At 55.7% G+C, this 115,343-nt stretch carries 104 protein-coding genes (2 of these 104 only partly in view); 43 read left to right on the forward strand and 61 right to left on the reverse strand.

The genetic code is table 11. The annotated features are described in order from the left end of the window. Together mscK and acrR are read right to left on the reverse strand one after the other, a co-directional pair. On the reverse strand, positions 1–2,476 hold the 5' portion of the coding sequence (gene mscK, locus LH23_RS22350; RefSeq protein ID WP_039295992.1) for a mechanosensitive channel MscK. It extends 899 nt beyond the left edge of the window; 2,476 of the gene's 3,375 nt are visible here — the first part of the coding sequence; it begins with the start codon at positions 2,474–2,476; its stop codon lies off the left edge, out of view. 150 nt (positions 2,477–2,626) lie between these two features. Beyond that, positions 2,627–3,265 carry a multidrug efflux transporter transcriptional repressor AcrR gene (gene acrR, locus LH23_RS22355; RefSeq protein ID WP_039295995.1) on the reverse strand — a complete coding sequence of 213 codons (639 nt, stop codon included), beginning with the start codon at positions 3,263–3,265 and terminating at the stop codon, positions 2,627–2,629. Between the two features lie 143 nt (positions 3,266–3,408). Here acrR and LH23_RS22360 point away from each other — a divergent pair, with 143 nt between their 5' ends. From LH23_RS22360 to LH23_RS22385, 6 genes are all read left to right on the forward strand, one after another. Then, complete coding sequence (locus LH23_RS22360) at positions 3,409–4,608, forward strand: efflux RND transporter periplasmic adaptor subunit (RefSeq protein ID WP_039295998.1); 1,200 nt, start codon at positions 3,409–3,411, stop codon at positions 4,606–4,608. 22 nt (positions 4,609–4,630) lie between these two features. After that, on the forward strand, positions 4,631–7,780 hold the full coding sequence (gene acrB, locus LH23_RS22365) for a multidrug efflux RND transporter permease subunit AcrB (protein ID WP_039295999.1): 3,150 nt from the start codon (positions 4,631–4,633) through the stop codon (positions 7,778–7,780). 564 nt (positions 7,781–8,344) lie between these two features. Beyond that, entirely contained in the window at positions 8,345–8,719 is a 375-nt protein-coding gene (gene tomB / locus LH23_RS22370) for an Hha toxicity modulator TomB (RefSeq protein ID WP_008460297.1), read from the forward strand. Positions 8,720–8,746: 27 nt separating this feature from the next. Next, positions 8,747–8,962 (forward strand): HHA domain-containing protein, encoded by a 216-nt coding sequence (locus LH23_RS22375; RefSeq protein ID WP_008460299.1) that lies wholly within the window; start codon positions 8,747–8,749, stop codon positions 8,960–8,962. Positions 8,963–9,213: 251 nt separating this feature from the next. Then, the gene (maa, locus tag LH23_RS22380; RefSeq protein WP_039296002.1) at positions 9,214–9,765 is read left to right on the forward strand and encodes a maltose O-acetyltransferase; all 552 of its coding nucleotides are present in this window, start codon (positions 9,214–9,216) and stop codon (positions 9,763–9,765) included. Between the two features lie 126 nt (positions 9,766–9,891). Then, on the forward strand, positions 9,892–10,368 hold the full coding sequence (locus tag LH23_RS22385) for a YlaC family protein (protein WP_039296004.1): 477 nt from the start codon (positions 9,892–9,894) through the stop codon (positions 10,366–10,368). 3 nt (positions 10,369–10,371) lie between these two features. Here the strand turns inward: LH23_RS22385 and ykgO are convergent, their stop codons facing one another. From ykgO to LH23_RS22400, 3 genes are all read right to left on the reverse strand, one after another. Next, on the reverse strand, positions 10,372–10,512 hold the full coding sequence (ykgO, locus tag LH23_RS22390) for a type B 50S ribosomal protein L36 (protein WP_003859006.1): 141 nt from the start codon (positions 10,510–10,512) through the stop codon (positions 10,372–10,374). Between the two features lie 3 nt (positions 10,513–10,515). Further along, on the reverse strand, positions 10,516–10,776 hold the full coding sequence (locus LH23_RS22395; RefSeq protein WP_008460319.1) for a type B 50S ribosomal protein L31: 261 nt from the start codon (positions 10,774–10,776) through the stop codon (positions 10,516–10,518). A gap of 124 nt (positions 10,777–10,900) precedes the next feature. Beyond that, positions 10,901–12,805, reverse strand: a complete 1,905-nt coding sequence (locus tag LH23_RS22400) for a methyl-accepting chemotaxis protein (protein ID WP_039296008.1) — start codon at positions 12,803–12,805, stop codon at positions 10,901–10,903. Between the two features lie 379 nt (positions 12,806–13,184). Here LH23_RS22400 and LH23_RS22405 point away from each other — a divergent pair, with 379 nt between their 5' ends. From LH23_RS22405 to LH23_RS22420, 4 genes are read left to right on the forward strand one after another with little or no spacing between them, the layout of a single operon-like run. Continuing rightward, positions 13,185–14,222: an isopenicillin N synthase family dioxygenase gene (locus LH23_RS22405; RefSeq protein ID WP_039296010.1), complete on the forward strand. Its 1,038-nt coding sequence runs from the start codon at positions 13,185–13,187 to the stop codon at positions 14,220–14,222. A gap of 29 nt (positions 14,223–14,251) precedes the next feature. Then, entirely contained in the window at positions 14,252–15,058 is an 807-nt protein-coding gene (locus tag LH23_RS22410) for a MetQ/NlpA family ABC transporter substrate-binding protein (protein WP_039296011.1), read from the forward strand. Further along, the gene (locus tag LH23_RS22415) at positions 15,055–15,846 is read left to right on the forward strand and encodes a methionine ABC transporter ATP-binding protein (RefSeq protein WP_081946150.1); all 792 of its coding nucleotides are present in this window, start codon (positions 15,055–15,057) and stop codon (positions 15,844–15,846) included. The genes LH23_RS22410 and LH23_RS22415 overlap by 4 nt, the downstream gene beginning before the upstream one ends. Continuing rightward, positions 15,843–16,502 (forward strand): methionine ABC transporter permease, encoded by a 660-nt coding sequence (locus tag LH23_RS22420; protein ID WP_166864839.1) that lies wholly within the window; start codon positions 15,843–15,845, stop codon positions 16,500–16,502. Before LH23_RS22415 ends, LH23_RS22420 begins: the two co-directional genes overlap by 4 nt. A gap of 55 nt (positions 16,503–16,557) precedes the next feature. Here LH23_RS22420 and LH23_RS22425 read toward each other — a convergent pair whose 3' ends face one another. After that, entirely contained in the window at positions 16,558–17,928 is a 1,371-nt protein-coding gene (locus LH23_RS22425) for a PTS transporter subunit EIIC (protein WP_039296012.1), read from the reverse strand. Between the two features lie 281 nt (positions 17,929–18,209). Here LH23_RS22425 and LH23_RS22430 point away from each other — a divergent pair, with 281 nt between their 5' ends. Next, positions 18,210–19,409, forward strand: coding sequence for an enolase C-terminal domain-like protein (locus LH23_RS22430; protein WP_039296013.1), 1,200 nt, complete (start codon positions 18,210–18,212; stop codon positions 19,407–19,409). Here LH23_RS22430 and LH23_RS22435 read toward each other — a convergent pair. Then, the gene (locus tag LH23_RS22435) at positions 19,406–20,119 is read right to left on the reverse strand and encodes a GntR family transcriptional regulator (protein WP_039296014.1); all 714 of its coding nucleotides are present in this window, start codon (positions 20,117–20,119) and stop codon (positions 19,406–19,408) included. The genes LH23_RS22430 and LH23_RS22435 overlap by 4 nt on opposite strands. 106 nt (positions 20,120–20,225) lie before the next feature. Between LH23_RS22435 and LH23_RS22440 the strand changes: the two genes are divergently transcribed. Beyond that, entirely contained in the window at positions 20,226–21,785 is a 1,560-nt protein-coding gene (locus LH23_RS22440) for an EAL domain-containing protein (RefSeq protein ID WP_039296015.1), read from the forward strand. On the opposite strand, the gene LH23_RS22445 is transcribed toward LH23_RS22440, so the two are convergent. From LH23_RS22445 to norR, 4 genes are all read right to left on the reverse strand, one after another. Then, positions 21,786–22,256, reverse strand: a complete 471-nt coding sequence (locus LH23_RS22445; protein WP_039296016.1) for a 2TM domain-containing protein — start codon at positions 22,254–22,256, stop codon at positions 21,786–21,788. A 104-nt stretch (positions 22,257–22,360) separates the two neighbouring features. Next, the gene (locus LH23_RS22450) at positions 22,361–23,119 is read right to left on the reverse strand and encodes a molybdate ABC transporter permease subunit (protein WP_039296017.1); all 759 of its coding nucleotides are present in this window, start codon (positions 23,117–23,119) and stop codon (positions 22,361–22,363) included. Beyond that, on the reverse strand, positions 23,116–24,048 hold the full coding sequence (locus LH23_RS22455) for an extracellular solute-binding protein (RefSeq protein WP_052050422.1): 933 nt from the start codon (positions 24,046–24,048) through the stop codon (positions 23,116–23,118). Before LH23_RS22455 ends, LH23_RS22450 begins: the two co-directional genes overlap by 4 nt. Positions 24,049–24,143: 95 nt before the next feature. Next, positions 24,144–25,685, reverse strand: coding sequence for a nitric oxide reductase transcriptional regulator NorR (norR, locus tag LH23_RS22460; RefSeq protein ID WP_039296018.1), 1,542 nt, complete (start codon positions 25,683–25,685; stop codon positions 24,144–24,146). A gap of 221 nt (positions 25,686–25,906) precedes the next feature. On the opposite strand from norR, the gene norV reads away from it, so the two are divergent. Further along, positions 25,907–27,358 (forward strand): anaerobic nitric oxide reductase flavorubredoxin, encoded by a 1,452-nt coding sequence (gene norV, locus LH23_RS22465; RefSeq protein ID WP_039296019.1) that lies wholly within the window; start codon positions 25,907–25,909, stop codon positions 27,356–27,358. Further along, entirely contained in the window at positions 27,355–28,491 is a 1,137-nt protein-coding gene (norW, locus tag LH23_RS22470) for an NADH:flavorubredoxin reductase NorW (RefSeq protein ID WP_039296021.1), read from the forward strand. Before norV ends, norW begins: the two co-directional genes overlap by 4 nt. Before the next feature lie 179 nt (positions 28,492–28,670). On the opposite strand, the gene LH23_RS22475 is transcribed toward norW, so the two are convergent. Then, on the reverse strand, positions 28,671–29,750 hold the full coding sequence (locus tag LH23_RS22475) for an oxidoreductase (protein ID WP_039296023.1): 1,080 nt from the start codon (positions 29,748–29,750) through the stop codon (positions 28,671–28,673). A 176-nt stretch (positions 29,751–29,926) separates the two neighbouring features. Here LH23_RS22475 and LH23_RS22485 point away from each other — a divergent pair, with 176 nt between their 5' ends. The 4 genes from LH23_RS22485 to LH23_RS22500 are packed head-to-tail and all read left to right on the forward strand — an operon-like array spanning position 29,927 to position 34,767. Then, positions 29,927–31,432 carry a sugar ABC transporter ATP-binding protein gene (locus LH23_RS22485; RefSeq protein WP_039296027.1) on the forward strand — a complete coding sequence of 502 codons (1,506 nt, stop codon included), beginning with the start codon at positions 29,927–29,929 and terminating at the stop codon, positions 31,430–31,432. After that, positions 31,429–32,424, forward strand: a complete 996-nt coding sequence (locus tag LH23_RS22490; RefSeq protein WP_039296029.1) for an ABC transporter permease — start codon at positions 31,429–31,431, stop codon at positions 32,422–32,424. The genes LH23_RS22485 and LH23_RS22490 overlap by 4 nt, the downstream gene beginning before the upstream one ends. A 28-nt stretch (positions 32,425–32,452) precedes the next feature. Continuing rightward, entirely contained in the window at positions 32,453–33,517 is a 1,065-nt protein-coding gene (locus LH23_RS22495; protein WP_008460349.1) for a sugar ABC transporter substrate-binding protein, read from the forward strand. Between the two features lie 11 nt (positions 33,518–33,528). Continuing rightward, positions 33,529–34,767: an LVIVD repeat-containing protein gene (locus LH23_RS22500; protein WP_039296031.1), complete on the forward strand. Its 1,239-nt coding sequence runs from the start codon at positions 33,529–33,531 to the stop codon at positions 34,765–34,767. Positions 34,768–34,968: 201 nt separating this feature from the next. On the opposite strand, the gene mtnK is transcribed toward LH23_RS22500, so the two are convergent. Further along, a complete protein-coding gene (gene mtnK / locus LH23_RS22505) occupies positions 34,969–36,168 on the reverse strand; it encodes an S-methyl-5-thioribose kinase (RefSeq protein WP_039296033.1) in 1,200 nt (399 codons plus the stop codon). A gap of 107 nt (positions 36,169–36,275) precedes the next feature. Here mtnK and mtnA point away from each other — a divergent pair, with 107 nt between their 5' ends. After that, positions 36,276–37,301: an S-methyl-5-thioribose-1-phosphate isomerase gene (gene mtnA, locus LH23_RS22510; RefSeq protein ID WP_039296035.1), complete on the forward strand. Its 1,026-nt coding sequence runs from the start codon at positions 36,276–36,278 to the stop codon at positions 37,299–37,301. Positions 37,302–37,696: 395 nt separating this feature from the next. Here the strand turns inward: mtnA and LH23_RS22515 are convergent, their stop codons facing one another. After that, on the reverse strand, positions 37,697–38,239 hold the full coding sequence (locus LH23_RS22515; RefSeq protein WP_008459357.1) for a 1,2-dihydroxy-3-keto-5-methylthiopentene dioxygenase: 543 nt from the start codon (positions 38,237–38,239) through the stop codon (positions 37,697–37,699). Beyond that, positions 38,236–38,919: an acireductone synthase gene (mtnC, locus tag LH23_RS22520; RefSeq protein WP_039296037.1), complete on the reverse strand. Its 684-nt coding sequence runs from the start codon at positions 38,917–38,919 to the stop codon at positions 38,236–38,238. Before mtnC ends, LH23_RS22515 begins: the two co-directional genes overlap by 4 nt. Positions 38,920–39,068: 149 nt before the next feature. On the opposite strand from mtnC, the gene LH23_RS22525 reads away from it, so the two are divergent. Next, on the forward strand, positions 39,069–40,229 hold the full coding sequence (locus tag LH23_RS22525) for a pyridoxal phosphate-dependent aminotransferase (RefSeq protein WP_039296039.1): 1,161 nt from the start codon (positions 39,069–39,071) through the stop codon (positions 40,227–40,229). Between the two features lie 31 nt (positions 40,230–40,260). On the opposite strand, the gene LH23_RS22530 is transcribed toward LH23_RS22525, so the two are convergent. From LH23_RS22530 to upp, 3 genes are all read right to left on the reverse strand, one after another. Beyond that, positions 40,261–40,962, reverse strand: coding sequence for a DnaA inactivator Hda (locus LH23_RS22530; RefSeq protein WP_213715630.1), 702 nt, complete (start codon positions 40,960–40,962; stop codon positions 40,261–40,263). A 97-nt stretch (positions 40,963–41,059) separates the two neighbouring features. Continuing rightward, positions 41,060–42,346, reverse strand: a complete 1,287-nt coding sequence (gene uraA / locus LH23_RS22535; RefSeq protein ID WP_039296041.1) for a uracil permease — start codon at positions 42,344–42,346, stop codon at positions 41,060–41,062. Positions 42,347–42,431: 85 nt separating this feature from the next. After that, entirely contained in the window at positions 42,432–43,058 is a 627-nt protein-coding gene (gene upp, locus LH23_RS22540) for a uracil phosphoribosyltransferase (RefSeq protein WP_008459367.1), read from the reverse strand. 223 nt (positions 43,059–43,281) lie between these two features. Here upp and purM point away from each other — a divergent pair, with 223 nt between their 5' ends. The 4 genes from purM to ppx all read left to right on the forward strand — a co-directional run bounded on the left by purM (position 43,282) and on the right by ppx (position 48,756). Then, positions 43,282–44,319, forward strand: coding sequence for a phosphoribosylformylglycinamidine cyclo-ligase (gene purM / locus LH23_RS22545; protein WP_039296043.1), 1,038 nt, complete (start codon positions 43,282–43,284; stop codon positions 44,317–44,319). Beyond that, positions 44,319–44,957 (forward strand): phosphoribosylglycinamide formyltransferase, encoded by a 639-nt coding sequence (purN, locus tag LH23_RS22550; protein ID WP_039296046.1) that lies wholly within the window; start codon positions 44,319–44,321, stop codon positions 44,955–44,957. The genes purM and purN overlap by 1 nt, the downstream gene beginning before the upstream one ends. Before the next feature lie 173 nt (positions 44,958–45,130). Then, positions 45,131–47,191, forward strand: a complete 2,061-nt coding sequence (ppk1, locus tag LH23_RS22555; protein WP_039296048.1) for a polyphosphate kinase 1 — start codon at positions 45,131–45,133, stop codon at positions 47,189–47,191. Between the two features lie 23 nt (positions 47,192–47,214). Further along, positions 47,215–48,756, forward strand: a complete 1,542-nt coding sequence (ppx, locus tag LH23_RS22560; RefSeq protein ID WP_039296050.1) for an exopolyphosphatase — start codon at positions 47,215–47,217, stop codon at positions 48,754–48,756. A gap of 1 nt (position 48,757) precedes the next feature. Here the strand turns inward: ppx and LH23_RS22565 are convergent, their stop codons facing one another. Continuing rightward, on the reverse strand, positions 48,758–51,019 hold the full coding sequence (locus LH23_RS22565; RefSeq protein ID WP_039296052.1) for an EAL domain-containing protein: 2,262 nt from the start codon (positions 51,017–51,019) through the stop codon (positions 48,758–48,760). Between the two features lie 356 nt (positions 51,020–51,375). Between LH23_RS22565 and LH23_RS23735 the strand changes: the two genes are divergently transcribed. From LH23_RS23735 to LH23_RS22585, 4 genes are all read left to right on the forward strand, one after another. Further along, positions 51,376–51,549, forward strand: coding sequence for a YfgG family protein (locus tag LH23_RS23735; protein ID WP_034809523.1), 174 nt, complete (start codon positions 51,376–51,378; stop codon positions 51,547–51,549). 146 nt (positions 51,550–51,695) lie between these two features. Continuing rightward, positions 51,696–52,115, forward strand: a complete 420-nt coding sequence (locus LH23_RS22575) for a VOC family protein (protein WP_039296054.1) — start codon at positions 51,696–51,698, stop codon at positions 52,113–52,115. A 186-nt stretch (positions 52,116–52,301) separates the two neighbouring features. Next, entirely contained in the window at positions 52,302–53,303 is a 1,002-nt protein-coding gene (locus LH23_RS22580; RefSeq protein WP_039296056.1) for a fatty acid desaturase, read from the forward strand. Further along, entirely contained in the window at positions 53,296–54,093 is a 798-nt protein-coding gene (locus LH23_RS22585) for a phosphate/phosphite/phosphonate ABC transporter substrate-binding protein (RefSeq protein ID WP_039296058.1), read from the forward strand. The genes LH23_RS22580 and LH23_RS22585 overlap by 8 nt, the downstream gene beginning before the upstream one ends. A 172-nt stretch (positions 54,094–54,265) precedes the next feature. Here LH23_RS22585 and LH23_RS22590 read toward each other — a convergent pair whose 3' ends face one another. Genes LH23_RS22590 through LH23_RS22610 form a run of 5 tightly spaced genes read right to left on the reverse strand, consistent with a single transcriptional unit; the run spans position 54,266 to position 58,946 of the window. Continuing rightward, positions 54,266–55,597 (reverse strand): NtaA/DmoA family FMN-dependent monooxygenase, encoded by a 1,332-nt coding sequence (locus LH23_RS22590; RefSeq protein ID WP_039296060.1) that lies wholly within the window; start codon positions 55,595–55,597, stop codon positions 54,266–54,268. 45 nt (positions 55,598–55,642) lie between these two features. Further along, on the reverse strand, positions 55,643–56,542 hold the full coding sequence (locus LH23_RS22595) for an ABC transporter substrate-binding protein (protein WP_039296063.1): 900 nt from the start codon (positions 56,540–56,542) through the stop codon (positions 55,643–55,645). A 37-nt stretch (positions 56,543–56,579) separates the two neighbouring features. Continuing rightward, positions 56,580–57,248 carry an ABC transporter permease gene (locus tag LH23_RS22600; protein WP_039296065.1) on the reverse strand — a complete coding sequence of 223 codons (669 nt, stop codon included), beginning with the start codon at positions 57,246–57,248 and terminating at the stop codon, positions 56,580–56,582. Next, entirely contained in the window at positions 57,248–57,877 is a 630-nt protein-coding gene (locus LH23_RS22605) for an ABC transporter permease (protein WP_039296068.1), read from the reverse strand. The genes LH23_RS22600 and LH23_RS22605 overlap by 1 nt, the downstream gene beginning before the upstream one ends. Further along, the gene (locus LH23_RS22610; protein WP_039296071.1) at positions 57,870–58,946 is read right to left on the reverse strand and encodes an ABC transporter ATP-binding protein; all 1,077 of its coding nucleotides are present in this window, start codon (positions 58,944–58,946) and stop codon (positions 57,870–57,872) included. Before LH23_RS22610 ends, LH23_RS22605 begins: the two co-directional genes overlap by 8 nt. 264 nt (positions 58,947–59,210) lie before the next feature. Between LH23_RS22610 and LH23_RS22615 the strand changes: the two genes are divergently transcribed. Genes LH23_RS22615 through LH23_RS22625 form a run of 3 tightly spaced genes read left to right on the forward strand, consistent with a single transcriptional unit; the run spans position 59,211 to position 61,141 of the window. Beyond that, positions 59,211–59,720, forward strand: coding sequence for an AAA family ATPase (locus tag LH23_RS22615; RefSeq protein ID WP_231560162.1), 510 nt, complete (start codon positions 59,211–59,213; stop codon positions 59,718–59,720). A gap of 23 nt (positions 59,721–59,743) precedes the next feature. Next, on the forward strand, positions 59,744–60,751 hold the full coding sequence (locus LH23_RS22620) for a S66 family peptidase (protein ID WP_039296076.1): 1,008 nt from the start codon (positions 59,744–59,746) through the stop codon (positions 60,749–60,751). Between the two features lie 15 nt (positions 60,752–60,766). Further along, a complete protein-coding gene (locus LH23_RS22625; RefSeq protein WP_052050425.1) occupies positions 60,767–61,141 on the forward strand; it encodes a DUF4180 domain-containing protein in 375 nt (124 codons plus the stop codon). On the opposite strand, the gene LH23_RS22630 is transcribed toward LH23_RS22625, so the two are convergent. Next, entirely contained in the window at positions 61,135–62,055 is a 921-nt protein-coding gene (locus LH23_RS22630; protein WP_008459387.1) for a LysR family transcriptional regulator, read from the reverse strand. The two genes, LH23_RS22625 and LH23_RS22630, sit on opposite strands and share 7 nt — an antisense overlap. A 186-nt stretch (positions 62,056–62,241) precedes the next feature. On the opposite strand from LH23_RS22630, the gene LH23_RS22635 reads away from it, so the two are divergent. Together LH23_RS22635 and LH23_RS22640 are read left to right on the forward strand one after the other, a co-directional pair. Further along, entirely contained in the window at positions 62,242–62,859 is a 618-nt protein-coding gene (locus LH23_RS22635) for a LysE family transporter (RefSeq protein WP_039296079.1), read from the forward strand. Positions 62,860–63,012: 153 nt separating this feature from the next. Further along, a complete protein-coding gene (locus tag LH23_RS22640) occupies positions 63,013–63,558 on the forward strand; it encodes a hypothetical protein (protein WP_039296083.1) in 546 nt (181 codons plus the stop codon). A 226-nt stretch (positions 63,559–63,784) separates the two neighbouring features. Here LH23_RS22640 and LH23_RS22645 read toward each other — a convergent pair whose 3' ends face one another. Then, a complete protein-coding gene (locus LH23_RS22645) occupies positions 63,785–64,990 on the reverse strand; it encodes a M24 family metallopeptidase (RefSeq protein WP_039296086.1) in 1,206 nt (401 codons plus the stop codon). A gap of 95 nt (positions 64,991–65,085) precedes the next feature. Continuing rightward, positions 65,086–65,919 (reverse strand): enoyl-CoA hydratase/isomerase family protein, encoded by an 834-nt coding sequence (locus LH23_RS22650; RefSeq protein ID WP_039296090.1) that lies wholly within the window; start codon positions 65,917–65,919, stop codon positions 65,086–65,088. Positions 65,920–66,043: 124 nt separating this feature from the next. Between LH23_RS22650 and LH23_RS22655 the strand changes: the two genes are divergently transcribed. From LH23_RS22655 to LH23_RS22660, 3 genes are all read left to right on the forward strand, one after another. Beyond that, positions 66,044–66,406, forward strand: coding sequence for a winged helix-turn-helix transcriptional regulator (locus LH23_RS22655; RefSeq protein ID WP_039296093.1), 363 nt, complete (start codon positions 66,044–66,046; stop codon positions 66,404–66,406). A 75-nt stretch (positions 66,407–66,481) separates the two neighbouring features. Beyond that, complete coding sequence (locus LH23_RS23740) at positions 66,482–66,820, forward strand: CPCC family cysteine-rich protein (RefSeq protein WP_071842761.1); 339 nt, start codon at positions 66,482–66,484, stop codon at positions 66,818–66,820. A 24-nt stretch (positions 66,821–66,844) separates the two neighbouring features. Beyond that, entirely contained in the window at positions 66,845–67,498 is a 654-nt protein-coding gene (locus LH23_RS22660) for a hypothetical protein (protein WP_039296095.1), read from the forward strand. A gap of 96 nt (positions 67,499–67,594) precedes the next feature. Here LH23_RS22660 and LH23_RS22665 read toward each other — a convergent pair whose 3' ends face one another. From LH23_RS22665 to guaB, 3 genes are all read right to left on the reverse strand, one after another. Next, the gene (locus tag LH23_RS22665; protein ID WP_039296098.1) at positions 67,595–67,834 is read right to left on the reverse strand and encodes a helix-turn-helix domain-containing protein; all 240 of its coding nucleotides are present in this window, start codon (positions 67,832–67,834) and stop codon (positions 67,595–67,597) included. Between the two features lie 228 nt (positions 67,835–68,062). Continuing rightward, the gene (gene guaA / locus LH23_RS22670; RefSeq protein ID WP_039296101.1) at positions 68,063–69,640 is read right to left on the reverse strand and encodes a glutamine-hydrolyzing GMP synthase; all 1,578 of its coding nucleotides are present in this window, start codon (positions 69,638–69,640) and stop codon (positions 68,063–68,065) included. Between the two features lie 66 nt (positions 69,641–69,706). After that, positions 69,707–71,173 carry an IMP dehydrogenase gene (gene guaB, locus LH23_RS22675; protein ID WP_008459401.1) on the reverse strand — a complete coding sequence of 489 codons (1,467 nt, stop codon included), beginning with the start codon at positions 71,171–71,173 and terminating at the stop codon, positions 69,707–69,709. 170 nt (positions 71,174–71,343) lie between these two features. Here guaB and xseA point away from each other — a divergent pair, with 170 nt between their 5' ends. Beyond that, entirely contained in the window at positions 71,344–72,729 is a 1,386-nt protein-coding gene (xseA, locus tag LH23_RS22680; protein WP_039296102.1) for an exodeoxyribonuclease VII large subunit, read from the forward strand. A 5-nt stretch (positions 72,730–72,734) separates the two neighbouring features. On the opposite strand, the gene LH23_RS22685 is transcribed toward xseA, so the two are convergent. Beyond that, the gene (locus LH23_RS22685) at positions 72,735–72,956 is read right to left on the reverse strand and encodes a zinc ribbon domain-containing protein (protein ID WP_039296105.1); all 222 of its coding nucleotides are present in this window, start codon (positions 72,954–72,956) and stop codon (positions 72,735–72,737) included. A 259-nt stretch (positions 72,957–73,215) separates the two neighbouring features. On the opposite strand from LH23_RS22685, the gene LH23_RS22690 reads away from it, so the two are divergent. From LH23_RS22690 to LH23_RS22700, 3 genes are read left to right on the forward strand one after another with little or no spacing between them, the layout of a single operon-like run. Beyond that, entirely contained in the window at positions 73,216–74,664 is a 1,449-nt protein-coding gene (locus LH23_RS22690) for an amidase (RefSeq protein ID WP_039296108.1), read from the forward strand. Next, the gene (locus tag LH23_RS22695; RefSeq protein WP_039296111.1) at positions 74,657–75,967 is read left to right on the forward strand and encodes a purine-cytosine permease family protein; all 1,311 of its coding nucleotides are present in this window, start codon (positions 74,657–74,659) and stop codon (positions 75,965–75,967) included. The genes LH23_RS22690 and LH23_RS22695 overlap by 8 nt, the downstream gene beginning before the upstream one ends. Next, positions 75,960–76,667 (forward strand): cysteine hydrolase family protein, encoded by a 708-nt coding sequence (locus tag LH23_RS22700; protein ID WP_039296114.1) that lies wholly within the window; start codon positions 75,960–75,962, stop codon positions 76,665–76,667. Before LH23_RS22695 ends, LH23_RS22700 begins: the two co-directional genes overlap by 8 nt. Positions 76,668–76,808: 141 nt before the next feature. Here the strand turns inward: LH23_RS22700 and LH23_RS22705 are convergent, their stop codons facing one another. The 13 genes from LH23_RS22705 to LH23_RS22765 form a co-directional block, all read right to left on the reverse strand. After that, positions 76,809–77,303, reverse strand: coding sequence for an Hcp family type VI secretion system effector (locus LH23_RS22705; RefSeq protein WP_039296116.1), 495 nt, complete (start codon positions 77,301–77,303; stop codon positions 76,809–76,811). A 22-nt stretch (positions 77,304–77,325) separates the two neighbouring features. Then, complete coding sequence (locus tag LH23_RS22710) at positions 77,326–77,658, reverse strand: DUF1493 family protein (RefSeq protein ID WP_039296118.1); 333 nt, start codon at positions 77,656–77,658, stop codon at positions 77,326–77,328. Then, a complete protein-coding gene (locus LH23_RS22715) occupies positions 77,652–78,110 on the reverse strand; it encodes an STM2901 family protein (protein ID WP_039296121.1) in 459 nt (152 codons plus the stop codon). Before LH23_RS22715 ends, LH23_RS22710 begins: the two co-directional genes overlap by 7 nt. A 250-nt stretch (positions 78,111–78,360) precedes the next feature. Then, a complete protein-coding gene (gene der / locus LH23_RS22720) occupies positions 78,361–79,866 on the reverse strand; it encodes a ribosome biogenesis GTPase Der (protein ID WP_039296124.1) in 1,506 nt (501 codons plus the stop codon). A gap of 123 nt (positions 79,867–79,989) precedes the next feature. Next, positions 79,990–81,171 (reverse strand): outer membrane protein assembly factor BamB, encoded by a 1,182-nt coding sequence (gene bamB, locus LH23_RS22725; protein ID WP_039296126.1) that lies wholly within the window; start codon positions 81,169–81,171, stop codon positions 79,990–79,992. A 10-nt stretch (positions 81,172–81,181) separates the two neighbouring features. Next, a complete protein-coding gene (locus tag LH23_RS22730) occupies positions 81,182–81,802 on the reverse strand; it encodes a YfgM family protein (RefSeq protein WP_039296129.1) in 621 nt (206 codons plus the stop codon). 35 nt (positions 81,803–81,837) lie between these two features. After that, on the reverse strand, positions 81,838–83,112 hold the full coding sequence (gene hisS, locus LH23_RS22735; RefSeq protein WP_008459407.1) for a histidine--tRNA ligase: 1,275 nt from the start codon (positions 83,110–83,112) through the stop codon (positions 81,838–81,840). A gap of 115 nt (positions 83,113–83,227) precedes the next feature. Continuing rightward, positions 83,228–84,349, reverse strand: coding sequence for a flavodoxin-dependent (E)-4-hydroxy-3-methylbut-2-enyl-diphosphate synthase (gene ispG / locus LH23_RS22740; protein WP_008459408.1), 1,122 nt, complete (start codon positions 84,347–84,349; stop codon positions 83,228–83,230). Between the two features lie 38 nt (positions 84,350–84,387). Further along, entirely contained in the window at positions 84,388–85,380 is a 993-nt protein-coding gene (gene rodZ / locus LH23_RS22745; RefSeq protein ID WP_039296132.1) for a cytoskeleton protein RodZ, read from the reverse strand. Positions 85,381–85,802: 422 nt separating this feature from the next. Continuing rightward, positions 85,803–86,966, reverse strand: a complete 1,164-nt coding sequence (locus LH23_RS22750) for a bifunctional tRNA (adenosine(37)-C2)-methyltransferase TrmG/ribosomal RNA large subunit methyltransferase RlmN (RefSeq protein WP_008459410.1) — start codon at positions 86,964–86,966, stop codon at positions 85,803–85,805. A 298-nt stretch (positions 86,967–87,264) separates the two neighbouring features. Further along, positions 87,265–87,696, reverse strand: coding sequence for a nucleoside-diphosphate kinase (gene ndk / locus LH23_RS22755; protein ID WP_039296136.1), 432 nt, complete (start codon positions 87,694–87,696; stop codon positions 87,265–87,267). Between the two features lie 168 nt (positions 87,697–87,864). Then, on the reverse strand, positions 87,865–90,192 hold the full coding sequence (gene pbpC, locus LH23_RS22760; protein ID WP_039296138.1) for a peptidoglycan glycosyltransferase PbpC: 2,328 nt from the start codon (positions 90,190–90,192) through the stop codon (positions 87,865–87,867). Positions 90,193–90,203: 11 nt separating this feature from the next. Then, positions 90,204–95,171 (reverse strand): alpha-2-macroglobulin family protein, encoded by a 4,968-nt coding sequence (locus LH23_RS22765; protein WP_039296141.1) that lies wholly within the window; start codon positions 95,169–95,171, stop codon positions 90,204–90,206. Positions 95,172–95,410: 239 nt separating this feature from the next. Between LH23_RS22765 and sseA the strand changes: the two genes are divergently transcribed. Next, entirely contained in the window at positions 95,411–96,256 is an 846-nt protein-coding gene (sseA, locus tag LH23_RS22770; RefSeq protein WP_039296144.1) for a 3-mercaptopyruvate sulfurtransferase, read from the forward strand. A gap of 49 nt (positions 96,257–96,305) precedes the next feature. On the opposite strand, the gene sseB is transcribed toward sseA, so the two are convergent. The 11 genes from sseB to trmJ form a co-directional block, all read right to left on the reverse strand. Further along, positions 96,306–97,082, reverse strand: coding sequence for an enhanced serine sensitivity protein SseB (gene sseB, locus LH23_RS22775; protein WP_039296146.1), 777 nt, complete (start codon positions 97,080–97,082; stop codon positions 96,306–96,308). A gap of 288 nt (positions 97,083–97,370) precedes the next feature. Beyond that, positions 97,371–98,657: an aminopeptidase PepB gene (gene pepB, locus LH23_RS22780; RefSeq protein WP_008459420.1), complete on the reverse strand. Its 1,287-nt coding sequence runs from the start codon at positions 98,655–98,657 to the stop codon at positions 97,371–97,373. A gap of 66 nt (positions 98,658–98,723) precedes the next feature. After that, positions 98,724–98,924 (reverse strand): Fe-S cluster assembly protein IscX, encoded by a 201-nt coding sequence (iscX, locus tag LH23_RS22785; protein WP_016537752.1) that lies wholly within the window; start codon positions 98,922–98,924, stop codon positions 98,724–98,726. 11 nt (positions 98,925–98,935) lie between these two features. Beyond that, entirely contained in the window at positions 98,936–99,271 is a 336-nt protein-coding gene (gene fdx, locus LH23_RS22790) for an ISC system 2Fe-2S type ferredoxin (protein ID WP_008459424.1), read from the reverse strand. Between the two features lies 1 nt (position 99,272). Continuing rightward, on the reverse strand, positions 99,273–101,123 hold the full coding sequence (hscA, locus tag LH23_RS22795) for a Fe-S protein assembly chaperone HscA (RefSeq protein WP_039296151.1): 1,851 nt from the start codon (positions 101,121–101,123) through the stop codon (positions 99,273–99,275). A gap of 35 nt (positions 101,124–101,158) precedes the next feature. Beyond that, the gene (gene hscB, locus LH23_RS22800; protein WP_039296154.1) at positions 101,159–101,674 is read right to left on the reverse strand and encodes a co-chaperone HscB; all 516 of its coding nucleotides are present in this window, start codon (positions 101,672–101,674) and stop codon (positions 101,159–101,161) included. 84 nt (positions 101,675–101,758) lie between these two features. Next, positions 101,759–102,082 carry an iron-sulfur cluster assembly protein IscA gene (iscA, locus tag LH23_RS22805; RefSeq protein WP_039296157.1) on the reverse strand — a complete coding sequence of 108 codons (324 nt, stop codon included), beginning with the start codon at positions 102,080–102,082 and terminating at the stop codon, positions 101,759–101,761. A gap of 75 nt (positions 102,083–102,157) precedes the next feature. Further along, entirely contained in the window at positions 102,158–102,544 is a 387-nt protein-coding gene (iscU, locus tag LH23_RS22810; RefSeq protein WP_008459428.1) for a Fe-S cluster assembly scaffold IscU, read from the reverse strand. 42 nt (positions 102,545–102,586) lie between these two features. Beyond that, positions 102,587–103,801, reverse strand: a complete 1,215-nt coding sequence (gene iscS, locus LH23_RS22815) for a cysteine desulfurase (RefSeq protein ID WP_039296161.1) — start codon at positions 103,799–103,801, stop codon at positions 102,587–102,589. 115 nt (positions 103,802–103,916) lie between these two features. Continuing rightward, positions 103,917–104,405, reverse strand: a complete 489-nt coding sequence (gene iscR / locus LH23_RS22820; RefSeq protein ID WP_008459430.1) for a Fe-S cluster assembly transcriptional regulator IscR — start codon at positions 104,403–104,405, stop codon at positions 103,917–103,919. 129 nt (positions 104,406–104,534) lie between these two features. After that, complete coding sequence (gene trmJ, locus LH23_RS22825; protein ID WP_039296164.1) at positions 104,535–105,272, reverse strand: tRNA (cytosine(32)/uridine(32)-2'-O)-methyltransferase TrmJ; 738 nt, start codon at positions 105,270–105,272, stop codon at positions 104,535–104,537. 119 nt (positions 105,273–105,391) lie between these two features. Between trmJ and suhB the strand changes: the two genes are divergently transcribed. Continuing rightward, complete coding sequence (gene suhB / locus LH23_RS22830) at positions 105,392–106,195, forward strand: inositol-1-monophosphatase (protein ID WP_039296167.1); 804 nt, start codon at positions 105,392–105,394, stop codon at positions 106,193–106,195. A 101-nt stretch (positions 106,196–106,296) separates the two neighbouring features. Here the strand turns inward: suhB and LH23_RS22835 are convergent, their stop codons facing one another. Together LH23_RS22835 and LH23_RS22840 are read right to left on the reverse strand one after the other, a co-directional pair. After that, the gene (locus LH23_RS22835) at positions 106,297–107,277 is read right to left on the reverse strand and encodes a nickel/cobalt transporter (protein WP_039296169.1); all 981 of its coding nucleotides are present in this window, start codon (positions 107,275–107,277) and stop codon (positions 106,297–106,299) included. Continuing rightward, entirely contained in the window at positions 107,268–107,915 is a 648-nt protein-coding gene (locus tag LH23_RS22840) for a DUF1007 family protein (RefSeq protein WP_039296172.1), read from the reverse strand. Before LH23_RS22840 ends, LH23_RS22835 begins: the two co-directional genes overlap by 10 nt. A gap of 124 nt (positions 107,916–108,039) precedes the next feature. On the opposite strand from LH23_RS22840, the gene csiE reads away from it, so the two are divergent. Further along, a complete protein-coding gene (gene csiE, locus LH23_RS22845; protein ID WP_039296175.1) occupies positions 108,040–109,320 on the forward strand; it encodes a stationary phase inducible protein CsiE in 1,281 nt (426 codons plus the stop codon). Here csiE and LH23_RS22850 read toward each other — a convergent pair. The 4 genes from LH23_RS22850 to LH23_RS22865 all read right to left on the reverse strand — a co-directional run. Continuing rightward, complete coding sequence (locus LH23_RS22850; RefSeq protein WP_039296178.1) at positions 109,317–110,471, reverse strand: 3-phenylpropionate MFS transporter; 1,155 nt, start codon at positions 110,469–110,471, stop codon at positions 109,317–109,319. The genes csiE and LH23_RS22850 overlap by 4 nt on opposite strands. Before the next feature lie 103 nt (positions 110,472–110,574). Continuing rightward, on the reverse strand, positions 110,575–111,396 hold the full coding sequence (locus LH23_RS22855; protein ID WP_039296180.1) for an aldose 1-epimerase: 822 nt from the start codon (positions 111,394–111,396) through the stop codon (positions 110,575–110,577). After that, positions 111,396–112,835, reverse strand: a complete 1,440-nt coding sequence (locus LH23_RS22860; RefSeq protein WP_039296183.1) for a sugar porter family MFS transporter — start codon at positions 112,833–112,835, stop codon at positions 111,396–111,398. The genes LH23_RS22855 and LH23_RS22860 overlap by 1 nt, the downstream gene beginning before the upstream one ends. A 66-nt stretch (positions 112,836–112,901) precedes the next feature. Beyond that, positions 112,902–115,343, reverse strand: the 3' portion of a protein-coding gene (locus LH23_RS22865; protein WP_039296186.1) for a DUF5107 domain-containing protein. The gene runs 831 nt beyond the window's last position; the window shows 2,442 of its 3,273 coding nt (coding positions 832–3,273); its start codon lies beyond the right edge, outside the window; the stop codon is at positions 112,902–112,904.

The raw sequence follows: 115,343 nt of genomic DNA on the forward strand, positions 1-115,343 counted from the left end.
TGCTGTCGAGATAGGCAAAGACGGTAATTAAATCCGACCAGATGGCGTAGAACACCACGCCGAACAGGGCGAACATCAGCAGCATGGTTAAACGCATGGTCTGCTGGTTGATCTGATCCAGCGCCAGCGGCGGCTCTTCGACCGGCTCTGCGCCCTCCGCCCCCTCTTTAACCATATTCTGGCGGCGAGCCAGCGCGCGGCGGTAAGCAATACGGCGTGCCGCAACGCTCAGGCCACGGATCACCGTCTGGTGAATCAGGTTCCAGATAATTACCAGATAAACTGTGTCTATCCAGCGGTTAGCAAGGCGCAGCGTAGTATAGAAATAGCCGGTCGCGGTCAGCACCAGCAGCGCGACCGGGACAATAGAGAGCACGGTGATGGTCAATAGACGCATCGGATGAGATTCTTTGTCCCGCCAGTTGTCGCGGCACATCGGGATAACCAGCGCGGTGATCAGCAGCAGGTTAAGGAAGATCATAAACTGCCCGAGCACATCGTCCATCAGGTTCAGCGGTGACAGCTCACCGACAACCGACCAGAACAGCAGTGGCAACAAGGCAAAGCTGATACGTACAATCTGACGGCGATAATGGCGGGTCAGGTGCTCCGGCATGTTAAACCAGGTCACGGCCAGCCCGCGGCTGCTTAGAATGCGCCAGGCCATGCCAAACACCAGCCAGAACAGCGCCAGTTCTTTGGCAAACGCCCACAGTAGTCCGCTGATGTTGAGCTGCATAAACAGCAGTACCAGTCCCACAGAGAGAATGGCCATCGTCAGCGGCAGCACTTTCAGGAAGTTAAGCAAAATCGCTTTCGGGGTGTTGAGCTGGGTGTCCGTCCGCAACTGCCCGACTTCCGACGCCAGCTTAGCCAACTGCTTGTCGATCCACTTGTAGCGCCAGCGAAGCAGCCCAGCTAGCAGCATCAACGGCAGCGCGGTGAACAGCGACATAAACAGCCCGTCCAGCACTTTATTCCAACTGATATCCAGCTTCATGCCTTTGATTTGGTCATGCAGCGCGCGTGGGAAGGATTTGATCCACTCCCAGTTCATCGGCTTGTTACTGTTCACCCAAAAGATTTGCTGGGTCAGCATTTTCTGCAGGCTGGTGCTGACGCTCATCAGCTGCTGTTGGTTAATTTGCAGGTTAATCGCCATCATCAGCTGATTACCCAACTGCTTGTTGAGCTGATCCAGCAGCTCGCGGCGCATGTCCACGACCTGCATCAGCGCATCATGAACTTCGTCGTTAACCTCGTTTTTATGCCCTTCGACAATCTTGTCGACGTAGCTGTCACTTTGGAACAGCGCATCGCGCTGCTGGTTGATGTCAAACTGCTCCAGGCGCAGGTCAGCAATGCGGTTGGTGAGGTCTTCCAGATCGTCGGCAGACGGCAGCGTTTGCTGCTGCTGATAAAGAATGCGCGACAGCAAAAGGCTGCCCTTCAGTACCGAGATTTGCTCTTTCAGATTACGCTCGGACTGCAACGCGCGATCCAGCCAGTTTTTGACGCGGATATTCCGCTGAACCAGCTCATTCCCGCTTTGAGTGGCGTTGATCAGCCTCTGGCTGAGCTGGTGGTTCACATCCAGCTCCTGGCGCACCAGTGGGTTATTCTGCACCGCGCTGGCGTCAGCGTCGTCCGGCGTAACGGCTTCCTGAGCGGTCTTTTCCGTCAGCGTTAAGCGTTTGCTGTTCACCGCTTCCTGCAGCAGCTGAAGCGTATGCTCAAGCTGCCCGATATTGGCGTTGGTGTAATCACGCTGTTTTTGCAGCGCATCTTGCAAGACGGTGTTGCCTTCCAGACTTTTCCGCTGCTGCTCAATTTGGGTATTCAACAGCGCCTGCTGCACCAGCAGCAAGTTTTGTTGGCTTGGACGTAAAGCGGCTTCCCCTGGCGTGGTGCCGTTCAGCCGGTTACGCACCTGCAGAAGCTGCTGGGAGGCACTGTACATAGCGTTCTGCACGCGCTCGGGTTGCGTTTGCAGAGAAACCAACTGACTGTTCAGGGTTGATAAATCGTTGTTGGCCGACTGCAGTTGATCCAGCACGCTGGTCAGCCGGGTTTCTAACTGGCGAAGGGAAAGCGAGCCGAGCGTTTTACGCGTCGCTTCGTCATCGGCAGGCGTACTCAGCGAATTCAACGCGTCAGTCGCCTGCTTCAGTTTGTCCGGGGCCTGGGCAACCGTGGTTTTAAGCTGCGCCGTCTCCTGCTTCACGCGGTCGAGTTTGTCCAGCATCTCAAGCGTTTCGGTGAGATCTTTCTGGGTAAGCTTATCGTCAGGGGTCAGCGTTTTTTGCTTGTTCAGCGTGTCCAGCTGCGACTGCACCTCCGCTCTGGTCGGCAGATCGCCATTACTTTGCGCCGCCTGAGCCGCGGAAAAAGGCAGCAGGATGGAAACAAACAAAAACAGGAAAAAAATGAATGCGGAACGGGAAGTCCGCGACAGAGCGTTGTGCTGCGTAGTCATGGTTGAGTCATTACGGTGCTGCGCATGTGGGTGCCAGCTAAAAGTAAAAGGCCACGGAAGATGCGCAGAATAGCACGGCTTCAGGGCGCAGAATAGCAATCGCCCTCGGAGGAATCTCAAATCATTTTCAGGGTGAAAGTAAGCCGAAAATTACGCCGGTTTGTTCAGCGTTGGGCTCAGTTGGAACATTTCCAGCAGAACGGCGATAAAGTCTGGCGCTTTAGCATGGAGATCAAAGGTTTCCGGCGCAACCAGCCAGTTTTCAATCAGCCCGGTAATGTAGCTGCGCATCAGCGTGACGGCAAGGGAAAGACGCAGACCCGCAGGCAATTTCCCGGCGTCGATGCAGCGTTGCAAAGCGGCCTCAATGCGTTCGTTGCCTTCCATATATAGCGTGCGCCTGGCCTGCTGCAAAACTTCAAGCTCACCGACAAACTCACACTTGTGGAAAATGATTTCCGTCATTAAGCGTCGGCGCTCTTCTGTCACCGTTGCCTGTAGGATATAAATGAGTAATTCTCTTATCACAGACAGTGGATCGTCTGGATATTTTGCCCGATACTCAATCTCTAAGTCACCAATACTGGATTCGGTTAGCTCCCAGATCTCACTAAACAATTCCGACTTATTTTTGAAATGCCAGTAAATCGCACCACGTGTTACCCCGGCCGCCTGCGCGATATCCGCGAGCGAAGTCGCAGAGACGCCCTGCTGTGAAAACAGGCGAATCGCAACGTCGAGGATGTGCTGGCGGGTTTCAAGCGCCTGAGCTTTGGTTTTTCGTGCCATAAGTGGGTGAATTTACTTTAGTCAGATTTACATACATTTGTGAACGTATGTACCATAGCACGACGATAATATAAACGCAGCAATGGGTTTGTGGACATTTGATCCATTGAACAACTTTGAAATCGGACACTCGAGGTTTACATATGAACAAAAACAGAGGGTTTACGCCTCTGGCGGCCGTTCTGATGCTCTCAGGCAGCTTAGCGCTTACAGGATGTAACGAGAAAGAGACCCAGCAGAGTGCGCCGCACGCCCCGGAAGTGGGTGTAGTGACTCTGAAAAGCGCGCCATTACAGATTACTACTGAGCTTCCAGGACGCACCAACGCCTTCCGCATCGCAGAAGTTCGTCCTCAGGTTAGCGGCATTATTCTGAAGCGTAACTTTACCGAAGGGAGCGACATTCAGGCCGGTGTTTCGCTGTATCAGATCGATCCTGCAACCTATCAGGCTGCGTACGACAGCGCAAAGGGCGACCTGGCAAAGGCCCAGTCCAGCGCTAATCTCGCACAGCTGACCGTTAAACGTTATCAGAAACTGCTGGGTACCAAGTACATCAGCCAGTCTGACTACGATACTGCGGCAGCAACCGCGCAGCAGGCAAACGCTGACGTCGTCGCTGCAAAAGCTGCGGTTGAAACTGCACGTATCAACCTGGCGTACACCAAAGTAACTTCGCCTATTAGCGGCCGCATCGGGAAATCCGCGGTCACCGAAGGTGCGCTGGTTACCAGCGGGCAAACCACCGCCCTCGCCACTGTTCAGCAGCTTGACCCTATCTACGTGGATGTGACCCAGTCCAGCGATGATTTCCTGCGTCTTAAGCAGGAGCTGGCCGACGGCAAACTGAAACAGGAAAACGGCAAAGCCAAAGTCCAACTGATGATGAACAACGGTGTTGCCTACCCTCAGGAAGGCTCACTGGAATTCTCTGAAGTGACCGTTGACCAGACCACCGGGTCTATCACCCTGCGCGCTATCTTCCCTAACCCGGACAAAACCCTGCTGCCAGGGATGTTTGTTCGCGCCAAGCTGGAAGAAGGCGTTAACCCAAATGCCATCCTGGTTCCGCAGCAGGGGGTCACTCGTACTCCACGCGGCGATGCCTCCGCGATGGTCGTAGGGAAGGATGACAAAGTTGAAGTTCGCCAGCTGCAAACCAGCCAGGCGATCGGCGACAAATGGCTGGTTACCGATGGGTTACAAACAGGCGATCGCGTGATTGTTACCGGCCTACAGAAAGTAAAACCGGGTGTTCAGGTAAAAGCGCAGGAAGTTGCGGAAGACAATAAAGGCCAACAGCAACCCGCCGCAGGCGCGCAGTCAGAACAACCGAAGTCTTAACTCAAACAGGAGCCGTTAAGACATGTCTAAGTTTTTTATCGATCGCCCCATCTTTGCCTGGGTAATCGCCATCATTATTATGTTGGCGGGTGCGCTTGCGATCATGAAATTGCCTATCGCGCAGTATCCAACGATCGCGCCACCGGCAATTCAGATCTCGGCCAACTACCCGGGTGCAGATGCGAAAACGGTACAGGATTCAGTAACCCAGGTTATCGAACAGAATATGAACGGTATCGATGGCCTGTTATACATGTCCTCTACCAGTGATTCCTCTGGTACCGTTCAAATCACCATTACCTTCGATTCCGGCACCGATGCCGATATCGCACAGGTTCAGGTGCAGAACAAACTTCAGTTGGCCATGCCGCTGCTGCCGCAGGAAGTACAGCAGCAAGGGGTTAGCGTCGAGAAGTCCTCAAGCAGCTTCCTGATGGTGCTCGGTATGATCAGCACCGATGGTTCTATGAACCAGCAGGATATTGCGGACTACGTTGGCGCCACCATTAAAGACCCGGTCAGCCGTACTCACGGCGTAGGTGACGTTCAGCTGTTTGGTGCTCAGTACGCGATGCGTATCTGGATGGATCCGAACAAACTGAACAACTACCAGTTGACGCCGGTGGATGTGATCAACGCTATCAAGGCACAAAACGCCCAGGTAGCCGCAGGCCAGCTCGGTGGGACACCGCCGGTCAAAGGCCAGCAGTTGAACGCCTCCATCATTGCGCAAACCCGTCTGAAATCAGCAGAAGAGTTCAGCAAAATCCTGATGAAAGTGAATCAGGATGGCTCTCGCGTTCTGCTTAAAGACGTGGCAAAAGTTGAGCTGGGCGGCGAAAGCTATGACGTTATCGCTCGCTATAACGGCCAGCCTGCTGCCGGTCTGGGTGTTAAACTGGCCACCGGTGCTAACGCCCTGGATACCGCCGAAGCGGTACGCGCCACGGTAGAAAAACTTCAGCCTTACTTCCCGGCGGGCCTGAAGGTTGTGTATCCGTACGACACCACGCCGTTCGTTAAAATCTCCATTAACGAAGTGGTGAAAACGCTGGTCGAAGCTATCGTGCTGGTGTTCCTGGTAATGTATCTGTTCCTGCAGAACTTCCGGGCAACGCTGATTCCAACCATTGCGGTACCGGTGGTACTGCTGGGCACGTTCGCTATCCTTGCCGCCTTTGGCTACTCGATAAACACCCTGACGATGTTCGGCATGGTGCTGGCGATAGGCCTGTTGGTGGATGACGCCATCGTTGTGGTTGAGAACGTCGAGCGCGTGATGGTGGAAGATGGACTGCCACCGAAGGAAGCCACGCGCAAATCCATGGGTCAGATTCAGGGCGCGCTGGTCGGTATCGCGATGGTACTGTCTGCGGTATTCGTCCCAATGGCGTTCTTCGGCGGTTCTACCGGTGCCATCTACCGTCAGTTCTCGATTACTATCGTTTCGGCGATGGTGCTGTCAGTACTGGTCGCGATGATCCTGACTCCCGCTCTCTGTGCAACCATGCTTAAGCCAATTCCGAAAGGTCATCACGATGACAAGAAAGGGTTCTTCGGCTGGTTCAACAGAATGTTCGACAAGAGCACGCACCACTACACCGACAGCGTCGGTAACATTCTGCGTAGCACCGGTCGTTACCTGCTGCTGTATCTGATGATTGTGGTTGGCATGGCGGTTCTGTTTGTTCGTCTGCCAAGCTCGTTCCTGCCGGATGAGGACCAGGGCGTTCTGTTAGCCATGGCGCAGCTGCCAGCGGGGGCAACCCAGGAACGTACGCAGAAAGTGCTGGATGAAGTCACGGATTACTTCCTGACGAAAGAGAAAGCCAACGTTAACTCCGTGTTTACCGTTAACGGCTTCGGCTTCTCCGGTCGTGGTCAGAACACCGGCCTGGCGTTCGTTTCGCTGAAAGACTGGAGTGAACGTTCAGGGGAAGAGAACAAGGTTCCGGCCATTGCTGGCCGCGCCATGGGTACCTTCTCGCAGATTAAAGATGCAATGGTGTTTGCCTTTAACCTGCCGGCGATTGTCGAGCTGGGTACCGCAACCGGCTTTGACTTCCAGCTGATTGACCAGGCAAACCTTGGCCACGAGCAGCTCACACAGGCTCGTAACCAGCTGTTCGGCATGATTGCCCAGCACCCTGACCTACTGGTTGGCGTACGTCCGAACGGTCTGGAAGATACACCGCAGTTCAAAATCGATATCGATCAGGAAAAAGCACAGGCGCTGGGGGTGTCCATTAGCGATATCAATACCACGCTGGGGGCAGCCTGGGGCGGGAGCTACGTCAATGACTTCATCGACCGTGGCCGCGTGAAGAAAGTGTACGTCATGGCCGAAGCGCCATACCGTATGCTGCCAAGCGATATCGGCAACTGGTACGTGCGTGGTTCTTCCGGCCAGATGGTACCGTTCTCCGCGTTCTCTACCTCACGCTGGGAATACGGTTCGCCACGTCTGGAACGTTACAATGGCTTGCCGTCCATGGAAATTCTTGGCCAGGCAGCACCGGGTAAAAGTACCGGTGAGGCAATGGACATGATGGAACAGCTTGCATCGAAACTGCCAACCGGCATTGGCTTTGACTGGACGGGCATGTCCTACCAGGAACGTCTGTCCGGTAACCAGGCCCCTGCCCTGTACGCCATCTCGCTGATTGTGGTGTTCCTGTGTCTGGCGGCGTTGTATGAGAGCTGGTCAATTCCGTTCTCGGTCATGCTGGTTGTTCCGCTTGGCGTATTCGGTGCCCTGCTGGCCGCAACAATGCGCGGCCTCACCAACGACGTTTACTTCCAGGTTGGCCTGCTAACAACCATTGGCCTGTCGGCGAAGAACGCGATACTTATCGTTGAATTCGCCAAAGATCTGATGGAGAAAGAAGGCAAAGGCCTGATTGAAGCAACGCTGGAAGCCGTGCGTATGCGTCTGCGTCCGATTCTGATGACTTCTCTGGCATTTATCCTCGGGGTAATGCCGCTGGTTATCAGTACCGGTGCGGGCAGTGGCGCGCAAAACGCCGTAGGTACCGGTGTAATGGGCGGCATGGTGACCGCGACCGTGCTGGCTATCTTCTTCGTTCCGGTGTTCTTCGTGGTGGTACGCCGCCGCTTCAGCCGCAAGAGTGAAGATATTGAACATGCGCATGCGGTAGAGCATCACCAGTAAGCCGTTCAATCACATAACAAAAGGCCGCGTAATGCGGCCTTTTTTATAAATACAGAAACCGGTTTCAGCATTGTTATTTTGGATTTCTTATTTCCACATTCACTTCTCTCTCCCGCATTATCTTCAACATAAATGCCACCTCATTTCGGAGAAAATAACGCTTAAATGCTCGTTAATCCATGATTAACGAAACAACAAAAACCGAAGTGTTACATTTATTTGGGAATATTCTTACAAATTAACGCCTGGTTTTTAGCCGGATACAGAATAGTCTTATAGATTGATTAACCAGCTGAAAGTTATAAATATTACCCATTATGGGTTAATGTATCCCTGAGAATTTAAGTTAAAATTCATACGAAAGTTTTAATTCACATTTAGTAACGTATTCTCTTTTTTTAACTTAATTGTAATTTTTCGTTAGAGCCGCATGAAATCCAGGCAATATTGATTTATAGTTACAGCACATGTAATAATCGTGGCAACAGTTCTTCACCTCATCAGGTGTGTCCACCCCAACCCGTTGTGTTTATCATTTGGTTTACCGATAAAAGGGGCAGCACTATGGACGAATACTCACCAAAGCGGCACGACATCGCGCAGCTTAAGTTCCTCTGTGAGAGTCTGTATCACGATTGTCTGACCAATCTTGGTGAGAGCAATCATGGGTGGGTTAATGATCCTACATCGGCCATTAATCTACAGTTGAATGAATTGATTGAGCACATTGCTGCATCGGCGCTTAATTATAAGATTAAGTATCCAGATGAGAGCAAATTGATTGAACAGATTGATGAATACCTGGACGATACTTTCATGTTATTTAGCAATTACGGCATTAACGCACAGGACTTGCAGCGGTGGCGTAAATCAGGGAATCGCTTGTTCAGATGTTTCATCAGTGAGAGTCGCGCTAACCCAGTAAGCCACTCGTTCTAAAAATATTAAAATACTTAAGGCGAATTTATGACTACCAAGCTCACTAAGACCGATTATTTGATGCGCCTGCGGCGTTGTCAGACAATTGATACGCTGGAACGCGTAATAGAAAAAAATAAATATGAATTATCAGATAATGAACTGGCGGTATTTTATTCAGCAGCCGACCACCGTCTTGCAGAACTGACGATGAATAAACTGTATGATAAAATCCCACCTTCAGTGTGGAAATTTATTCGTTAATAGTTGTCTTATTAAATAATATTTAAAATCACATTTTATCTCCTGTTATTGTCTGGTTTGTCTCAGTCGATGTTGCACAGGTTTGGATTAACAGCCGTTAACCAGCCAGCGAAATACCGCAAGCACTCCTCAACGCTAACCTTGCCGCGCCGCACTCTGCGACGTGAGGTTCATCACGCTCAGGGAACGATACCCACTCTTTTCTTTCGAAATTCAGGTAGCCTTGCAGGCCACTGAAGAGGGAACCCGTGATGAGTGAAGAAAAGCGTAAAATGATTGCCGGAGAGCTATACCGGCCTGGAGACGAAACCCTGCAGCGAGAAAGCCACAAAGCGCGTCAGCTGCTGCATCGCTACAACCAAAGCTCGCCGGACGAGCAGGCATACCGCGATGAGATCCTCTCCGAGCTGCTTGGCCAGAGCGAAGGGGCTTACATCGAACCCACTTTCCGCTGCGACTACGGCTACAACATCTACCTGGGTAAAAACTTCTACGCCAATTTCGAATGCGTCATGCTGGACCCTTGCCCTATTCGCATTGGTGACAACTGTATGCTGGCGCCCGGCGTTCATATTTATACCGCAACCCATCCCCTTGATGCCGAAACAAGAAATAGCGGCGTCGAACTGGGCAAGCCGGTGACAATTGGCAATAACGTCTGGATTGGTGGACGCGCGGTTATTAATCCGGGCGTCACCATTGGCGATAATGTCGTGGTAGGCTCAGGTTCTGTCGTCACCAAAGACATTCCGGCCAACTGCGTTGTCGCGGGTAATCCAGCCCGTATTATTAAGATGCTTTAAGACGGGCAGACCAGTTAACTGTTATGGTTATTTTTGGCTTATCTGTTACTTTTTTGCCTGGCCTGTGGTTCTTAAAATAGTCTGGTCATGCGTACAACCGATAACAGAGAACTTAGAAGGCACACCATGTCAGAAATTCAGCGCCTGCTTACCAATACCATCGAACATCTGAATGAAACTGAAAAGCGCGATAATCGCCCGCGCTTCAGTATCAGTTTTATCCGCAAGCATCCCGGATTGTTTATCGGCATGTATATCGGCTGGTTTGCCACAATGTGGGTAATGCTGGAATCAGAAACCCTGGCGGACTCAGTATGGCTGCTGGTCGTGCTGTTCGCGCTGATGAACGCGTTTTTCTTCTTTGACGTCAACCCTCGCTACCGCTACAGCGATATTGACGTGCTCGATCTGCGCGTTTGCTATAACGGCGAGTGGTACAACACCCGCAATGTACCCACGGCGCTAATCGATGAAATTCTCAGTTCTCCTGGCGTGGATGAAGAGCAAAAATCGTTGTTACACAAAATGCTCAGCCGAAAAGGGGAACTGTCGTTTTATGACGTTTTTTCACTCACCCGCCAGCAGCCTGCGGGTGAGCGATAACCACTAGCGACGTTTTTTACGTCCCTGCACCGCTTTAAAGCGCGGATTAGATTTGCAAATCACATACAGCCGCCCCTTACGCTTCACAATCTGGCAGTCGGGGTGGCGCTGTTTTGCACTGCGAAGTGAATTCAATACCTGCATCTCTTAAGACTCCTTCCCGCCAAAGAACTTGCCGAAACGCTGCTGGAAGCGCGCCGGGCCGCCTTCATTGACGAAGACTTTCTGTTTGCCGGTGTAATGAGGATGCGAAGCAGAAGAAACTTCGATCGTCACGTAGGGGTAAGTCACCCCATCCAGCTCAATCTCGCGGTCGGTTTTGATCGTCGAGCCCACTTTAAAATATTCATTTACGCTGGTGTCGTGAAACACCACGGTCCGGTAAAACGGATGGATATCGCGCTGCATAAAAATTATCCCGATATGTTATAACGTAACAATAAAATAAAAGATGATTGGGTAAATTGCAAGCGGGGTTTAAGCGGGAAAAAGGATCAGAAAGAAACGGGCACCGCCTGGGTGCCCGCTGGGGTTAGAGTTTAAATCCAGCGACGACTCGCTCAAGCTGGGTGGATTGTTCCGCCATCGAATGCGAGGCGGAAGAGACTTCCTGGACCAGCGCGGCGTTCTGCTGAGTGGTGCTATCCAGCTGATTAATGGCCAGATTCACCTGCTCAATGCCCGTGCTCTGCTCGCGGCTGGAAGACATAATTTCGGCCATCAGCGTCGTCACGTTACGTACGCCCTGAGTCAGCTCTTCCATCGTGCTGCCAGCCTGAGTAACCAGCTCAGTCCCCAGATTCACATTGCTCACCGAATTTTCGATCAGCGCTTTAATTTCCCGTGCCGATTGCGCGGAGCGTTGAGCCAGGCTGCGAACTTCAGAGGCCACAACCGCAAAACCACGGCCCTGTTCACCGGCTCGGGCAGCCTCAACGGCGGCGTTGAGTGCCAGGATATTGGTCTGGAAAGCGATGCTGTCAATCACGCTGATAATATCCACCACTTTGCCGGAAGAAGTCTGAATAGCATTCATCGTGCTGACGACCTGCTTCACCACTTCTCCCCCTTTCACCGCCACGCTGGACGCTTCACGCGCCAGCTCGTTGGCATGGGCGGCGTTGTCGGCATTCTGGCGAACGGTGCTGGTCAGCTCCTCCATCGAGGCCGCCGTTTGCTCAATCGAACTGGCCTGATCTTCGGTGCGGGCGGACAGATCCTGGTTGCCCGTCGCAATCTGATGAGAGGCCGAAGAAATGGCTCGGGCGCTGTCCCCCACCTGCCGCAGCATGGTTTGCAGATAAATAATCACGCCGTTAAAACTGTCGATAATGGCGTTAAATTCCGGGCTGCTGGTTGGCTCCAGGCGCTGCGTCAGGTCGGCACCGCCAGCGGAAAGGCGGCTGATGTTGTGGTTAAGATCACCCAGGCGGCGCATCATATTGCGAACAAACAGCACCAGGATCCCGAGTAAAACGATCGCCATCGGGATCTGCACCATGCCAAGGCGCAGCAGAATCGCGTCCGTTTGTTTGGTCAACAGCGCGGTTGGCAGGTCAACCGCCAGAATCCACGGGCTGCCTTTTACCGTCTGTAAAATAACGGTGTGTGAAGTACCGTCGTTATCGTATTCATTCTCACTGCTCTGGCTGGCATTAAAACCGGGCAACATTCCCTGAACCGCTTTCGCCATTGGCAGCGAGCCACTCAGCTCAGAAAGATTCTTTAAGCCCGCCGTTTTGCCAATCTGATCCGCGTTACCGACAACTTTCCCGTCGGCTTCGATGATCAGCACCTGGCCTTTCACCGCCTCGCTCATCTGTTTGGCCAGTTGATTAAAGAAGCCCAGCGTGACGTCGATTGTTGCCACGCCCCACGGCTGCCCCTCTTTGGTAATCGCCATGGCGCAGTTAGTCCTCGGCTGCGGGCTGGCGTCATCCTGGTAGGCGTTCGCCCAGGCACATTGCCCGGCCGGAGAAGCCAGTCCGGCTTTGTACCACACCTGCTCGTAGTAGTTAGGCGCGGCATCCGAGTTCCAGTAGGTGTTTTCTTCAAGTTTATTGCTGCCGTTGCGGGCAAAGAAAGTGCTGAACTTATTGCGCCCCGCCTCGCGTTTTTCCGGCAAAGGCCAGATGCCGCCGCCAAACACGTTCACATCCTGGTACTGATCCACCAGCGTCGGTAATAACTTATTAATATCATCGCTTTGCATCGCAGCCACGGACTGGGTAATGCTGCGCATCTGCGCCTGCACGCGGTTCATCTGCTCGGTGATATTGACCGCCACGTTATCCACTTCGAAGCGAATCAGCTGGGTTTCATTGCGCTTAAGCTGCGGCGTCACAAAAAAGTGAATCACCAGCGAAGTAACCGCAATTAACAACATGAAAAACAAACATAAAGAGGTAATAAATCGGGATTGTGTAGTTTTTAGCATGATGAAGACACCTGGTGGTAGAAAGCGAAACGCTTAGCAACCTCTTCGGCATAAAACCCATAAACTTAACTGTCGCCATAACTTAACTGCTCGTTAACTATTTCTAAATGTAATTAAGCCTCAGTGAAATCCATAAGTTACCGCTATGCGTTGAAATATTTTGCAATGATTAGACTTTTCTCGTTTCCGCAAATGCTTAGAACCCCACCGGGTCATACCTTAGAAGATAACAATATTGGGCGAGGATTTTTGATTACGGCAAGGTAAGCGCTAACGCTACCCGACCGTATTCAGAAGGACATTGCCATGATGCTGTGCCGTTGTTGTGCCGAACTCAACCCGACCGCCTTTTCTAAGACTTTATTGACCGGAGTAAACTATGAGCACCAATCCTGGCCTGGCACTGCCGATTCTTGACCTGTCCCAGCTTAACGGCAGCGAAACTGACCGTTCTGCCTTCCTCAGCCAGTTGCGCTACGCCGCGCGAGAAATTGGCTTTTTCTACCTGATCAACCACGGCATCAGCCCTGACCTGCAGCAGGCGGTCCAGGACGAAGCCCGCAGCTTCTTTGCCCTCCCCGACGATGAAAAACAGCAGGTGGCAATGATCCATTCGCCACATTTCCGTGGCTACAACCGCGCCGCCAGCGAACTTACCCGCGGCCAGCCCGACTGGCGCGAGCAGTTTGACCTCGGCGCAGAACGCCAGGCATTGCCGCCGGATGAATATGCCCCGGCGTGGCGTCGCCTGCAGGGACCAAACCTCTGGCCGACCGCCAGACCTGAACTCAAACCCACGCTTTTACAGTGGCAAAGCGAAATGACCGCCGTGGCGTTAAAACTGCTGCGCACCTTTGCCGAAGCCCTGAGCCTGCCGGCCGATGCCTTTGACGACCTTTACGGCAATCTGCCCAACGAGCACATCAAGCTGATTCGCTATCCGGGGCAGTCTGCCACGCAGAGCAACCAGGGCGTGGGCGCTCACAAAGACTCCGGCTTCCTGAGTTTCCTGCTGCAGGACGATAAAAAAGGCCTGCAGGTCGAAGTCTCGCCGGACAACTGGGTCGATGCCCAGCCGCTGCCGGGCAGCTTTGTGGTCAATATTGGCGAGCTGCTGGAGCTGGCCACCAACGGCTATCTGCGCGCCACCGTTCACCGCGTGGTCTCTCCGCCTCAGGATGAAGAACGTCTGTCCATCGCCTTCTTCCTGGGCGCACAGCTCAACGCAGTGGTGCCGGTTTATCAGCTCCCGGAAGCGCTGGCCCGCGAAGCTCAGGGGCCAGAAAGCGACCCGCAAAACCCGCTGCTGCGCGACGTGGGCTGGAACTACCTGAAAGGCCGCCTGCGCTCACATCCCGACGTAGCGGAACGTTATTACCCGGACGTCCTTCGTAACAGCAGTGAACTGATCGCTTAATAACACATTAAAATAAAAGGAAAATAACGATGAAAAAGACCGCTTTTAAATTGGCTGGCGTTGCTCTGTCACTGTCTCTGGCTTTCGCGGCACAGGCCGCAGATGCGCTGCGCGTCGCGGCAGACCCGGTTCCGCATGCGGAAATCCTCGCCTTTGTGCAGAAACTCGATCCTAACCTCAAGCTGAAGGTCGTCGAACTGAGCAACGGCGTTAATGCCAACGAACTGCTGGCGAACGGCGACGTCGACGCCAACTACTTCCAGCATGTGCCTTATCTGCGTGACCAGGAGAAAGCGCTCGGCAAGAAATTTGTTGTTGCCGCCACGGTACATATCGAACCGCTGGGCATCTACTCGCACAAATACAAAGACCTGAAATCCATCCCGGAAGGTACGACCATCGCGGTACCGAACAACGTCACCAACCTCAGCCGCGCTCTTTTCCTGCTCCAGGACAAAGGCCTGATTACCCTCAAACCAGAATTTAAAGACGCCGCCACCAACCAGGCAACGCCCAAAGACATCGCCAGCAACCCGAAGAAGCTGAAGATCCTGGAAGTTGAATCCCCGCAGATCCCCCGCTCACTGGATGACGTAGGCCTGGGCGTGATCAACGGCAACTATGCGCTCGAAGCTGGACTCAGCCCGGCCAAAGACTCCCTTGGCCTGGAAAGCGCGACCCATAACCCCTACGCCAATATTCTGGTCACCAACCCGAATCTGGAAAACGACCCGCGCATCAAACAGCTGGCGAAAGACCTCGAATCCCCTCAGGTGGCCGAGTTCATTCGCAAGCAGTACAACGGCTCGGTGATCCCGGTAGAGACTAAGTCATGATCGCCCTTGAGCGGCTGAGCAAAGTGTACGCCGGAGAAGGCCGACCGGCGCTGGATGACATTAACCTTGCGATCCCGGATGGTGCCATTTACGGCATTCTGGGCCGCAGCGGTGCCGGGAAAAGTACGCTTATTCGCTGTCTCAACCTGCTGGAGCGGCCTACCTCGGGCCGCATTATCATGAATGACCGGGACATCACCACGTTTAATCAACGCGAGCTTCGCCAGCACCGCCAGCGCACCGGCATGGTGTTCCAGCATTTCAACCTGATTCACGCCCGCAGCGTGGAAGACAACGTTGCCGTGCCGCTGGAAATCTCCGGCACGCCGCGTGAGGCTCGCCAAAAGCGCGTTGCCGAGCTGCTCAACCTTGTGGGTCTGAGCGACAAAGCCAAAGCCTTTCCATCCCAGCTTTCCGGCGGGCAAAAACAGCGCGTCGGCATCGCACGGGCGCTGGCCGCCCATCCGGAAATCCTGCTCTGCGATGAGGCCACCAGCGCGCTGGATCCTGACACGACCGCCTCAATCCTGGCCCTGCTGGCGGACATTAACCGCCAGCTTGGGCTGACGATCGTGCTGATCACCCATCAACTGGAAGTCGTCAAAGCCATTTGCGATCACGCGGCGCTGCTGGAGCACGGCAGGTTAATCGAAAGCGGCCCGCTGTCTGAACGATTAGTGGACCCGTTCTCCAAATTACGCACTTCGCTGCTGCACGATGCAGAGGCCGAACGCGAGTTCTTACGTCGTCACGGCGTGGAAGGGAGAGTTTTATGCGAAGTAGCATGAGTTGGGAAGATCTGTGGCCGCTGCTGCTGGACGGCACCCTTGATACGCTTTACATGGTGGGCCTGGCCGGGCTGTTTACCGTACTGATTGGATTGCCGCTCGGCGTCCTGCTGTTCCTGACTCGCCGGGATGCGGTATTGCCCGCGCCCCGCCTGAATCAGGTACTTGGCAGCATCATTAACGTGGGGCGCTCATTGCCATTTATTGTCCTGCTTATCGCCCTTATTCCACTGACCCGCATTATCGTCGGTACCACGCTCGGCAGCACCGCCGCGGTGGTGCCCATCACCATCGGCGCCTTCCCCTTCTTCGCCCGCGTGGTCGAAAGCGCGCTGGATGAGGTAGACAAAGGCCGGATTGAAGCCATTCTGTCGATGGGCGGCAACGCCTGGCATGTGGTGAGTAAAGTGCTGCTGCCCGAAGCGCTCCCTGCCATCCTGGCGGGCATCACGCTGACGATAGTCATGCTGATCGGCTTCTCTTCAATGGCCGGTGTTATCGGCGGCGGTGGTCTGGGCGACCTGGCCATTCGTTACGGCTACCAGCGCTTTAACAACCAGGTCATGGTCGGAACCGTCATCATCCTGATTGTGATGGTGCATTTGGTGCAAAGCCTCGGTGACCATTTAGTTCGCCGCCTGGCCCACCGCCGTTAACAGGCATTCAGAACACAATCGGGGCGCGTATTGCAGCCCCGTTTGCGTTTAAGCATTACGCTTTCTCACGCACCAGCACGGTGGTCAGCAGGAAAGAAAGCCCCAGCGCAAGCGCCACGCCCAGCAGGGCAAAGATAAAGTACGGGCCAATGTAAGCGGGCAGGCTAAAAATGCTCGACAGAATATAGCCGTACAGCCGCACGCCGAAGAACGCGATGAAGGCCGAAGCAACCGAACTGGCAATCGTGGCAGCAATAAACGCTTTCTTGTAGCGAGTTAACACGCCAAACAGCGCCGGTTCGGTAATCCCCAGCAGCGCGGAAATCCCAGCAGACAGCACCACCGAGCGATCGGCCCTGGACTTGCTCTGCCGCCAGATGGCAAACGTCGCCCCGGCGATAGCCATGTTGGCCATAAACATCATCGGCATCAGCATGTCATAGCCGCGATCGGTAAAGTTCTGCAGCGCGATTGGCGTCATGGCGTGGTGCATCCCGGTCAAAATGGCTATCGGGCGGATCGCACCTACCACCAGTCCGGCAAAGCTCGCGGAAATCCCGAACAGCCCTTCAATAAACCAGGCTAGCCCTTTCCCCAGATAAATCCCCAACGGGCCAATCACCACCAGCGCCACCAGCGCGGAGATGAATAACGTCAGCGTCGGGGTGAACACCGTTTTCAGCACGTCAGGCATGATGCTGTCCACCCAGCGGTGGATATAGCTCAGCGCCAGCACCGAGAAAATAACCGGGATCACGCTGGAGGCGTAGTTAAACACCGAAACCGGGATCGCATTCAGAAAATAGAAAGCATCCACCGCACCAGCCTGATGCGCGGCCAGCGCTTTCGCCGCTTCAATCAGCGACGGATACATGAAGCAGGCCGCCACCGCCGCCGCGAGGTATTCGTTAGTTTTGAATATTCTGGCTGCCGAGATCGCGAGGAAAAACGGCAGGAAATAAAACACGCCGCTGGCGATGAGATCGATAACGATCACCGTATCGCTTTTGGCCGAGATAAGCTTGAGCGCCACCAGCCCGGCCAGTAGGCCTTTGATCATCCCTGCCCCTGCAATCGCCGGTACAATCGGGCCAAAAACGCCGGAAACCGTGTCCATAAACAGCGACACCAGGCTCTTACGCTCTTTTTTGCCAGCAGAGGCGGCAGGTGCCTCTTTTGCGCCGCCAAGCAGCGCGGTCAGTTGCTCGTACCAGCTGTTCACCTGCGGGCCGATGATTATCTGAAACTGATCGCTTTGCGTCTGCGCGCCCAGCACGCCGGGCAGCTTTTTGATCTCCGGCTGGTTCACTTTATTATCATCAATTAAATCGAAACGCAGACGCGTCATGCAGTGCCAGACTTTATTAATATTATCCGTCCCGCCGACCAGACGAATAATAGAAGCAATGACGTCACGACTCCCCATGAATAACTCCCCGGTGTTGGTTTATTGTTATGTGTTGCTGCCGCCGATGGTAGAGAATCAAAAAATTAAAAACAAACCAATGAAACATGACAAGCGTCACAGATAGCCAAAACAAAAGAACAATAACAACAATTGGTACGGTTTTATCGCCTTTAGAAGTGAAATAACTGACCAATAAAAAAGAGTCAAAAAAAGCGTTTACCGCCGGGGAAAAATAGGGTGATAGTAATAGCAGAACTTAATTCACTGCGTTTATCTCAGCCTGACGGTGGAGCTTTCTCGTGCTACCCACAATTATCGAAAATATTGAATGTTTTATTACTAAACCGGACCGACATAACCTGGTCACCGTGCGCGTCACCACCAACAAAGGCGTGACCGGCCTCGGCTGCGCCACCTTCCAGCAGCGGCCGCTGGCGGTAAAAACCCTGGTCGACGAATACCTCAAACCACTGTTAATGGGCCGCGACGCCAATCACATCGAAGACCTGTGGCAGATGATGACCGTCAACGCCTACTGGCGAAACGGCCCGGTCATGAACAACGCCATCGCTGGCGTGGATATGGCGCTGTGGGACATTAAAGGCCAACTGGCGAATATGCCGCTTTACCAGCTTTTAGGCGGCAAATCGAAGGATGCCATCGCGGTCTACAGCCACGCCGCCAGCGAAACGCTCGAAGGGCTTTATCAGGAAGTGGATAAACTTCTGGCACAAGGATACCGCTACATCCGCTGCCAGTTGGGGTTCTACGGCGGCACTCCCCAGAGTATGCATCAGACCAAAGATCCCACGCCCGGCGCGTACTACGACCAGGACGAGTACATGGCAAACACGGTGGAAATGTTCCGCGCGTTGCGTGAGAAATACGGCCACCGCTTCCATATCCTGCACGACGTTCATGAACGGTTATTTCCCCAGCAGGCCATTCAACTGGCGAAAGCACTGGAGCCTTACCAGCCGTGGTTTATCGAGGACATTCTGCCGCCGCAGCAAAGCGCATGGCTGGAGCAGGTGCGCCAACACTCTTCCGTGCCGCTGGCGATGGGCGAACTGTTCAACAACCCGGCGGAATGGCATGACCTGATTGTGAACCGCCGTATCGATTTCATTCGCTGTCATGTATCGCAAATCGGCGGGATCACCCCGGCGTTAAAACTGGCGGTGCTCTGCCAGGCCTTTGGCGTGCGCCTCGCCTGGCACGGGCCACCGGACATGACGCCGATTGCGGTTGCGGTGAATACTCACCTGAACATTCACCTGCATAACGCGGCGATTCAGGAGTTTATTCCCGTCAAAGAAAACACCGCCGCCGTGTTCCCAGGTGCTCCATCGGCGGAAAAAGGCTATATGTATCCGCTGGAAAAACCGGGCATTGGCGTGGGCTTTGACCAACAGCAGGCGGAACGCTTCCCGGTGGAGTATCGGCCGCACGAATGGACGCAAAGCCGCCTGCCCAACGGCGCGATCCACACGCCTTAAGACGTTTTACGCCGTGCCAGATTAGCGTGATTAAAGGGGATGACGTAGGTGCAGGAATAATTGATATCGACGATATCGCTGATTTCAAACACCCGCCCTCCTTCCAGAATGCCGCGGTTACTGATTTGCATCGCGGGCAGGCCCTTCTTGCATTCGAGCAGTTGGGCCTGTTCTTTATTGACCACCACGGCCTGATAGCGGGTCAGCAAATGCGAAATATGAAATCCCTTGCTCAGGACATACTGCTGCAAAGAGCTTTCAATCACCTTCTGGTTGAGATCGGGGAAATCTTTAGCCGGCATGCGCGACGTTTCAATTTGTACTTTTTGATTATCTACCAGCCGCAGGCGGCAAAACTGCCAGATAAACTCCTCGGCACCGAGGCCAAAAACCTGCTGCTCGTCGCGGTCGGGCAGCTTTTTATGCAGGCTGACCAGCCGAAACGTAATGCGGTCGAAAGATTTTTCGGTAATCGAGTTATACACCAGCGGGCTGTTGCGGGCCTGCTCATTAATCCAGATGCCGGACCCTTGAATAATGGAGACCACGCCAATGCTGACCAGTTTTTCCAGCGCCTGGCGAATCGTGAAGCGCGAAACGCCATATTCTTCAGCCAGCTGCCGCTCCGGGGGCAGTTTGCGCGGGCCAGGCTCGCTGTGCTGATAAATTTTGCTCAGTAAATCCTGGGTCACAAAGTCTTTTTTTTTCATCGCGGGCTCCTAACCTTTGCGCTGAAACATAACATTCCTGCGCCCGGTGAACTATGCTGGCAGGTAAATTACCCCAAACGTTGCCCCCTTACGCCGGAACCCATTTATGACAAGCAAAAAAATGGTCAGTCTCGTCAATGGCGTGCTGATTGTGGCCGTGCTGCTGCCGGTCTTGCTTAGCATCTATCTGGCGCATAACAAAGCTGAGAAAACCTTCCACAGCGAGCTGGAAAATTACGCCGACCGCGCGCTGCTGCGCAGCGACAGAGTGATCAACCAGGCCACCGCGGCGCTCACGCAGATCAACAGCTTCAGCGGCCAGTATTGCTCCCGCAGCCACCTGGATGCGATGCGCCGCGTCGCTTTCAATTATCGTTACATCCAGGAAGTGGTTTATATCGTCAACAACCGTACCGTTTGCTCATCGCTTGAAGCAACCCACGACGGCGCGAAGCTGGGCCCGCCCGACACCAGCGGCACCAAAGGCTTCTTCGCCTGGTACACCGACGTCACCGACCTGGGCTTCGAGCGCCCGATGATGTACATCGGTCAATTGCAGCATGTTGTGGTGATTGACCCGATTGCCTTTATTGATGTAATCCCGTTTGGCCATAACCCGGTTGACGTGGCAATGGTCGGCATGGAGCACAACCGGCTCATCGCCAGCAACGCCCCGTTGCCTAATCGCAGCTGGGAGAGTGAAATTGGTAGAGGCACGGAGGCGTATTCAGACGGGCAAAACGATTACGTGATCCGCCGCTCGTCAGAGCTCGGGCTGGCGATGATAGCCTGGGCACCCAGCGCCCCGCTGCAAACGGCCTGGTATAAGCAAATGCTCCTCTGGCTACCGATTGGCATTCTCTTTAGCCTGAGCGCCGGCTGGTTTATCACCCGCCTGCTGCGCCGCCTTGAATCTCCCCAGGCGCGCATTCAGGATGCGATTCGCGATCGGGAATTTACCCTCGAATATCAGCCGATTGTTGATTTAAAAACTGGCGAAGGCGTAGGGGCCGAAGCGTTAATCCGCTGGCGTTTGCCGGACGGGAGCTTTATCAGCCCGGACGTTTTTATCCCCATCGCCGAACAGGCCGGGCTTATCTCCCAGATAACCGAACTGGTGGTGAAAAAGACCTTCGCAGACCTCGGCGACTGGCTGCACGCCCACCCTCACTATCACGTTTCGATCAACCTCGCCCCTGCCGATGTGCTAAACGACAAGATTTTGCAGGTTATTAAGCCCCTGCTGCTGAAGTACCAAATCAAAGCGGAGCAGATAGCGCTGGAGATCACCGAACGCGGCTTCGCTAACCCGAAAGTCAGCGCTCCAATTGTGGCGAAATACCGCGAAGCGGGCCACCCAATCTACCTGGATGACTTTGGCACAGGCTACTCCAGCCTCAGCTACCTGCAGGATCTCGATGTCGATATCCTGAAAATAGACAAATCGTTCGTTGACGCGCTGGAGTACAAAAACGTCACGCCGTACATCATTGAAATGGCGAAAACGCTGCATCTGGCGACGCTGGCCGAAGGGATTGAAACGGCGGCGCAGGCGGCGTGGCTGCGGGAACACGGCGTCGCCTGGGGGCAGGGCTGGCTTTACAGCAAAGCCCTGCCGAAACAGGCTTTTATCGACTGGATTGCCCGCAACCGCATTGTGAACTGATCACTTCCGCAACAGCTGCTGGAGGCGCTGCTGCTGGCGTTTCTCCAGCCAGCCCTTCAGCAGGAACAGGCGCAGGCCACCCATCACCAGCAGCGCGCCCCAAATCAGCGTTGCCCACTGGAACCAGTAATGGCCCGGCGAAGTTAGCCAGTTAATGACGGCCAGACCGGTGCACACAATCGCCCACACCAATACCGAACGGTAGAAGCGATATTCGCGCGCCACCCGCCGTTTAGCTTCGAGAATGCGGGTATTCAGCGCATCCTCTGGTTCACCGTCTGGCTCATTGTCATCGTACAAATCCGTCACATTGAGATCGAACGCCGCCGCGATCGCGCTCATGGTTTCCAGGCTCGCCTGGCCGCCATTTTCAATACGCTGAATAGTTCTGACGCTCAGGGAAGAGAGTTCGGCCAGCTGCTCCTGGGACCAGGCGCGGGACAAACGCAACGCTTTAATGTTGTTACTCATGGCTGGAGATCCTCAAATGATTTAACCCGCCCTGACTATGGCTCAGCCCGCGCCACTTCAACACGACAGCGACACGACATCAACCCGACAGCAACCTGACAGCCCTAATGCGCCGTTTTTCGCCGGGCAAAAGCAAAGCAGATAATCGGCAGAGGCAAAGTGAACAGCAGCAGCAGCCATACCAAAGTATAAACCGCATCCACGCCGTCGTTTTGCAGATTGGTATACAGCTTGACGGGGATCCCCTGAGGGAAATAAGCGAAAATCATCACGATGCCAAATTCGCCGATGGCCCGAACCCAGGCCACGGCAAGCGCCGACGCAAGCCCCGGGGCGGACATCGGCAAAGCAAGGCGCAGGAAGCGCTGCCAGGGCGAGGCCCCGAGCGTGCGTCCGGCTTCAAGGATCTCTTTCGGCACCGCGGCAAACGCGGAACGGGCGGCGGTAATAAAGTAAGGCAGCGCGCCGTAAACCTGAGCCAGCACAAAAGCCCCAGGGTTGTTCACCAGCGTTAGCCCGAAGCGGGACAGCCACTCCCCCGCCAGGCTATACGGCCCCCAGGCGGAAATCAGCAAAATCCCCATCGCCAGCGGCGGCGTAAGCAGGGGAAGCAACACCAATACCTCAACCAGCAGCCGACGCCGTCCTTTGGCCCAGGCCAGCCACCAGGCCACCGGCAACCCCAGCGCCACCACAATCATCAGCGCCAGGCCGCCCAGCCCAAGGGAAACGGCAATCGCGCCACCGTCTCCCCAGGCCAAATGAAAACCGTGCCACGGCGTGACGCCCAGCAAAGTCGCAAACGGAATCGCCAGCAGAAGCAGTGCCGGGAGCGACAGCCACATTGCCGGGCTACGCATCATTGCGCGTAAATCGCCTGGCCCTTAGGTGCCGCATAGCCATTCGCTTTAAACAGCTTTTGACCTTCGGCACTGCGCATAAAGTCGATAAACTTCTGCCCCTGCTGCACGCCGTTCGGGGCGTTTTTCAGCACGGCAGCGTAATAGACCAGCGGCTGGGTATGCAGCACCTGATCTTTCCCGGCGCTGTCCTTGATGGTGAAGCTCACGGTGTCGTACCACTGTTTGGCTTCATCCGGGTTGCTGAGGTTGATCTCATCCGGCAGCGCGATGTACGGCAGTTTGGCGGAAATCACTTCACTTTCATACCCGGCGGCGGCGTCAACCTGCCCGCTCTCCAGCCGCGTCAGCAAGCCACCCTCCAGGCTGACCTGGGCAGGGTTTTGGACTTCCCCCATCACCTGCTTCGCCACGCCAGGATGCTGGTAATATTTTTCCGCCAGCAGCAGCGTAAAGACAATGTTCTGCCCTTTAGGATCGTTATACGGATCGGTGCGACCAAACTTCAGCCCCGGCGTCGCCAGCACTTTCAGCCAGCTGGCATCTTTCCCGCTCGCGGCGGCAAACTGCGGGGCGTATTTCCCTTTCGGGCTATAAGCGATAACCATGCTGGTGCTGGCCACCGGCACGGCATCGTCAATCAGCCCGGCATCTTTCAGAATTTGCATAGGGCCAGGGGTGATAGAGACAAACACATCGGCGGTAATTTTCTTGCTGGCGAGCAGCCGCGCCATCCCGTAAGCGCCCTGCCCCTGTCCCTGGTAATCACCGTGGTTTTCTTTGGCAAAGGCCGGGCCGAGAGACTGGTCCATCACCTTGCCCATCGAACCTGCATAAGTGACGCGAATATCGGATGAAGCCAGCGCCGGGGCGCTGAAAAGAAGTGAGCAAAGCGCCAGGGCGCCCGCGCTGCGTGCTGAAGTCAAAGCCATAGCATCCTCGTTATATATAAAAATACACAGCGATTATCCGCGCCGCTTCGCCGCTAAACAACGAGTTTGTATGATGAATTTATCTGCGGTTGAAGTTAAGAGGTACTCCCTTGGGGTGACTTAACCCCCAGCCGCTTCGCCAGTCGGTGAAGGTTGGCCACGTCGACGCCGAGCTGCCGGGCGCTGGCCGCCCAGTTATTGCCATTGCGGGCAAGCGCTTCAACAACTCGGCCGCGCTGAAACTCATCGGTCGCTTCCCGCAGGCTGACAAAAGGGGTTTCTACAGGCGGAGTTTCTGGCTCGTGGGCTACCGCATCCATCTGGCCAGAAAGCTGGAAATGTTGAGGCTGAAGCACAAGCTCGCCCTGCGGATAAGCAGCGCGGGCCAGCACAATCGCGCGATAAATGGCGTGTTCCAGCTCGCGAATATTCCCCGGCCAGCCATACTGCGCCAGAAGTATCCGAGCCGATTCGCTAAGCACAACCTGTTTCAGGCCCATCTTCACGCGGCTTTGCTCGCAGAAAAAACCGGCCAGCAGCGCAATATCATCTCCACGCTCGCGCAGCGGCGGAACGTGCAGCGGAAAAACGCTCAGGCGGTGAAACAGGTCGGCGCGGAACTCGCCAGCCAGTACCTGCTGGCGCAGATCGCGGTTAGTCGCGGCCAGTACCCGCACATCCACGCGCTGGCTGCGATCGTCCCCCACTCGTTGTATATCGCCGTACTGCAGCACGCGCAGCAGCTTGGCCTGCAGCGCCAGCGGTAATTCACCGATTTCATCGAGAAACAGCGTGCCGTTATCCGCCATTTCAAACTTGCCGGTGCGGTGATGAATCGCCCCGGTAAAAGCTCCCTTCACATGGCCGAACAGTTCACTCTCCGCCACGCTTTCCGGCAGCGCGGCACAGTTTAGGTAAACCAGCGGACTTGCCGCCCTGGCCGATCCAGCGTGAATCGCGCGCGCCACCAGCTCTTTCCCCACGCCCGTCTCGCCGGTAATCAGCACGTTCAGATCGGAACTGGCAACAATCTCGATCTCTTTTTTCAGCTGAATGATGCCAGTTGAGCGGCCAATCATCTCCCCGGCTGCTTCACGTGCAATAGCGGGCTGCACCGTACCTTCCGGCGTTTGCTTTTCAAGCTGTTCCAGCAGTAAAGCATTGTTCAGCGCCCCGGACGCCAGCACGCCAATCAGCCTGAGTTCTTCATCGCTGAAGCTGTCGAACTGATAAGGATCCATGCCGTCCACGGTCAGCGCGCCGATAAGCGTCTGATCAGCAAACAATGGCAGCCCCAGACAGGCGTGAACCTTGAGTTCTTCATGGTCTGGAATCAGGCCGTCATACGGGTCGGGTAGCTCGCTGTCGGCCGGGAAACGTACCACGTCTCCTGCGCGGGCAATGGCCTCCAGCCGCGGATGGGCATCCACGGCAAAGCGCCGCCCCAGCACGTCGATGGCAAGGCCATCTATCGCCAACGGATAGAAATGTCGCGACTCGTAGCGCAACAGCGCCGTGGCATCGCCACCTAGCAGCTTCCTCAGGGTTCGGATAACGCGGGTAAAGCGATCGGAATGGCTGATGCCGCTCTGCAGTTCGATTGCAATGGCGGCGAGAGAAGACATCGACAGGCTCATGGGGAGGCTCCGGAAACGCGGGGCGTTCAGCTTACGCCTGAGTAGTCAAAATGACAAACACCAGAGTCATTATGACTAAAAACAACAATGTCATTATGACAACACCACAACCCCCACAAAACAACAAAACATTAAAAATCAAAGCATTAAAAAACTGGCACGATACTCGCAATAACACAGTCATTGAAGCACTTAACGCTATGACATCAATGAGGTTCTCAATGGCTATTCAGGTTAAAAACAACATTCAGTGGGTTGGGCAGCGTGACTGGGAAGTGCGTGATTTTCACGGCACGGAATATAAAACGCTGCGCGGCAGCAGCTACAACAGCTACCTCATTCGCGAAGAAAAAACTGTCCTAATCGACACCGTCGACCACAAGTTCAGCCGCGAGTTTGTGCAAAACCTCGAGCGTGAAATCGACCTTAACACGCTCGACTACATCATTATCAACCACGCGGAAGAAGACCATGCGGGAGCGCTGACCGAGCTGATGTCACGCATCCCGCACACGCCAATATACTGCACCGCCAACGGCATCGATTCTATTAACGGCCACCACCATCACCCGGAGTGGAACTTTAAGGTAGTGAAAACCGGCGACAGCCTGGACATCGGCAATGGCAAACAGCTGATCTTCGTTGAAACTCCGATGCTGCACTGGCCGGACAGCATGATGACCTACCTGACCGGCGATGCGGTGCTGTTCAGCAACGACGCCTTCGGCCAGCATTACTGCGATGAACACCTGTTTAACGACGAAGTGGATCAGACTGAGCTGTTCGAACAGTGCCAGCGCTACTATGCCAACATCCTGACGCCGTTCAGCCGCCTGGTAACGCCAAAAATTACCGAAATCCTCGGCTTCAACCTGCCGGTGGAGATGATTGCCACCTCCCACGGCGTGGTCTGGCGCGACAACCCGACGCAAATCGTTGAGCTGTATTTGAAATGGGCGGCCGATTACCAGGAAGACCGTATCACGCTGTTCTACGACACCATGTCGAACAATACCCGCATGATGGCGGACGCCATTGCCCAGGGCATTCACGAAGTTGACCCGCGCGTGGCGGTGAAAATCTTCAACGTGGCCCGCAGCGATAAAAATGAAATTTTGACCAACGTGTTCCGCTCCAAAGGCGTGCTGGTCGGCACCTCCACCATGAACAACGTGATGATGCCGAAAATCGCCGGGCTGGTGGAAGAGATCACAGGGCTGCGCTTTCGCAACAAACGCGCCAGCGCCTTCGGCTCCCACGGCTGGAGCGGCGGCGCGGTCGATCGTCTTTCCACCCGCCTGCAGGACGCGGGGTTTGAAATGTCCCTCAGCCTGAAGGCGAAATGGCGCCCGGACGGCAACGCGCTGGAACTTTGCCGCGAACATGGCCGCGAAATCGCCCGCCAGTGGGCGCTCTCCCCGCTGCCGGTGGCTCAGGCTGTAATCACCGCCGATTCGATAGCCGAAGAAGCAAAAGCAGAATCCACCGGCGCCGACCTCGGCCCCTGCATGCAGTGCAGCGTTTGCCAGTGGATTTACGATCCGGTCCAGGGTGAACCAATGCAGGCCGTTGAGCCAGGCACGCCGTGGAGCGAAGTGCCTGACAGTTTCCTGTGCCCTGAATGTTCGCTGGGCAAAGATGTCTTCGACGAACTGGCAACGGAGGCCAAATGAACAATGGCATTGTGATAGTCGGCTCGGGCTTTGCCGCCCGCCAGTTGGTGAAAAATATTCGCAAACACAGCGCAGAGGTGCCCATCCGGCTGGTTGCCGCCGACAGCGCCGACGAGTACAACAAACCGGATCTGAGCCACGTCATCAGTTTAAATCAGGGAGCCGAAGCGATGACCCGCCAGCAGGCTGGCGCGTTTGCGGAGCAGTTCAACCTGACCCTGCACGCCAATAGCTGGGTCAGCAGCCTCGACCCCAAAAACAAACTGGTCAACTGCGGCGAACGACAATGGCACTACGACAAACTGGTGCTGGCGACCGGCTCTTCCGCCCTGTTGCCGCCCGTCGCCGGCAAAGAGCTGATGACGACGCTCAATAGCCAGCAAGAATATCAGGCCTGCGAAGCCCGGCTGCGTGACGCCCGGCGGGTGATGATCCTCGGCGGAGGGCTGATCGGCAGCGAGCTGGCGATGGACTTCTGCCGCGCGGGCAAAGAAGTTGTGCTGGTGGATAACGCCAGCCACCTGATGGCATCGCTGCTTCCGGCAGAGGTTAGCGGCCGCCTGCAGTCCCGCCTGAACGAGATGGGCGTCGAGCTGCTATTCAACCAGCGTCTGGAAGCGGTGAGCCAGATGGAGTCAGGGCTGTGCGCCACGCTCAACAACGGACGTGAGCTGCAAGTCGATGCGGTAGTCTCTGCCATCGGCCTGCGCCCGAACGTTGGGCTGGCGCAGCATGCAGGGCTTGAGGTTAACCGGGGCATCAAGGTGAACAGCCAGCTGCAAACGTCTGACCCGGACATTTATGCCCTCGGCGACTGCGCAGAAATAGACGGTAAAGTGCTGCCGTTCCTGCAGCCGATTCAGCTCAGCGCCATGACGCTGGCAAAAAACCTGCTCGGTGCGAGCGACACGCTTTCCCTTCCGGCGATGCTGGTCAAGGTGAAAACGCCGGAGATGCCGCTGCACCTGGCCGGAGAAACCCAGCGCCGCGACCTGATCTGGCAGATTACCGCCAGTCCGCAAGGGCTGATTGCCAAAGGGATGGACGCCGAGCAGCAGCTAAGGGCGTTTATCGTCAGCGAGGATCATATGAAGCAGGCGTTTAGTTTGGTGCGGGAGCTGCAGTTAGGCTGAAGGAAAATGAGCGCAGGGAGCCATTTTTCCCCTCACCCCGGCCCTCTCCCCAGGGGGGCGAGGGAGAAAAAATGACATGCAATCCTGTTTTTCCCTCTTCCCTGTGGGGCGGGGAGAAAACAACAGAGCTGAACAGTCGGTAATCTATCCCCTCTCCCCTATGGGGTGAGGGGCAAACCTTACAACGTTTCCACTTTCTCCAGCGCCGCCAGCAAACTCTCCGGCGACAGCGCCACCGGCAGCGCATGAATCGACTCCCCGGCCTGTAAAGTACGAGCAATCACTTTATCCAGATCGGCACGGTGATGAATATCCACATCCAGTTGCGCCAGTTTGGTTGGCAGGTTGAAACGCTTATAGGCCTGCGTCAGCTGCGCCAGAACATCGTCCTGCCCTAGCAGTGCGCTCTGCACCAGAATCCCGTAGGCCACTTTCGTGCCGTGGAGGAAGCGGTCGGTTTGCGGCAGCGTCGTCAGGCCGTTATGCACGGCATGCGCGGCGGCAACGCGAGTGTAACGTTCGCCCAGGCCGCCCACCATCCCGCCCCCGGCAATAATCGCCTCGACCACATCCAGAAACGCCTGACTTAACTTGCCCTGCCGCTGATCTTCCAGCGCCTGCTCGCTGCTCTCCAGCAAAACATCGCGGATTGCCAGCGCCGCCCCAATGCCGAGGCGCACGGTCAGCGGCAGATTTTCCGGCTGCGGGCTAAGTACCACCGCTTCGTACCACTTCGCCAGCGTGTCGCCGATCCCGGCCAGCAGATATTCCTGCGGCGCACGCAGGATAATTTCCGGCTCCACCAGCACCAGGTGATTTGCATCGTTGAAAATCTCGAAGCGCAACGCCTGCCCGGCGTCGTTGTACCACACGGACAGCGGCGTCCAGGCTGCGCAAGTTGCCGCGATGGTCGGGATCGCCACCACTGGCGCATTCAGCCGACGCGCCACCACTTTGACCGTATCCAGCAGCGCCCCGCCGCCGATACCGATCACTACCTGTCGTTCACCAGACTCCGCCACCAGCCTCTGCACGTCGGTTTCGCTGCAGTGCCCGCCAAACTGAATATGCTTCGCACCGGGCAACTCAAAAGCCTCCGGCAGGAAGGGCCGGGCCGCCTCAAACGCGCGCTCACCGTAGATCCAGACCGCGTTATTCAGCTGATCTTCGCTGTAAAACTCAGTCAGACGGGCAAGGCTGCCGGGGTGTGAATAGTAATTCGCGGGGCCGGTAACCACGCGGATAGCGGTGCTGGTCATGATGCATTTCCTTTTCTTCGCTGGCGGGATATATTCTATGCCGATGATATGTCCAGACATCTGGACGGCTAATATCATTTTGCTTTATCTTATGTCTTTTCGTTCATTGCCCGCAACCCAGAAGGCCGTTAAAAATTCGACAGATCAATTCATTAAACCCGGAAGCTACCGCCGCTATGACCACGCTTAACCGCCTTGAGATGCGAGAAATCTCTATCGCCTTCGCGGGCTTTAACGCGCTGAGTCAGGTGAACTTCCGGCTGAATGGCGGCTCGGTACATGCTTTAACCGGCGCAAACGGCGCGGGTAAATCCACGCTGATGGCGGTGCTTTCCGGCGCGCACGATCATTACCAGGGCGAAGTGCTGATCGACGGTGAAACGGTGACGATCCGCAACCCGCGTGACGCCAAACTGCTGGGGATCCATCTGGTGCAGCAGGAAGTGGACGTTGCCCTGGTGCCGGGCCTCAGCGTGGCGGAAAACATCATGCTCGATAAGCTGGCCGAAACGGGGCATGTCTACCGCTGGTCGAAAATTTACCGGCAGGCTCGCGAAGCGCTGGCGCAGCTCGACGTGAACATCGATATCAAAAAGCGCATTGAGCAATGCACCCTGGCAGAAAAACAGCAAATCCTGCTGGCGCGGGCGCTCTCACATCATTGCCGTTTTCTGATCCTCGACGAACCCACCGCCCCGCTGGACAGCCAGGAAAGTGAACATCTTTTCCGCGTCGTGCAGCGGCTACAAAGCGGCGGCATCGGCGTGGTGTTTATCTCCCACCGCATCCACGAGCTGAAAGCCATTTGCGACCAGATGACGGTGCTGCGCGACGGCAAGCTGGTGGACAGCGGCCCGATGGGGCATCTCAGCGGCGAAGAGATTGTCGAGAAAATGCTGGGCCACCAGCTGGACGATATTTATCCCCCTCACCGCCCGCCGGTTGCGGGCGACACGCTGCTGGCGGTGGAAGGTCTGCATGACGATGCGCTGCTCCGCGACATCTCGTTGCGCCTGCGCAAAGGCGAAATTCTGGGCATTGCGGGCCTCGCCGGGGCGGGAAAAACCGAGCTTTGCAAAGCACTGTTCGGCGCCACTCGCAGCACGCTTGAGCGCGGCGAACTGAAAGGCAAGGCCTGGCGCCCGACCGACCCGGCGGACTCCGTCACACGCGGCGTTGTGCTGGTGCCGGAAGAGCGCCGCAAAGAAGGCATTTTTATCGACGAGTCGGTCACCATGAATCTCGCCGTCAGCGCAGACAGCCAGTTTACCCGCTGGGGGCTGTTCGACTACCGCAAAGCAAGACGCTGGGCGGAGGAGACCATCCAGCAGTTGGGCATTCGCACCAGCGGCCCGGCGCAAACGCTGCGCCGCCTGTCCGGCGGCAATCAGCAAAAAGTGGCCATCGGCAAATGGCTGCGCAACGAAGCCGACGTGCTGATTTTTGATGAGCCAACCAAAGGCGTGGACATCAAAGCCAAAACCGACCTCTTCGTACTGATTGACCAACTGGCTCGCCGTGGCAAAGGGGTGATTTACGCCTCTGGCGAATTTGCCGAACTGGTCGGGCTGTGCGACCGCATCTGCGTGCTGTGGGACGGACGCATCGTCGCTGAACTGGACGGCCACCAGGCCACCGAAGAAACCTTATTACTCTACTCCACTGGAGGAACCCCCGCGTGAGCAAAGCATTATCCCTTAAGGTCGGCGCGTCCGGCCGCCAGCAGTTTTTTGACTTTCTCTACAAATGGGGGATGTTGCTCACCGTGGTGGCCCTGGTGGCGCTGTTCGGCATCGCGTCCGACAGTTTCCTTGAGCCGAATAACATCATCAATATTCTGCGCTCCATCGCCATCGTGACGGTGATTGCCATCGGCGTGTCTATCTCTCTCACCGTAGGCGGATTTGATTTGTCCGTCGGCTCGACCGCCTCGCTGGCAAACGCGCTGGTTATTTCGCTGTTCGTCTGGCACGGCTTCGGCACCACCGAAGCGATTCTTATCACCCTGGTGCTGTGCACGCTGGTCGGGCTGTTCAACGCCTTCCTGATCGTGGTGCTTAAAATTCCCGACATGCTCGCTACGCTGGCCAGCCTGTTTGTGATTCAGGGCGTGGCGATGACCTACAGCTACGGCGGCTCGATCACCGAAAACATGGTACTGCCGAGCGGCGACATGGCGGAAGGGACGATTCCGGCCGCCTTTGGCCTGCTCGGGCAGGTGCCGACCATCGTCATCATCATGCTGGTAGTCACGCTGGTCGCACAGCTCGCGCTCTCTCTGACCAAACATGGCCGCCGGATGTACGCTATCGGCGGTAACCCGGAGGCGGCTCGCCTGTCCGGCATTCGCACTACCCGTTACCGCGTGGCGGCCTACGTGCTGGCCTCGCTGCTGGCAGGTTTGGGCGGTATTCTGCTGGCCTCACGTATTGGCTCTTCACAGGTCAACGCCGGCGGCGGCTACCTGATGGATGCCGTGGCCGCCGCCTGGATTGGTTTCTCTCTGGCAGGTTCCGGTAAACCTAACGCGCTCGGCACGCTGGTGGGCGCGGTGATTCTGGGCGTGCTGCAAAACGGGCTGGTGATGCTCTCCGTGCCGTATTACGCGATGGACATTATTAAAGGCCTGGTGCTGGCTGCCGCGCTGGCGATTACTTACATACAACGACGCTAAAACAACAACTTCACACAGGGTAACGACCATGAAAAAACTGACTACTTCACTGCTGGCGCTTAGCCTGCTTGCCGCTCTGCCGGGCCACGCCGCTACGCCATCGCCGGTGCCGGAAAAAATCGCCGCCCACGACGGCCCAATCCGCATCGCCGTGATCCGCAACCTGGGCTCCGACGACAACACCACGCAGTTTGTCGCCGGCGCAGTTCAACAGGCTAAAAAGCTGGGCTTCAAGGTCAGCACGTTCCTGAGCAACGGCGACGACGCCCGCTTCCAGGACTTTGTGAACCAGGCGATCAGCCAGAAGTATGACGGGATTATTCTTTCTCAGGGTCGCGATCCTTACTCCACCGAACTGGTGAAAAAAGCCGTGGCCGCAGGCATTGCGGTGTCGGTCTTTGATACCGCCGTAAACGGCACCATTCCCGGCGTGACCGTCACCCAGCAGGACGACGCCTCGCTGACCAGCCTCTCCTTCGGCCAGTTGGTCAAAGACTTCAACGGCAAAGCCAACATTATCAAGCTGTGGGTGGCCGGTTTCCCTCCAATGGAACGCCGCCAGGCCGCCTATCAGGAACTGCTGAAAGCCAATCCGGGCATTAAAGAGCTGGAGTCCATCGGCGCGGTTTCTTCTGACGTGCAGGGCGACACCGCCAACAAAGTGGGCGCGGTGCTGGCGAAGTACCCGAAAGGCAAAATCGACGCTATCTGGGGCACCTGGGATGCCTTCAGCCAGGGCGCCTATAAAGCGCTGCAGGAAAACGGCCGCACCGAAATTAAGCTCTACAGCATCGATGTTTCGAACCAGGACATCCAGCTGATGCGCGAAGCCAACAGCCCGTGGAAAGTGAGCGTGGCGGTCGATCCGAAGCTGATTGGCGCCACAAACGTGCGCCTGGTGGCCTACAAGATCGCCGGGGAGCAAACGCCTGCAACCTATGACTTTAAAGCCGCAGCCATTCCTCAGGCGCTGCTGGCCAGCCAGCCTGGCCCGGTCAACGTCACTTCGCTGGGCAAAATCATTCCAGGCTGGGGCCAGACCGACGACTTTATCGCGCCGTGGTTCGCCACGCTCGAAGCGAAAAATAAATAAGGAGTCGCGCAATGGCACTGCCACAACCCGAATACAGCCGCAATATGCGGCTGATCGGCCATAGCGATCAGGGGGGAAAACCGGACGGCGTGCAGTTGATGGTGCACCGGGGCTATGCGTATATCGGCCATATGGTGTCGCAGGGCTTTTCGATTGTTGACGTCCGCGATCCTAAAAACCCAAAAGCGGCGGGCTTCGTGCCCGCGCCGCCGGGTACCTGGAATATTCACCTGCAGGCGCACGACGATCTGCTGCTGGTGATTAACGCCCGGGATCTGTTCGCCGACGTGCGTTTCGCCGATGAGAAGGTTTACTACACCAAATCGGTTGGCGAAACGGTCCGCGACGTGCAGGACAAAGGCTGGAGCGCCGGGTTACGCATTTTCGATATCTCCACGCCAGATAAGCCCAAAGAAATCAGCTTTCTGTCACTGAGCGGTATCGGCATCCACCGCTGCTGGTACGTGGGCGGCCGCTGGGCCTATGTATCCGCACTGATCGATGGGTTTAGCGATTATATCTTCCTGACTATCGACCTCGCCGACCCGCGCAATCCGCAGGTGGCAGGTAACTGGTGGCTGCCGGGCATGAACACCGCCGCGGGTGAGCAGCCCACCTGGCCGGAAGGCAAACGCTATGCGCTTCACCACGCGATTATCAGCGGCGACACGGCGTATGCCAGCTGGCGCGACGGCGGCCTGACGCTGTTGGACGTTTCCGACCGTGCGCAGCCGCAGCTCATCAGCCACCGCAACTGGAGCCCGCCGTTTGGCGGAGGCACCCATACGGCGCTGCCGCTACCAAATCGCGATCTGTTGGTGGTGCTTGACGAAGCGGTGCTGGACAATCAGGAGGACGGCGAGAAGCTGATTTGGCTGTTCGATATTCGCGACCCGTCAAACCCGGTCAGTATCTCCACCTTCCCACAGCCGGATGAGATTGATTATGTGGCGAAAGGCGCGCACTTCGGCCCGCATAACCTGCATGAGAACCGCCCCGGCAGTTTTATCAGCGATACGCTGATTTTCGCGACGTATCAGAATGCTGGCGTGCGAGCCTACGATATTTCGAACCCGTACCGCCCGGTAGAAACGGGGGCGCTGGTACCTGCCGCCCCGGAAAAAATGATGGATACTCGCCCTGGCCGCCCGCAGGTGATCCAGTCCTGTGATGTATTTGTCGACGCTCAGGGGATTGTGTACAGCACGGATTATAACGGCGGGTTGTCGATTATTGAGTATTTGGGGTAGTTTGCCCCTCACCCCGGCCCTCTCCCCACAGGGGAGAGGGGGAAAACATAAAAACATTCTTTATCCCTCTCCCCACAGGGAGAAGGAGAAAACATAAAACATTCTTTATACCCTCTCCCTTTTAGGGAGAGGGTCAGGGTGAGGGTAAAAAAACCAGAAGTGATGCAGTGAATACAATTCAAAGTGAACGCAGCGGAAAACTCACCCCTTCTGACGAACCCTGGCAATAAACTCATCCACCGAATCCACCTGCCCGGCGATCAGAATCAGGAACTTGCCCAGCTCAATCGCGTGGCTGACGCAGGCCAAACGAGTGGCCTCATCTTCGATACTTTCCAGATCGACGACGTGAGACAACCCCACAGAACGGCGAATCAACTCAGTGCCGCAGAAGCCCACCGCATCAACCCACACTTTTTGCAGGTAGTGCTGAACGTAGCCTTCCGTTGCCAGTGCGGCGTCGCGTGTTTTCTCGCGGGCAAGCGCCGTAAAGCGCTCAGAGAAGCTCAGCCACAGTTCCTGAATATCTTTCAGACGCTGTTCTCGATGGCTGGCGGCATCCCTCGGACCAAAATGCCCCGGCAGCGCGCAGTAGTTCAGCAACAAGTTGCCGATAGCGGTCCCGAGATCAAATCCGACCGGGCCCACGTAGCCAAATTCAGCGTCGATAGCTTTCAGGCTGCCTTCCGCGACGAAAATCGACCCGCTATGGATATCGCCGTGCAGCAGCGCTTCCGCGCTTGAGAAGAATTTATGCTTCAGCAACGCCACGGCCAGCTTCAGGTCGCTGTCGCTTCGCAGCCCGGCAACCTGTTGTTCCAGCGCGGCCGGGTAGTTATTTCGCTCGTGGATCTGATACGGATCGTTAAAGAACAGATCTTCGGTGATTTCACACATTTCCGGGTTGATAAAGCGGGCAACCAGCGCCTTCTTATCGTGCGGGTGCAGATAAAAATCTGACGTGTGGAACAGCGCTTTGGCCAGATATTCCCCAAGCTGGCTGGCCGCCTGAGGATAATAAACGCCCTTCACCAGCTCGCCGCGCCAGATGCGATGGCTGGAGAGATCTTCCATCACCATCACCGCCAGCTCCGGGTCGTAATGCACCACGTTGACCGTATGCTCCGGGCTGTGCTGGTAGTGTTCCACCAGCGTCTGCGCCTCAAGGCGAGCACGGTCCAGGGTCAGCGGCCAGGACTCCCCCACGCAGCGTACATACGGCAGCGCCTGCTTCACGATAGTTCGGCTGACGCCCTGAGTATCAAAGATTTTAAACACCAGATTGAGGTTGCCATCGCCCACTTCCTGCGCCTCCACCAGCTCAGACGGCGTCTGCAGCCCGCCAAACTGTTGAGCATAGGCCACTGCGTCAGCGGCGGTAAAAGTGCGGTAGTGCGACATGGCGATCCTCTCAGAAAATAAAGTTAATTAAGACGTTTGGACGTCTATACATCTGGAAGTCATGTTGGCACAATATACCGCAACAACGCAACATGGAATTAACACGAATGCATAATTTAAAAACCACCAGCCTTGAAGTGCGTGATAACCAGCTTTGGATCCTTGATCAACAGGCGCTACCGCAGCAGAAAAACTGGCTCCCGGCGCACACCGTGTCGCAGTTAGTCGCCCATATTCACGCCCTTAGCGTGCGTGGCGCGCCGCTGATCGGCCTTTCCGCCAGCCTGCTGCTGGCGCTGCTGGCAGAGCAAGGGCTAACAAAAGCTCAGCTCGCTGAAGCGCTGGAAACCCTGCGGGCGTCCCGCCCGACGGCGGTGAACCTGATGAATAACCTCGACCGCATGAAGCAGGCGCTGGCCCAGGAAAACGTTGTGGCTGCTCTCGAAGAAGAAGCGCTGCGGCTGGTGGCGGAAGATAAAGTGCTGTGCGATAACATCGCTCGTGCCGGAGCAGCGCTGGTTAAGCCCGGTAGCCGCCTGCTGACCCACTGCAATACCGGTGGGCTGGCTACCGCAGGCGTCGGCACCGCGCTGGGCGTTATCCAGCGAGCATTTAACGAAGGTAATGTCGCCAGCGTTTGGGTGGACGAAACCCGCCCGCTGCTTCAGGGCGGCAGGCTGACGGCGTGGGAATTAGGGGAACTGGGCATTCCTTACCAGCTGATTTGCGATTCCATGGCCGCCAGCCTGATGGCGAAAAAGCAGGTGGACGCCATTTGGGTGGGCGCGGACCGCATCGCCGCGAACGGTGACGTGGCCAACAAGATCGGCACATACAGCCTGGCCGTGCTGGCGCATTACCACAGTATTCCGTTCTACGTTGCCGCCCCGCACACCACGCTCGACAGAAACTGCCCGAACGGTGAAGCCATTCCGATTGAGCAGCGTGCCGCCAGGGAAGTGACCGGCGTAGCGGGCAGCTTTGGCAGCGTGCAGTGGGCGCCCGAAAACGCAAGCGTGTATAACCCGGCGTTTGATGTCACCCCGGCAGAATTAATTAGCGGCTGGATTTTGGATACGGGCGTGGTGACGCCGGAACAGGTTCGGGATGGCGTATTTTTGCCGAAGAAATAATTCCCCTCACCCCGGCCCTCTCCCCAAGGGGGCGAGGGAGGAAAAACGCCATGCAATATTGTTAATTCCTTCTCCCTCTGGGCTGAGGGAGAAAAACGACATGCGATATTGTTTATTCCCTCTCCCTCTGGGCTGAGGGAGAAAAAACGACATACGATATTGTTTATTTCCTCTCCCTCTGGACTGAGGGAGAAAAAACGACATCCAATATTGTTTATTCCCTCTCCCTCTGGGAGAGGGTTAGGGTGAGGGTAAAAACCAGAAGCGGCTCGGTGGCTGAGAACGTCGGGAACGCATCTCAGCCGACCCAGAACTGGGAGATAAAAAAGATCGGGAAGTGAACGGCACAACAGCTGAATTAAAAAGCCTTCCCGAAGGAAGGCTCAACTCAACAACTACGGCAGACGTGGATAAGCATCGGCAATCGCATCGCCGGTGAAGTGCGCCACCCAGCCTTCCGGGTTATCAAAAATACGAATCGCGGTAAAATGCGGCTCGGAACCCATATCAAACCAGTGCGGTGTCCCGGCCGGGACGGAAATCAGGTCGTTCTTCTCGCAGAGGATCTGATACACCTTGTCGTCCAGGTGCAGGCAGAACAGCCCCGCGCCTTCTACGAAGAAACGCACTTCATCTTCGCCATGGGTATGCTCGGACAGGAATTTGGTCCGCAGCACGTCTTTCTGAGGGTTATCCGCACGCAGGCTGATCACATCCCAGCTCTGATAGCCCTTCTCCGCCACCAGCTTGTCGATAGCATGCTGATAAGCGTGAATCACCGTTTCCGGCGTTGGGTCGTTGCCTAAATCCTGGTTCGCTTCCCAGCGTTCAAAACGCACATCTTTGGCGTTCAACTGCTCGCGAATCTCTTGCGCGTCCGTGCTGTGCCATACCGGCTCCTTTGCTTCGGTATCGGTAAAAATGGTCAATGCGCTCATGAAGAAAACGACTCCAGATTAATGTGGTCGAAACGGTTTACCTGGCGATGACGGCTGACGTCATCCGCCTCGCCGCGAATAAGCTGCACGGTTTGCCAGCCGGCTTCCCGTGCGGCATCCAGCTCCTGGTGAATATCTGACAAGAACAGCAGTTCTTCTGGTGCCACGCCGATCTCCGCCGCGATGTTGCGGTAAGACTGCGCTTCACGCTTGGCCCCAACGTGGGTATCAAAATAGCCGCTGAACAAATCAGTAATATTCCCGGCGTCGCTGTAGCCAAAGAGCAGCTTCTGCGCCGCCACCGAGCCAGATGAGTAGACATACAGGGCAATACCCTGCTGTTTCCAGGCCTTCAGCGCGGGCAGAACGTCATCATAGAGATGGCCGGTGAAGTCTCCATTCACGTAGCCATCCCGCCAGATAAGGCCCTGCAGCGCCTTTAGCGCGGTAGATTTACGATCTACATCCATGAAGCTAAACAACGTCTCAATCAGCCGCTCAATATCCGCCTGCGGTTCATTAATTTCCGTCCGCAGGTCGTTGAGTATTGGGGCTATTTCATTTTGCTGCTCGCGAACAAAACCCGCGAGGCGTTCGCGGGCATACGGGAACAGGATGTTGTGCACAAAGCGAATGTCGCTGGTGGTGCCTTCAATATCGGTAACAATGGCGCGAATCATCATCTCTCCAGCCGTTAGCGCTGCGTTATGTTGGCAACTGAGGTCATTATTATTTAGACGTCTAAGCGTCTTGATTGCTAAATCTTAACATCGTGTTATAGTCCCGGCAACACAGGGAAACACACGCACCACGTTAAGGTCGAAGAATAATGAGCCACTCCCCTTTGATTCCAGAAAGCAAACTGCCGGCGCTCGGTACCACCATTTTCACGCAAATGAGCGCCCTTGCGCAGCAACACAACGCCATTAACCTCTCCCAGGGATTCCCGGATTTCGATGGCCCGCGCTACCTACAGGAACGTCTGGCGTTTCACGTCAGCCAGGGCGCGAACCAGTATGCACCGATGACCGGCGTGCCGGCCCTGCGCGAAGCCATCGCCGAGAAAACCGAAGCCCTGTATGGCCACAAGCCGGATGCCAATACCGATATTACGGTCACCGCTGGCGCCACTGAAGCGCTTTACGCCGCCATCACCGCGCTGGTTCGCCCTGGTGATGAAGTGATTTGCTTTGACCCGAGCTACGACAGCTATGCCCCAGCCGTGACGCTTTCCGGCGGCATTCTGAAACGTATTGCCCTCCAGCCGCCGCACTTCCGCGTTGACTGGCAAGAATTTACTGCCCTGCTGAGCGACAAAACCCGCCTCGTCATTCTTAACACGCCGCACAACCCGTCCGCTACCGTCTGGCGAAAAAGTGATTTTGCCGCGCTGTGGCAGGCCATTGAGCAGCACGAAGTCTACGTGCTGAGCGACGAAGTGTACGAGCACATCTGCTTCGACGAAGAAGGCCACGCCAGCGTGCTGGCTCACCCACAGCTGCGAGAGCGCGCTATCTCTGTGTCCTCTTTCGGCAAAACGTTCCATATGACGGGCTGGAAAGTGGGCTACTGCGTGGCACCGGCGGCCATCAGCGCGGAGCTGCGCAAAGTTCACCAGTACCTGACGTTCGCGGTGAATACCCCGGCGCAGCTTGCGATTGCCGACATGCTACGTGCCGAACCGGAACATTATCGTGAACTACCGGAATTTTACCGCGCGCGCCGCAACCGCTTTGTTGAAGCGCTGGCGGACAGTCGGTTTGAAATTCTGCCCTGCGAAGGGACTTATTTCCTGCTGGCCGACTACAGCGCAATCTCCGATCTCGACGACGTGAGTTTCTGCCAGTGGCTGACTAAAGAAGTGGGCGTAGCGGCCATCCCGCTGTCGGTGTTCTGCGCGGATGCTTTCCCGCATAAGCTGATTCGCCTGTGCTTTGCCAAGCAGGAAGCGACGCTGGACGCCGCAGCAGAAAGGTTACGTCAGGTATAAAGCGACATTCCCCGTCGGCGGACGGGGAAAATTACAGGCTGAGGATCTCTTTGACGAACGGAATAGTGAGCTTGCGCTGGGCGGTAATAGAAGCGTGGTCGAGCTGATCGAGCGTCATAAACAGGGTACGCATTTCGCGATCGAGGCGTTTTAACAGGAAACGCCCCACGTCTTCCGGCAGCTCAAACCCCCGCAGCCTGGAACGCAGCTGCAGCGCCTGCAGCTTGTCGTCATCGGAAAGCGGCTGCAGCTTGTAGATTTGCCCCCAGTCGAGGCGGGAAGCCAGGTCAGGCAACTGCAAATTTAGCTGGCGAGGCGGCCTGTCGCCGGTGATCAGCAGGCGCGTTTTCCCGGATTCCAGAATGCGATTATAAAGATTGAAGATCGCCATTTCCCACGGCTCATCCCCGGCCACGCATTCGATATTGTCGATGCAAACCAGCGACAGCTGCTCCATCCCGTCCAGCACTTCCGGCACAAACCAGGTGCGCTTATCCAACGGCACATAGCCCACGGCTTCACCGCGCTGGGAAAGCTCTGCGCAGGCCGCATGCAGCAAATGGCTGCGCCCGCCGCCTTCACGCGACCAGAAATAGATGTACCCGCTGTGATCCTGACGGAGTACCGCCTGCAGGGCGGCTAATAAAGAAGGGTTGTCACCCGGCCAGAAACTCGCAAAGGTTTCGTCGTCGGGAAGATAGAGTGGCAGTGAGAGCTGTGCCGGCGTATTCAGAAGTACCTCAACCATAACAGGCAGAAAATCGAAACGAGTCTAACACAGAATGGCTGAGGTTTAGAACCGGGCGAGGATCCGCCCGGCGAGGAAACGATCAGGCCTGCGCGTCGTTGTCTTTCGCGTCAAGCACGACTTCTTCCGGGCGCAGTATGCTGATAAGTTTGAAAATAAGGCTCAGGCCAACGCCGACGATGGTCGCCAGCGCCATGCCTTTCAGCTCTGCCGCACCGATGTGTACCTTCGCCCCACTCACCCCGATGATCAGGATCACGGAGGTCAGGATCAGGTTTTGTGCTTTGCTGTAATCCACTTTGGATTCGATCAGCACACGAATACCGGAGGCGCCGATCACTCCGTACAGCAGCAAAGAAACGCCGCCCATCACCGGCACCGGGATGATTTGAATCGCCGCCGCAAGCTTACCGACGCAGGAAAGTAGAATGGCGATAATTGCCGCGCCGCCGATAACCCAGGTTGAATACACGCGGGTGATCGCCATGACGCCGATGTTCTCACCGTAGGTGGTGTTTGGTGTGGAACCAAAGAAGCCGGAGAACACGGTTGAAATGCCGTTGGCAAACATTGAGCGGTGCAGGCCCGGGTCGCGAATCAGGTCTTTTTTCACGATATTCGCAGTGACCACAAGGTGGCCTACGTGTTCGGCAATAACCACCAGCGCCGCAGGCAGAATGGTGAAGATAGCGAACCATTCAAAGCGAGGCGTATAGAAGGTTGGCAGCGCGAACCAGTGCGCTTCGCGGATTGGCGTCACGTCTACCACGCCCATAGCGAAGGAGAGCGCGTAGCCCGCCAGCACGCCGATGAGAATCGGGATAATGGCCATAAAACCACGGAACAGCACGGAACCAAACACCGTCACCGCCAGCGTGACCAGCGAGATAATGATGGTGGTGGAATCCGGGGATGCGCCTTCCGCAGGCAGCAGTCCAGCCATGTTAGCCGCCACGCCCGCCAGCTCAAGGCCGATAACCGCAACAATCGCGCCCATCGCCGCCGGAGGGAACATCACGTCCAGCCAGCCTGTACCGGCTTTTTTCACAATCAGCGCCACGATGCAGAACAGCACGCCGCACATAATGAATCCGCCGAGCGCCACTTCATATCCCAGCGGCAGCAGCAGCAAGACCGGAGAGATAAACGCGAAGCTGGAGCCGAGATAAGCCGGGATTTTGCCTTTACAGATGAACAGGTAAAGCAGAGTGCCGATGCCGTTAAACAGCAGCACCGTGGCCGGGTTGATATGGAACAGAATCGGCACCAGCACGGTCGCGCCGAACATGGCGAACAGATGCTGCAGGCTCAACGGAATCGTTTGCAGTAAGGGCGGGCGTTCACTTACCCCAATGGCGCGGCGGGTCATGTTGTTTTCCTCTAAGTGTTATTTTTAACGAACGGTGTTTGCTGAAATCAAAAAAAAGCCGACTTTCAAAGTCGGCTGATGAATCTTATTTGGTTCCGAATATCTTATCGCCCGCATCACCGAGGCCAGGAATAATGTACCCGTGCTCGTTGAGGCCCTGATCGATAGAAGCGGTGTACAGCTCCACGTCCGGGTGCGCTTTTTCCAGCGCGGCGATGCCTTCCGGCGCGGCAACCAGCACCAGTACCTTAATGCTGGTACAGCCCGCTTTTTTCAGCAGGTCGATGGTGGCAATCATAGAGCCGCCGGTCGCCAGCATCGGGTCAACCACCAGCGCCATACGTTCTTCTATATTAGAAACCAGCTTCTGGAAGTAAGGCACCGGCTGCAGGGTTTCTTCATCGCGGTAAACACCGACGACGCTGATACGCGCGCTTGGTACGTTTTCCAGAACGCCTTCCATCATACCCAGACCGGCACGCAGAATTGGCACAACGGTAATTTTCTTGCCTTTGATCTGGTCGACTTCCACCGGGCCGTTCCAGCCTTCGATGGTGACTTTCTCGGTTTCCAGATCCGCAGTGGCTTCATAGGTAAGCAGGCTGCCTACTTCAGAGGCGAGTTCACGAAAGCGCTTGGTGCTGATGTCTTGCTCGCGCATCAGGCCCAGCTTGTGTTTGACGAGTGGGTGTTTCACTTCCACGATCTTCATACTCTTTCTCCCCCGAGATAGTTGGCTACCACAAAAAAAATCGCCGGATTATACCGCTTTTTTGCCGCTGCGCTACAGCTAATGGGATGATCGAGATCAACCGGACTGGATTGAGTCTATCTCAGGAATTCTTTTCTTGCCGATGATAAGAGGCTCGCAAACGTTTGCCTGCACTGTTAGAATTGCCGCGTTTTTCTTATATACCACCCGTGGGGAACGAGCAGTGACCGATAAAACCTCTCTCAGCTATAAAGATGCCGGTGTAGATATTGATGCTGGTAACGCTCTGGTCGACAGAATTAAAGGCGTAGTGAAAAAAACCCGCCGCCCGGAAGTAATGGGTGGACTGGGCGGTTTCGGTGCGCTGTGCGCGTTGCCTCAGAAATATCGCGAACCGGTCCTGGTTTCCGGCACCGACGGTGTGGGCACCAAGCTGCGTCTGGCCATGGATTTAAAACGCCACGATGCGATCGGCATTGACCTCGTCGCCATGTGCGTGAACGACCTGGTGGTCCAGGGCGCCGAGCCGCTGTTCTTCCTTGACTACTACGCCACCGGCAAACTGGACGTGGATACCGCCGCCAGCGTCATCACCGGCATCGCCGAAGGCTGCCTGCAGTCAGGCTGCTCGCTGGTTGGCGGTGAAACCGCTGAAATGCCGGGCATGTATCACGGGGAAGACTACGACGTGGCCGGGTTCTGCGTCGGCGTGGTTGAGAAGTCTGAAATCATCGACGGGTCTAAAGTTGCCGATGGCGATGTCCTGATTGCGCTGGGTTCAAGCGGCCCGCACTCCAACGGCTACTCGCTGGTGCGCAAAGTGCTGGAAGTGAGCGGCACCGACCCGCTGACCACCGAACTGGAAGGGAAACCGCTGGCGGACCACCTGCTCGAGCCAACCCGCATTTACGTGAAAAACATCCTTGAACTGATTGAAAACGTGGATGTTCACGCCATCGCCCACCTGACCGGCGGCGGCTTCTGGGAAAATATCCCGCGCGTGCTGCCGGACAACACCCAGGCCGTGATCGCCGAATCTTCCTGGCAGTGGCCAGCAGTCTTCAACTGGCTGCAGCAGGCCGGCAACATCAGCCGCCACGAAATGTACCGCACCTTTAACTGCGGCGTGGGCATGGTCATTGCGCTGCCGGCAGCAGAAGCGGATAAAGCCGTTGCGCTGATGCAGGCCAAAGGTGAAAAGGCGTGGAAAATCGGTATCATCAAGGCATCTGATTCCGAAGAGCGCGTGGTTATTGAGTAATGAAACACATTGTGGTGCTGATTTCCGGTAACGGAAGCAATCTGCAGGCGATCATTGACGCCTGCCAGCAGAAGAAGATTAACGGCACCATTAGCGCGGTGTTCAGCAATAAGGCCGACGCGTTCGGCCTTGAGCGAGCCCGCGAAGCCGGGATCCCGACTCACGCGCTGGCGGCAAGCGAGTTTGCCAGCCGCGAGGCGTTCGATCGCCAACTGATGCAGGAGATTGACGCCTACGCGCCGGACGTCGTGGTGCTGGCAGGTTATATGCGCATTCTCAGCCCTGCTTTTGTAGCGCGCTACAGCGGTCGTTTACTCAACATTCACCCTTCCCTGCTGCCGAAATATCCCGGTCTGCATACCCACCGCCAGGTGCTGGAAAACGGCGACGAAGAGCACGGCACCTCCGTGCATTTTGTCACTGACGAACTGGACGGCGGCCCGGTCATTCTGCAGGCCAAAGTGCCGGTATTTGAAGGGGATGATGAGGACGAAATCACCGCTCGCGTTCAGCATCAGGAACACGCGATTTACCCGCTGGTCGTCAGCTGGTTCCTCGACGATCGCCTAAAAATGCGCCAAAACGCCGCCTGGCTTGATGGCGTGCAGCTGCCCCCGCAGGGCCACGCTGCTGAATAATTAAACTTAAAAGGGCTTCGGCCCTTTTTTTGTGTCTGTCTCTCATAAAGTTGTCATGGTCAGATGAGAGAGTTTCATCTGCATAGTTGGACATTCTCCGCTAAAGCTCGCCATAATAACTGACGTGACGGTGACGGCATTGCCACGTCCACGAAAACGGAGTGTGAGGACTAATGGGTCAGGATAAGCTGTATATCGAAAAAGAACTGAGCTGGTTGTCTTTTAACGAACGCGTTCTGCAGGAAGCGGCGGACAAGCTCAACCCGTTGATTGAAAGGATGCGTTTTCTCGGCATCTATTCCAATAACCTCGATGAATTCTATAAAGTGCGTTTCGCCGAACTAAAGCGCCGCATTTTAATCAGTGAAGAACAGGGTTCTCCTTCCAACCAGCGCCATCTGCTGAATAAAATTCAGGCCCGGGTGCTGAAGGCCGATCAGGAATTTGACAGCCTGTATAACGAGTTGCTGCTGGAGATGGCGCGCAACCAAATCTTCCTGATTAACGAACGCCAGCTTTCCGAAAATCAGCAAAGCTGGCTGCGCAGCTACTTCAAGCATCAGCTTCGCCCGCACATCACGCCGATTTTGATCAACCGCGATACCGACCTGGTGCAGTTCCTGAAGGATGACTACACCTATCTGGCGGTCGAAATCATTCGCGGGGACAGCATTCGCTACGCGCTGCTGGAGATCCCGTCAGACAAAGTGCCGCGGTTTGTGAACCTGCCGCCGGAAGCGCCACGTCGCCGCAAGCCGATGATCCTGCTGGATAACATCCTGCGCTATTGCCTGGACGAGATCTTCAAAGGGTTCTTCGACTACGACGCGCTCAACGCCTATTCAATGAAGATGACGCGTGACGCCGAGTACGACCTGGTCACCGAAATGGAATCCAGCCTGCTGGAACTGATGTCCTCCAGCCTGAAACAGCGCCTGACCGCCGAGCCGGTGCGCTTTGTTTATCAGCGCGATATGCCGGATGCGATGGTGGAAATGCTGCGCGACAAGCTGACCATTTCCAACTACGACTCAATCATTCCCGGCGGGCGCTACCACAACTTCAAAGACTTTATTGGCTTCCCGAACGTCGGGAAAGCTAACCTGGTGAATAAGCCGCTGCCTCGCCTGCGCCACATCTGGTTCGATAAATTCCGTAACGGGTTCGACGCCATTCGCGAACGCGATGTCCTGCTTTATTACCCGTACCACACCTTCGAACACGTCCTTGAGTTGCTGCGCCAGGCCTCCTTCGACCCGAGCGTGCTGGCGATTAAAATCAATATTTACCGCGTGGCAAAAGACTCGCGCATTATTGATTCGATGATCCACGCCGCGCATAACGGCAAGAAAGTGACCGTGGTGGTTGAGCTACAAGCTCGTTTCGACGAAGAAGCGAATATCCACTGGGCGAAGCGCCTTACCGAGGCGGGCGTCCACGTAATCTTCTCCGCGCCGGGGCTGAAAATTCACGCCAAGCTGTTCCTGATCTCGCGGATGGAAGGCGAAGAGATTGTGCGTTACGCGCACATCGGGACCGGTAACTTTAACGAGAAAACCGCCCGTCTTTATACGGACTATTCCCTGTTAACCGCCGATGCGCGTATCACCAACGAAGTGCGTCGCGTGTTTAACTTTATCGAAAACCCGTATCGCCCGGTGACCTTCGACTATCTGCTGGTGTCGCCGCAGAACTCGCGCCGCCTGCTTTACGATTTGGTCGATCGCGAAATCAAAAATGCCCAAAACGGGCAACCTGCAGGGATCACGCTGAAGCTGAATAACCTGGTGGATAAAGGCCTGGTGGACAGACTTTATGCGGCCTCCAGCGCGGGCGTGAAGGTGAACCTGCTGATACGCGGCATGTGTTCGCTGATTCCAGAACTCGACGGGATCAGCGATAATATCCGCGTGCAGAGTATCGTTGACCGTTACCTCGAGCACGACCGGGTCTATATTTTTGAAAACGGTGGCGATAAAAAAGTCTTCCTCTCCTCAGCCGACTGGATGACCCGTAACATCGACTACCGCATTGAAGTGGCCGTCCCGGTCCTCGATCCGCGCCTGAAGCAGCGTATGCTCGATATTATCGATATCCAGCTGAACGACACGGTGAAAGCGCGCATCATCGACAAAGAACTGAGTAATCGCTATGTGCCGCGCGGCAACCGCCGGAAAGTGCGTTCGCAACTGGCGATCTACGATTATATTAAAACTCTGGAACAACCTGACTAACGCTCTCAGGCGAAGATAAAATTATGCCGATATCAAACCATGCTCCACGGCCGCAGGAATTTGCTGCGGTCGACCTCGGCTCGAACAGCTTCCACATGGTCATTGCCCGTGTGGTGGATGGCGCCATGCAAATCATTGGCCGCCTGAAGCAGCGCGTGCACCTCGCGGATGGCCTCGGGCCCGATAACAAATTAAGCGAGGAGGCCATGGAGCGTGGGCTCTCCTGCCTGGCGCTGTTTGCCGAACGCCTGCAGGGATTTGCAGCAGACAACGTGTGCATTGTGGGCACCCACTCGCTTCGCGAGGCCACCAATGCCGCCGAGTTTCTGAAACGCGCTGAGAAAGTGATCCCCTACCCCATTGAAATCATTCCCGGGAACGAAGAAGCCCGTCTGATTTTTATGGGCGTGGAACACACTCAGCCGGAGAAAGGCCGCAAGCTGGTGATTGATATCGGCGGGGGCTCCACCGAACTGGTGATCGGCGAAGATTTTGAGCCGATGCTGGTGGAAAGCCGCCGTATGGGCTGCGTCAGCTTCGCGCAAAACTTCTTCCCCGGCGGCATCATCAGCCCGGAAAGCTTCAAGCGCGCCCGCATGGCGGCGATCCAAAAACTGGAAACCCTTGCCTGGCAATATCGCCTGCAGGGCTGGAAAGTCGCGATGGGCGCCTCTGGCTCCATCAAAGCGGCGCATGAAGTGCTGATTGAGATGGGCGAAAAAGACGGGATGATCACCCCGGAACGCCTGGAGATGCTGCAGCAGGAAGTGCTGAAGTTTAAAACCTTCGACGCCCTGAGCCTGCCGGGCCTGTCCGAAGAGCGTAAAGCGGTGTTTGTGCCTGGGCTGGCCATTCTCTGCGGTGTGTTTGATGCGCTCGCCATACGCGAGCTGCGTCTTTCTGACGGCGCGCTGCGCGAAGGCGTGCTGTACGAAATGGAAGGCCGCTTCCGCCATCAGGATATTCGTATTCGCACCGCGCAAAGCCTGGCGGAGCAGTACCACATCGACAGCGATCAGGCCCGCCGGGTACTGGAAACCGTTGAGCTGCTGTACCAGCAGTGGGAAACACAGAACCACAAGCTGGCAAACCCACAGATGGCCGCGCTGCTGAAATGGGCCGCGATGCTGCACGAAGTCGGGCTGAGCATCAACCACAGCGGGATGCACCGCCACTCGGCCTATATTCTGCAAAACAGCAACCTGCCGGGCTTCAACCAGGAACAGCAGGTGCTGATGGCCTCCCTGGTGCGCTACCATCGTAAGGCCATCAAGCTGGACGATCTGCCGCGCTTCACGCTGTTTAAAAAGAAACAGTTCCTGCCGCTGATTCAGCTGATTCGCCTGGCTACGCTGCTGAATAACCAGCGCCAGGCGACAACCACCCCGCCAACGCTGGTGCTGGAAACCGACGACAACCACTGGACGCTGCGCTTCCCGCACGACTGGTTCAGCCAGAACACGCTGGTACAGCTGGATTTGGAGCGCGAACAGCTCTATTGGGAAAGTATGACCGGGTGGAAGCTGATCATTGAGGAAGAGGCCGAAGAGGCGCTCTCCGCCTGATTCACTCCATCAGCCCCCTGGCGTCTTCCGGCGCAGGGGGGCTTTGTTCTTCTACAAGGCTCTCCAGCGGCTGAGGGCGACCAATCAAATACCCCTGAACATAATCCATGCCCATCGCCCGGACGGCATCTTTCAACGCCTGCGTTTCCACATATTCCGCCACGACCTGCATCTTCTTCATTCTTGCCAGCTGGCATATCGAACTCACCACCTGATAATCCAGGCTGCTGGTTAAAATATTGCGGATAAAACTGCCATCGATTTTAAGGATATCGGCGCTCAGCTCTTTGAGACGTGCATAGCTGGCATAGCCGGTGCCAAAGTCATCGATAGCCACCCGGCAACCCATGCGCTGCAGCATTTTCAACGTCACATTGGCCTGTTCAAGATTGGTTAAAGAGTGACTTTCTGTGACTTCGAAGACCAGTTGCCACGGCTCAATGCGGTACTTCGTCAGCAAATGCTGGACATCATCCGGAAGCTGGGCCTGGCACACTGAAGCGGGCGTCAGGTTAATGGCAAGTCGGCAGCCAGGCAAACTGTCGCGGTGCTTATCCATAAACTGCAGGGCGGCATTCAGCACCCACCGGTCAATGCGGGATGAAAGCCCAAACTCATGGGCGACGGGCAAAAAGAGATCCGGCGACAGCAACTCGCCTTTGTCGCCACGCATCCGCAGCAGCACCTCGTAGTAGGCGTCGCCCCGCAGCCCTTCAATGCGCTGCGCCATCAGCACAAACAGGTCCCGGTCGAGCGCGTCTTGCAGGCGGTTCATCATTTCAACTTTGCGTTTGACCGCATTCTGAATGTGATTGGAGCCTTTTTGCTGCAGGCTTTCGGGCTGCTGCGTGGAGAGCGACACGCCGGCCATGGTGCTTAACTCACCGAGCAACAAGTAGAGATGGGACACCGGATGACGCACAAAGCAGTAGCTAATGCCGATTTGCGGCTGTAGCGGCATCCCGTCCCACATAAAGCGGAATCTTCGGGCGTGGGCGTACAGGGACTCAATTTTAGCCTGATGGGATTCATAATTGAGGCGCAGGGCGAGGTCGTGCCCGGAAAGGTTGTACACCCTCTCGCCGGGCGACAGCTGGCCGCGCAAATACTCTGCCAGCTGCTGTTTGTATTGAATGCGTAGCAAAACGCCGTAGTTTCGCCCCAGCAGCTCCAGCTCGGGAATCGACACAAATCCTAGCGCTGACCAGGGCGTATTCCCCAGGTCGCGAGATAACGCGCGTAGATTCGGCATCTGCATCATCGGATCGATAAACGCCACGCGGCGGGCTTTATAGTGCAAGAAGCGCTGTCGGGTGGTGACCGACGCCATTAAATAGATGGTAATGGAGAACACTGCATAACAGGACGACGCAATGGCCAAATGCAGCTGAAAGCCCATATCCGGCGGCAAGTAATTGTGGAAACCACCGCAGAGAATAATCAGCACCACGCTCCAGGCGTTGGTAATAAACAGAAAGCCGAAACGCATCGCCCCCCATAGCATCACGGGCAGAATAAGCGTCAGCGTGTAATCGGTATTAAAAATCGTTTTGTTCTGGCTAATCGGGTACAACAGCAGCCAAATAAGCAAACCGACGAGAGCCGCCCACAGCAACATCTCACTTCGCGTCACGCCCTTCTGCCGCTGCCCCCGCATACGGGACCAGAAGCTTTTGATAAAGCGCGGATGCACTATCATTCGCAAAATAAAATAGAAGAACGGCAGCCCGGTTAATCCCCCCACCAGCACGGCCTGGAAATTAATTAATGTCCGGGCGCTCCACGGCGTGGCGGACAGAATAGAAAAGCTCCGATCGTACCAGCCTAAAAATAACGCCAGTTCATAGAACACCAGAAATAGCGCAGCGTTTACCAGCACCAGCCAAAACATACGCTGAGCGGTGAGCTGAATCATGCCAAAGGTCACCGCGTTGCGTCGCGGCACAAAATAGCGGTAACAGCTCCAACTGACCGTAATCGGCACGATAAAGTGTAAGACTGCCAGCAGCGCAACCCACCCGCCTTCCGAGGGCAGATAGCGAATCAGCAGCGCCAGAACAATGCCCGGAATAGCCGCGCGCCCAAACAGTACGATGCATGCAGTTAGCAGCGGGAGCGACATATAAAGCAGAAAAACTCTCCCGCCATCCAACACCGTTTGCGCGTTGAACGTTGCCACCAGCGGCAATAGAAGGCTGGGGAGAATCAGGGGCAGTGCCCACCATTTATTTTTTGATTTTTTATACCAGCTAACCAGTTGCATACTTCTTCGCCAAAACCCCTGTTCCTCTTCGGGTATCTCCCGGATATCCTTTCCGGTTAGTTACGGCCCATCTTCCGTTTGTACGGGGGGCAAATTTTAGTTCGCTAACATTAAGAATAATTGATGCATATCAGTATCAATTCAATGAATCACTGCTGAGGTAAAATTCAGACTGAATATGATTCATATTAGTTCACAACAAATTCACCTCATGAATGAAATGCCCATGAATCATTCATTCAGGCCGTTTTTACATGATGAATAATTGACCTGAGTGGTTCAGTGTGACTAAATAGCCCCGTCGCCCGCACTGCCGGGCCAACTTCAAGGACCCCTGCGTGACACAGGTTACGACTATGCAAAGACGAAACCGTTTCAATAATCGCATGACCCGCATTATTCTGCTCATCAGTTTCCTGTTCTTTTTTGGTCGCTTTATTTATTCCTCTATCGGGGCCTGGTACCACCATCAGGATAAAAAAGCAGAAACCCAACAAAGCAGCCAGCAGGTGGACAGCGCTAACCGCTAGTCCGTCGGTTCCCCCGCGCGCTCTTTCCGTTTCCTATCACTTGTTCAAAAATGCTCAAGCGACCCGTTTGCTGGCCCCTCGCCTTGACCTAAAGTTAACTTGAGGTTGTAAAGTCACGCCATCAAAAACAGCTGAATAGGCACAGTATGGAACAGATTGATGTCGGCTTTACCCACGTCGCCTTTATGGTGAAGGATCTGGATAAAAGCGTCGATTTTTACCTCCGCTATACCGCTATGCAGGTGATTCACCAGCGTGAACCCAACCTGCCGGACGCGCGCAAGGTTGCCTGGCTAAGCGATCGCACCCGGCCTTTTGCGCTGGTGCTGGTACAGGCGGACAACAACACCGACACGCCGCTGGGGAATTTTGGTCACCTGGGCGTGGCCTGCGCAACCAAAGAAGAGATTGATCACAAGACGGAAATGGCGAGAGCTGAAGGCGTGCTGCGCAGAGAACCAGAGCAGCTCGGCGATCCGGTGGGTTACTTCGTGTTCTTTGCCGACCCGGACGGCAATACACTTGAACTCTCCTATGGTCAGCGGGTTGGCATTGAATCAATGTAATGCCCCTGGGCGGCCAAAAGCCGCCTTTTTATTCCTTTATGCCGCTTCGTCTTTCGCCCTTTATCTCCTCTTCTTGTTTAAGCATTTTATGTTCTAAGCATAGCTATTTATATTCCTATGGGCTTTAGCGGCGACGATTTACTCTCTGCTCAAATCAACGATTAATTGCGGGCAGCGATAAGTTAAATGAGTGGCAGAGCATCGGTCTATTTACATGAAGAACAGCGAGAATTTGTCAGTAAACTGCGGCGTTCGTGGCTGTGGCGCACGGAGCTGCCCACCTGGCTGCTGATTATCACGATTTATGGCGGCTGGTTTGCCACCGTGGCGTGGTGGAAAACTATTGGCCTCTTCCCGGCAACGCTTCTGCTCATCTGGTTAGCCACCTGGTATATGTCGCTGCAGCACGAACTTCTGCACGGCCATCCAACCCGCTTCCCGCGCCTGAACCAGCTGTTCGGGTTAATGCCCTTTTCTATCTGGTATCCGTACGGCACTTATCGCGACCTGCATCTTAAACATCACCAGGATGAAGATTTAACCGTGCCGGAGACTGACCCGGAAAGTTACTACTTTACCCGCCGCCGCTGGCAGCATTTTAGCGGCGTTCAACGCCTGCTGGTGCGCCTGCGTAACACCTTCCCCGGCAGGCTGCTGCTGACGCCGGTGCTGACCATGCGCTGGACGGTGGTCAATATCTGGGAAACGTTCCGCAGCGGCAATCGCCCGGCAATGGCGATGTGGACGGTACATATTCTTCTGCTAATCCCGGTGCTCGGCTGGCTGGTGAAGCATGATTTCTCGGTGGTTTACTACCTGCTGGTCGTCACCTGGCCGATGCTGGCGATGACCAAAGTCCGCTCTTTCTTCGAACATCGCGCCGCGGAAGATCCTGAGGCCCGGACGGTAATTAACGAAGCGGGCATGTTCTGGCGCCTGCTGTTCTTAAACCTGAACTATCACTCCGTGCACCACGATCTCCCAGGGATTCCGTGGTACGGGCTGCCAACCGTTTACCGTGCCTATAAAGAGGAATACCTGAAACGGAACCAGGGCTTCTTTGTGAACGGCTACGGCGAGTTGATGCGCGAGCACCTGATTAAACCGATCCAGGTGGAAATTAACCCGTTCTTCCCGGACGGCCGCCTGGCGCAGGATGCGGTGCCGCAGGAGAAAGCCCATGAGTAAGCTTATCTCGCTGCCAATGTACGACGTGCATCACCCGGATACCGAAGCGCTGTTAGCTGCTTTACGCCAACTGCTGAGCGAAGAAGGGCTGGACGGCGATAGCCTGATTTATAGCGAACCCGAAGACCGCCTGAACCACTGGCAAGACTCGCGGCTGCTGCTCAGCCAGACCTGCGGTTATCCCCTCCGCGCCCTGCTGCCGAACGTGCAGGTCGTCGGTACGTTTCATTATCAGACGGCAGGCTGCGAAGGATTTCACTACAGCAGCCTGCTGATTGTTCGTGAAGCCGACGCAGGAAAAACGCTGGCAGATTTTCGGGGCAAACGCGTCGTCTGTAACAGTGACGATTCGCAGTCCGGCTATCACGGCCTGCGTAGCCTGGTCGCCCCGCTGCAAAAAGACGGGAAGTTCTTCTCAGACATCACCTTTAGCGGCAGCCACCGCCAGTCGCTGGCGGAGGTACAGGCCGGCACAAGTGATATTGCCGCCATTGATGCCGTTACCTTCGCTTTGGTGGCTCACCACGAACCGGAACGCGTTGCAGGTCTGGTTTCTATTGGCACAACGGCGCTGGCGCCAGGTTTGCCGATGATCACTTCGGCACAAACTTCGGCGGCGGAACTGGCGCAGCTGCGTCGCGCGTTGAAACGGCTGGTGAGCGAGCCTGAGTGGCGAGCCGTGAGGGATGCGTTGCTAATAAAGGATTTTACCGCGACCGACCGGGATGATTATCAGACGATTAGCGATGCGGCGCAGAAAGCTGCGACTAGTGGTTTGGTGACGCTTTAGGTTACTGCTTTTTTTACCCTCACCCCGGCCCTCTCCCAGGGGGAGAGGGAGTATTCATTATTCCTTTCGTTTTTAGTCCCCTCTGCCTCAGGGAGAGGGAGTATTCGTTATTCCTTTCGTTTTTAGTCCCCTCTCCCCCGTGGGGAGGGGGTTAGGGTGAGGGGCGAACCTGTCACCCCCGCTTAAACTGGTTCCCCACCGGCGGCAACCCCAACTTCTCGCGCAGCGTACCAGGCCGATAAGCCTGCTGCATCACCCCGCTTTCTTTCAAAATCGGCGCCACCTGGTCGACAAAATTATCGAAATCCACCGGCAAGAACGGGAACATCAGGTTGTAGCCGTCCACAGCCCCGGCATGAAACGCCTCACTTAGCGTGTCGGCAACTTCCTGCGCGGTACCGATAACCAGCCAGCTGTCGGAGCTTTGAAGCAATAATCTGCCCAATTCCAGCACCGTCAGTGCAGGATCGTAACCCTTAATGATCTGCAGCGCGGTTCTCAGCCCGTCAAAGCCCTGTTCATCCGGTAAAGGCGGCAGAGGCGCATGGCGATCGTATTCCCCCATATCCATCCGCAGGTAGGTGCTGAGGAGATCCAGTGCCATCTGGTCGTTCATCAGAGTCTGAATCAGCGCCCGACGTTGCTCCTTTTCTTCCGGCGTATTCACCACCACCGGCAGCACGCCGCCTAGGATCTTAAAGTGTTCCGGCTCGCGCCCATTCTCACGCAGGCGTTTATTCATATCCTCGCGATAGGCCAGCCCTTTCTCGATATTGCTCATAAACACAAAGTGAATATCGGCCTGGGCCGCCGCCAGCGCTTTACCGGATTCGGAGGAGCCAGCCTGCACCACAATCGGGTGCCCCTGCGGCGGGCGCGGCACGTTCAGCGGGCCGCGCACCTTAAAGAACTCGCCTGCGTGGTTGAGCGGATGTACACGCTCAGGATCGGCAAAATAGCCGCTTTGCTTATCGATCAGCACGGCTTCCTCTTCCCAGGAATCCCAAAGTTTTCTTACCACTGCGATAAACTCGGCGGCGCGCTCGTAGCGCCTGCCGTGCTCCGGCAAGGTGTTCAGTCCATAGTTGGCCGCCTCTTCCGGTAACCAGGACGTGACGACGTTCCAGCTCGCCCTCCCCCCACTCAAATGGTCAAGCGAGGCAAAGTAGCGCGCCAGGTTATAAGGCTCGGTGTAGGACGTCGAAGCCGTCGCCATCAGGCCGATGTTTTCGGTCACCGCCGACAGCGCAGCCAGCAGGGTGATTGGCTCAAGCCGCGGGTTCGCGTAATGCGGCACGCCGCTCGGCACCGTGTCCCAGATGGCGACATGGTCGGCGATAAAAATGTTATCCAGCGCGGCGGCTTCGGCTCTGCGCGCCAGGTCGGCGTAATACTTCAGGGTGAAAATCTCTTTGCCCGGCGCGTTCGGGTGGCGCCAGGAAAAGCGATAATCGCCCTGCGGATTGAAGAAGAACAGATTAAAAATGGCGGTAGCTTGCGGCATGGCGGGATACTCGTTGTGAAATGGCCCTCCCTGGCCGGGGACTCATTATTTAGCGGCCAGTTTTTCTTTTACCCACTGGTCGGCAACTTTAGCCGGATCTTTATGATCGACGTCCACCAGCTTGTTCAGCTGGATCAAATCTTTGGTGGTCAATTTGGCGGAGATATCGTTGAGCACTTCCTCTACTTTTGGCGAAACGGCGCCTTTATGCACCAGCGGGACCAGGTTCTGAGCCGGCTGCTCGTGTTTGTCATCCTCCAGCACCACCCACTTCTCTTTCAGCAGATCGCCCTGAGTCGACACCAGCGTTGCCACGTCGATTTTGCCGGAATTCAGCGCCAGGCGGCTCAGCGGGCCACCGATATCCAGCGACTTAAAGGATTTGAATTTGATGCCGTACACGCGCTCCAGCCCCGGCAGGCCAAGGGCGCGGGTCGCCACTTCCGGCGGGCCACCGACCACAAGCTCAGGGGCAACCTTCGCCAGGTCGGACAGGGTTTTCAGGTTATATTTTTTGGCCGTCTCTTCGCGCACGCCCCATGCAGTAATGGAGGCCGCCGAGGACGGTTTTAGCAGCGCCAGATCGGCCGGTAGTGCCTGCTGCAGTTCGGCAGAGACTTCTTGTTCGGTCGTCGCTTTACTGCCGCCGTGGTAATAGTTCAGCAGCGCACCGAGATACTCCGGCACCACGTCCAGCTCGCCAGATTTCAGCGCCGGAATGATAATTTCGCGGTTACCGAGGTTGAGGCGCGTTTTCACCTCGATGCCCTGCTGCTTTAATGCGCTGGCGTAGATGTTGGCCAGGATCGTTTGTTCTGAGTAGTTCGCGCCGCCAATCGTGACGGTTTCCGCATGCGCCGCAAACCCTACGCTTGCCAGCCCTGCCGCCAGTAAAGTCAGTTGGAATCTTTTGCTCGCCGTAGTCAGCCAGTTTTTCATCATCATCACCTTTCTCTGTTTTATGTTGTGTTGTGCGCAGGCGTTAACCTGCGGTTGGTATTGCAAACTTGAGCCAGCGTTTAGCCACCTGCGACATCAGCAGCTCGCAGCCAACGGCCAGCAGGGAAATCACCACCGAACCGGCGATCACCTGCGGGTAGTCGCGCTGCCCCAGGCCGTCGATCAGGAAGCGCCCGAGGCCATCCAGCCCGGCGTAGGCCGCAACCACCGCCGTCGCAATTAGCTGCAGCAGCGAGGTACGGATCCCGGCAAAAATCAGCGGCATCGCCAGCGGAATACGCACTTTGATCAGGCTTTGCAGCGGCGTCATGCCCATCGCTTTGGCCGCATCGCACAGCGTTTGATCGGCATGGCTGATGCCGACGTAGGTATTGGTCAGCATCGGCGGAATCGCCAGCGCGACAAGGGCGATAAACACCGGTACATCGTTAAAACCCAGCAGCATGATGCACAGCAAGATGATCCCCAGCGAAGGGAACGCCTGGCCGATGTTGAACAGGTTGATGGCGAAAAACGCCCCGCGCCGCCAGTAGCCGAGCAGAATGCCGAGCGGCTGGGCAATTAGCGCCCCTAGCAGCAGGCTTATCAGTACGTAATAAAGATGCTCGCCAAAGCGGTGCCAGATGCCGAGATCGCCGCCCCAGTGGTCGGCCTGCAAAAACCAAAGCCAGGTTTGCTGTACGATCTCCATCAGCGCGTCCACCCCGTCAGGCTGTATCCGAGACGCGCGATCAGCAGGTCAAGCACCAGCGACAGCACCAGGCTCAGCACCAGGCTGACCAGAATCGGCGTTAAAAAGTTTTGGTTGAACCCCAGGATCATGAGCTGCCCCAGCCCGCCCTGGCCTATCAGCGCGGTGACGATCACTAAGCCCACCAAAGTCACGGAAGCGATGCGTAGCCCGGCAAACAGCGCGGGCAGAATCAGAAACAGCTCCACATCGATAAAGCGGCCAAAGCGCGTGTAGCCCAGCGCCCGGCCCGATTCCAGCACGTCGGCGGGCAGTTTTTGCATGCCCGCCAGCACGTTACGCAGCAGGATCAGCAGCGAATAAAGCGTCAGGCCAATCACCGCCGTGGTCACTGACAGCCCGGTCCACGGCAGCAGCAGAATAAACAGCGCCAGCGACGGGATGGTGAAAAGCACCCCGCTCAGGGAAATCAGCGGGCCGGACAGCGCCGGCCAGACGATGGACAGTAAAAGCATCCCGGCGGTCAGCAGCGTCCCCATCGCCAGAGACAGCAGCACCATCTGCAAATGCTGCAGCATCAGCTCGCCTATCATGTCGAGATTGTCGGTCACCCATTGCCAGTCAATCATTGCGGTGCAGCTCCTGGTGCCGGTTAAGCGCATCGCTCAACAGAGCGCTGTCCACGGCACCTGCGTAGTGCCCTTCAGCGGTGACGCGCACCAGCACGCCCTGCGGGACATCCAGCAAGGCGCTGTAAACGTGGCGCAGCGACTCACTTTCTTTGGCGATACGAACCGGCAACTGCTGCCCGTTTTCCTGCCAGTGCTGAGGCCGCCCTTCGGCGTCCAGGATCAGCGCTCGCTGCCCGTGAAGCAAGGCAGGGTCGGCGAATGCAGGCGCATCGTGCGTGAAGACCGGCACATCCCGGCGCGGCAGATCGCCCACGCGCATCATGCCCAGCCGCTTGAGATTGGGCTCGGGGCCAATAAAGTCGCGCACAAAGTCGCTGGCAGGCCAGGAGAGAATGTTGTCCGGGGTGTCGAACTGCTCGAGGTGTCCGCCTTCACGGAAAATGGCAATGCGGTCGCCAAGGCGAATTGCCTCGTTGATGTCGTGTGTCACCAGAATAATGGTTTTATGCAGCCGGGCCTGTAGTGCCAGAAGCTCGCCCTGAAGCCTGTCACGCACGACGGGGTCGATGGCGGCAAAAGGCTCATCCATCAGCAAAATCGGCGGATCGGCCGCAAGGGCGCGGGCGATAGACACCCGGCTTTGCTGCCCGCCAGAAAGCTGATGGGGATAGCGCTTCAACACCAGCGGGTTGAGGGACATCAGCGCCACCAGCTCGTCAATGCGGCGTGAAATGGCTCGCTTGTCCCAGCCTAAAAGACGCGGCACGGTAGCAATATTTTCTGCGACTGTACGATGAGGAAACAGCGCCGGGCTTTGCATCACAAAGCCAATTTTACGGCGAATCTGAATGATATCGGCACGGGAAAGCGGTTCCCCCTGAATATAGACCTCACCGCTGTCCGGGATATCCAGGCGGTTTATCATTCGCAGCGTGGTGGTTTTCCCGCAGCCGCTGGGGCCAACAAAGGTACAAAACTCCCCTTCGTTGATGGTCATATTCAGCGAGTTAATCGCGTGCTGCACATTGCCCGGATAGGTTTTATTGATGTTTTCTAGTTGAATCATGATGCTTCTGCACTTCCTCATACCGCGCAATTTTGCCCTTCGGGCTTATACGTTTCAGCACACGCCAGGGCAGTATTGCAGAGGAAAAAGCGTTCACAAATTCAACATGATGCTAAGAATTGCCGGAAAATAACTATCAATAATCATCGGGTTATTTCTTATAAAAACAACAAATAAGGTAGCTATTTAAAAGCCATTTCTCCCGCTACTATCAGGCTGGATGCGCCAAAACGCGCCTGATAATTCCTCCGACAAAAAGCTTACATGATGAACCAAATACACTTTATTGAAGGCCCGGTTGGCGCGGGTAAATCAACCTACGCTAAAGCCCTGGCCAAAACCGACGGCTTTACCCATATCGCGCTGGACGAGTGGTTCGTGCGGCTTTACAGCCCAGACCGCCCGACCGGGAATTTTGTGCCCTGGTATGTGGAGCGCAAAGATAGGCTTATTGAGCTGATCCTGAGCTATGCCCGCACCGTGCTGGCCACCAACAGCATTGCGCTGGAACTGGGGCTAATTCAGCAAGGCCCAAGGTTAGCCTTGCTCCGCCAGTTGCAGGAGGAAGGTATTCCGTTTTGCGTACACGTACTCGATGCGCCCAAAAGCGTTCGCCGTGAGCGCGTGCAGCGTCGCAATACCGAGCAAGGCGAAACCTTCTCGATGGTGGTGCCGGACGAGATATTTGAAGTCGCCAGCAGCCTGTGGGAAGCGCCCGATGAGTTTGAACAGGAAGAGTTTGCGTTTGTTTTCCCGGCTACCGCCAGCCGCTAACTGACCCACGGGGAGAAGCCGCCATGCCGCAAATTTATGCTCGCCCATTAACCGCGGGAGACACCATCGCCGTGTTTTCCCCTTCATCGGCGGCCACCGCGTTTGCCCCACATCGCTACCAAAGGGCAAAAGCGTTTATTGAGTCACAGGGATTTTACCTGCAGGAAGGCAGCCTGACGGGCAAAAAAGATTTCTGGCGTTCTGGCTCCATTCGCGAGCGGGCAGATGAGTTTAATGCCCTTTTGCATGACCCGAACGTGCGCTGCATTATCTCGGCCATCGGCGGCTTAAACAGCAACTCGCTGCTGCCTTATATCGACTACGCGCAACTGATGAAAGATCCCAAAATCATCATCGGCTATTCGGACGTGACCGCGCTGCTGGCGGGTATCTATCAGAGGATTGGGCTGATTACCTTTTATGGCCCGGCGGTGGTGGCTTCTTTGGGGGAATTCCCTCCGCTGGTCGACAGCACGTTTGACTATTTCCTCAATATTCTCAGCCGGCCTCAGGAACTGCCGTACACGCTGAGCCAGCCGGCAGCGTGGACCGAGGAAATGCTCGACTGGGAAACACAATCCCGGGCGAAAACTCTGCGTCCGGGCAGCTGGTGCTTCGAGGGCACAGGCAAGGTAGAAGGCCGCGTCATTGGCGGCAACCTGAATACGCTTTACGGCATCTGGGGCAGCGAATACATGCCCGATATCAACCGGGGCGATATTTTGTTTATTGAAGACAGCCTGCACAGCGCGGCGGAGCTGGAGCGAGAGTTTTCCCATCTTTTACTGTGCGGCGTGTTCGACCGCATCGCCGCCATTGTGCTCGGCAGGCACGAACTGTTTGACGATCAGGGCAGCGGAAAAACGCCGTTGCACATCCTGAGGGAAGTACTGAATGGCCGCGAGATCCCCATCGTCTCTGATTTTGACTGCTGCCACACGCACCCGATGCTGACGCTCCCGCTCGGCGTGCGGATGCGTATCGACTTTGACACCCAGACCATGTCACTGACCAGCCAGTGGCTGGCATAAAACGAAGGAGTCGCAATGATGACGGAAGAACTCATCCAGACAGGGGAAATCAAAGTGCTCTGTTTTGCTGAGCAAGGCTCCACATTTGATGACGAAGCGGTACGGGAAGGCATCGGCCAGGCCATTGAGCTGCAGGCGGAGTGGATCGCTCTTCCCATCAAGCGGCTACCCGACAGCTTTTTCGATTTGCGTACCGGCGTGGCGGGACTTTGGCTACAAAAGCTGGTGAATTACCGGCTTGGGCTGGCGATCCTCGGGGACGTTGAACCCTGGCAAAGGAAGAGCAAGGCGCTCGAAGCGCTGATCGTGGAATGCAATCGGGGCAAAAGCTGCTGGTTTTTACCGGATCTTGCGAGCCTGCAAGAGCGCCTGGCAAAAACCAGTCAGTAATCGAAAGCCAGCATGCCCGAGCGCCAGACGCTGGTCGTGCGGATCAGCGCCTTATCGCGCAGGAAGTTAATCAACGTGGCGATCACTTTGTCATGGCGCAGCTCGGGACGAGTGACGATGAACAAATGGCGGCGCAGCGGCTGGGGCAAATCAAGAATACGCATGTTTTCCGGCACCGGCAGCACCGACAGCCACGGCATAATGGAAAACCCCAGGCCCTGATTCACCAGCCCGACAATCCCGCTGTCGCTGGCCAGTTTATGTACCACCTCATTACGCAGCCCCATCTCACGGCAGCGCTCCACGGCGGGGCTTAACGTGTTGGCGTTCGGCTGGATAAACGGCAGATTTTCCAGCTGCTGCCAGCTAAAAGGCTGCCGCAGGCGGAAGCTGCGGGGCAGCATCAGCACGTAAGGATCGCTGATGTACGGCACGCCGTGCAGCGAATCCGGGTAGCCCTGAATGGTAATGCCGATATCCGCCCGCCCGGACACCACCGCGTCGTTGAGGTGATGGTATTCCGTCGCGCTGTCATCAATATCCAGATGAATATCGGGCAGAGCCGTGGCCAGCGCCTCAAAGTAAGGCGGCAACAGGTTCGCCGTCGCGCTGCGGAAGCAGGCCACTCGCACACGCCCGGCAAGCTGCGGCGCTTCGGCCGCCGTCTGCTCAATGCCGTCCAGAAGCTGCATGATTTTTTTCGCATCTTTTAGGATCTGCGTGCAGGCGGCTGTCGGCACACAGCCGCTGCGCGAGCGGTGTAACAGGCGCACATTCAGATGCTGCTCCAGTTCGGCAATCGCATGGCTGATGCGCGACTGCGTACAGCCCAATGCTGCGGCTGCGGCGCTGAAACCATTGTTTTCCACTACGGCTATCAGCATTTCCAGCTGATTTAGCTTTATTCCGGCCATATTTTCAGTCAGTTATTGGAAAGGGCAGCTTTCGACAAATCGAAATTCTTCATAGATAAGGAAAACATATCACGCTTTTCGGTTGCCGCCTACCGGCCTTCCTTCCCATCATAAAGCCAGCCAGTACGGCGAATAAAAAGCAAGAACGCATCACCTGAACTAAGTACTTTTAAGGAAAACCTGAGCATGCCCGGCATCATTCATTACGGCACCTTTGTTGTCTCTTTCATCCTGCTGTTAATCATTCCCGGCCCCGGGAATCTGATCCTGATCACCAGCGCCAGCAAAGGCGGCGCGCGCAGCGGCTATCTCTGCCTGATGGGGATTATTCTGGGTGACCAGGTGCTGCTGTGGTTGGCTATCGCGGGTGTGGCGGCGCTGCTCGAATCCTCGCCGCATGTTTTCCAGATAATTAAGTGGCTGGGCGCAGCTTACCTGCTGTGGATGGGTGCACAGCTGCTGATGAAGGCCAAAACCAGCGCCCCGCCGCCGCCAGTGACCGGCAAAAGAACGCCGTTTTTGCAGGGCATGGTCATCACCCTGATGAACCCCAAACCCATTCTGTTTTACGTGATGTTCCTGCCGCTGTTTATCGACCCGGCTCGCAGTCTGGGGATCCCGACGTTCGCTATTCTGGCCGGTACTGCCGCCGCGCTCACCTTTATCTACTGTTCGATAATGATCTTCCTGACCACTTCGCTTGCCGAGAAAGTGCGTTCGCGGCCAGGCATGGTTTATCTGCTGGGGAAAGCTACCGGCCTATTTCTGGCGATATTTGCGGTGAAGCTGGCATTTTTTAGCTGAGGCCGGACAAGTATTTACGCCCGATTGCACTGCAATTATTCTGATTCGGCATCTGGCGTTTTACAGAAATATCTCACTAATGGTTACGTGTCATTCTTTTTAGATTGCTATATTCTTTGCGCGGGTATTCCATCTAATAAGGAAATTAATTATATGAGAGTCGTCGTATTTCAGGGCCAATATGGTCTGTTCAAAAAAGAAGGGCTTGATCTTTCCATGCCGGCAATACAAACCTGCCTGGGGCTTTATGCTGTATCAGAGCAACATGATTATCTTCTCTGCGCGCATTTTGATTCAGATATCGGGTTGCAGCAAAACTTAAGAGAAATTAAGAATACTTTAGAAGCTAAAAACATTAATATGAGCAGCCTTAAAGCAACGGTCTTTGGCGGTGACGGTAAGCAAAGCTACGTGCGGTGTTCCCCTCCCAGCAGCCATATAGGGAATGACATTGTCAGCTTTATCAAAGCGCAGGGTGGCAGCGCCGAGTATTCCAATGAATATTACTCTGGCGTTATTCCCAAAACATTCAACTTTCACTATCAAAAAGGGTGCGGCATCTCTGAGGGGCAAAACCCGAAGGATTTTTCTGGCGCCAGCCAGCAGGCGATGAATTTAGCTAAACAAAGAATGAGACTGAGGCCTGCTGAATATACTCTCGCCCATGCAAAAATGGTAGATGTAAGCCGTTTATACTAAAATCCGTTAGTTTTTCGCTAAAGGAACCCGCCTGCTATAACCCACCATTATTTATAACAATTTAATACACAAATTAAACTCGCCGGTTCCTTTATTTTTAATAATGCAATGTACTATCCAACCACGCCAAAATTAAGATATTCAATTTAGCAAAGCTGGCAACACGCATTCGCAATAATACCTTAATTAAGAGATTAACGGGGCAACTCATTGCCCCGAATTAAGCTTACTCAAAACGCTGTAGCGTCCTCGGTAACTGGCTAAACAATTCATAGCCGTCGTCGGTGATGAGCAACATATCTTCCAGCATGATAGCCCCGACGCCGATACCGTAGTAAGGCGTTTCCACGCTAAAGACCATACCCGGTTCAAAGGTTTCGGTTGCCGCAGCACTCACGAACGGCGCCTCCTCCAGGCCTAAGAACAGCCCATCGCCATGCCCTAAATGGCCGCGATTATAGTGCGGCAAGCCATTGGCCTTGATTTTACTCATCGTGTCGTTAAACACGTGGCTAAGTTTCACGCCCGGGCCAATCAGGCTGAGCATATGCTCGTGGCCCAGCAGAATGGTTTGGTAGATTCGCTCTGCCATGGCCGTTGGCTGCCCGAACACCACGGTTCGCGCCAAATCCGCCCCGTAACCGGCGACATCCACGCCGCAGTCAAATTTGATTAAATCCCCCGGTTTAACGGGTTCACGGCTCGGGAGTAATTTAGGGGCAAAGTCATCGCCGACCGAGATCAAATGGAAGCGCGAAAGGTTGGTCTCCGGGTGTTGCATCACGGCTGCTTTATAGGCAGCAGTGAGATCCCAGGCCGAGCAGCCCGCGCCAATCGCCTTAAAGGCTTCACTGATGCCATACTCGGTTATCTGCGCGCTTTTACGCAGGAAAGCTATCTCCCACGGGCTTTTGACCATCCGTAGCTCATTAAAAATTGCCGTGGAGTCCACCAGCCGTAGATTCGGGATCACCTTATCCAGCGTCTGCTTGCCGCCGTTGCTCATCGCATTCAGCTCGATAGCGATGTTTTTATCCAGCACGCCCGCGTCCGCCAATGTGGACTTGAGCAGCGTGAAAACCGCCTCCACCGGCGGGCCAATCGGCCGCTCTTTCACCACTCGCTGTGGGTTAAAAGGCTCATCGACATCCACCCAAACCGGGAAGGTCTTCAGCTCATAATTCGCCAGATCAAACTGCAGACCAGCCGCCTCAAACTCATTCATCACGATCAACGAAGGCAGCTTCTCATCCCGGAAAATAACCGCCAGCGCCGCGCCGGTGTGGCGGAAGGTGTACATAAAGAAACTGGCAAACCCGGTGACATGGCAAAAGTTGTCCGGGGTGGTCACTACCAGAGCCTCAATATTGTTCCGGGCCATGATCGCCCGGGCTTTGGCCGTGACCGCCTGGAGATGATCTGCTTTATTCATGGTGTTCGTTACCTCAGTCTTGTTTAACTTTTGCCGTAGTCAGGCCGCCAGATGTTTTAGCAGATCAATCGGGATTTATATAGCGGGCTTTTGAGTCAGATACTGAGGTCGCGCAGCAGGCTTTCAAGCCTTGTTTCTCCCTCTACGGTTTGCGCCCCGGCCTTCAGTCCGCCACGGATCAACCTCTCTGCCGCAGGCCGGGCAAAGAGTCCAGCCCAGGCCTCGTGTTCGCGGTGGAACCCTTCCCTAAGATCCGAAGCCGGAATGGCTTTTTTCGCCGCCTCAATCACGCCGTCAGGCAGGCTGGCAATGTTGTACGCCTGTCTCTCGACAAAAGAGTCCAGTTCGTCATCAGGTAATGCTCGGTTGATCCAGCCATATCGCTCCGCCAGTTTGGCATCTATCAGCTCCGAACCCAGCACCACTTCAAGCGCCCTGCCTCGCGTCATTCTGTCGGGCAGATATTGTGTCGCCCCTCCGCCGGGAACAATACCCATTAATGCTTCACACTGCGCCAGACCTGCCCGTTTTTCTGCAGCAAACACCATGTCTGCGGCGGCAACAAACTCCGCGCCTCCGCCGCGCGCGAGGCCAGCCAGTTTCACGAGGGTAACCTGCGGCTGACTGCGTAAGAGTTCGCCAAAAGACTGGAAAGGATTTAGCCCATCAGGAGCCGCCTTCGCTAATTCGTCGAAGGCGTGAGGCTCATCAATCAGCGTCATATCCACGTGCGCAATAAAGAATTCAGGGATTGCACTGTCGAAAACTAAAACCTTAATAGCGGGATCGCTACGCACTGCAAGCAGAACCTGGGTGAGTTCGGACATAAGCGCCACATCAAGTACATTCACCGGGGGGTTATTGATCGTTACCGTCATAACGCCATCGCGCTGAGTAAGCAGGATCTTGCTGTAATTTGTATTTCTCATCGGGGCTTCCTTTATCATTTGGAAAATAGTCTGCCGGTATTTTCGCCAGCCCCTGGATAGTATATTTTGGATACCTGGCGTCAATTACGCACCTTAACCATCCCAGGGATGCTGGAGGATATCTATGAGCAAGAGTGACATTGTTTACCGGGCAGACTGCCCAAGCCGTATCGTACTGGATCAAATAGCCGATAAGTGGTCGATGATGGTGTTGGAAGTCCTTCGCGAGCCGCAGCGTTTTAACGCCATTAAGCGAAGACTGGAGGGCGTGACGCAGCGAGTCCTGACGCAGACGCTGCGCAAGCTGGAGCGCAACGGCATGGTCAAACGCAAAGTCCTGGATGGCCGGGTACTCGGCGTGGAATATTCACTGACCCCGCTCGGGCAATCGTTGCAGGAGACTTTCTCGATTCTGTTTAACTGGACGCTGGAAAATATAGACACCATTCAGCGCAGCCAGAAGCGTTACGATGAAGAAAGTGAGTAAGCTAAAAGATCTGTACAACACAAGCACAAAGAAGCTCTATATTTGAAGCCGATTAATATTACGTAGATAAATTTCATGATTGATATCCCCTGTCCCTGCTGCGGCTTTTTAACATTTGAAGAGTATTATGGCTCATTCAATATTTGCTGTGTCTGTGGCTGGGAAGATGATGGCGTACAGCTCGCAAACCCGACCTCTGCAGGCGGGGCAAATAAAATTTCGCTTGCCGATGCTCAAATCAATGCACTAAAAAAATACCCTCTTACTCTAAATTCAGCTTCGGGTTATTGCCGTGCTTCTGACTGGCGGCCATTAAATGCCAATGATACGCAGACAGCAGATATACTTCGCGCTGCAAATCACTGGCACACTCAGGCCGTAGTGAGCGAATCAGAGGCTTACTGGCGGCAATAGATTAATAAGGACAAAGCAGTACATATGAGCTACATCGATTTAATCAAACATGAGCTTGTTGGTTTCTTTAATGGGCTTCCTGTTTATCATCCTCTTGAAACCGTGGAAGAGGGATCTTGGGAAAGTTATGATTTTTCCTGTTCTCCGGCCAATCTTATCATTGGGGGTGGAGCAGGTGAACATCCCGCGCTTGTCCTTCATAACCTTGAATCACTCGTTGCAGCCTATCTTCTCCATGCTATAGCGCAGAACGAAGTTCATTTTGCTGAACGGTATTCTTCTCCCCCAGACCACACACAGGAAAAATTATTCGACATTTTTCTTGGCGAAAAACCGACACTTGAGTTCTGCGACTGGTCGATGAAACAGATACATGACTTCGTTGAATTAGCGAAATCCCCTCTACATGCCACGCCGTTAAAAGCCGATCAATCACCTGAGGAATGGATAAAGATATCGATTGGCGAGTTTATTTATTTCTCTCTAAGCGAACTCAATCCCCTGGCAAAGGAAATGGCCACTTTAGAAGGCATTGAAGAGCCGGGATATTGGTTATGCAACGTCACCTGCCCGCCGCCAAACTATGTTAAGTCGAAGAAAAAATCTCTCGCAGATGATGACTCTTTCAAGTTATGTGGATTTTTCCGTTGGGATTATGTTTATCCGCCAGAAGAATAAAGCCTGTACATAAAGGGAATCCTTCCGCCCTTTATGTATTTTGAGTGCCAGATACATCATACCCGAACAGGATTCAGCCATCGTAAGAAGAGTATTTTATCCGTCCGCCGCCTCCACTTCCGCATTCGAGGTTTCATAGCGAGAAGGCCAAATCTCTTCCGGCTGCTTGCCCAACGCTTCGGCGATAAGCCGCTCGCCCTTCGGCCAGCGCCGGGTTAAGGCATTCGCCAGCGTCGATGACGCCAGCCCGGAGTCCCTGGATAACGCCGCCAGCGACGTGCCTTTCTTCCTGATGCCAGCGATGATATCCGCCGGATGCCAGTCCTGTGCTTTCATACTTTCGCTCCCGTGTTTGATGTTTCAACACGGATAAGCATCGCCTTTGTTCACTGCATACTCCACGGACTATGAGTCACATGCGTTAATTTTTTAAGATACTGGGGATGTTAAGAGGAAGGGATTACGTGGAGGTGTTTGAATATGAGGGATAAAAAAAATCGCCAGAAATTCCTTTGATTTTGCTGGCGATTTTGAAGCTAACGGTTTGTAGTCGAAACTAAAAACTTATTCCCACTCAATCGTAGCAGGTGGCTTGCCGGAGATATCGTAAACCACGCGGGAGATGCCGTTCACTTCGTTGATGATGCGGTTGGACACGCGGCCGAGGAAGTCGTACGGCAGGTGCGCCCAGTGCGCGGTCATGAAGTCGATGGTTTCTACCGCACGCAGGGAAACAACCCAGTCGTACTTGCGGCCATCGCCCATCACGCCCACGGAACGGACCGGCAGGAACACGGTGAACGCCTGGCTCACTTTGTTGTACAGGTCGGCTTTGTGCAGCTCTTCGATGAAGATAGCGTCGGCACGGCGTAGCAGGTCGCAGTACTCTTTCTTCACTTCGCCCAGCACGCGAACGCCGAGGCCTGGGCCCGGGAACGGGTGGCGGTAAAGCATGTCGTACGGCAGGCCCAGCTCGAGGCCAATTTTACGCACTTCGTCTTTGAACAGCTCGCGAAGCGGCTCAACCAGGCCCATCTTCATCTCTTTCGGCAGGCCGCCCACGTTGTGGTGAGATTTGATGACGTGTGCTTTCCCGGTCGCGGAGGCCGCAGACTCGATAACGTCAGGGTAGATGGTGCCCTGCGCCAGCCATTTAACGTCTTCCAGCTTCAGCGCTTCTTCGTCGAACACTTCCACGAACACGCGGCCGATGATCTTACGCTTGGCTTCCGGGTCGTTCTCGCCCGCCAGCGCGGTCAGGAAGCGGTTTTCGCCTTCAACGTGAACGATGTTCAGGCCGAAGTGGTCGCCGAACATGTCCATTACCTGCTGAGCTTCGTTCAGGCGCAGCAGGCCGTTGTCCACGAACACGCAGGTCAGGTTTTTGCCGATGGCGCGGTGCAGCAGCATCGCGGTCACGGAAGAGTCAACGCCGCCGGACAGGCCAAGGATAACTTTGTCGTCACCCACCTGCTCGCGGATGCGAACGATAGCATCTTCAATGATTTTTGCCGGGGTCCACAGCGCTTCGCAGCCGCAGATTTCCAGCACAAAACGCTCCAGCAGACGCTGACCCTGACGGGTGTGGGTCACTTCCGGGTGGAACTGCACGCCGTAGAAGCGTTTTTCTTCGTTGGCCATAATGGCAAACGGACAGGTTTCGGTGCTGGCAACGGTCACGAAGTCAGATGGGATAGCGGTGACTTTGTCACCGTGGCTCATCCAGACGTCCAGCAGCGGTTGACCGGCTGCGCTCAGGGAGTCTTCGATGCCGCGAACCAGCGCGCTGTCGGTTTTCACTTCAACCTGCGCGTAGCCGAATTCACGCTCGTTGGAGCTTTCAACGTGGCCTCCCAGCTGCATAGCCATGGTCTGCATGCCGTAGCAAACGCCGAACACCGGCACACCGGCTTCGAACACGTACTCAGGCGCACGCGGGCTGTTTGCTTCGGTGGTGCTTTCCGGGCCGCCGGAAAGGATGATGCCGCTTGGGTTGAACTCACGAATTTGAGCTTCGGTAACATCCCAGGCCCACAGTTCGCAGTAAACGCCCAGCTCACGGACGCGGCGCGCCACCAGCTGAGTGTACTGAGAGCCGAAGTCGAGGATCAGAATGCGATGTTTATGAATGTTTTCCGTCATTGACGTTAATTCCGAGGCAAGTGATACAAAACAAAAACACCCGGCATAAAGCCGGGTGCATAAAGATTAAGAACCCATACGGTAGTTCGGGGACTCTTTGGTGATCGTCACGTCGTGAACGTGGCTTTCCTGGATGCCCGCGCCGCTGATACGTACGAATTCTGCTTTGGTGCGCAGCAAGTCGATAGTACCACAGCCGGTCAGGCCCATGCAGGAACGCAGGCCGCCCATTTGCTGGTGAACGATCTCTTTCAGACGGCCTTTATACGCCACGCGGCCTTCGATACCTTCCGGCACCAGTTTGTCTGCAGCGTTGTCGGTCTGGAAGTAACGGTCAGAAGAGCCTTTGGACATCGCGCCCAGAGAACCCATGCCGCGGTAGGATTTGAACGCACGGCCCTGGTACAGTTCGATTTCGCCCGGAGATTCTTCGGTACCGGCCAGCATACCGCCAACCATAACGGCAGCTGCGCCAGCGGCGATGGCTTTCGCGATGTCGCCAGAGAAGCGAATGCCGCCGTCAGCGATGACCGGAATACCGGTGCCTTCCAGCGCTTCAACTGCGTCAGCCACGGCGGTGATCTGCGGTACACCTACGCCGGTAACGATACGTGTGGTACAGATGGAGCCAGGACCGATCCCGACCTTAACCGCGCTGCAGCCAGCTTCAGCCAGGGCACGAGCGCCAGCGGCGGTTGCTACGTTACCACCGATGATTTGCAGGTCAGGATATTTAGCACGGGTTTCGCGAATACGTTGCAGAACGCCTTCGGAATGGCCGTGAGAGGAGTCAATCAGCAGAATATCAACGCCAGCAGCGACCAGCGCGTCAACACGCTCTTCATTGCCTGCGCCTGCGCCAACCGCAGCCCCAACGCGCAGACGGCCCTGCTCATCTTTACAGGCGTTAGGTTTACGCTCTGCTTTCTGGAAGTCTTTTACGGTGATCATGCCGCGCAGGTGGAAGCCCGCGTCCACAACCAGCGCCTTTTCAACGCGTTTTTCGTGCATTTTAGACAGCACGACGTCGCGCGCTTCGCCTTCTTTCACGGTAACCAGACGCTCTTTCGGGGTCATGTACACGCTAACTGGCTGGGCCAGGTCAGTCACAAAGCGCACGTCACGACCGGTGATGATACCCACCAGCTCGTTGTCTTCGGTGACGACCGGGTAGCCGGCAAAGCCGTTACGCTCGGTTAATTCTTTCACTTCACGCAGGGTGGTGGTTGGCAGCACGGTTTGCGGGTCAGTTACCACGCCACTTTCGTGTTTCTTCACGCGCTTAACTTCTTCAGCCTGGCGCTCAATGGACATGTTTTTGTGAATGAAACCAAGGCCACCTTCCTGCGCCAGAGCGATAGCCAGACGCGCTTCCGTCACGGTATCCATTGCTGCGGACAGCATAGGGATATTCAGACGAATAGTTTTGGTCAGCTGAGTGCTGAGGTCGGCCGTGTTCGGCAGAACGGTGGAATGAGCGGGAACGAGGAGAACGTCGTCAAACGTCAGTGCTTCTTTAGCGATACGTAGCATGGCAATATCTCAACCTGGGGGTGAATGAGAACAGATAAAATATTGCCGCGGCATTATACAGAGCGTAAGCGATTGCATCCACACTTTTTTCGCAAAACTCCTTGCTAATAGCGAAACGGAAGGTACTATCGACCTAATAACCTGCTGATTTAGAATTTGATCCAGCTCACATGTCGACACAAAATTCCCCCTCAATTTTTACCGTTTCTCGCCTGAATCAGACGGTGCGTTTGCTGCTTGAGCAGGAAATGGGGCAGGTCTGGATCAGCGGTGAAATCTCTAACTTCAGCCAGCCTTCATCGGGCCACTGGTACTTCACGCTAAAGGACGATACCGCCCAGGTGCGCTGCGCGATGTTCCGCAACAGCAACCGCCGCGTAACCTTCCGCCCGCAGCACGGGCAGCAAGTGTTAGTACGCGCTAACATCACCCTTTACGAGCCGCGCGGCGACTACCAGATCATTGTCGAAAGTATGCAGCCCGCCGGTGAAGGGCTGCTGCAACAGCAGTACGAGCAGCTTAAGCAGAAGCTAAGCGCCGAAGGGCTTTTCGACGCATTGCACAAGCAGCCCCTGCCCGCTCCGGCTCGCCAGGTCGGTGTAATTACCTCTAAAACCGGGGCGGCCCTGCACGATGTGCTGCACGTTTTACAGCGCCGCGATCCGTCCCTGCCGGTCATCATCTACCCGACTGCCGTTCAGGGCGCCGACGCCCCGCTGCAGATTGTGCGCGCCATTGAGTTGGCCAACCTGCGCAACGAATGTGACGTGCTGATTGTCGGGCGCGGCGGCGGCTCGCTGGAAGATTTGTGGAGCTTTAACGATGAGCGGGTTGCGCGGGCAATATTTGCAAGCAAGATCCCGGTTGTTAGCGCCGTAGGGCATGAAACTGACGTCACGATCGCCGATTTTGTCGCGGATTTACGTGCACCGACGCCGTCCGCCGCGGCGGAAATCGTCAGCCGCAATCAGACGGAGTTACTGCGCCAAATCCAGTCCCAGCAGCAGCGTATGGAAATGGCGATGGACTATTATCTCGCCCAACGCTCGCGGCGGTTTACCCAGTTGCACCACCGCCTGCAGCAGCAGCATCCTCAGCTACGTTTAGCTCGCCAGCAAACCACCCTTGAGCGCCTGCGCCAGCGCCTGACCGTGGCAATGGACGGCAAAATGCGCCGGGCAAGTCAGCAGCAGTTGCGTCTCAGCCAGCGCCTTAACCAGCAGCAGCCTCAGCCCCGCATCCACCGCGCCCAGTCCCGCTTACAGCAGCTGGAATACCGGCTGTCGCAGTTAGTAAGCGCTCAGCTCAGCCAGACGAAACAACGCTTTGGCACCGCGCTGGCTCAGTTGGAAGCCGTTAGTCCGCTGGCGACGCTCGCTCGCGGCTACAGCGTAACAACAGCTGAGGACGGCAAAGTACTGAAGAAAACCAAACAGGTGAAGTCCGGGGACACGCTAACCACGCGCCTGGATGACGGCTGGGTCGAAAGTCAGGTGACGGGCATTAAGCCGGTGAAAGCGCCGCGTAAGCGTAAGCCCGCGGCGAAAGACGAATAAGCCATTCAAAGCGCGGAGGGTACAAACTCTACGCGCTTTTTAGAAATCAGCCCGTGGCCGTGCTGGCAGAAATAATCCACCGCCCCACACGCTTTCAACACCTGCAACGGCTTGTGACAGTCCGGGCAAAGCGCTTCCAGGCGGAAGTCCTTCCCGCAGGCATCGCAATGCGCCCCATCGTCCGTTTGTTTCAGTTCGCTTTTACACGTCGGGCAATTCACCATCATCCTTTCCTCCCGCTAAATCATTAATGTGCCCCATTATATACCCATAACGTTAAGATGGATTCATTCCGGCATTGGGCAAAAGACTGGCAAAGTTAGCGCATTAATGCACCGTTTTTGCCCAGCATCTTCCTTCGTGGATGAGCACTTGTATCCAAACTGGTATCCCAGATAGCGCCGTAGCTGGCACCTTCAATTTTTTGAAGTCATTGGCATGATAATTGAATCACTCCCTTTACGTGGTCAATCGGGGAGGATTTTCATGTTTGATGAGCTGTTAGATAAAGATGCCACTGCGCTGGCCACACTGATTCGCTGTGGCGAGGTATCAGCCCGTGAAGTCACTCAGGCGGCCATTGACCGCCAGCAGGTGCGTGAGCCCTTGATTCAGGCGTTTTGTACCCCGACGCCGGAGCTGGCTCTGGCTCAGGCGAGCGCCGTTGATGCTAAGCGTGCCAGCGGGCAACCCTTAGGCGCGCTGGCGGGTGTTCCTCTGGCGGTGAAAGACCTGATTTGTACTGCCGGGGTAAAGACCACGTCAGGCTCTGTCGCCTATCAGGACTTTGTGCCAGAAGAGGACGATATCGCCGTGGAGCGTCTGCTGGCGGCAGACGCCATCCTGCTGGGTAAAACCACTGCCCCCGAATTCGGCTATAGCGGCGTGGGGCACAATCCTCTGTTTCCCTCCCCGCGCAACCCCTGGGATCTCAGCAAAACACCGGGCGGCTCCAGCGCAGGTTCCGGTGCCGCGCTCGCCGCCCGGATGTGCCCGATTGCACTTGGCAGCGACGGCGGAGGCTCGGTTCGCATTCCTGCCGCCCACTGCGGCGTTTATGGCCTGAAAGCTTCTATGGGACGAGTCCCGCTTTGGCCCGGCTGCCGCGACGATCGCTATCCAGGCGTTTCCAGCTGGGAGTCACTGGAGCACATAGGCCCCATGACGCGCACCGTGCGCGATGCCGCGCTGATGATGTCGCTGCTGGCAGGCCCGGATATGCGCGACCGCCACTCAATCCCGAGTTCTGACGTTGACTGGCTGGCCTCGGTAGAAAAGCCCTTGAGCGGCCTGCGTATCGCTTTTAGCGCCGATTTTGGTTACGTCGCGGTTGACCGCGAAGTTCGCCGGGTCACGACGGAAGCGGCGCATCGTTTTGCACGTGAGCTGGGCGCTGAGCTGGATGAAGTTGACCCCGGTATCGCCGATGAAGTCTCGACGTTTGCCGCGCTTGTCGCCTTTGAAAGCGACCTGACAGGCATGCGTAAAATGCAGGCCGAACTGGGGCCGCGCATGTCGCCGCACCTGAGCGCCATGCTACAGCACGCATGGCGGGCCGAAACATTCACCGATGCCAACACGCAGCGTAAAAAAATCTGCAATCAGCTTTGGCGCTTTATGCAGCGCTACGATCTGCTGCTTTCCCCCACACTCGCCGTGCCGCCGTTCCCGCTCAACATGCAGGGGCCGGAAATCATAGACGGACGCATGGTCAGAAGCGACCACTGGCTCTCGTTCTGCTTCCCTTTCAACTTTACCGGCCAGCCGGCTGCTTCAGTGCCCGCAGGCTTTACCTCTGACGGCCTGCCCGTCGGACTGCAAATCGTGGGTCGTCATCTGGATGATGGCCTGGTGCTCGCGGCAAGCGCCGCGTTCGAGCGCATTCAACCATGGAACCACATCAGCCCTGCTTCACTCGGAGTTGTCCATGAATAAGAAATCATCCCCTGCCCTGGAGCAGGAATTTGAGCATGAACCTGTGCCGCTGAGCCATCGCCACTCCACCGGGTCAGTTTCGGCAGTGTGGTTTGGCTTCCCGATGATCCTCACCAACGCGCTGTTTGGCGGCATCATCACCTGGTCGTTGGGTTTCTGGCCGGCCATCATCGCTATTCTGCTCGGCAACCTGGTGCTGTTTGCCTACGTGGGTTCCCTCAGCTGGTTTGCCGGGCAAACGGGCATGAATTTCGCCCTGCAGGCCAAACGCACCTTCGGCACTAAAGGCTACATTTTGGTCTCTGGTTTTCTTTCTACGGTGGTGATTGGCTGGTACGCCTTCCAGACCGGCCTGACCGGCACCGTGATCAATCAGACGTTCGGCTGGAACGCGCTGGCGGTGACGGCGTTCTCCATCGTGCTCTACACCGGGGTCACGTTCCTCGGCGTGCGGGCCCTGTCGATTCTGGGAATGATTGCCGCCCCGCTGTTTGTGGTGCTTGGCCTGGTCGCACTTTGGCTGATTAGCCAGCAGCATGATTTCAGCGCCGCCCTGCAATGGCACGGCAGCCCTGCCGCCGTGGGCACCATGAGCATGGGCACTGCCGTTACCATGGTGGTGGCGGGCTTTGCCGATTCCGGCACCATGACCGCAGATTTCACTCGCTGGTCAAAAAACGGGAAATCTGCCGTGATAGCCGCTTTCTCAGCCTTCCCCGTCGCCAACGTCATTTCTTATCTTTTTGGCGTAGTTATCGTGGCGGTCGGCGCGGCCGTTGACCCGGCCAGCAACGGCGGAAACTTCCTGCCGATTCTGATGGGGCACGGAGAATTACTGTCGGCCATCGCCTGCCTGTTTGTGTTTATTAATCTCGGCTCCGTGTGTACCCACTGCCTTTACAACGGGGCGGTTGGCTACAGCCATCTGTTCCACAGCAAAATGCGGCTCTGGACGCTTATCCTGGGCGTGGCGGGCGGCGCACTGGCGTTAGCGGGCGTGTGGTCTTATTTCCTGGAATGGCTGAGCCTGCTTGGTATTGTCGTGCCGCCGTTTGGCGCGGTGATGATCGTTGATTTGATTTTTATGGCCAAAATTAGCCAAAGCCGTAAAACAAGCCGTATGCGCGGCAGTGCCTTTGCGGCCTGGGCTATCGGCAGCCTGTGCGCCGTTATCGCCCACCAGCTGTTCCCACAGTTTGGCGAAGCAGTCATTGGCCTGGTGACAGCGGCCATCAGTTACACCCTGATAATGAAAGTCAAAAGCGAAGCTCCAGCAAGCATCATGGAGGGAAAAAATGCCTGATTACACTCTAAATTCAACGCCCTACGCCTGGCCCTTTAATGGCCACTATAGCGCCAGCGACACCGCGCTGATAGTCATCGATATGCAGACCGATTTCTGCGGTAAAGGCGGCTATGTCGACAGCATGGGTTATGACATTGCGCTCACGCGCGCGCCAATAAAACCGCTTCAACGTGTTTTGGCCCGGATGCGGGAGCTTGGCTTTCCGATTATTCATACCCGCGAGGGGCATCGCCCGGACTTAAGCGACCTGCCAGCGAATAAGCGCTGGCGTTCAAAACGCATGAATGCCGAGATCGGTGCCGATGGTCCCTGCGGCCGTATCCTGGTGCGCGGGGAACCGGGCTGGGAAATCATTCCGGAACTGGCGCCGCTTGCGGGAGAAGTGATTATTGATAAGCCGGGAAAAGGGTCGTTTTATGCCACCGATTTAGAGCTGATCCTGCGCAGCCGGGGCATCCGCAATCTGATTCTGAGCGGTATTACGACAGATGTTTGCGTGCATACCACGCTACGCGAAGCCAACGACCGAGGTTTTGAATGCCTGGTCCTGACCGACTGCTGTGCAGCAACGGAAGTAAAACATCACGAAGCGGCACTGAGCATGATTCATATGCAGGGAGGGATTTTTGGGGCAGTGGCGAGTTCAGAGGTATTACTGGAAGGATTGAGTCATCGTAGGTTAGTGATGGAAGTTTAACGCCAGAACCAATGCATTCCACTTCAAACGGGGAACGCATTAGCTATCAAGCTCTATTTGACAGGAATGGCAAATAGAGCGCTTTACGTTTGTTTTAAATAAATGACCTGAAACACCAAATTATGTACCCCCATGCGTATATTAAAAATTCGACGCACCAGGACGCTCATTCCAGGCATCATGAGCCAGTAAATTACCATCTTTGTACAGATGGGTAATCTTTTCATAGTTCAGGGCGACCTCCTCCATATGACCGCTTCCCGGGCAACCCCGCGTATCATGCATAACTGGACTGACAGAAATAACTTTCACATTTTCCAGAGTGATACGGTAATACTCAACCTCTTGCCCGGCGTAATCAATGTTATAAAACCTGAATTCGGCTGATTTGAGCGTCTGACCGGTCGCTGCCGCCTTGAACAGGTACGGGGATGCACTATCAAGCTCTTTGGTAAACTGGAATGGAGAATGCTGCCGTGTTCCGGTAACTTTTCCAGTCATAGGATCGGTAGGAATAGTTAAGCAGTGGTGCAAGCCTCGTAATTCGACACTTCCTTCACGATCTTGTACATCACAAGAGCCACTGATTATTGCACCACCGTCATCGGTCAAAAATAAGTGTACTGGTACAGCCATGTCTAAAGCTCCTTGCTTACGATTAGTCGTATAACCATTTCCCGGCTTTTGCTGATTCAATCAACATACCGATAGTGAAATCAGGAACGGGGATTGGTGGACATTTCTTGAACGGATTCCATGAAAAAGGCTCATCAGGATAGTAAGTTTCTATCTTGAAATTTTCTCTGCTAACCTGAAATTCTTTGAAAAATTCATCCATTAAATCTTCGGCTTCACCAATATCTAAAAGCATATCAGTGTCAAAATCTGTATCTGCTGTTAATAACCTTTGCTTCTTTTCATTATTAAATAAATAAACACCGTTATAGCGCTTTGCCAACGCGAAAATACGTTGCTCAATGTCATTTACCATAATTTATCTTTACCCCTCGCTATACGGTTGTAATCACGTATTGAGCAGTAAGCAATTTGAGATACATCAGCGAGTAAAATCACCTCCCCTACAAGGGGAATTGTCCTCCCCACAAAAGTACTGATTTTTGCTACCATCCGGCGCTCCGCAGTCCAGGGAGTGTAACCACCAACCCAGGTAGGTAGTTTGATCCCAAAGGGAAATTTTGCTGTTTTAAAATACTTCCTCATCACTTTAGAAACTCGTGAAGTACCTTCTTTTGCCCCCTTCGGCTTCGTTCTGGTCTTCTGGTTATTCACTCCGCTATAAAGAGCTGCCACCGCCACCACATCATCAATCCCAAAATGATCCGCTGTTGTCTCGCAAAAAATCATGAAAAAAAGCTCACTGGCGGTAAGATTAGAGCGCCCTGCATAGAAATACGTTCCGTTTAGCTCCTCAACAGTATCCACTATTAAATCCCTTTGCAGCTTTGTGGAAAGTAATCATAGAGGCTTTTGTTTTATTCCCGGGATGAGCTCTATCACACCCTAAGATCGATTAAGACTGCTCACTCCCCATAATGACACCGGGTTTCATGAAAATGTTTTTGTCTTTCCATAAAAAAACTGCACCTTACTCAGTTGGGTATCCAACTTTTGGGGTGCAGTCCATAATGCGTATTTCTGGTTTATTCAATCACTAACGATTTTTAGTGAATCGTTACTTACCTTTCTTGATGTGCTTGATCAGACGCTTACGCTTACGCATCTGGTTCGGCGTCAGGGTGTTACGTTTCCCGGCGAACGGGTTTTCCCCTTCCTTGAACTGAATGCGGATTGGCGTCCCCATAACGTCCAGCGATTTGCGGAAGTAGTTCATCAAGTAACGTTTGTAGGAATCCGGCAGGTCTTTCACCTGGTTGCCGTGAATCACCACGATTGGCGGGTTATAGCCGCCGGCGTGTGCGTATTTGAGCTTAACGCGACGGCCACGCACCAACGGTGGCTGATGGTCTTCTGCCGCCATATTCATGATGCGGGTCAGCAGCGCGGTGCTTACGCGGCGCGTGGAGCTGTCGTAGGCTTCACGCACGGATTCAAACAGGTTACCCACGCCGCTGCCGTGCAGGGCGGAGATGAAGTGCACGCGGGCGAAGTCGATAAAGCCCAGACGGAAGTCCAGCGTCTCTTTCACCTGCTCACGAACTTCGTTGCTCAGGCCATCCCACTTGTTTACCACGATAACCAGTGAGCGCCCACTATTCAGGATAAAGCCCAACAGGGAAAGATCCTGGTCGGAAATGCCTTCGCGGGCGTCAATAACCAACAGTACAACGTTAGCGTCTTCAATCGCCTGTAGGGTTTTGATTACCGAGAATTTCTCCACCGCGTCGGTGATTTTCCCGCGCTTACGCACGCCCGCGGTATCGATCAGCACGAATTCACGCTCGTCGCGCTCCATCGGGATGTAGATGCTGTCGCGGGTGGTGCCCGGCATGTCATACACGACAACGCGTTCTTCGCCGAGGATACGGTTAGTTAGCGTGGACTTACCTACGTTAGGGCGGCCAACAATCGCGAGCTTGATCGGCAGATCCTGAGGGTTGAAGGCTTCTTCTTCCTCTTCTTCCTCAAACTCTTCGTCTTCGGAGACAATACCGTTTTTGGCGTTAAACGCGGCCCAGTAGGCTTCGTCTTCGTCCATCTCTTCCGGCTGCTCACGCGGATCTATATCGTCCATCCACGGCACCAGAACGTGTTCCAGCAGGCTGGTCACGCCGCGGCCATGGGAAGCCGCAATCGGGTGGATTTCGCCGAGACCAAGGGAATAGAAGTCAATCACCGCCTGGTCCGGGTCAAGACCGTCGGTCTTGTTCGCCACCAGGAAGGTTGGCTTCTGGCGGGAGCGCAGGTGCTGAGCGATGGCTTCATCGGCAGGCATCAGGCCCGCACGCGCATCCACCATGAACAGCACAACATCCGCCTCTTCAATCGCCAGCAGCGACTGTTCGGCCATACGCGTTTCCACACCATCTTCGGTGCCATCGATACCGCCGGTATCAATACAGATAAACTCACGGCCTTCGACTTCCGCACGACCGTACTTGCGATCGCGAGTCAGCCCCGGAAAATCCGCAACCAGCGCATCGCGGGTACGCGTTAAGCGGTTAAACAGGGTCGATTTACCGACGTTAGGGCGCCCAACAAGCGCGACCACAGGTACCATTATAAAAGCCTCATTACTCAAAATTTATTAATAAAACAGCGTCAATTTTCGGCTGTTTTTAAAAAGCCAAAACGGCTCCCGAACTACGGGAACCGTTTCAAACGTGACGATTATCCGACAAGTTTAGCGTTTGATGGCGTACAGCGTGCCGTCTTTTGCCTGGATAAGCAGTTTGTCGCTGGCAACTACTGGCGTCGTCTGGAAGCCGGAGCTGTCCACTTTCTGCTGGGCAACAAAGCGCCCATCATCGTTGTTGATCCAGTGCATGTAGCCTTCGCTGTCGCCAACAACCAGGTAGCCATTGTACAACACTGGCGCGGTCAGGTTGCGGTGCAGCAGATCGCTTTGCGTCCACAGCGTTACGCCGCCGTCGACGTTCAGCGCCACAACGCGGTCATTCTGATCCACCAGGTAAATGCGGTTCCCGTCCACGATGAAGTCGTTCACCGAGCCCATCTCACGTTTCCACATGATCTGGCCTGAACGCAGATCCAGCGCCGTCAGGTTGCCGTTGTAAGCCAGCGCGTAAACCACGCCGTTAACGATAACCGGCGTTGTATCAACGTCGCTCAGGCGGTCGATTTCTGTCGCGCCGGTAGCCTGGGAGATACGTTGCTGCCAGATAAGCTGGCCCTGCTGCATCAGCACGGCGCTAACGCGGCCGTTATCTCCGCCGACAATAGCGGCACCAAAGGCGGTGGCCGGAGCCGATTCGCCGCGCAGTGACAGCGCAGGCATATCGAGGTTAACGCTCCATTTAACAGCACCGTCTGCTTCGTTCAGTGCTTGCAGCATACCGTTGCTGGTATGAATCAGCACCACGCCGTCGCTCACGACCGGACGAGATAACGCTTCACCAGCTACTTTTGCCTGCCAGGCGATGCTACCGTCGGAGGTATTCAGGGCGAAGACTTTCGCTTTTTCGGTGCCGACATAAACGTGGCCGCCGTCAACGGTCAGGCCGCCAGACAGCAGAGCAGGAATATTGCTGGAGAAGAAGCCGGTTTTCTCAGAGAGATCGACCTTCCACTCTTCTTTGCCATCGTCCGCATTCAGCGCTTTCACAGTACCGCGACGGTCAGCAGCATAGATGGTGCTGCCCTGCCACGCCGGATGCAGGTTAGAGTAGAAATCACCGATTCCATCACCCACGGACGTGCTCCACGCTTTTTCCGGAGTGAACTGGTTTTCCACCGTTGGCAGCGGGGACATTTTAACCACATCTTCTTCGCCGCTGAACAGGGAGCAGCCGCTGAGCAGCGTCAAAGAGAGCAGCCCAGGCACAAATAGTTTACGCAATTGCATCGGGTCCCTCTTAGCTGGACAAATTATTGATTTTCATCTGCATCATTTCACGCAGGGCCGGAGAAGCATTGGTCTGTGAACCTTTGCTCCACGCATCACGAGCACCCTGCTTATCCCCTTTACTGAGCAGCGCTTCGCCGCGCAGGTCGGCAACCATCGCTACCCAGCCTTCGCCTTTCACGCTATCCAGGGTTTTCAGCGCGGCATCAGCCTGTTTCTGCTGAATCTGAACGCGAGCCAGACGCAGATTGATCAGCGCCTGCATGTTCGCATCTTTGGTACTGCTAAGGCCGTTTTGCAGCTGCGTTGCCGCTTTATCCAGATCGTTTTTATCCACGAACTGCTGCGCCAGCTCTAATGCCGCCAGCGCGCCATAAGTATTTTTGTTATCAGCGGCAAATTTCTCAACCGCTTCCAGCGTCTGTGGCTGATCAGCTTTCACCGCACTGGTCACATTCTGGTATGCCAGGGAGGCTTCGCGCATGGAGTCGTCCTGATGGCCGTTCCAGTAACGCCAGCCCACCAGAGCGCCGATACCCAGCACAACCCCGACTACCAGCGCTTTGCCGTTTTCTGCAAAGAAGCGTTTAACCGCTTCCATCTGATCGTTTTCGTTCTCGTAAACTTCCACGCAGTCCTTCTCCTTAACGAATAATCACCGGGTAATTAACCCAGTAACGCCTGCAGATGGGCGGCAGCGTCGGCTTGCGCGACGTTTTGTTGCTCACCTGTGCGTAAATCCTTAACCACGACTTCGCCTTTAGCGACTTCATCTTCACCCAGCACCAGTGCAACGCGAGCGCCCCACTTGTCGGCACGAACGAACTGCTTCTTGAAGTTACCGCCGCCGTAGTTAGTCATCAATTTCAGGGCCGGCACCTGGTCACGTAGCTTTTCAGCCAGCAGCATTGCCGCGCCCTGCGTTCCCTGACCTGAAGATATCAGGTACATATCGACAACGGATTCGGCTTTAAATTCAGGATTAATCGCCTGAACCAGTAAAACAAGGCGTTCGAGGCCCATGGCAAAGCCAACTGCTGGCGCCGCGCGCCCGCCAAGCTGTTCCACCAGACCATCGTAGCGGCCACCGGCACACACGGTACCCTGGGAACCTAAACTATTGGTCACCCACTCGAATACGGTGCGGTTGTAGTAATCCAGGCCGCGAACCAGGCGCTGATTAACGGTGTAAGCAATGCCTGCAGCATCCAGGAACTGGCACAGACCGGCGAAGTGCTCGCGGGACTCTTCATCAAGATAATCGCCCAACTGAGGCGCATCGTTCAGCAGAGCCTGAACGTCCTGATTTTTGGAATCCAGCACGCGCAGCGGATTGCTGTACATGCGGCGTTTGCAGTCTTCGTCCAGTTTCTCTTTATGCTGCTCCAGGAAAGCCACCAGCGCATCACGGTAGTTAGCGCGTGCTTCCAGAGAACCAATGGAGTTGAGCTCCAGGCTTACGTGCTGGTCAATGCCGAGCGCGCGCCACCAGCGAGCGGTCAGCATGATAAGCTCGGCGTCGATATCCGGGCCGTTCAGGCCAAACACTTCCACACCCAGCTGATTAAACTGGCGGTAACGCCCTTTCTGAGGACGTTCGTGGCGGAACATCGGCCCGATGTACCACAAACGCTGTTCCTGATTGTACAGAAGACCATGTTCGATACCGGCACGCACGCAGCCCGCGGTGCCCTCAGGACGCAGGGTCAGGCTGTCGCCGTTGCGATCCTCAAAGGTATACATCTCTTTTTCAACCACGTCGGTGACTTCACCGATAGCGCGTTTGAATAACGGGGTCTGCTCTACAATCGGCAAACGGATTTCGCTGTAACCGTAGCTCGCGAGCACCTGCTTAAGAATGCCTTCAATACGCTGCCAGATGGCGGTTTCGCCCGGCAGGTAATCGTTCATGCCGCGAATGGCTTGAATATTTTTTGCCACGTTTGTTCTCTGCTTTATATACAAAAAATGAACCCGAAATCAGGCCACTTACTCAGGTAAACGGCCGTGCGGGTTCAATCATACACGGGAAGCCTTGTGCTTCCCATGCTTCGCATTATTTTTCCAGCTGTTGGATATCAATACGCTGTTTTTCATCCAGCATGCTGGCTTTGGCACGAATACGCGCTTCAAGCTGCGCAATCATGTCGTCGTTGTCCATACGATCTCGCTGGCGAACGCCATCTTCGTAGAAACCACTTTTTTTATTGCCGCCGGTGACCCCAAGGGTGGAAACCAGCGCTTCGCCCGGGCCATTCACCACACAGCCGATAATGGAAACGTCCATCGGGGTGATAATGTCTTCCAGACGCTGCTCCAGAGCGTTTACCGTTCCGATAACGTCAAACTCCTGACGTGAGCAAGTTGGACAGGCGATAAAGTTGATCCCACGGGAGCGAATGCGCAGCGACTTAAGGATGTCGAAGCCCACTTTGATCTCTTCCACCGGATCCGCTGCCAGGGAAATGCGCAGCGTGTCGCCGATCCCTTCAGAGAGCAGCAGCCCGAGGCCGATAGCAGATTTTACAGAGCCCGCGCGCGCGCCGCCCGCTTCGGTGATCCCGAGGTGCAAAGGCTGATCGATCTGTTTCGCCAACAGGCGATAAGACTCAACGGCCAGGAATACGTCCGACGCTTTTACGCTCACCTTAAACTGATCGAAGTTGAGGCGATCGAGATGATCGACGTGGCGCATAGCGGATTCAAGCAGCGCCTGAGGCGTCGGCTCTCCGTATTTTTCCTGCAAATCTTTTTCCAAAGAACCGGCATTCACGCCGATACGGATAGGAATGTTTTTATCGCGTGCGCAGTCAACCACCGAGCGAATACGCTCTTCGTTGCCGATGTTGCCGGGGTTAATACGCAGGCAATCAACGCCATATTCCGCGACTTTAAGCGCAATACGGTAATCGAAGTGGATATCGGCGACCAGCGGGACGCTGACTTGCTGCTTGATAAGCTTAAACGCCTCTGCGGCGTCCATTGTCGGCACGGATACACGAACAATATCGGCACCCACGCGTTCTAATGCTTTGATTTGATTAACCGTAGCTTCCACATCGGTGGTACGCGTATTGGTCATCGACTGAACGGCGATAGGGGCACCATCGCCGATTGGCACATTACCGACGTAGATCCGCTTGGATTTGCGACGTTGGATGGGTGCGGCATTATGCATGGTAAATCTCCACAATTACGCGTCTGAACTGGCGCTGATTATTCAGCACCGACAGTGAGACGTGCAACCTGGTTAGTTCTGATAAAGCGACTCAGGTCCACAGGTTTACCCTGATATTGAACCTGTACTGCTGACGGGGCGCCAATTTTCAGTTTATAAGGTGCTTTACCCGCTAAATCGAGCTTCGCATCTTTGCGCTGCAGGCCGCTAAACAGCTTTTTGCCGCTGGCATCGGTGACTTCCAGCCAGCAGTCAGCGGTGAAGTGCATGGACAGCCCTTGAGAGGCATCCGCGCTCTGATTTACGCCAGCCTGGTCGGTTGGCAGTTGGCCTGCAGTTGGCGCTGGCGTTGTCTGGGCGTTATCAACTGGTGCCTGGCTTGGCGCCACAACGGCAGATTGCTGAGCCGCATCTGTAGCAGCCGTTTGCTGGGCTGGCGCAGAAGAAGAAGCGGTGCTCTCCACTGGCGTAGGCAGTTCAACAGGTTGCGCAGGGGTTGATGTAGATGCTGCATCGGTAGAAGTATCACTGCCGGTGTTCAGCGGCACAGACTGGCCGCTGCTTGCAGAAAGTTCGGTGGTTGACTGGTCGGCCATCGTAGACAGCTCTTCCTGCTGAGCTTTGTGGTTTTGCCACCACCATGCGCCCGTCAGGCCAATCACTACGAACAGAATCAGCCAGGTAAAACTCATCAGCCAGCCGTCGCGCTTTTTACGACGCTTACCAAGAGAGAAGCTTTGCATCGGCTCAACTTTGGCTGCCTTAATCGGCGCCTGTTTCGCCATCATCGGCAACAGCTCTTCTTCAGGAATATGAACCAGTCGCGCATAAGAGCGGATATAGCCACGCAGGAAAGTCGACGCCAGCTCGGCAGGCGCCTTGTCGTCTTCGATATCCCTGACGGTGGAAACTTTCAGGCACAGGCGTTCGGCTACAGCCTGCTGGCTGAGCCCCATTTGCTCACGTGCATTACGTAAACGCTGGCCTGTGGTTTGTGCTGCATTTGATTCGTTAGTGGCTTCAGTATTCATTAGCTACAACTGCTGGTACTGTTCAAATTAAAGAATTTGGCACAAGTCCTGTACCGCAGCGTCTCCGCTACGTCAGATTGACTCGCACCGCGAAACAAATCTGATACCTGAAGGCTACCCCTCAGTAAAAAAACCCGATACCCGCCATGCTGTTAGCGCTAGCTGGTATTTTAGTGGGTTGCCGGACCCGCCGGTGAGTTAACCATAGTCACCCTTTGACAGGTTGTCCGTTAACTTTACGAAATGGGCACAACTAAACTGTTGTTGCGACGCTACATACTGCCTTAAAGCCGCCAGAAACGCACCGTAATTATTATCCTGAATGATGTATTAGGCCACGTTATTGACGACACATACACTTTTGCCCGTTTTTTATACCGCGCGAAGCACCCTCGCTCAGCGCGGTAAATAGCTATCTCTTATCAGACGGCCTTCACGGCAATAGGTTCACCCTGCATACGTTTACGCATAGTACGCTTGGTGCGGTCAATCACTTCACCTGCCAGCTGACCACATGCAGCATCGATATCGTCACCGCGAGTCTTACGAACAATGGTAGTAAAACCATAGCTCATCAGAACTTTAGAGAAGCGATCGATACGGCTGTTGGAGCTACGGCCATAAGGCGCACCCGGGAACGGGTTCCATGGAATCAGATTGATTTTGCATGGCGTATCTTTCAGGCATTCGGCCAGTTGATGCGCGTGCTCTGTGCCGTCGTTGACGTGATCCAACAGAACGTATTCCACCGTAACGCGGCCCTGGTTGGCGTTGGATTTCTCCAGGTAACGACGAACGGCCGCCAGGAAGGTTTCGATGTTGTACTTTTTGTTGATCGGCATGATTTCATCGCGAATATCATCGGTCGGCGCGTGCAGGGAAATAGCCAGCGCGACGTCGATCATATCCCCGAGCTTGTCCAGCGCGGGTACCACACCAGAGGTGGAAAGCGTTACGCGACGTTTGGACAAGCCAAAGCCAAAGTCGTCGAGCATGATTTCCATTGCCGGAACCACGTTGTTCAGGTTCAGCAGCGGTTCGCCCATGCCCATCATCACCACGTTGGTGATAGGGCGCACGCCGGTTTTCTTCTGCGCACCGATAATCTTCGCCGCGCGCCAGACCTGACCAATAATCTCAGACACACGCAGGTTACGGTTAAAGCCCTGCTGCGCGGTTGAGCAGAATTTACATTCCAGCGCACAGCCAACCTGAGAAGAAACACACAGCGTGGCGCGATCTTCCTCCGGGATATACACCGTTTCCACCAGTTGGTCGGCAATTTTGATTGCCCACTTGATGGTACCGTCGGCAGAACGCTGCTCTTCAGCAACTTCAGGTGCACGAATCTCGGCGATCTCTTTCAGCTTATTGCGCAGGACCTTGTTGATGTCCGTCATTTCGTCGAAGTCATCACTGCAGTAGTGATACATCCACTTCATGACCTGATCCGCACGGAAAGGTTTCTCACCCAGCTCGGCGAAAAACTCGCGCAGCTGCTGGCGGTTGAGATCGAGCAGGTTAATTTTTTCGGCTTTATTGGAAACAACAACAGGTGTTGCTTCAGGCGTGTTCATTTCAGACATAATGTTTTCCGGCCTCGTTGTTACACGTTATGGCCCCTGGAGGGTTAGAAAAAGAAACGCCCCGGTGAGCAGGCTCTTCCGGGGGCGTTGCATTGTACAAATTCTATGGCATAGATGCCACGACTGAAAGCGAACAACGATTAAAAAATGTCACATAAGCTTTCACGTCGGGAATATCCAAAATCATTTGAGTTGCAGGTAGGCAGCAAGGGAATGAGCCCCAGGAGCTTACTTGGGTAAGTGACTGGGATGAGTTCCTGCAGCTAACACCCCTGCGGCTCAAAGGATGACGGATATTTTAGCGTGTGCGTGGGCACACTTCCCCTTCGCCGAAGAAGTAGGCGATTTCACGGGCTGCGGATTCTACGGAATCAGAACCGTGGGTGCCGTTTTCGGTGAAGCTGTCCGCGTAGTCTGCACGCAGAGTACCAGCCAGTGCGTTAGCCGGGTTAGTTGCGCCCAGCAGGTCGCGGTGACGCTGTACTGCGTTTTCGCTTTCCAGCACAGAAACAACGATTGGGCCAGAAGTCATGAACTCAACCAGACCGTCGAAGAACGGCTTACCGTCGTGCTCAGCGTAGAAACCACGAGCCTGCTCAACGGTCAGGTGCAGCATTTTTGCGCCAACGATTTTAAACCCTGCAGATTCAAAACGAGCATAAATGTTACCAATAACGTTTTTTGCCACCGCGTTTGGTTTGATGATGGAAAAAGTACGTTCAATAGCCATGATTACCTCTGTAGATGTTCTGTGTGTCCGGGAAACCCGGTTATGAAATTGGCGCAGATTATAAAGAGCAAGTTTGTCGTTGCCTATGGATGGAGATAACATTTTTTTAAAATAAGATTAGTTTTGGCAACACTATTGCTGCAGCGGGCGAAATTTCACGTTTTGGCGTCACTGCAGGGTAAAGGCCGCGCTGGCAACCTGCCCGGACTCATCCATCACCACGACCTGATAGTCGCCCGGTTTATTGAGCATTAAGGCCAGGCCATCGCCTTTGCTCTCTTCACTTTCCCCGTTGATAAACCACCACCGCTGGCCCTGCCCACCCTGACTGGAAAGCCGCAGCGGGAGCTGCATCTGCCCCGGTAAGCGTTTCAAAATAGTGCCATCACGCACGCCAAGCAACAACAGCGGCGTTGCGCTCTCTTTCTGTAGAGGTGGGCAACTGGCTGAAACGACAGGCAAGCGAGCAGCACGGCGCTCAGCCGGGGGTAGCCAGGGTTCAAGGGGCAATGGCCAGAGAGCAACTGTCTGCTGAATAGCCCCAGGACAATCGGCTGCCACTCGCTTCCCCTGCGCGTCAACCCAAATAAGCTGGCGCGTGCCCTGCAAGCCTTCTTGCCCCGGTGCCAGCAGCGTGGGCGGCTGAGCATCGTCCAGAAGCCAGGTTGCCAGACGGCGACGGCAGTTTACATCTCCGACGGGTAATGCCTGCCCGCCAGGCCAGCAGATCTCTGCGGCTGTGACAGACGTTGGCCGGGGATCGGCCGGCAAATGGAGCTGCTGTACGCGCGAATTAGCCTGCAGCAAATTATTCACCTGATTCAGCAGCGGTACGGCACTGCCCAGCCCAAACTGCCCCGCCACCGGTGTGCTGTCAGGTCTGCCGGTCCAGATGCCAATCAGATAGCGCGAATTAATGCCTATGGCCCAGGCATCACGATACCCGTAGCTGGTCCCGGTTTTCCACGCCAGAGGGACGACGGGAGGTAAAGAAGCATCTGACTGAGGCTGGGCTTCTCCGGCAAGAATACGGCGGATAATCCAGGCCGCACCAGGCGACATAAGTGGGCGCTCTCGCAGGGCATCACTCTCCAGCACCCGCAACTGAGCGGCCTTGCCATGACGGGCAAACGCGCTGTAGGCAGCCACTATCTGGTCCAGCCTGGCACCGCCGCCCCCAAGAATAAGCGACAGGTTGGGCTCGCTGCCCTGAGGGAAGCGAAGATTAAGCCCCACGTTAGCCATCTGCCCGGCAAAACGCTTCGGCCCGTAGGCCTCAAGCACCTGAACAGCTGGCAAATTCAGCGAACGCACCAGGGCATCACTCATGCTTACCGGCCCGTGAAAACCGGTGTCGAAGTTCCCAGGGCGATAATCGCCAAACCGGCGCGGGACGTCCTGCAACAACGACGCCGAATGAATCAGCCCGTCATCCATCGCCATGCCGTAAACAAACGGTTTTAACACGGACCCCGGCGAGCGAATCGCGGTGACCATATCAACGTGTCCAAAACGGTTGTCGTCGTTGATATCCGCTGAGCCAACCCACGCGCGAACCTGCATAGTTGTGTGATCAACAACCAGCATGGCTAGCGAGGAGCGAGACGGCAGGCGTGATTTCCAGTTCAGCGCCAGCTCTTCCAGTTGGCGCTGTAAAGGTGCATTCAGCGTGGTCGTAATCAACGTTGACTTGCTTTTCGCTACCAGCGCCCGCGACAGTAACGGAGCCAACTGCGGCATCTGCCGCGGTGCCAGCCAGACCGGCTCCTGCAAAGCCTCTTCGACCTGCTTATGTGACCACACGCCCTGCTCCGCCATGCGGCGCAATACCTTATCCCGCGCCTGCTGTGCCCGTTCAGGCCAGCGATCGGGCCTCAGGCGGCTGGGAGCCTGAGGCAGCACGGCAAGCAAGGCGGCTTCTGAATAACTTAGCCGATCGGGCGCTTTTCCAAGGTAGGCCCAGCTTGCCGCGCCGATCCCCTGTAAGGTACCGCCAAAGGGGGCACGATTAAGGTAGAGCGTCAGGATCTCCGTTTTTGAAAGATGCCACTCAAGCTGAAAGGCTCGCCAGACCTGGCGAACTTTACCTCCGAGAGTTCGGGGGTGAGGATCCAATAAGCGCGCAACTTGCATCGTCAGCGTACTGCCGCCGGAGATCACTTCTCCATTTCGAAGATCCTGCCAGGCCGCACGCAAGATTGAGAAAGGATTGACGCCGGGATGATCCCAAAACCAGCGATCCTCATAGCCGATTAGCGCTTCCAGGTAGCGGGGAGAAACCTGGTTCAACACCACGGGATAACGCCAGATCCCTTCGGCATCAGCAAAACGCCAAAGCGGCGTGCCATCTGCCGCGACCACCACCCGGGCTGGATTGACCTCTTGCAGCGGCAGCGGCCAGAGTTTATCCGCCAGCCAGACAAAAGAGGCAGCCAGCAGCGGGGCTATCAGCCAGAGATAACCCCGCCGCCAGCGTAGCCTTGATCCGTTAAGCACCGACGTTCTGCTTACGGCACAACGGTCAACGTGCCGGTACTGCTACCGGTTGCCCGCCACTGCGGAACGTACATGGATTCCACCTGCGGAACTGGCACAGTGTAGCTTCCCGGCGTGACGGCCCGGGCCAGGTAAATAAGAGTTGCATGCTGGCCCTCATTCAGCGGCAGCGCGGCCACAAAGCGGTCATCCCTGAACTCCATATGCTGGATATCCTGCTGCTGCATTTGGTTGAGCAGAGTCTGTATTTCACTCGCACTGTCCCCCAGGCTGGCGCTGCTGTTAGCCAGATTCTGGTTTTCCAGCTCCAGCCCGGCCGGCAGTAAATCGACAACCAGCGCATCCGGTACGTTCTTGTCTGCCCAAACATCCAGCCACACCATAACCAGCTCACCGCTTTTCAGTGAAGAAAGCGACCGGGTGTTGCCTTTCGCATCAAGGAAGTGACGTTCAATATGCAGCACATTGCTGAAGGCAGCCGGCGCCTGCTGCGGATACCCCGCGCTGTCGAGGCGTAAATAGAGGCTGGCCATCCCAGTGTTGGTCACCTGCAGACCAGAAAGCTGCTGCGCACTAAGATTACGCGTTACCGACTGGCTGGAAGCTAGTGGCTGCGCACCAAGCGAGGTCTGCGCCTGCCAGTCACCTTTCACGTTTTGCAGACCGTGACCGGCAATGAACAATGCATTGGTTTCCTGAGTGGATAACCAACGCTGACTCCAGGCCATGTCCGATAGCTCAAGCAACAACTGATTCTGGGTGTCAGGTAGCAGCTTGTTCTCTTCCAGCAGGCTGAGCATCATCGCTTTATCCCGCAGTTCGCTGCCGTAATCCGCCATCCAGATCTGTTTATCACTTCGCTGAGTTTTGAGCCCCAAAGCAATCGCCTGTTGGCTGCGAGGTTCATCCCCCATGAGATTCAGGGCAACCCCCAACTGCACGAGTGGCAGCCCGGCTCGAGCCTGCTCGTGACGTTGCCAAAGTTCGCGTAATGCCCCAAGCGGTGCTTTTTGCTGACGGGCCAGAACCAGCCCGGCATAAGCCTGAACGGCGAAGCGGCTGGCCGGAGCGTCATCACTGTAGCGTAAGGCAATCAAACCAGGATCCTGAAGGTAGCGCAACAGGCGCTGATTGGCGTTGTTAAGTGCATCCCCATTGACGCTGTAACCCTGTTCGCCAGCTCGCACCAGGAAGTCGGTCACGTAGGCCGTCAACCAGTATTCTTCCGGCCCTGCTTTATCCCATAGCCCGAAACCGCCATTATCGCTTTGCATTTCAAGCAGGCGGGCAATGCCAACATCAATGGCTGCCCGGCGCTGTTGGTCGGTAATACCTTTGATGCCCAGTGCATTCAGCTCAGTTTCGTTGGTGTAGAGCGACGGGAATAGCCCGCTGGTCGTTTGCTCAAGACAGCCATACGGATACGCTTTTAGCTCACGAATGTAACGCGCCAGGTTCAGTGGCGGACGGCCGCTCAACAATAGCTGACCTTCCAGGGTTGATTCAGCAATGCCGGACAGATGCTTAGGCGGAAGCGTCCATGTCTCGCCGGGTTTAACCACAGCACCGCTGTTCACCGTCTGCGCAGGGAATGCAGGCCGAACGCCGATTTTCCACTGTTTGATTGGATCAGCCAGCGTTTCACCTGGCAGAGCAAGTCCGTTAATCACGGCTTTGATTTCACCGTCACCGAAACCTTCCAGCGCACGTACGGGAATAAACAGCGTGCCGCGAGCACCTGGCGCCAGCTTCACATCCATCGTCGACGCGCCATTGAGCGCTAACAGCCCTTGAGCGCTAAGCGCCACGCTAAGCTGCTGAGGCCTGTCCGTCAGGTTAGTGAGATCCAATGCCAGGCGGCTGGTATCACCGCTCGCCATAAATCTCGGTGCGGCCAGTTCGCTCACTAACGGCGCGGCAACCGTGACTTTTTCTTCGCTATTACCAAAGCGATCGTCGGTCCAGGCCTGCGCCATAATCCGCAGCTCGCCGTTGAAATCACCAATTGGCAGCGTCACCGTTCCTTCGCCGTTTTCATCCAACGCAACAGGTTGGGCCTGCTGAGCGATGATAGTGACGTGATTCACCGGCTTTTTACCGCCACGGCTTAGCTCATCACCTTCATCGCCGTCACCGCCGAAGCGCAAAGCAGCTAGCCGCCCCTCGCCTTCAATCACCTGACCGTAAATGTCGTAGATGTCTGCACCATAACGCTTGCGCCCAAAGAAGGCGTCCCACGGATCCGGCGTTTTGTAATCGGTGATATTAAGTACGCCGCTGTCCACGGCGGACAGCAGCACGTTAATTTGCTTCGGTACTTCACCATTTTTCATGCTGGCCTTTACCTTAACCGTCAGGTTTTGGTTAGGGCGCATTTTGGCTGGATTTTGCAACGTCAGATCGAGACGGCGGCTCTCGTCTCCTAGTGGCAGATGAAGGATACCAACCGCGCGTTTAGGCGTGGCGGAACGCGCCTTGTCTCCAGGGCGAATAACCACGGTGCTTAAGTAAAGATCGTGCCGCTGCCAGCTCTTATCCACCGGAATGGCGAGATCCATGCCGTCTGCTGGAACATCTATTTCTTTCCACCACAGCGGCCCGTCACTGGATTCCACCAGCGCATAACCTTTACCTGCGGCAGGCGCGGCAATATGCAGATTGATGGTATCGCCAGCTTTGTAAGACGGTTTATCTATTTTTAGCGTCACTCTGTCCGGACGCACTGCACCGGTGCCATCGCTATTATCCTGCCAGCTGTAGCCGGCCCAGAAGCGCAGGCTGCTGACGAGGTTATTCTCTGGATCGCGAACTTCCAGACGGTACGAGCCCCACTCCACCGGGAAGGCCACTTTACCCGTTTCCCCGGCAGCCAACGTCAGCTTCTGCTCGGCTTCCACCAGATCTTTTTGATCGTACTGAGACCGCCAGCCTTCACTTTCTTCCCAGCTCCAGTAATAGTCCCGACGCTCGCGAATCAGGCGGACATCCAGGTCTTTCACCGCCAGTTTCTCGCCTTGTGCATCGGCATACACAATGTCGAAACCTGCGCTGCTGTCTTCATCGACAATCGGCTGAGTGCGGGTAGTGTCGGTCCGGTAGTCATAGACCTCTTTGCTGGCAAACTGAGGGCGGATCCCCGGCATAGCCTGAGCAGGCCAGATAGCCTGCTCCATGCGACGAGTCACCGGGCGACCGCCGGACTCCAGCAGGCTTGCCTGCAAAATAAGACGCAGCGGTGAATGCACATCTCCCCACTGGCTTTCGGCGCTGACGGTCGTATGCCCCTGCTCATCCAGCGTTAACTCAACGGCGTCCAGGCTACGGGAAAGGTTTTGCTCATTAATATCGCCAAACTGGAACCCAGGAAGCTTTGCAACGGCATCACGTAAAGGGCGCAGGAAGAGCTGCCCCTGAAGACTGTTACCCGCGGCTGGCGCACCGTAGAGATAGCGCCCGGCAACATCAAAATTGACGGTATCTTCAGGGGCTATCGGCGCAGTTTGCGCCGTGAGATTCAACGCCATACGCTCCGGCATGAAATCTTCAACTTTAAATGACCAGATACGCGGCTGGTTATCCCCGGTGTTGACCCGCATTTGCCAGTTACCGGTTGCCGCGCTTTCACTCAGAGGATATGTAAATTGATAAAGTCCGTTGGCAGACTGCCACACTTCGGTACGGGCAACCTGGCCGTCCGGTTTTACAACCTCAAGCTTCACCGGCTGAGGCGGGAGCTGTTTGCCGTCTCCGTCCCTGAGCAGGGCATTCACGATAACTGGCTCTCCCGGACGATAAAGATCCCGCGGGCCAAACATGAAGAACTGTTTGCTGTAACCTTGCTCTCCGGCAATATCAAACTCCGCCAGATCCAGCGCCGGGCGGCTGAGATCCAACAGCGTAGTTTGCTCACCATTACGCGCCAGCAGTAACGTGCCTTTGTTCAGCTTCTCAAGCGTGGCATGCCCGTCACCGTCGCTTTTCGTTTGCCCTACCGTTTGACCTTTTTCGTTCAGCAGCGCGATCTCTACGCCCGATTGCGCGGCACCGTTCTCCAGACTCTGGGTGAATACGTCCAACCTGTCGTGGTAGCGATGCACCGAAACGCCCACATCGCTCAGCGTGAACAAGGTTGCAGCGTTGCTGTAGGCGTAATGCCCGGCCTGGCTCATGATGGCTAGATAGACGCCGGGCTGCTGGAGAGGTTTGATATCACCGAGCGGCAGCATAAGCTTCTCGCGGGTGTTGCGTGCAGGGTTGAGGTCAAAACGCCCGGTGTAAACCAGGTCGGCCAACTTCAGCAGATTGTCAGATTCCCAGTTAGAGACCGAGTTACGGTACTGCCACTGGCTGACAAACGCGCTTAGGGAACTGTCTTTAATGCGGTAAAAGTTAACGTCAACGTTATCGACATTAAGCGCCATCACCGGCAGCCCTGCAATCACTTTGGTCGGCAGCAAGGAGCCCCGGCTGGCAAAGCCAACGCTCGGCTGAACATCACGCGTGGCAATTTGCTTTTCAAAGCTGTCGTCGAACGTCGCTTTATTGAGCGCGAGCAGCCCGCTGTCAACGGTCACAATCAACGTACGTTTAGGCTCCAGGTGGCGCAGACGAAGTTCTTTTAGATCGTTGGAAAGCTCCCAGGCGCCGTCCACTTTGCCGCTGGTTTTATCCACCAGATGGGCAACCTTATTGAAGTCCTGATTGGGGTCGAGCGGAATCGAGAAGGTCAGCACTAACGTACTGGCACCGTCTAACTGCACTTCAGAGGCATCCAGCAGCTTCAGCGGCTTGCCCGCAGACTGCTGTGCCAGTTTTTCCAGTTGAGCAGCATCTGGCTTAGTTTCAGCCTTACTGTTTTGTTCCACTGTGGCAGAGGCGGTGGGCTGCACGGCTTGCTGATTGTTTTTATCGTCACAGCCGGAAAGGGCCAGCAGGCCGCAAACCAGCACGGCGAGGCTCGTCAAACGTAGTGCATTCATTCTTTCATCCCTGGCCAATAAGGGCCGCTAAACATTACGTAGAGCAAGTATTATGCGGATTAGCCAGAAAAGCGAAAGTCGGAATACTCTGCCTTGCGCGATGCCTCGCAGGCGGCAGTAAATTTGCGGCAGTATTCATTAAGTTTTACGAAGTATCTCGCGGTGTCGGGCAAGGCCGCTTGCCGGGTAATAGAAAAACACCGACAATCCATTTTTCTTTGATGAACCGGAGGCTCATTGTGTCCACCTCTTTCTTCGTCGCGAGCGACTGGCTCGCAGAACATATTAACGATGACGATATCCAGATTTTAGATGCCCGTATGGCGCCACCAGGGCAAGAGCATCGTGACCTGCCGGGCGAATACCGTAGCGGGCACCTACCTGGCGCGGCCTATTTCGACATCGAAGCGCTCTCCGATCACACCAGCCCCCTGCCTCATATGATGCCGCGAGCTGAGGCGTTTGCCGTTGCTATGCGCGAGCTTGGCGTCAGCAGTGACAAGCATCTGGTGGTTTACGACGAAGGCAACCTGTTCTCCGCGCCTCGCGCCTGGTGGATGCTGCGCACCTTCGGCGTCGAGAGAGTGTCCATTCTGGCCGGTGGGCTGGCAGAGTGGCAGCGTGAGGCGTTGCCGCTGGAGCAAGGGGATGCGGAGCTGCCGGAAGGTGAGTTCGAGGTTAACTTTGACCCGCTGGTAATTAAGCGCCTGACGGACGTGCTGCTGGTCAGTCACGAAGGCACTGCGCAGATTGTGGACGCCCGCCCTGCTCCGCGTTTCAACGCGCTGGCCGATGAGCCGCGCCCGGGCCTGAAGCGTGGTCATATTCCAGGGGCGCTTAACGTGCCGTGGGTGGATCTGGTTGAAAATGGCCAACTGAAGACCACGGACAAACTGAGTGAGATCTTCGAACGCCAGGGCGTGAGCTTCGAGCGGCCCATTATTGCCAGCTGTGGCTCAGGCGTTACCGCCGCCGTTGTGGTTCTGGCGCTGACCACGCTGGGCGTGAACGGCGTGTCGCTTTACGATGGTTCGTGGAGTGAGTGGGGTGCTCGCCCAGATCTGCCCGTTGAGCCTGCGCAATAAATAAAAAAGGGAGGCATAGCGCCTCCCTTAGAATACGTATAGCCGGCCGTTAAATAATGCGGTTTTGCTTGAAGTCGCGCAGGAAGCTGCCCCAGCGGCGTTCGTAGAACGGCGTGATGTGGGCAATCATAAAGTGGCTGATGCCCTTCTCGCCTTCAACAACCTGGCAGATATCAACCGGCTCATCGCCCGGTAATGTATCGGTAGCCACGCTTCCAGCCTGGCGAATGATCGCCTCAATGTCACCGTCCGCCTCAATACCAATCAGCAGGTTTGGCTCTTCATCAGCCTGTTCTTTGATGGAGCAGATGAACGCACGCTTGACCGTTTTCAGGTTTTTAAACAACGTGGTCAGGGAGTCAACCATTTGCGCCGGCGGTTCGGCGACTTCGGAAAGCAGTAGTGAAGTCCCGCCCTCCAGTACTTCCTGCTGGCTCAGCGGATCGCTTTCCGCACTGACCAGATGGCTGATTTCGTTTGGCGTAAATTCTTTGCCTGTCGGCAGTTTGGCGTTGAGGAACAACGCTTCACCGAGCGTCATTTCAAATAAGGTACGCACGGGCATCACCACAAACGCCTGCTCGTGGCTGACCGCTTCCTGCAGAGCTTCCAGGGAGGTGAAGAAAGGGATCACCGAAGTGCCGTCTTCTTTTTCCCAGTGCTGCAGTTCAACCGCGCTATCGGCGTCAATCGCTTCACCTTCTGCCGCATTGCCCGGCACCCAAACGGTGGACTCCAGTAGGGTGCGGAAAAATGCCGGGCGGTGAGCCGGCTCGGTTGCCGCCTGCTCAAGCAGGGTTTCTAGTTCGTTTTTTGTTTCTGACATTGTGATTCCGGGATAAAGCTTAAGAGGTTTTACCCTCACCCTAACCCTCTCCCTGGAAGGGAGAGGGGACCGTTCTGAGTGCATCTCCCTTCCAGGGAGAGGGGACCGTTTTGAGCGCATCTCCCTTCCAGGGAGAGGGGACCGTTCTGATTGCATCCCCCTTCCAGGGAGAGGAGGAGCGTTCTGAGTCCATCTTCCTGAAAGGGAGAGAGACTGTCCGGTGTTATCTTCCCCCGAACTTTTTCTCCCTCTCCCCCATGGGGAGAGGGCCGGGGTGAGGGGCAAATATTACTTCGCTAACAGCAGATTGGCGATCGCACGCACGCCGAGACCAGTCGCACCAGCAGACCACTGCTCAACGGCACCTTTGCGGTAGGTCGCAGAACAGTCAACGTGCAGCCAGCCTTCGTGGTAGTTTTCCACAAAGTGAGACAGGAAACCTGCCGCCGTGCTCGCACCCGCAGGGTAAGAAGCGTTCGCGGTATTGTTCAGCTCGGCGAAGTTAGATGGCAGCTGGCTGCGGTGGAATTCAGCCAGCGGCAGGCGCCAGAACGGCTCGTTTTCTTCCGCCGCACTTGCCAGCAGGCGGGCAGCCAGCTTGTCATCAAAGCTGAACAGCGCATGGTAGTCATTACCCAGGGCCGTTTTTGCTGCCCCGGTCAGGGTCGCGCAGTCAATGATCAGCTCTGGTTTCTGTGCGGCGGCGTCAATCAGGCCATCGGCCAGCACCAGGCGACCTTCGGCATCGGTGTTCATCACTTCAACAGTTTTGCCGTTACGGTAGGTGATAATGTCACCCAGCTTCATGGCGTTGCCGCTGATCATGTTATCCGCGCAGCACAGGAACAGCTTAACGCGCTTGTTCAGGCCACGGGTAATGGCCAGAGCCAGTGCGCCAGTGATAGTCGCGGCCCCGCCCATGTCGGACTTCATGGAATCCATAAACGCGGTCTGTTTGATGCTGTAGCCGCCGGAGTCAAAGGTAATGCCTTTCCCGACCAGGCTTGCGTAAACCGGAGCATCCGGATTGCCAGTTGGGTTGTAGTCCAGCGCCAGCAGCACAGGGGCGCGGTCTGAGCCACGGCCAACGGTGTGGATACCGGCATAATTCTGCTCACGCAGGTCTTCGCCCTTGGTGATGCGGTAAGAAACGTGGTCGCAGGCGACATCGCACAGCAGGTCGACAGCGCGGGAAGCCAGCTGCTCCGGGCCAAGTTCTTCAGCCGGGGTGTTGATAGTATGGCGAACCCAATCGATAACTTTCAGGCGGTTATCCAGCTCTTTCTGCTCGGTTTCGCTCAGCACCGCCCAGTCGATTTTGCGGGTGCCTTTTGGGGCACGATAGCCCTGCCAGAACGCCCAGCTTTTCTCAACGTCCCAGCCTTCACCGGCCAGTTGGACGTGCTTCAGCCCCTGGCCGTCAATTTTGCGCGCCGCGCGCTGGATCAGACCGAGGTCGTCTTTGCCGGTCAGGTGTAGGGTAATGCCGTCATTATTGATGCTATACGTCGCCTTTTCGCCCCAGCGTGCGTCCGCTGGCTGCGTGGAAAGGGTGATTTTCATGGCTTCAGTCATTTTCCAATCCTTCATTATTCAGCACAGGCAAAATGCAAAAACGGGCCGCCCAAGGCAGCCCGTGTATCATTCAGCTTCATCTAACCAGACAAGTAAAATCGCTTCCAGTACTTTCTCGTTAGAAGCGTTCGGATCGTCATCAAACTCTTCCAGCTCGCAGATCCACTGGTGCATATCGGTGAAACGCACCGTCTTAGGATCGAGATCCGGGCGGCTGTCGTACAGCGCTTCGCCGATTTCACGGCTGTCGGTCCACTTCAGTCCCATGGCGGCTCCCGTTAGTGTTCGCGTGCGTGGTTGATAGTGTAACGCGGCATCTCAACCACCAGGTCTTCGTCGCTGACGCGAGCCTGGCAGCTCAGGCGGCTTTCCGGCTCCAGACCCCATGCTTTATCCAGCATATCGTCTTCGTCTTCGGTGCTTTCCGCGAGGGAATCAAAACCTTCACGCACTACGCAGTGGCAAGTGGTGCAGGCGCAGGACTTCTCACAGGCGTGTTCAATCTCAATACCGTTGCGCAGCGCAACGTCGAGAATAGTTTCACCTTGCTTCGCTTCCAGAACTGCGCCATCCGGACACAGGTCCTGATGAGGCAGAAAAACAATCTTTGGCATATTAAACCTCGTCCACGGAATGGCCGGTCAGCGCTTTACGGATCGACTGATCCATACGACGTGCAGCGAATTCCTGGGTTTGCTTGTCTACGTTTTTGATTTCATTTTGAATAGCGTCGGCATCTTCGCCTGCGGCGGCAGCGCTTAACGCGGCCATCGCGGCATCAATGTCGGCACGCTCTGCGGCGCTTAGCAGCGCGGCATCCGCCGTCAACGCGCTGGTCAAACTCTCCAGCACACGGGCAGCTTCGACTTTTTGCTCGGCCAGCATGCGTGCCTGCACGTCATGCTCGGCGTAACTCATGGAGTCCTGAATCATACTGGCAATTTCGCCATCGCTCAGGCCATAAGACGGTTTCACCTGGATTGAAGATTCAACCCCGGTGGATTTTTCCATCGCCGTCACGCTCAGCAGGCCATCGGCGTCTACCTGGAAGGTGACGCGAATGTGTGCTCCGCCCGCGGACATTGCCGGGATCCCGCGCAGCGTAAAGCGCGCCAGAGAACGGCAGTCCTGAACGAGTTCACGCTCGCCCTGCAGCACGTGGATAGCCATCGCTGTCTGGCCGTCTTTGAAGGTGGTGAATTCCTGCGCGCGGGCCACCGGAATAGTGGTGTTACGCGGGATAACCTTCTCGACCAGGCCGCCCATTGTTTCCAGACCAAGGGACAGTGGGATGACGTCCAGCAGCAGCATTTCGCTGTCCGGCTTATTGCCCACCAGAATGTCAGCCTGAATGGCCGCGCCGATGGCAACAACTTTATCCGGATCGATAGAGGTCAACGGCGTGCGGCCAAAGAATTCGCCTACGCGCTCGCGCACCAGCGGTACGCGGGTTGAGCCGCCGACCATCACCACTTCCAGCACGTCTTCTGCTTCCACGCCCGCGTCTTTTAACGCGCGACGGCAGGACAGCAGCGTCCGTTTAACCAGAGAAGAGATAAGCTCGTTGAATTGCTCACGGGTGACTTCGCCCTGCCAGCCTGCCACTTCTACACTGGCGGTGGCAGCATCGCTGAGCGCGATTTTGGCGGCGATGGCGGCGTCCAGAAGCTGGCGCTGCACGCGGTCGTCGCTACGGTCGGCAATCCCGGCCTGCTCTCGCAGCCAGTCGGCCAGCAGATGGTCGAAATCATCGCCGCCCAGCGCGGAATCACCGCCGGTGGCCAGCACTTCAAACACACCGCGGCTCAGGCGCAAGATGGAGATATCAAACGTCCCACCGCCCAAATCGTACACGGCAATTACGCCTTCTTTGCCGGAATCCAGGCCGTAGGCAATCGCTGCGGCAGTAGGTTCGTTCAGCAAACGAAGAACGTGCAGCCCGGCGAGGCGAGCTGCGTCTTTGGTGCCCTGACGCTGCGCATCGTCAAAATAGGCTGGCACCGTGATCACCACGCCATCCAGTTCCCCTTCCAGGGTTTCGCTGGCTCGCGCGGAGAGCGTTTTCAGGATGTCGGCGGAGATACGCACCGGGTTAAGCAAACCGGCAGGCGTGTCAATCATCGGCAGGCCGTTTTCACTGGCCTGCAGGCGATACGGGAGATGAGGATAACGGGTCTGGATGTCCGCCAGAGAGCGGCCCATCATGCGTTTTACTGAGCTAATGGTATTCGCGGGATCCTGCGCGGCAAGCGCACGAGCATCAAAACCAACGATATGCTCTTGCTGCCGATAATGCACCACTGAAGGCAGCAGGTGACGGCCTTCATGGTCGGCAAGGGTTTCGGCCTGGCCGCTGCGAACGGTAGCCACCAGTGAGTTGGTGGTACCAAGGTCGATGCCCGCGGCCAGCCTGCGCTGGTGCGGTGCAGCCATCATGCCAGGCTCACTAATTTGTAATAAGGCCATGTATCGCTTCCAAAAATCGGGCCTGAGTTCAGGCGTTAAAAGTCGAGCAGCTTTTCTTCTAGTTGTTCAATTTGGCTCTGTAATTTGTCGAGGAAACGCAGCTTGCGCACGGTGTCCGCCGCCTGTTCCCACTGCTGGTCATCCAGCTGCTGTACCATCTGCGCGCTGCGGTTTTTCACCATCGTTTTTACGCGCGAGGCAAAGCTTTCAAGCTTGTCGCTGTCTTTCGCCTGCTCGATATCGTCCAGCTCTTCGCGCAGCTCCAGCTGTTCCATCAGGAACGCGGTGTCGCGCACAGTGTGCTGTTCATTAGCAAGGTCGAAACCGTTCAGGGACAGGATATATTCGGCGCGGGCAAGCGGGTGACGCAGCGTCTGCCAGGCCTGGTTGATGGTGGCGGACTGGCTCACGGCCAGAAGCTGTTCTGCCTGAGGGCGACTGGCGTATTTGTCCGGATGGAACTGGCGCTGCAGCTCCTGGTAACGGCTGGCCAGTTGCTCGGTGTTCAGGGTGTAGCCTGGCGTCAGCCCAAACAGGGTAAAATAATCCATAACAGACTCGGGTTCAGGTCAGGTAAGTGCTGTGTGGTAAAGCAAAATCCCCACGGACCAGAGCCAGTGGGGAATTGCGCGGGATCAGACGTGGAAGCTTTCGCCGCAGCCACACTCATCCTTCACGTTCGGGTTAGTGAACTTAAACCCTTCGTTAAGGCCTTCTTTGACGAAGTCGAGCTCGGTCCCGTTTAAGAATTGCAGGCTTTTACCATCGACAACCACCTTCACGCCTTTGTCTTCGAACACGGTGTCATCCGCCATCGGTTCATCAACAAATTCGAGAACATAAGCCATCCCAGAGCAGCCTGATGTGCGCACGCCCAGACGCAGACCAAACCCTTTTCCGCGGTTGGTCAGGAAGGCACTTACACGGGCAGCGGCGCTGTCGCTAAGGGTAATCGACATACAACAACCTCAATCAGATATTTAACTCGTCATACTTCGAGCCGCTGCCGGGCAGCAAGCTCGAATTAGTTAGAGTTATTTTGTTTCACGTTTGCTTTTGTAATCCGCGATAGCCGCTTTAATAGCGTCTTCAGCCAGGATTGAGCAGTGAATTTTCACCGGCGGCAGTTCGAGTTCGTCTGCGATATCGGTGTTTTTGATCGCCTGCGCTTCGTCCAGGGACTTGCCCTTCACCCACTCGGTTACCAGCGAGCTGGAGGCAATCGCCGAGCCGCAGCCGTAGGTTTTGAAACGCGCGTCTTCAATGATACCGTCATTGTTGACTTTGATCTGCAACTTCATCACGTCGCCACAGGCCGGTGCACCCACCATGCCGGAACCTACGCTGTCGTCGCTGTTGTCGAAAGAGCCAACGTTGCGTGGGTTTTCGTAGTGATCAATTACTTTTTCGCTGTAAGCCATTTTTACTTCTCCAGAATCTGAAATCGACGTCCTGACGAACGATCAGTGATGAGCCCATTCGATGGAATTAAGATCCACGCCCTGTTTGAACATTTCCCACAGCGGAGAAAGGTCGCGCAGACGGCCAATGGATTTACGTACCAGCTCGATGGTGTAATCGATCTCTTCTTCAGTGGTAAAACGACCCAGAGAGAAACGGATAGAGCTGTGTGCCAGTTCATCGCTCATGCCCAGCGCGCGCAGCACGTAGGATGGCTCGAGGCTAGCGGAAGTACAGGCTGAGCCTGAAGAGACCGCGAGGTCTTTCAGCGCCATGATCAGCGACTCGCCTTCAACATAGTTAAAGCTGACGTTGAGGATGTTTGGCGCGCCGTGCTCCAGGTCACCGTTCAGGTAAACTTCTTCCATATCTTTCACGCCGTTCCATAGACGGTTACGCAGCGTGCGCAGACGGGCCATTTCGGTCTCCATCTCTTCTTTTGCGATACGGTAAGCTTCGCCCATGCCGACGATCTGGTGCACAGGCAGCGTACCGGAACGCATGCCGCGCTCGTGACCACCGCCGTGAACCTGCGCTTCGATACGGATACGCGGTTTGCGACGCACGTAAAGCGCACCGATACCTTTCGGCCCGTAAATTTTGTGGCCAGAGAAGGACATCAGGTCAACTTTCAGCTGGCTCAGGTCGATAGGCAGTTTGCCCACGCTCTGGGTAGCATCAACGTGGAAGATAATGCCACGGGAACGGCACATTTCGCCGATAGCCGCGATATCCTGCACCACGCCGATTTCGTTGTTCACGTGCATGATGGACACCAGAATAGTGTCTTCACGCATAGCGGCTTCCAGCTGCTTCAGGTCAACGATACCGTTGCTCTGTGGCGCCAGATAAGTCACTTCAAACCCTTCACGCTCCAGCTGGCGACAGGTGTCCAGCACGGCTTTGTGTTCGGTTTTGGCGGTGATGATGTGCTTGCCTTTCTTCTGGTAGAAGTTAGCCGCACCTTTGATGGCCAGGTTGTCTGACTCGGTCGCACCGGAGGTGAAGACGATTTCACGCGGGTCCGCGCCAACCAGTTCAGCGATTTGGTTACGGGCAATATCAACAGCTTCTTCAGCCTGCCAGCCAAAACGGTGGGAACGAGAGGCCGGGTTACCGAAGGTGCCGTCCATCGTTAAAAACTGCATCATCTTCTCAGCAACACGCGGATCTACCGGCGTGGTTGCGGAGTAGTCGAGGTAAATCGGTAATTTCATTGCTCTTAAGCTCCGTACATCACTTCAATGCGAAGAATCAGGCTTAAAATATGTTGCCGTTATAGACAGGGAGCACCGCTCCCCGAACCTGATTCTAAAATTCTTGTTCTTCTGCTTATGCGCGCAGTTTGACGTCAATAGCGTCCTGAGAACGGGTGCTACGATGATTTTCACTATGTTGACGGTCGGACACGTCCAGCACTTCCTGGTTGTTAACCAGTTCACCCAGGGTGATGTTGTTCAGGAAGCCGGTCAGGCGATCGCTCAGGTCGCGCCACAGCGCGTGAGTCAGGCACTTATCGCCGCCCTGGCAGCCGCCTTTACCCTGGCAACGGGTGGCGTCTACGGACTCATCAACGGCGCTGATCACTTCGCCCACGGCAATGCTGCTCGCGTCTTTACCTAACAGATAACCACCGCCAGGACCGCGTACGCTGGCCACCAGGCCATTTTTACGCAGGCGGGAGAACAGCTGCTCCAGGTAGGAGAGTGAAATCCCCTGACGTTCAGAAATATCAGCCAACGGAACCGGGCCCGATTCAGAGTTCAGCGCAACGTCAAGCATCGCGGTTACGGCATAGCGCCCTTTTGATGTCAGTCTCATGTCTTACTTAACCTCAAATAGCCCCTCGAGCCGGGGGTTTTTAAAAGTGTGATTGTCACATAGCAGGAGGCAAGTCTGACATTCCTGAGTAAAATGGTCAACTATTTAACCTACCATTTTACTCAAGTATTATTGGCCCGATTTTTTCGGGTTTTCCAGCGATGCCAGCATGCCGCGCAGGATGTTTAATTCCTGACTTTCCGGGCGTGCGCGAGTAAACAGACGGCGCAGGCGATTCATCACCTGACCCGGATGGGTTGGGCGAATAAAGCCGCTTTCCTGCAGCGCTTTTTCGAGGTGCACATAGAAGCGCTCTAAGTCATCGACCAGAGGGTAAGGCGCATCTTCCTCTTCTTTAGGTGCCTCCGGCTGCTCTTGCGTGGCGAGCCAGGCAATGCGCACTTCATAGGCGAGGATCTGCACCGCCATGGCGAGGTTAAGGGAGCTGTATTCCGGGTTAGCCTGGATAGCAACGTGATAATGGCACTTCTGCAGCTCTTCGTTGGTCAGGCCCACGCGTTCGCGACCAAACACAATCGCCACCGGCGCGTGCTGCGCTTCGCTAATGCTTTTTAGACCGCATTCACGCGGGTCAAGCATCGGCCACGGCAGAGTCCGGGAGCGCGCGCTGGTGCCGACCACCAGGCTGCATCCTGCCAGCGCTTCATCAAGCGTATCGACGATGTGGGCATCGCCGATAACATCGCTGGCACCCGCCGCCAGGGCGATGGCCTGGGAGTCCGGTTTGACCAGTGGATTGACCAGCCAAAGGTTAGTTAAGCCCATGGTTTTCATAGCACGAGCCACGGAGCCCATGTTGCCGGTATGCGAAGTTTCGACCAGCACGATTCGTACGTTTTGCAGCATTATCATTCATAGCCTGGGAAGAATATCGCAATATCTTATCATATCCCTGAGACATATTCCGAACGCTCTGCTATACTTCGCCGCGTTTTCCGTTCTTTAACATCCAGCGAGAGAGACCGATGCATCCGATGCTCAACATCGCCGTGCGTGCTGCACGCAAGGCGGGTAATTTAATTGCCAAGAATTACGAAACTCCAGACGCGGTAGAAGCTAGCCAGAAAGGCAGCAATGACTTCGTGACCAACGTCGATAAAGACGCCGAACGTCTGATTATCGAAGTGATTCGTAAATCTTACCCAAAACACACCATCATCACCGAAGAGTCCGGTGAACTGGCTGGGGAAGATCAGGATGTGCAATGGGTTATCGATCCGCTGGATGGCACCACCAACTTCATCAAACGTCTGCCGCATTTCTCCGTTTCTATCGCTGTTCGTATCAAAGGCCGCACCGAAGTCGCGGTAGTTTACGATCCAATGCGTAACGAACTGTTCAGCGCCGTTCGCGGCCAGGGCGCCCAGCTTAACGGCTACCGCCTGCGCGGCAGCAACGCTCGCGACCTGGACGGTACCGTTCTGGCGACCGGCTTCCCGTTCAAAGTGAAGCAGCACGCGACCCCTTATATCAACATCGTTGGCAAACTGTTCACCCAGTGTGCAGACTTCCGTCGCACCGGTTCCGCTGCGCTGGACCTGGCCTACGTTGCCGCTGGCCGCGTGGACGGTTTCTTCGAGATTGGCCTGAAGCCATGGGATTTCGCCGCAGGTGAACTGCTGGCGCGTGAATCCGGCAGCATCGTGTGTGATTTCACCGGCGGCCATAACTACCTGACGACCGGGAACATCGTCGCCGGTAACCCACGCGTTGTGAAAGCCATGCTGGCAACCATGCGTGATGAATTGAGCGAAGCGCTGAAGCGCTAAGCTTTTTTGCCTGACCTTCTTTAATAAAGAAGAGGCAAAAACAAAAATCCCCTCAGCTTTACGGCGAGGGGATTTTTTTATGTCCGTATTTAGCTGTCCGTTCAGAAAGGCCGAATACCTCTCGCCATCGGCTGCGCGCTTAGCCACATAATCAGCGCGGCCACGACCAGAATAATTCCCCCCGCCAGCGCAAGCGTTGACCAGCCAACCTGCCGCCACAGTGCCGGGGCCCGATTCCCGCTTAAGCGAACCGCCAGCGTTCTAAAGCTATGTACCAGCAGCGCCAGGCCGGAAATGGTGATTGAGGTGCCCGCCGCCATCGCCAGCGCAGACAGCACGCCCCAGCTAAAGACGCCAATCACCTTGCTGAACAGCAGTACCATAATCGCGCCAGAACAAGGGCGCATGCCCATAGACAGAACAATCATCAGCCTGGCTCGCCAGTCGCTTCCCGCTGCCAGTTGTTTTTCGTCCGGGACGTGCTGATGCCCGCAGCCGCAGTGAGCATCATGTACATGATGCGGCGTAAACGAGGTGAATTTAGGTTTGCGCCGCAGTTGAACCCGTAAACGCCCCAGCGCCCGCCAGCTCAACAAAAGGCCCAGGCACCCGACAAGCAGGTAGCTGCCCTTCTCCATCCAATAACTGCTGAGATGAAGCTGGCGCGAGGGCAAAGCCAGGACGCCCAGCACCACGACGACCAGCGCAATAGCGACCAGCCCCTGCAATAAAGAGGCGGCAAAGGTCAAACCGAGACTGCTTTTAATTTTTGAGGGATGGGTCGCAAGCCAGGTGCTGATGACGATTTTGCCGTGCCCCGGCCCCAACGCATGGAGCACGCCATAAACAAAACTGAAAGAGAGCAGCGATAAACCTGCGCGAGCGGGGTTATCCGCCACCTGACGCAGCAGCCCGCTGAGTTCCTGATTGATTGAACGCTGCCACACGGCGGAGCTAAGCAAGATTTGCGGCCAGTAAAGCCACAAAGCATAAAGCCCGGCGGCGGCAAGCAGGATAAACAGCGCCAGCGGCCACAGATGGCCCCAACGGCGGACGGGAGAAGAAGCAGTGATTATTGACATGCCAGCGTCACCTCCTGAGCAAACTGCTTCCCTAAATCCATGTCCTCCGGCGGAGCGTCAGCTTTATCCAGCGACTGCGCGAACAGCAGCGTCTCTTCGCTGGGTTTTGGCGTATGCACCGAAACTTTACAGCTTGAGGCCAGCTCCTGCGGCAGATGCACGTCCCCATCGTGGTCATAACTCATGTCGACAAAATAGGTCGGATCGAAGGTCGAGAAACGGTAAGTCTGCCCCTTGAGCGGCTGCGGATGCGCCAGCGGCAGAACAAACGTCAGCACCGCCTGATGATTGCTGCGGCTCAGGCCATATTCCGGCGGCAAATTGCCAAACTTCACCTTCTCTTTGTTATGCCAGAACTCGGTAAAGTAATGCTGGCCCAGCACGTTAGCCATCACCTCCGCCGCCAGCTTCTTCCATACGGTAGACCCTGGCTTTGCATCGCCGGCGTCATACAACAGATCTGCTGAAGTAATATCGTCCATCGTCCACTGCATTTTCAGCCCCGTCAGTTGTCCCTGATCCACCACCGGCGTGGTGACAATGGAGATAAAACTGTGGGGGTGCGCCTGCACGCTCGCCGCTGAAAGCCCTGCCAGCAGTATGGCTACTCCTTTCAGGCTGATTCTTTTGTCGCTCATGCTTCCCTCAAGATTTAAATTCTGTGAGCCAGCCGTAATTCCGTGATGAAAAACTAAAAAGGGCAATATATTGGCCGAAACCTTTAGCTATTCTTAACTTCTGACACCACATTGGGACAGCCAGATGATGACTTTACTGACGCCGCCACCCTCTGTGCTATCCAGTTCGCAGCGCCGCTGTCACCTGCTTCTGATGCTTTATCTCCCGGAGCAAATCGTCACGCCGGAGGTGATTGCCACCTTCAACGGCGTGGACCAGAGGCAAACCCTGCAAGATATAGCCGACACGGGCCATGAGATCCAGAGTTATCACCGTCTCTCCCTGACTCAGCAGCAGGACGGCAGCTACCGGATTGAAGGCACAGTCCTTGATCGCCGCCTGTGCCTGCTGCACTGGCTGCGACGCTCGCTGCGCCTTTGCCCGCAGTTTGTGCAACACCACTTTAGCCCGGCGCTAAAATCGCAGCTAAGCCAGCTGGGGCTTATCAAAGCGCTGTATGATGAAACCAACTTACGTGCGCTGGTTAATCTGTGTGGCCGCCGTTTAAAAAGACAGTACGACAGCCGGGACAGTCAGTTCCTGACGCTCTTTCTGCAGTATTGCCTGCACCAGCATCACTCCGGCAATGCGCCAGTGCTTACGCCGCAGCAGCGCGAATGGAGCCAGATGCGGCCTGAGTTTGTTGTCGCCCAGGAAATTGCCCGCCACTGGAAGCGCCGCGTCATGCAACCCGCAGATGTCGATGAACAACATTTCCTGGCCCTGCTCTTTCAACTGCTCAGGATCCCCGATCCGATTAATGACGAACACGAGCAGGATGCCCGCTTACACAACGAAATCGCGCGAATGATTGAGCGCTTCCGCCGCCAGGCCGGGCTTTCCTTTAGTGATGAACAAGGGCTCAGCGATCAGCTTTATATCCACCTCGCCCAGGCGCTGAACCGCTGCCACTTTAATATCGGCATCGACCACAGCCTGCCCGAAGAGATCACTCGTCTCTATCCGAGGCTGATGCGAACCTCACGAGAAGTGCTTGCGGATTTTGAACAGCATTACGGGATTCAGTTTTCAGACGCGGAAAGGGGCCTGGTTGCGGTGATTTTTGGTGCCTGGCTGATGCAGGAAAGTGACATTCAGGAAAAACAGGTGTTACTGCTGACCGCCGACGATCGGGAGCTGGAACAGAACATTGAGCAACAGCTGCGCGAGCTGACCCTGCTGCCGCTCAACATTAAGCACCTCGCGGTGCAGCAGTTCCAAAGCCAGGGCGCGCCGCGTGAAGTGGTGCTGGTCATTACGCCCTACGCGACCTCGCTGCCGCTGTTTTCACCCCCGCTCATTCACGCCACGCTGCCGCTGGGAGAGCACCAGCAGCAGCGTATCAAAGCGCTACTCGAAGCTTAGCTTTCCGCAACCGGGCTGACTGCGGCAACTTTTGGCCGCAGGAACAGCGCCGGGGCCGCGACCAATGCCATGACCCAGAACATTCCGCCCTGTAAATGCTGATAGAGGAAGCCGGAGAAAATCGTCATCACGGCGATACCGCCGCCCATCGCCACAGCGGAGTAAACGGCCTGCAGGCGGATCACCTCGCCGCCTTTGCGGGCAGAGATATAGCGCATCGCCGCCAGGTGGCAAACCGTGAAGCTGCCGCAGTGCAGGATCTGCGCCACAATCAGCCACGGAAGTTCGGTAGTGCTTGCCATCAGGCTCCAGCGAATAATGCCGGTCACGGTGGACAGCAGCAGCAAATCCCTGGCACTCCAGCGGCGGAACAATTTGTTGCTGAGGGCAAAGATAACGATTTCCGCCACCACGCCCAGCGACCATAAATAGCCCACAACGGATGCGGAATAACCTGCTCCCTGCCAGTAAATCGCACTAAAGCCGTAATAAGCCGCGTGTGCGCCCTGCAGCAGAGACACACAGGCCAGGAAACGCCAGGCGCTGATAATCAGCCCTTTCCAGGCGGGCCAGCCCGCCGAAGCCTGATGCCGGGTTTCGCCCTGCGGCATAATAGAAGGCCGCAGCATCATGCCAATCAGCATCGACGCCGCGCCAACGGTCAGCAGTACCAGAATAGCCTGATAGCTGAACTCGCTCACCAGCTTGCCGGTAATAGCTGAGCCGATAACAAACGCCAGCGATCCCCAGAGCCGCACCCGGCCATAATCCAGCGGCATTTGCCGCTGCCAGGTACCCGCCAGCGCATCGGTCAGCGGCACCAGCGGCGAGAAGAACAGGTTAAAGCCCACCATCGTCAGCAGTAGCCAGAGCGCAGCATGGCCCAGCCAGAAACCGGCGGCAAAAATTAAGGTGGCAAGGGCTAACAGACGTAAGGCAAAAACAAGGCGGGAAGGATCGGTCACTCGTGGGGCTAATAATAAACTGCCGAGGAAGCGGGCGATTAACCCTGAGCCTAACAGCAATCCTATTGTTTCGGGGGGAAGCCCGACGCCTTTGAGCCAGACGCTCCAGAACGGCAAAAACACGCCATAGCTAAAGAAGTAGGTAAAGTAACTGAGCGCCAGCCAGCGCGTGGAATGCAAAACCATGATCCCTCCCGTTTTGGAGGCGATAGTGTCGGGGATAGCCGGCTGGCATGCAAGCAAACATTAACAGCGTAATAACACACATCAAAATAATGGCTATTGCACGTTAGCTCACCTCAATTTCCATCTCCAGATGCGTAGTCTGGCCCGTTTCCAGCATAACCAACCCCGGCATTCCCGCCATGTTATGCGCGTTGACCGGATGCGTTTGCGGCTCAAGGCAGATAAACGGCTGGTTCTCGATGCGAAACGCCATCAGACACGCCGCCGGGCTGCGCAAACAAACGTTCATATCCGAATGCGTAATAACCGCCCTGCCGCTCCAGCCGGAATACCCTACGTTTAGCCACTCGTTCTCCGGCGTTTTAGTGCGTGAAAAATCCGTTTGCGGGCTGAACGTCCCTTCCCAGGCCAAAGGCAAGTGCTGCTCGCCTTCGGGCCAGTAGCCGCTGGCGGAAAACTGCACCCGGCTATCCGCCTCCAGAGCAAAATAGGGATGTAAACCCAGCCCGTAAATCATCGGTTTCTCGCCAATGTGCGTGAGTTCCAGCCGGATTAACAGCCTGTTGCCCGCCAGGCGATAAGTCAGATTTGCCAGATAGTGAAAACCACAGGGATGCTGGCTGCGCAGACTCAAGGTGACAGACTCAGCTTCGTGCTGCTTAACGTGCCAAAGCTTTTGCCAGCCATCCCCGTGCAGAAAAAAGTGCTCATCGACGGGGCTGTCTGGCAGCTGGATCCGCTTGCCGTGCAGATGGAAAGCGTTCCCGGCCACCCGATTAGCCAGCGGCAGCATCGGAAACAGCGCCGGGTTTGCCGGATGAAAAATCGGTTTTCCGTGCCTGAGAGATTCAAAGCTGATAACTGAGGCCCCTTGCGGGGCAACAGTCAACCTAAGAAAAGCATTTTGCAGGTGCAGGGCGTCCATTAGCGTAGCGCCTTTGCAGCCTGGGCGGGAGAAGCATTCACGCGGCCTTCAGCCAGTTGCTGCTCCAGCGCTTCAAGGCTCACGCCTTTGGTTTCCGGCACGAAGCGGCGCACGTAGATAAAGCCAGCGGCGCAGATAACACCGTACAACAGGAAGCTGCCGGATGCGCCCAGGCCTGCATTGAGCAGCGGGAAAGTGTAAGTCAGCAGGAAGCAGGCGACCCACAGCGCTAATGTCCCCAGCGACATCGCCAGGCCGCGAACGCGGTTCGGGAAGATTTCCGCCAGCAGCACCCAGGTTACCGGGGCCAGCGTCAGCGCATAGGTGGCGATTGCAGCCAGCACCAGAATCAACACCGGCAGACCCAGAATACCCAGACCATAGGCGGCACCAATCAGCGCATAGATAATCGTCAGCCCGGCGGCCCCAAACAGCATCAATTTGCGGCGGCCAATTTTGTCCACCAGCGGCAGTGCGGCAAGGGTAAACACCAGGTTAATCAGGCCGGTCGCCACGATTGATTTCAACGTGCTGTTAATGTCGAACCCGGCGGAGGCAAAAATCTCCTGCGCATAGTTGAAGATAACGTTAATCCCGCACCACTGCTGGAACACCGCCAGCACCATACCAATCACAATGATCGGGCGAACCTTCGGCGCCCAAAGGGCAGACCACGACACTTTTTGATTGTCTTTGCTTAACGTTTCCTGAATATCTTTCAGCGTTGCATCGGCATAGCTTTTACTGCCGATGCGGCTCAGCATTTGGTGAGCGCGTTCGTTTTTCCCGGCGCGCACCAGCCAGCGAGGTGACTCAGGCACAAAGAACATCAGGATCAAAAAAACCACCGCCGGGAAGGCTTCAAAGCCAAACATCCAGCGCCAGCCAACCTGCCCGTTCCAGCTGGCGCTGATTTCCTGCATCGTTGCCTGACTGGCGACCGGCTCGGCAATCATCAGGTTAATCAGCTGCGCCGCCAGCACCCCAACCACAATGGTAAGCTGGTTGACCGCCACAAAACGCCCGCGCTGTGCCGCCGGGCTGATTTCTGCGATATACATCGGGCTAAGCGCCGAAGCGAGGCCAATTCCCACCCCGCCGACAATGCGCCACACAACAAACATATCGAAGTTACTTGCCACTGCGGTGCCCCAGGCAGACGCGGTAAACATGATTGCGGCAAGAATAAGGGGAATTTTGCGGCCAAACTTGTCGGCACACCAGCCGGAGAGTATCGCCCCAATAATACATCCCACCAGGGCAGAGCTCATTGCCCACCCGGAAACGGCCGGGTCGGTAATAGAAAAATAGGCTTCGTAGAACGGTTTTGCCCCGCCGATAACCACCCAGTCATAACCAAACAACAGCCCGCCACAGGCGGCCACCAGACAGATGGTCCAGACGTAACCCATGCGTAGTTGCGATTGCACACGTTCCATGGTCGATCCTCATCTTGTATTTGTAGGGTAAGGGAGCGGGCGCTCATCGTCGCCCGCCAGTTATTGTTAAAGTACGCCGGTGCTAAGGGCCTGACGCAGCAGATGGGCTTTGTCATGAGCCGGATTAAGGGTTAATAACTCCTCCAACCGCTGGTTGAAGGAGGCGATATCCCCCAGGCCAAACCACCCAAGCGCTTCCACGAACAGGCAATGCTGCTGATGTTGTTTCCGCGGGTCGCCATTGAGCGCAATCAGGTCCGGCAGGGAAACGGCGAAGAAATCGGCCTCAACCCCGTCGTCACGGTGCGCCTGTGCCCAGTCAACAAAGGCTTTGAAGTGCTGGTGGGCCGCCTCAAGCTCTCCCAACTGCTTGAGGGCCATAGCCTGATAGAAGAGGTAGTCTACGGGTTGGTCGTTGTAGTAGCGCCCGGCCGCCAGGGAACTCCCGCCTTTCAACGCCTGCTGGAAGTAGGATTTAGCCAGTTCGCTACGCTGCTGAAGCTGCGCACAGCGGCCAAGCAGGAACCAGATATCGTTGTCGGTTTGCCCGACCAGGCGGCCTTCGCCGAGATTTTCCGGATAGCGCAGCGCCTGTTGTAACAACTCCTCCGCCTGGCCGTATTGGCCGGTAGCTATGCAGGCCAGGGCGCGGCGCTGTTGGCTGATAATGTACTGCCCCGTCACTTTGCCCTCGCCCCCCTCCCACGGGTGGAACTTGCGCTCGGCCAGCACTTTCGCGGCAGCGTCATGCTTACCGTGCTGGTTCCAAAGGCTCAGCAGCTCGGCGGTGAGATCGTCACGTTTTAGCGCGACGTCACGCTTCGTCTCCAGGCGGGCAAGACGTTCCTCCGGTGAGCGGCCGTTTTGCTTCAGCAGGAAGTCGAGTTCAAACAGGAAGCGCGCATTATCGGGTTCGAGATCCACCGCGCGCAGCAACAGCGTTTCAGCTCGCTGAACGTCCTGCTCTTTGTTCCAGGCATGAATCGCCAGCACGCGCTGCACGGAGGCAAACTCCGGCATCTGTTTAGCGCAGAATGCCCAGCAGGTCAGCGCTTCTGCATAACGACGTTTGCTGTACCAGAAGCAGCCCAGCAGATACTGTGCAAAACCATCCTGTGGGAGGCGCATCAGCATTTGCACTTCATCCAGGGTGTTAGGGAAGCGAACGCGGGCGGTAAACTGCTCCCGAGCCAGTACAAGATAGCTCTGTTGCCGCTGAGGGTCAGATTCCAGCGAGGCCTGCCACAGCAGCGGCATCGTTTCCTGCGCATTCAGGACGGAGAGCAGTTCACGCGCGGCATGCTCTGCCCCAAAGCTCATCAGCCAGCCGGCTAAAACGCTGGCGTTAGTGCCGCGCTGGCCTGTCACCTGCCGCAGCTTTTGCTTGTCATCTGCGTTCTGGGTGATCGCCCAGCGGGCATAGTGCAGGGCATAACTCAGCGGCCAGGCGGCAAGCTGTTGTTCAATCCACGCCAGCGCCTCAGCTTTTTCCCCTTGCTGAGACAGCGCCAGCGCTTTTAGCGCCATCGCAAGGTTATTAGAGGCGTTGAACTGCAGGCTTTGGGACACCAGCGTTAAAGCACGAGCGGTTTCGCCTTTGCGCATTGCCAGGCGGGCCAGGGCATAAAATGCCGCGTCCCGGCAGTTGCCGCTCCAGCTGGCCTTGTAGTAAGCATCGAAAGCGCCGTCGTAGTCCCCCAGGCGTTCTTTTGCTGAGCCAAGAAGCTGGCTGGCATCGCCGTTTTGCGGGTTTTTGTTCAGGCGATGGGCGCGCTGCAGCGCCGCGTCGGCATGCTCTTTGGCTTTTTGCCAGTTACCCCGGTTGAATTCGAGCGTGCCCAGGGCGACGTTACAGCGGGAGTCCAGCGGATCAATGTCCAGCGCACGCCGGTAGTAGTCGAAGGCTGAACGGCTGGCGTGCAGATACTGCTCCAGATGCTGGCCAATGAAATAAAGTTCGTCGCAGTTATCGATCTCTTCGGGCTTAGCCGGGGCCTGCGCCGCCTGTGGCAGAGGCAACTCTTCCGCGATGTGTTCCAGGTAGCTGAGCACCACTTCGCCTTGCGCATTGAGCAAACTCAGCGTGAGCCGCTGCGGCCAGTCGTCAGTCAACTGATGCTGCCAGGCTTCCGCCGGCTTCAGGCTGAGTGGCGCTTGCCACAGGACTACGCCGTCGCTTTCAAGGCGCAACGTCACTGCTTCAAGCGGGGAAATGGCGTAGAGGCCGAGTTCCAGCCTGCCCTGCTGACGCTCAAGCTTGATGGCCGCGTCGGTGCTGGCGTTTTGCAGCGTCCCCAGCTTGCTGTAAGGCAGGAAGTTTTGCACAAACACTTTTTCTTCAAACGGCGCCAGCCAGGTAAAGTCCGGCTGGTTGTCGGTGAACACACCGGTCATCAGCTCGATGTACGGGCCGTTGGTGTCGGTCAGGTTGCGATCCCAGGCCAGGCCAAAGTCGCAGTTGCCCCAGGTCCACTGCTTTTTGCCCGGTGATACATGGTGATCGGCAAT

The sequence above is a fragment of the Cedecea neteri genome, from assembly GCF_000758305.1.
Taxonomy (GTDB): domain Bacteria; phylum Pseudomonadota; class Gammaproteobacteria; order Enterobacterales; family Enterobacteriaceae; genus Cedecea; species Cedecea neteri_C.

Coding starts and splice junctions, on each gene's coding strand:
- acrR (WP_039295995.1), bottom strand. CDS start 3,265: ATGGCACGAAAAACCAAAGCTCAGGCGCTTGAAACCCGCCAGCACATC.
- LH23_RS22360 (WP_039295998.1), top strand. CDS start 3,409: ATGAACAAAAACAGAGGGTTTACGCCTCTGGCGGCCGTTCTGATGCTC.
- acrB (WP_039295999.1), top strand. CDS start 4,631: ATGTCTAAGTTTTTTATCGATCGCCCCATCTTTGCCTGGGTAATCGCC.
- tomB (WP_008460297.1), top strand. CDS start 8,345: ATGGACGAATACTCACCAAAGCGGCACGACATCGCGCAGCTTAAGTTC.
- LH23_RS22375 (WP_008460299.1), top strand. CDS start 8,747: ATGACTACCAAGCTCACTAAGACCGATTATTTGATGCGCCTGCGGCGT.
- maa (WP_039296002.1), top strand. CDS start 9,214: ATGAGTGAAGAAAAGCGTAAAATGATTGCCGGAGAGCTATACCGGCCT.
- LH23_RS22385 (WP_039296004.1), top strand. CDS start 9,892: ATGTCAGAAATTCAGCGCCTGCTTACCAATACCATCGAACATCTGAAT.
- ykgO (WP_003859006.1), bottom strand. CDS start 10,512: ATGCAGGTATTGAATTCACTTCGCAGTGCAAAACAGCGCCACCCCGAC.
- LH23_RS22395 (WP_008460319.1), bottom strand. CDS start 10,776: ATGCAGCGCGATATCCATCCGTTTTACCGGACCGTGGTGTTTCACGAC.
- LH23_RS22400 (WP_039296008.1), bottom strand. CDS start 12,805: ATGCTAAAAACTACACAATCCCGATTTATTACCTCTTTATGTTTGTTT.
- LH23_RS22405 (WP_039296010.1), top strand. CDS start 13,185: ATGAGCACCAATCCTGGCCTGGCACTGCCGATTCTTGACCTGTCCCAG.
- LH23_RS22410 (WP_039296011.1), top strand. CDS start 14,252: ATGAAAAAGACCGCTTTTAAATTGGCTGGCGTTGCTCTGTCACTGTCT.
- LH23_RS22415 (WP_081946150.1), top strand. CDS start 15,055: ATGATCGCCCTTGAGCGGCTGAGCAAAGTGTACGCCGGAGAAGGCCGA.
- LH23_RS22420 (WP_166864839.1), top strand. CDS start 15,843: ATGAGTTGGGAAGATCTGTGGCCGCTGCTGCTGGACGGCACCCTTGAT.
- LH23_RS22425 (WP_039296012.1), bottom strand. CDS start 17,928: ATGGGGAGTCGTGACGTCATTGCTTCTATTATTCGTCTGGTCGGCGGG.
- LH23_RS22435 (WP_039296014.1), bottom strand. CDS start 20,119: ATGAAAAAAAAAGACTTTGTGACCCAGGATTTACTGAGCAAAATTTAT.
- LH23_RS22440 (WP_039296015.1), top strand. CDS start 20,226: ATGACAAGCAAAAAAATGGTCAGTCTCGTCAATGGCGTGCTGATTGTG.
- LH23_RS22445 (WP_039296016.1), bottom strand. CDS start 22,256: ATGAGTAACAACATTAAAGCGTTGCGTTTGTCCCGCGCCTGGTCCCAG.
- LH23_RS22450 (WP_039296017.1), bottom strand. CDS start 23,119: ATGATGCGTAGCCCGGCAATGTGGCTGTCGCTCCCGGCACTGCTTCTG.
- LH23_RS22455 (WP_052050422.1), bottom strand. CDS start 24,048: ATGGCTTTGACTTCAGCACGCAGCGCGGGCGCCCTGGCGCTTTGCTCA.
- norR (WP_039296018.1), bottom strand. CDS start 25,685: ATGAGCCTGTCGATGTCTTCTCTCGCCGCCATTGCAATCGAACTGCAG.
- norV (WP_039296019.1), top strand. CDS start 25,907: ATGGCTATTCAGGTTAAAAACAACATTCAGTGGGTTGGGCAGCGTGAC.
- norW (WP_039296021.1), top strand. CDS start 27,355: ATGAACAATGGCATTGTGATAGTCGGCTCGGGCTTTGCCGCCCGCCAG.
- LH23_RS22475 (WP_039296023.1), bottom strand. CDS start 29,750: ATGACCAGCACCGCTATCCGCGTGGTTACCGGCCCCGCGAATTACTAT.
- LH23_RS22485 (WP_039296027.1), top strand. CDS start 29,927: ATGACCACGCTTAACCGCCTTGAGATGCGAGAAATCTCTATCGCCTTC.
- LH23_RS22495 (WP_008460349.1), top strand. CDS start 32,453: ATGAAAAAACTGACTACTTCACTGCTGGCGCTTAGCCTGCTTGCCGCT.
- LH23_RS22500 (WP_039296031.1), top strand. CDS start 33,529: ATGGCACTGCCACAACCCGAATACAGCCGCAATATGCGGCTGATCGGC.
- mtnK (WP_039296033.1), bottom strand. CDS start 36,168: ATGTCGCACTACCGCACTTTTACCGCCGCTGACGCAGTGGCCTATGCT.
- mtnA (WP_039296035.1), top strand. CDS start 36,276: ATGCATAATTTAAAAACCACCAGCCTTGAAGTGCGTGATAACCAGCTT.
- LH23_RS22515 (WP_008459357.1), bottom strand. CDS start 38,239: ATGAGCGCATTGACCATTTTTACCGATACCGAAGCAAAGGAGCCGGTA.
- mtnC (WP_039296037.1), bottom strand. CDS start 38,919: ATGATTCGCGCCATTGTTACCGATATTGAAGGCACCACCAGCGACATT.
- LH23_RS22525 (WP_039296039.1), top strand. CDS start 39,069: ATGAGCCACTCCCCTTTGATTCCAGAAAGCAAACTGCCGGCGCTCGGT.
- uraA (WP_039296041.1), bottom strand. CDS start 42,346: ATGACCCGCCGCGCCATTGGGGTAAGTGAACGCCCGCCCTTACTGCAA.
- upp (WP_008459367.1), bottom strand. CDS start 43,058: ATGAAGATCGTGGAAGTGAAACACCCACTCGTCAAACACAAGCTGGGC.
- purN (WP_039296046.1), top strand. CDS start 44,319: ATGAAACACATTGTGGTGCTGATTTCCGGTAACGGAAGCAATCTGCAG.
- ppk1 (WP_039296048.1), top strand. CDS start 45,131: ATGGGTCAGGATAAGCTGTATATCGAAAAAGAACTGAGCTGGTTGTCT.
- ppx (WP_039296050.1), top strand. CDS start 47,215: ATGCCGATATCAAACCATGCTCCACGGCCGCAGGAATTTGCTGCGGTC.
- LH23_RS22565 (WP_039296052.1), bottom strand. CDS start 51,019: ATGCAACTGGTTAGCTGGTATAAAAAATCAAAAAATAAATGGTGGGCA.
- LH23_RS23735 (WP_034809523.1), top strand. CDS start 51,376: ATGCAAAGACGAAACCGTTTCAATAATCGCATGACCCGCATTATTCTG.
- LH23_RS22575 (WP_039296054.1), top strand. CDS start 51,696: ATGGAACAGATTGATGTCGGCTTTACCCACGTCGCCTTTATGGTGAAG.
- LH23_RS22580 (WP_039296056.1), top strand. CDS start 52,302: ATGAGTGGCAGAGCATCGGTCTATTTACATGAAGAACAGCGAGAATTT.
- LH23_RS22585 (WP_039296058.1), top strand. CDS start 53,296: ATGAGTAAGCTTATCTCGCTGCCAATGTACGACGTGCATCACCCGGAT.
- LH23_RS22590 (WP_039296060.1), bottom strand. CDS start 55,597: ATGCCGCAAGCTACCGCCATTTTTAATCTGTTCTTCTTCAATCCGCAG.
- LH23_RS22595 (WP_039296063.1), bottom strand. CDS start 56,542: ATGATGATGAAAAACTGGCTGACTACGGCGAGCAAAAGATTCCAACTG.
- LH23_RS22600 (WP_039296065.1), bottom strand. CDS start 57,248: ATGGAGATCGTACAGCAAACCTGGCTTTGGTTTTTGCAGGCCGACCAC.
- LH23_RS22605 (WP_039296068.1), bottom strand. CDS start 57,877: ATGATTGACTGGCAATGGGTGACCGACAATCTCGACATGATAGGCGAG.
- LH23_RS22610 (WP_039296071.1), bottom strand. CDS start 58,946: ATGATTCAACTAGAAAACATCAATAAAACCTATCCGGGCAATGTGCAG.
- LH23_RS22615 (WP_231560162.1), top strand. CDS start 59,211: ATGATGAACCAAATACACTTTATTGAAGGCCCGGTTGGCGCGGGTAAA.
- LH23_RS22620 (WP_039296076.1), top strand. CDS start 59,744: ATGCCGCAAATTTATGCTCGCCCATTAACCGCGGGAGACACCATCGCC.
- LH23_RS22625 (WP_052050425.1), top strand. CDS start 60,767: ATGATGACGGAAGAACTCATCCAGACAGGGGAAATCAAAGTGCTCTGT.
- LH23_RS22630 (WP_008459387.1), bottom strand. CDS start 62,055: ATGGCCGGAATAAAGCTAAATCAGCTGGAAATGCTGATAGCCGTAGTG.
- LH23_RS22635 (WP_039296079.1), top strand. CDS start 62,242: ATGCCCGGCATCATTCATTACGGCACCTTTGTTGTCTCTTTCATCCTG.
- LH23_RS22640 (WP_039296083.1), top strand. CDS start 63,013: ATGAGAGTCGTCGTATTTCAGGGCCAATATGGTCTGTTCAAAAAAGAA.
- LH23_RS22645 (WP_039296086.1), bottom strand. CDS start 64,990: ATGAATAAAGCAGATCATCTCCAGGCGGTCACGGCCAAAGCCCGGGCG.
- LH23_RS22650 (WP_039296090.1), bottom strand. CDS start 65,919: ATGAGAAATACAAATTACAGCAAGATCCTGCTTACTCAGCGCGATGGC.
- LH23_RS22655 (WP_039296093.1), top strand. CDS start 66,044: ATGAGCAAGAGTGACATTGTTTACCGGGCAGACTGCCCAAGCCGTATC.
- LH23_RS23740 (WP_071842761.1), top strand. CDS start 66,482: ATGATTGATATCCCCTGTCCCTGCTGCGGCTTTTTAACATTTGAAGAG.
- LH23_RS22660 (WP_039296095.1), top strand. CDS start 66,845: ATGAGCTACATCGATTTAATCAAACATGAGCTTGTTGGTTTCTTTAAT.
- LH23_RS22665 (WP_039296098.1), bottom strand. CDS start 67,834: ATGAAAGCACAGGACTGGCATCCGGCGGATATCATCGCTGGCATCAGG.
- guaA (WP_039296101.1), bottom strand. CDS start 69,640: ATGACGGAAAACATTCATAAACATCGCATTCTGATCCTCGACTTCGGC.
- guaB (WP_008459401.1), bottom strand. CDS start 71,173: ATGCTACGTATCGCTAAAGAAGCACTGACGTTTGACGACGTTCTCCTC.
- xseA (WP_039296102.1), top strand. CDS start 71,344: ATGTCGACACAAAATTCCCCCTCAATTTTTACCGTTTCTCGCCTGAAT.
- LH23_RS22685 (WP_039296105.1), bottom strand. CDS start 72,956: ATGATGGTGAATTGCCCGACGTGTAAAAGCGAACTGAAACAAACGGAC.
- LH23_RS22690 (WP_039296108.1), top strand. CDS start 73,216: ATGTTTGATGAGCTGTTAGATAAAGATGCCACTGCGCTGGCCACACTG.
- LH23_RS22695 (WP_039296111.1), top strand. CDS start 74,657: ATGAATAAGAAATCATCCCCTGCCCTGGAGCAGGAATTTGAGCATGAA.
- LH23_RS22700 (WP_039296114.1), top strand. CDS start 75,960: ATGCCTGATTACACTCTAAATTCAACGCCCTACGCCTGGCCCTTTAAT.
- LH23_RS22705 (WP_039296116.1), bottom strand. CDS start 77,303: ATGGCTGTACCAGTACACTTATTTTTGACCGATGACGGTGGTGCAATA.
- LH23_RS22710 (WP_039296118.1), bottom strand. CDS start 77,658: ATGGTAAATGACATTGAGCAACGTATTTTCGCGTTGGCAAAGCGCTAT.
- der (WP_039296124.1), bottom strand. CDS start 79,866: ATGGTACCTGTGGTCGCGCTTGTTGGGCGCCCTAACGTCGGTAAATCG.
- bamB (WP_039296126.1), bottom strand. CDS start 81,171: ATGCAATTGCGTAAACTATTTGTGCCTGGGCTGCTCTCTTTGACGCTG.
- ispG (WP_008459408.1), bottom strand. CDS start 84,349: ATGCATAATGCCGCACCCATCCAACGTCGCAAATCCAAGCGGATCTAC.
- rodZ (WP_039296132.1), bottom strand. CDS start 85,380: ATGAATACTGAAGCCACTAACGAATCAAATGCAGCACAAACCACAGGC.
- LH23_RS22750 (WP_008459410.1), bottom strand. CDS start 86,966: ATGTCTGAAATGAACACGCCTGAAGCAACACCTGTTGTTGTTTCCAAT.
- ndk (WP_039296136.1), bottom strand. CDS start 87,696: ATGGCTATTGAACGTACTTTTTCCATCATCAAACCAAACGCGGTGGCA.
- LH23_RS22765 (WP_039296141.1), bottom strand. CDS start 95,171: ATGAATGCACTACGTTTGACGAGCCTCGCCGTGCTGGTTTGCGGCCTG.
- sseB (WP_039296146.1), bottom strand. CDS start 97,082: ATGTCAGAAACAAAAAACGAACTAGAAACCCTGCTTGAGCAGGCGGCA.
- pepB (WP_008459420.1), bottom strand. CDS start 98,657: ATGACTGAAGCCATGAAAATCACCCTTTCCACGCAGCCAGCGGACGCA.
- iscX (WP_016537752.1), bottom strand. CDS start 98,924: ATGGGACTGAAGTGGACCGACAGCCGTGAAATCGGCGAAGCGCTGTAC.
- fdx (WP_008459424.1), bottom strand. CDS start 99,271: ATGCCAAAGATTGTTTTTCTGCCTCATCAGGACCTGTGTCCGGATGGC.
- hscA (WP_039296151.1), bottom strand. CDS start 101,123: ATGGCCTTATTACAAATTAGTGAGCCTGGCATGATGGCTGCACCGCAC.
- hscB (WP_039296154.1), bottom strand. CDS start 101,674: ATGGATTATTTTACCCTGTTTGGGCTGACGCCAGGCTACACCCTGAAC.
- iscA (WP_039296157.1), bottom strand. CDS start 102,082: ATGTCGATTACCCTTAGCGACAGCGCCGCTGCCCGTGTAAGTGCCTTC.
- iscU (WP_008459428.1), bottom strand. CDS start 102,544: ATGGCTTACAGCGAAAAAGTAATTGATCACTACGAAAACCCACGCAAC.
- iscS (WP_039296161.1), bottom strand. CDS start 103,801: ATGAAATTACCGATTTACCTCGACTACTCCGCAACCACGCCGGTAGAT.
- iscR (WP_008459430.1), bottom strand. CDS start 104,405: ATGAGACTGACATCAAAAGGGCGCTATGCCGTAACCGCGATGCTTGAC.
- trmJ (WP_039296164.1), bottom strand. CDS start 105,272: ATGCTGCAAAACGTACGAATCGTGCTGGTCGAAACTTCGCATACCGGC.
- suhB (WP_039296167.1), top strand. CDS start 105,392: ATGCATCCGATGCTCAACATCGCCGTGCGTGCTGCACGCAAGGCGGGT.
- LH23_RS22835 (WP_039296169.1), bottom strand. CDS start 107,277: ATGTCAATAATCACTGCTTCTTCTCCCGTCCGCCGTTGGGGCCATCTG.
- LH23_RS22840 (WP_039296172.1), bottom strand. CDS start 107,915: ATGAGCGACAAAAGAATCAGCCTGAAAGGAGTAGCCATACTGCTGGCA.
- csiE (WP_039296175.1), top strand. CDS start 108,040: ATGATGACTTTACTGACGCCGCCACCCTCTGTGCTATCCAGTTCGCAG.
- LH23_RS22850 (WP_039296178.1), bottom strand. CDS start 110,471: ATGGTTTTGCATTCCACGCGCTGGCTGGCGCTCAGTTACTTTACCTAC.
- LH23_RS22855 (WP_039296180.1), bottom strand. CDS start 111,396: ATGGACGCCCTGCACCTGCAAAATGCTTTTCTTAGGTTGACTGTTGCC.
- LH23_RS22860 (WP_039296183.1), bottom strand. CDS start 112,835: ATGGAACGTGTGCAATCGCAACTACGCATGGGTTACGTCTGGACCATC.